Below are 113061 nucleotides of genomic sequence, written 5' to 3'. Positions count from 1 at the left end.
TCGAGGCGTTCCTGCTGCGCGGCGGCACCGACCTGAGCGCGAGCCCGCACCTGCCGGGCGTCGGCCTGCAGGCGCACGGCGGCGCGATCGCCGATGTCCCGGAAGCGGACGCGGCGTTCAGCCACCGCGGCACGATGTTCGAGTTCGGTGCCGGCTCTCGCTGGACCGACCCGGCCGAGGACGACGCCAGGATGGGCGCCGCCCGCGCCGCCGGTGCGTCGCTCGAGCCGTACGCGAGTGGGGTGTACGTCAACTCGTTGACGGCCGACGAACTGGCCGATGGGCAACGCGGCGTACGGCGGGCGTACTCGGCCGCGAAGCTGGCCCGGCTGACCGCGGTGAAGACCGCGTACGACCCGGCCAACGTGTTCCACCTGAACCAGAACATCCGCCCGGCACTGTGACGGGCTGCGTCAGGATCCCCGTACCTCCCGGATGGCCGTCGCCAGCAGCGCGACCCCCTCGGCGATGGCGCTCTCGCTGAGGATGGCGTAGCCGAAGATCAGGCCACCGGGCCCGGCGCCGGCGATCCGGAACGGCCCGACGCCCTGGATGCCGAGCCCGTGCCGGGCGGCTGCCGCCACCACCGCCGCCTCGTCGAGGTCGGGCGGGAGCCAGGCGACCACGTGCTGCCCGGCGGCGATCCCGGCCGGTTCCAGCTCGGGCAGCTGGGTGCGCAGGGCGTTCAGCAGCGCGTCGCGGCGGCGCCGGTACACCGGACGCATCCGGCGCAGGTGACGGTCGAACTCGCCGCGTGCGAGGAAGTCGGCGAACGTCAGCTGGTCGATGACCGACGAACCGCGGTCGGCGAGCAGCTTGGCCGTGGAGACGCCGGTCACCAGATGGGCAGGCAGCACCATCCAGCCGAGCCGCAACCCCGGCGCGAGCGTCTTGCTGGCCGTACCGCAGTAGACGACGTGATCGGGCGCGAGGCCCTGCATGGCGCCCACCGGCGAGCGGTCGTAGCGGTATTCCGCGTCGTAGTCGTCCTCGATCACGAGCGCGCCGCGGCGCCTCGCCCAGCGGATCACCTCGGCCCTGGCCGCCGCCGACAGCACCCCGCCGGTGGGCCACTGGTGCGACGGCGTGAGCACGACCGCGTCGGCGTCGGCCCGATGGAGCGCGTCGACCTGAACGCCGTCCGGACCCACCGGGATGCCGACCACGTCCAGCCCCGCGGCCCCGGCCAGCACCCGGGCGTCGTCGGACGACGGGTCTTCCAGGGCGATCCGCCTGGCGCCACGCTGCGCGAGCACCTGGATCAGCAGCGAGATGCCCTGCCCGTAGCCGTTGCAGATCACCATGTTGCCGGGGACGGCCAGCGTGCCGCGCACCCGGTTGAGGTAGTCGCACAGGGCCCCGTGCAGTTCCGGCACGCCACGCCCGTCGAGGTAGGCGAACCGGTCGTTGGGCGCGGTGGTGAACACGGTACGAACCGAGCGCAGCCAGGCGGCCCGCGGGAACTGCGACACGTCGGTGCGCCCGTACCCGAAGTCGACCCTGAAGCCGACGCCGCGCGCGGCCGGCTGCGCCGTCGAAGCTGCCGTCGAGCCCGCGCCGTCGGCGGCCGGCGGCATCGACGCGGCGACCTGGGTGTAACCGCCCGATCGGCTGACGAGGTAACCCTCGGCGACGAGCTGCTGGTAGGCCTCCACGACCACCCCGCGGGAAACCCCGAGGCCGGCCGCGAGAGTGCGGGTGGGTGGCAGCGACGCGCCCGCTCGCAGCCGGCCGGCCCGGATGCTCGCGCGGATGGACGCCTCGATCTGCCGGTGCAGCGGCACCCCGGCGTCGCGGTCCAGCTCGATGAGCAGATCCTCGGCCAGCCCTGAATTGGTCCTCAATCGGCCCATAGAATCGGACCTTATCGGCGTGTACCAATTCCTGCCAAGCTGAGTCACCTGCCGGGCTCCTCGGTGGCGAACCATCCGGATGAGCTCCTGGCCGGGGGCACGGGGACTGGGCCATCTCTCATCTCTCTTCGACGAGTCACAAACCGCGAGCAGATCGCAGGAGGCGACGAATGAACGACATTGATCCGCAGACCGCAGGCGGGAAGGTGCTCTGGCACTTCACGATGTCCCTGGACGGCTTCGTGGCAGGGCCGAACCACACCACGGACTGGATGACCGGGATGTCATCTCGTCCGGGCCTGATCGACGAGCACGTGCAGACCACGGGCGCCGTGCTGGGAGGTCGAGACGGCGCCCGACCGTACGGCGGCGACTGGAAAGGACCGATCTTCGTCCTCACCCACCACCCCGAGGACGCCACGCCCGCCGACGACGTCACGTTCCTGAACTGCGAGGCGTGCCCGTGCTGAGCCAGGTCGCGGAGGGTGTGCTGGTCCACCAGAGCGAGTTCGTGCAGAGCAACGCCGTTGTGGTGCAGGGCCGGGCCGGTGTGTTGCTCATCGACCCCGGGGTGACCGGCTCCGAGATCGACTGCATCGCGAACGACCTTCGCGAGTCGGGCCGGCCCGTTGTGGCAGGGTTTTCTACGCATCCGGATTGGGATCACGTGCTCTGGCACGCCCGGCTCGGCGAGGCGCCCCGTTACGGTACTGACCGTTGCGCGGCCGCTATGCGAGATCTGCTGTCGGACGCAGGTGCGAAGGCCCGCATCGCCGCCGGCCTGCTCGAGACGGAAATCGCCGGGCAGGTCCCGCTGGACCTACTCGGCCTCATCACCGGCCTGCCCGCCGAGACGGCGCAGATTCCATGGGAGGGCCCCGGGGTCCGGATCATCGAGCATCAAGCGCATGCACCGGGCCACGCGGCGCTGTTCATCGAGGAACGCGGGGTTCTCGTCGCCGGCGACATGCTTTCTGATGTCTTGGTTCCGATGCTCGACGTGGACGGAACCGCTGACCCGATTGAGGAATACCTCGCCGCGCTGCGGCTGCTGGAGGGCGTGGCGGGCGACGTCGATGTCCTCGTCCCCGGCCACGGGTCCGTCGGCGGAGCCGGCGAGGTACATGCCCGGATCGAGCGGGATCGGGCGTACGTACTCGCCTTGCGTGAGGGCCGGGATCCCAGCGACCCACGGGTCGGCCCATCGGCCAAGCCCGGCTGGGAATGGGTGAGCGACGTGCACACAGGGCAACTACAAGGCCTCGCCCGAAGAAGCGAGCGCGACGGGACGCCCCGCTAGCGATCGGTGTGCGACACAGCCAGTACGCGCGGGTCGCGAGTCGGGCTGGTCCACGAACAAGGAGCGAAACCATGAGATTCGACGACCATCGCGTTGTCATCACTGCTGCCGGCCGCGACTTCGGGCGAACTCTGGCCATCCGGCTCGCAGACCTCGGCGCGGAGGTCTTCCTGTCCGCACGCAGCCTCGCTGCCGCTGAGCGTGTCCGCGATGAGATCCGCGACCGAGGCCATCGGCAGGTCCACGCCTATGCCTGCAACCTGACGGATCCCGCCTCAATCCGCGACTTCGCGTCCGGCGTCACCCAGCGCACCGACCGCGTCGACATCCTGATCAACAACGGCTCGCGCTACCTCGAAGGGCCGGACCTCCAATCAGCCTCCGACGCCGATGTCGTCGACACCATCGCATCCGGCGCAACGGGCACGGTCCTGACCGTGAAGAACTTCCTCCCTCTCCTGCTCAACTCGGACAAGCCGGATGTGGTGACGATGGTCTCCGCCTGCGGAACGGCCGGACATCACCGCTCGGACGCGCACGACGCCTTCTATGCGGCCAAGAGCGCCCAAGCCGGGTTCACCGAGATTCTCTCCAAGCGCCTGCGGTCCCAGGGAGTCCGGGTGATATCGCTCTACCCGCCCGACTTCGACAACACCGACCCCCTCTCTGAGGAGGGGAAGTCCACGCCACGGGAGGCCAAGGACGCCCTCACCGCACAGTCGCTCGTGGAGTGCATCCTCTTCGCAGTCACCCAGCCCCGTGACTGCTTCATCAAGGCATTCCACTTCGAACAGGTCTGAGCGCTCGCATATTCAAGGAAGGCTGACGTCGGCTCCCGGGTCGCACACCGGAGGCTCCGGACCAGAGGCATCCGGACAGTTCCAATGCCCGACGTCACCACCACCGCTGCTCCCCGGCTGCCCGATGTCGTCTCATCCGCGCACATCACTTGCGTCATGCCGGGAGGCTAGAGCCCTCCACCGACAACACGCACCCGGCCCTCTTCATAGGAGTCGGGGCAGGCTGTGGGCCAGGCAGAGCCCGCAGGGCGGCGTTCAGGGTCCGGTTGGCTGCACCACCGGAAGCCTCTTCTCGTGCCGACGTGCACGATCAGGCAGGCGAAGCCACAGGCTTTATCGCCCCTGGTGGCGATCAGAACATACCGCCGACATACCGCACATCTGTAAAGTTCATTTGTGCCGGTCATTGCTAATGCGATTCGGCGGGTCGGCATTTCAGCATTCGGAACCAAGGGGAGTCAAATGCTACGGCGAATATCGGTGGCAGCCGTCGTCGGCCTGGCCATATTCACGGCCACCGGCACGGTGTCGGGAGCGGTACACGCCGATTCCTCGTACAAGTCCGCTGCGAGCTCAGCGGCGGGAACGGCGCAAGCCGATCGCTGGTACAAGGCCGTGACGAGGTTCAAGACCAAGTCGTCCTGCGTGGCTAGCGGAAAGACGCACTACAACACTTACAAATGCGTGCGAGCTATCCCTCTGGTGCCCAAGGGGTATTGGCTCTTCTTCAAGCGCGAACCGTCGTAAATTCGCAAATCACGACAGCCGTGACTGGCCGGGAGGGCGCAGGGGAGCCACACCAGGTGAACGAGTATCGCGTCTGGGTTTGACTGACAGGCCAGACGCGCCGCTGTATCGGTGCGGGCTGATCGAAACCATAAGAGTCCTACCGCGGAAGCGAAAGCAAGGCCCCGCACCTGTTCAGGTGTGGGGTCTTAATCCTTCCGGGGCCGGGCCCCGGCGCAAGGAGCGGTCGATCAGCAACTCGCCCGGCCGCACCTTCGCCACAGCCGCCGCCCACCTCGACGACCCCGCCACACCGCACGGCCGCCGCGTCATCGCCGGCCAGCCCTGGTACTGGTGGCCGTGCGCCCCTTCGGAGTCGGCATAGAGGCGGATGTGCTCGGCGACCCAGCCGGTGGGGCTGTCGAAGATCTCTTCACCGGCGCTCATCGGCTGGCCTGTGGGGTGTGGCGCAGGGTCGGGATGAGGACGGCGGCGAGGGCGACGTGGGTCAAAGCGAGGGTCGCCTTGGAACCCGTGGTCGCCGTTACGCCGAACAACGGGGCGAACGACAGTGCCACGACCAGGAGGGCGAGGACAGTCCAGATCGTGGCGGCGCGGGCGGTGAACCCTTCCAGCACCGCCAGTGCCGCCCAGCCGAGGAGGGCGAAGATCAGGGAGAACATGCCGATGGCGGCTGCTCCGAGGTCCATGGGGTCCTGTCCGGGAGAGGTGACGACGACCAGTTCGTTGCCAAGGAGAGGTTCGCCCACCACCCAGACGGCAAGGGCGGCGAGAGCCGCCCCGGCCACCGCGAGACTACGGTGGCGGAGGCGGAGACCGGTGGGGAGTCGGTCGGCGGCGACGGTCATGAAGGATTCTCCTTGAGGAAGTCGATTGTTTAGGAACTCAACCTTTTATGAGCTCATCCAGGTCGCCGACCGACTGCGCGGTGGGTTCAACACCATCGCCGCCGACTTGGGCCTGCCGCCCGCCCAGGCGCTCCTGCTGGTCCACCTGGCGTGCCCCACGCCGATGCGCGAACTGGCCGAGCGCATGGCCTGTGACGCCTCGAACGTGACCGGCATCGTGGACGGCCTGGAACGGCGCGGTCTGGTGGTTCGCCGGCCCTCGTCCGATGACCGCCGCGTCAAGCTGGTGGCGCCCACCGAGGAGGGCAAACGGCGCCAGGCCGAGCTCCGCGAGCATGGCGCGGCGCGGGCCGAGAAGCCTTTCACCCTCGCGGCAGGCGATCGTGCCCGCCTGCGCCACCTGCTGGCCGAGGTCGCGGCGGTAACATGATCGGCGTCCTCCTCACGAGCGTGGCTCCAGCCCCTAGGTGGAGCGGTTGTCGCAGGTGGGCGTGCTGGGCGGAGCCGAGTTCCGGCTGCCGCTGCTGATCAGTCTGTTCGGGTTCGCCGCGCTGTCGGCGGTCATCTTGAACAAGGCGATGAGCCTGATCGTGGTGCTGGTCGCGCTGCCCGCCCGGCTGGCCGCCGTCCCCCTCACCGAGTTGGCCGCGCACCGGTCCGTCGCGGTCAATCGTCGCGTTCATACCGGGGTCTCAGTGGCCGGCGCGGACGAGAGCATGGCGCGTTGTTCTCATTCTGTTTCCATCAGCCGCCGTCTGGACTGGCTTGCGCACACCGGGGGTTTACACGTAATGATGTAAGCAGCATCGTTCATCTAGCCCGAGGAGGGCTGTGACGTGGACGGGTACTCCCAGATCGTCTCCTCCGTCGCCGCCGAGCTGTTGCCGAAGGTGGCGGAGTTGCGGACCGACCGGGGGAGCGGGTCGGCCGTCGTGTTCACCGCGGACGGCTTCCTGCTGACCAACGCGCACGTGGTGGGGCGGGCGCGGTCGGGGACCGTGGAGTTCGCGGGAGGCGGATCGGCGGAGTTCGAGGTGGTGGGGGTGGATCAGCTGTCGGATCTCGCGGTGGTCAGGGCGCACGGGGAGACGCCTCCGCCGGCCGCGCTGGGCGACAGTGAAGGGCTGGTGGTGGGGCAACTCGTGGTCGCGGTGGGGAATCCGCTGGGACTCGCGGGTTCGGTGACCGCCGGGGTCGTCTCGGCGCTGGGGCGGTCGCTGCCGGCGCGCAGCGGCTCTGCCGTACGGCTCATCGAGGACGTCATTCAGACCGACGCGGCGCTGAACCCGGGGAACTCGGGTGGGGCGCTGGCCGACTCCGAGGCGCGCGTGGTGGGCGTCAACACGGCGGTGGCGGGGGTCGGGCTCGGGCTGGCGGTTCCGGTGAACGCCACCACACGCGCGATCATCGCCTCGCTGATGCGGGACGGGCGGGTCCGCCGGGCCTACCTGGGGCTGATCACCGCCCCCGCACCGCTGTCCGATCACCTGCGAGGACAGACCGGGCAGGCGACGGCGCTGCGGGTGGGCGACGTGGTACCGGGGTCCCCGGCCGCAAGGGCGGGACTGCGGCCGGGGGATCTGGTGCTGAGCGCGGGGCGGCAGCCGGTGGGGAACGCGCGGAGCCTGCAGCGGCTGATGTTCGCCGAGGCGATCGGACGTCCCCTGCCGATCACGGTGTTCCGGAACGGCGCCCTGGTGGACGTGATCGCGGAGCCGGTGGAACTGGGCCCGCTCTCACAACTCTGATCTACTTTGTAAAGGCGGGATCTTGGCGCAAAATGATCTTTATCATCACGGAACCTAATACCCAGCAAGCTGGAAGTGCCAGATGACCATCACCGGGACGCTGGCGTTGGCCGCTCTCGCCGCCTCGGGCGCCAGGGCGGCCAGGCACCACGGCCAAAGGTCCCAGGGGCCGATCGTCTCGGACGCACTCGGTGTGTCCACCGGCTCGGAGTGTTCCGCCGTCGGCGGGCGGGGTTCCTCGCATCGGCGTACCTGCAGGCCCACCGGAAGGGCGGCGCGCACGTAGTCCCCGATCAAGTGGCGATAGGTGGCCAGGCGTCCAGGTTGCCCGTCCGGCCGGCGTACGGGCGGAACCACGCCCCGGGCCACCCCTTCAGGGTGGATATCTGAGATCACCAGGTGTCCGCCCGGCCGCAACACCCTGGCGAACTCGGCGATCACCGGGTCGAGTTCGGGCACATGCGTCAGTGCCAGGGAGCAGACGACCAAGTCCACGGCGTCGTCGGGAATCGGCAGGTGACGCAGGTCGCCGAGGAGGAATTCGCCCTGCGGCACCCGTTCGTGTGCCCGCGCGAGCATGTCGGGGGAGCTGTCCACGCCGAGGATCCGATGGCCGCGCTCGGCCAGGTAGGCCGCGAACCGGCCGGTGCCGCACGCGGCGTCCAGGGCGACGCCCGCCGACAGGGTGTCGACGATCTCCTTGACCGTGGGCTCGTCGAAGTCGAACGCCGAGTTGGCGGCGCCGTAGCTGGCCGACCAGATTCGGTAACCCTCGACCGTGTCCACGCGAGCGACCTCCACTGCCGCGCTCGCCAGGGACTCGTCGTCGAGCAGCCTTCGGATCTCGGCGATGCGCGCGTCGACGAACTCGCGGTCGTGCTCTCCGGTGAAGGAACGCAACAGGGCGATGCCTTCAAGGCCGAGCAGGTAGGCCAGCGGATGCTCATAGATCACCGGCGTCAGACTAATGACGAAGAATCCGCGAGCGCCACCGAATAACTCCTTGCGCCTGCGGCCTCATCGCTGTCCGGCGAGCCACTCGTCGAAGGTGGTCGGCGCGATGCGGGCGTCGTCGCCGGGCAGCAGCACGTTGCCGGCCATCGCCGTGCCGAACAACGCCGTCCACGTCGGCACCAGCTTCACCGTGCGGCCGCGTGCCTCGTTGGTGCGCCGGGCCATGTCGACGAGGTCGTGAGGCTCGGGCCCGGCGACGTCGACGTGGCGGCCCTGCGGCGCGCCCGCCGCGATCTCGGCGAGGATGTCGGCCACGTCCGCGGGTGCGATCGGCTGCACGAGCAGCGGGGCGATGGTGGCGACGCCGTCCTGCTCGGTCCAGCTCGCCACCATCGCGGCGAAGTCGTGGAACTGGGTGGCCGGGACGATGCTCCACGGCACCGGGCCGGCGGCCACCAGGCGCTCCTGCTCCCGCTTGCCGGCGTAGTGCGCGTTGCCTTCGACCCTGGCGATCGCGGTGATCGAGAGCAGCACGTGGTGACGGACGCCGGCTCGCTTCTCGGCGGCGAGCAGGTTCCCGGTGGCGGTGCTGAAGTACGCGACGGTCTCGGCTCGGTCGGTCGACGGCCCGTTGGTGGCGTCGACGACGACTTCGACACCCGCCAGGGCGTCGTCGAGCCCGTCGCCGGTGGACAGGTCCGTGCCGAGTGAGCGGCTGATGCGCACCACGTCGTGCCCGTCTCGTTCGAGGGCGGCGACGGTGAGGGCCCCGATGTTCCCGGTCGCGCCTGCGACTGCGATCCGCATGATGATCTCTTCTCTCTTGCTGGTGCACGGGACGCTATCACGGACAAAAAAGGTCTGCAATGTCTGCGATAGGCTGGTGCGGTGAAACTGCCTGTGAGTACCGAATGGGTTCTGCACTGCGCCACGACGCTGGCACAGCTCGATCCGGGAAGCACCGCGTCGGCGGCGCAGCTCGCGCAGTACTACGATCTCCCGGCGGCCTATCTCGCCAAGCAGTTGCAGGCGCTCGTCAGAGCCGGCGTGCTGGCCGCGACCACGGGCCCGCGGGGAGGTTTCCGGCTCGCGCGGCCCGTCTCCGAGATCACGCTTCTGCAGATCGTCGAGGCGGTCAACGGCACGTCCTCGCCGTATGAGTGCCGCGAGATACGCCAGCAGGGAAGGGGGGCGCTGCCGCCCGAGGATTGCCGGCGCACCTGCATCCTCGCGGAGAAGATGGGCGAGGCGCACGACGCGTGGCGGCACAGTCTCGCCGGGGTCTCGCTCGCCGACATCCTCGCCGCGCTGCCTCCGTCGGCACCGGCCCGCACCCGATCACGCCTCGCGGGCACGCGCTGACGCCCGCCGCTGTCCGCTGCTCACCTGCCGACGTTTCGGGCATCTTCGGTCAGATGGTCGGAGGCGAAGAGGGGCGCCGCCGAACTGAGCACGGCATGACCCATTGGCCTTGGTCCGGCGTCATCCAGTCGTCTCCTCACGGCGCGCGAGAGCGAACACGGACAGGCGATGGCGCAGACCGCGGCCGACACCAGGAGAGCTCATCAGGCCTTGCTGTCCGCCCCTGGGGCGATCTTCCTGTCCGCTGACACATTTCAACAGCCGCCTCTCCTGCTGCCAAACCTGCACAAAATCGGACGCGCCCTTGCATGTACCACTAGTCGCCTGCATTCGCGGACGAAACCATGGAGGTAGCGGGCCTGCCCAGGGATTGGCGCCGGCCCGGGGGCGCGGTGGGGTGCACGCCGAAAGGTGAAACCGAAGGAGAGTGGCACCATGACCGAGCTCCTGGTCAATACGACAACGATACGCACGCAAATGCAGCCCGCCGTGGCACCGATGCAGGGCACACGATTCTTCGTAGCGTGGGCCGACAGCAGCGACGCCACCATCAAAGGCCGTGTAGTCCGGGCGAACGGCCCGGTATCCGGCCAGGAATTCATCGTCAACAAGCCGACCCCGGTGGGATCGAACATCACCAGGAAGATGCCGGCGGTGAACATCGCGGGCTCAGGCCCCGTCGTGGTGTGGATCGAATCCGCCGTCAACCCGCCGGGCCCGCTCCCGCATGTGAAACTGCAGAGATTCAACACCAGCGCGGACAAGGTCGGGCCCGAGACGCAGGTGAGCACCACCGACATCGACCCGAAGAATCGGCCCTCCGTCACCAATATGATCGACGGGGGCTTTCTCGTCACGTGGACCGACGCACGACAGGATAAGCGGATCCGTGCCCAGCGATTCGGCTTCGACGGCACGAAGACCGGCTCCGAGTTCACCGTCAACACCACCCAAGGGTTCCACCAGGAGCCGCTGGTGAGGCGACTGGTCAACGGGAACTACGTGGTCGTGTGGAGAAGCGACCCCGACCCGCCCGGAGGGGGGCGACTCACCCTGCGCATCTTCGATCTTCAGGGATCGCCGGTGACCGGGGAGGTCACCCCGAACCTGTCCGGGTTCGGTGGTCAGAAGGCCCTCAACCTTCTCGACAACGGACGGTTCGTCATCGCTCACGTACGCGCACTGGGAACCAGCGGCATCGGCGTCTCCAGGAGCAACGTGGAATGGAGGGTGTACGAGCCCGGCGGCGCCTTCGCGAACATCTCGCTGTTCGCCAGCGACGCACAGGGGATCAACTGCTCGGCACCGGCTCTCGCGCCCCTGCCGAGTGGGCGCTTCCTGGTGGCCTGGGTGGAGAAGAGCGCGGAGACCTTCGCCACGGTCCCGCACGTCAAGGCCAAGATTTTCTCCGATAGCCAGGGAGCGGTCGGTCAGGAGGTCCGGGCCAGCGAGTCCCCGGCCGAGGTCCGGTCGGGCACCGCCGCCGCCACGGCCTTCGGTGAGGGCGAAGGCGAGTTCGCCATCGTCACCTGGCACGATGACAGCGAGTCCGGCGGCGACACGTCGGAGTTCGGCGTGCGCGGACGCGTTTACCGCGTTGTTGGTCAGGGACAGCTGACATAGTCCCAGGTGCTCCGCTGGAAGGCCGTGCGACACGGCATCGGCGATGCTTGGCGAGCCGATGGTGTGTACATACGGTAGTCAAGCGTACTCAATGGGTATACGCATCGCGAACATCGAGCGTCCACGGTTCGCAGGAGCGGTGCCAATGGCCGACCCCTACTCGCTGGAGGAGGTACGGCAAGTCGTCGCGGCACATCGTGAAGCGATCATCGACCGCTTCTCCGCCGCAGGCCTCGGCGTGGGCAGGCCCGATCCGGATGGGCCGTATGTCATCACCGTCTACCTCGAGCGCGGCCCCGAGCGCTCCGAACCGATGACCATCGAAGGGGTGCCGGTGCGCCTGCTGGTGACGGGGCCGTTCCGTGCCGAGTCGGGGGAGGGCGATGACCGGCCCCGGCGACGACAGGGACCTCCGGGGCCTCTCGCTGTCCCGGTCCGTACGGCGGGGAGCGCTGGCCAACATTCTCGACGACGTCAACGTCGCGGGGGTCGCCTACGGCCGGCGGACGGCCGGCGGGATGCGCACCGACGAACCCGCCGTGGTGGTCTACGTGCACCGCAAGGTGTCCGAAAGGTTCCTCCCGCCGAGTTTCCTGCTGCCCCGCCGTGTGTACGTCGGCAGAGACCCCATCGAGGTCGACGTCGTGGAGACCGGCCCGTTCTACGCGCTGGGCCCCACGCCACGTCCGCCTCGGAGAAGAGATCTCAGCCCGGCTGTCACGGCGACCGGGTTGTGTCCTACTTCAGGAAACGCCTACTTCAGGAACGCCGCGACGGTGGACACGAATCGGTCGGCGTCGTCGAGCCAGGGGAAGTGTCCGGCTCGGGCCTGAATGACGAGTTCGGCGGCCGGGAACAGCGCGGCGTACTCGGCAATCGTGGGAGGAGGTGCTCCCAGATCGACCTCCCCGGCGAGTAGCAGTACGGGCGCCGCGAAGCCGGCGAGCGCGGTTCGTGTGGCGTCCGGGTCGAAGGCGCCTTGGGCGCCGAAGGCCGCCATGACCTCCGTGTTCTGCTGTCGCGCATCAGCCGCCTGATGGGCCTGCGCCGTCTCGTCCCAGCGGCCGTAGGAGAACGGCGCGATGGCCTGCCGGCTGTCGTTCGTGGCCCTGCCAGTCGTGATCGCTTCGAGGGCCGCGAACGCCTCCGGGAACCACGACTCGTCTCGGCGCAGCTGAGCCGTCTCGCGCCGGAGGTCGCCTGTGATCGCGATGCCGACGGCCCGGACACTCGGCGTGATCAGCGCGAGTCTGCTGACGCGCTGCGCGTGGCGGGCCGCATACTGCGCGGCCAGGTTCGCGCCGGCGCAGTGCGCGAGCAGGTCCATCCGGTCCAGGCTCAGGTGCGCGCGCAGCGCCTCCACATCATCGATGAGCCGGTCACAACGATAGGACGCGGTGTCCTCGGGTGTCGCGGATTGGCCGGTGCCCCGCGGGTCCAGCATGATCAACTGCCGGTGCGCGGACAGGCCGCCCAGGTCGCCGAGGTAGGTGGAGGCCGTCGGCCCGCCGGGCAGGCAGACCACCGGTGGACCGTCCCCGGACACGTGGTAGGCCAGCTTGGTGCCGTCGTAAGAGGTGAAGAATCCCATGCCAGGCAGCCTGGGGGTGACGACGCTGCGACGGCTATCGTTTAGCCACAGCTACATGATGGGGCGGCACGGATGGCGGTCGAGATCAGGTTCACCGCGGCGGCGGTCGCCAAGGTGCGATTCGCCGTCTCGCCGCTGGGGGAGACGGTGCTCGCGCTCCGGATCCTGTTGGGCACGGGTGGGCATGCGGTGCACCGGCCGTGGGTGCGCAGGGCGCGGCCGCTGCTTGCGGACGAGCGTGAGCTGCCGCTGCTGCGGGCACTGATCGCCGGACCGATGCCGTCGTTTCTGTTCCCGGCGCCGGAGGAGCGGCTGCCTTCGATGACGACGGAGCTGGACCTGCTGCGGGCCACGGGGGAGGACTTCTACCGGCGCGAGTACGGCGCGGTCCTCGGCGTACCCGCCGAGGAGGTTCCCGAGCCGGCAGCGGTGCTGCCGCGACTGGCGCAGGCGCTCCACCGCTGCCACGAGCTGCTGATCGCCCCGCAGTGGGGCCGGATGCGCTCGGTGCTGGACGCCGACCTGGCCAAGCGGGCGCTCACCCTGGTGGACGGCGGAGTGCAGGCGCTGTTCGCCGAGCTGCACCGGGATATCGCCTGGGACGGCGGCCAGTTGGTGGTGCACGGCCGGCGCACCCCTCATGCCGTCTACACGGTGGACCCCGGTGGACATGGACTGGTCCTGCTGCCCAGCGTCTTCAACTGGCCGAACGTGGGCGTCGACAAGTCCCCGGTCGCGGCCGCGTCGATCCGCTATCCGGCGGTGGGCGTCGGCCTGCTCTGGGAGGCGCCCCCGCCGGCGCCGGCGGGCCTGGCCTCGGTGCTGGGCCGTACGAGGACGGCGCTGCTCGTCGCCTTGGCCGAACCTTTGACGACCGCGGCCCTGGCGACCCGCCTGGGCATCACCCCGAGCGCGGTCTCGCAGCACCTGGGCGCACTGCGAGGGGCGGGTCTGGTATCGACGCGACGCAACGGCCGGACGGCGCTTCACCTGCGCACGGAACGAGCGGCCCAGCTGTTGGGCACCTCAGCCCGGGGGTCTTCTCCGTACGTGACCCCAGCCCCAAAGTAGCTCTGGGCAATCCCCTGTGACACGAGGTCACCGACGTCGGGCAGCCGGTCGGTAGGACGCCTCCGGTGTTGCCGCCGCTCCTGACGCGTGCCCGATTCTCCTGGCGGCGCGCCGGCTACACGAGCGTCCCGCCGGAGACGTCCAGGTGGTGCCCGGTCACGTACCGGCTGTCGTCCGAGGCCAGGAAGGCCACCGTGTCGGCGACGTCCTCCGGCGTGCCCAGCCGGCCCAGCGGCGACAGGGATGACAGCCAGGCCAGCGCCTCGCCGACCAGGCGGCCCTGGTGCATGTCGGTGTCGATGACCCCGGGCGCCACGGTGTTGACGGTGATGCCGCGCGAGCCCAGTTGCTTGGCGAGTGTCGAGGTGAGCACGTCGAGTGCCGCCTTGGACATGGCGTAGTCGATCGCCGAGGGCATGGCCATGCCTCGCGTCAGCATCGTGCCGATCGTGATGATCCGGCCGCCGTCTCGCAGCCGCGGCAGGCCGAGCTGGGTGATGAAGAACGGGGCTGTGCTGTTGACCGCGAACAGCCGCTCGAAGCCCTCCCTGGTAACGCCCGCGATCTCGGCCTGGCCGCCGAGGATTCCCGCGTTGTTGACCAGGACGTCCAGGCCGTCGGCGTGCGCGTCGAACGCGGCCCACAGTGCTTCGGCGTCTCCGGGCACGCCCAGCTCGGCCTGGACGGCGAAGGCCTGCCCGCCTGCCGTTTCGATGGCCGCGACCGTGTCTTTGGCGGCCGTGTGGTTGCTGCCGTAGTGCACGGCGACGCGGGCGCCCTGTCGCGCCAGCCGGGTGGCGATGGCCCGGCCGATTCCCCTGCTCGCGCCGGTCACCAGCGCTGTCTTGCCGGTCAAAGTCGTCATGATCACGTCTTTCTGTTAAACGGTGGTGGCCTTGGGCTCGGTCCACACGTCCCCAATTCGCGTACTGCGTACTCGAAATGAACCATAGCCATTCAGGTACGATGTACGCAAACAGAGGGGGTGCAGATGCCCGACGAGGAACCGACCAGCATCTGGATGCTCCCGGAACGCCAGGAGCGTTCCGGGCCTGGGCGACGGCCCGGCTACAGCCGCGAGCAGGTCACCCGGACGGCGGTCCAGATCGCCGACGCCGAAGGCGTGGAGGCCGCAACCATGCGCCGGATCGCGTGCGAGCTGGGCACCGGCGCCATGTCGCTCTACCGGTACGTACCGAAACGCGATGACCTGTTCGACCTCATGATCGACATGGTGATGGGCGAGATCGAGCTCCCGGACGGCACGTCCGGCGACTGGCGCGCCGATCTCTCGCTGGTCGCCCACCAGATCCGTGCCGCGGGCCTACGCCATTCCTGGCTGATCGCGCTGCTCACGAGCCGTCCGACCCTGGGCCCCCAACTGCTGCGCGTGCACGAGTTCGCGCTCAGCGCACTCGACCGGCGCGGCCTGGACATCGACGACATCACTGGCTTCGTCGGCATGCTGAGCGACTATGTTCACGGCGCGATCCGCCGCGAGATCGGCTGGCTGGAGGAGGCCCGCCGTACCGGCTTGGATCCGGAACGATGGAAGCGGGACTACATCGGGCCGTACGTGCGACAGGTCGTCGAATCGGGCGCCCATCCGCTGTTCAACCGCTCCCTGTTGGAATCCCGCACCGCGCACCTCCCTCCCGCGGAGCGCTTCCAGTACGGGCTGGATCGCGTGCTCAACGGGATCGGCGCGCACATCACATCAGACATCTCTCGTTGATCGAGATGGACTCGCTTCCGATCTCTTCAACAAGTCGTCGTGGGTTGGGGCACCGGCGCTCGGGCACCACTTGCTGGTTCTGAGTCACTGCCGTCGCCTGACGTCCCGGCCTGCACAGCTTGGCCAGCCGGCCTCAGCGGCCGAGCACGGCTGGCACGTGCCCGAGGTCCTCTGATACCTCTTCAGGTCGTGGTGGCCGGTTCGGAGGCGGCAAGGTCTTCGTTGCGCATGCGGAGCGGCTTGCTCTTCGACATGCGCCGCAGGAACCAGGTGTTGCCCATGAGCAAGCGGGGCAGAGCATCGCTTTGGCCGCGGCGGACGTCGAGCCGGCTACTCCGCCATTTTGAGGTGGCGGTCCAGGTCGTCGAGGGTCAGCGGCTGCCGGCGCAGCGGCTCGGAGGCGTCCAGCGCCGTGGCGTGGAGGCTGCCGAGGAGCAGCTCCAGTTGCTGGTCGGTGATCAGCTCGTTCAGCTCGGCGCCGATGACGGGCAGCGGGCGGGACAGCTTGATGACGCCGAGCCAGATGTCGATGGGGTTGATGCCTTGGCGGAGCTGCCCGTCCCGCTGGGCGGCGCGGGTGAGCTGTTCCATCTGCTCGTAGAGCTGGTTGCGTCGCGTCTTCAGCGTTCCCCCCTCGCTGCGCGCGTCCTCCTCCAGGCCGGGGAGCAGCACCGGCATGATGACGTTGAGCCGCAACTCCACGAGGCGGCGTATGAGCTGCGTTAGCGCGCCCCAGGCGTCGGGGTGCGCGGCGGTGGCGCGGTCCAACTCCTCACCGACCAGGGTCAGGTTGTCCAGGGCGACCTGCTGGACGAGCGTGTGGCGGTCGGGGAACCGGCGGTAGAGGGTGGCGATGCCGATGCCGGCGCGGCGGGCGATCTCCTCCAGCGGCGCGTGGATGCCCTGCTCGAGGAAGACCTCGCGGGCCGTGATGATGATCTGCTCGCGGTTGCGACGGGCGTCCGCCCGCAGTCGGGTCGTGTTCTCGGTCAACCGGTACCCATCTCCTTGAGATGTGGAGGGAGCCCCTTCGGTTGTGCTAGCTTACCCTCAGCAGCAAACGAAGGGTTATCCTCCACTTATTAGGGAGAGGCTGATGTCCCAGACCACGACTCCTGAGAGCCGGAGCTTTCCGCTCCCGAGGCAGTGCCCGTTCGCCCCACCGCCGGAGTACGGCCGGCTGCGCGCCGAGGAACCCGTCTCCAAGGCGCGGCTGCCCACCGGCGGCACCGCCTGGCTGGTGACCCGGTATGAGGATGTCCGGACCGTGCTGAGCAGCGCGGTGTTCAGTGCCGACGGCACCCGCCCCGGCTTCCCCACGCTCCTGCCAGGGCAGGCACAGGTCCTGCAGCGCCCGCCGTTCATCCGCATGGACCCGCCGCAGCACAGCTTCTACCGGCGCATGCTCATCCAGGAGTTCACCCTCAAACGCATCAAGACGATGCGGCCCGGCATCCAGGCCACGGTGAACCGGCTGCTCGACGACCTGCTCGCCAGGACCCCGCCGGTGGACCTGGTCGAGGCGTTCGCGCTCCCCGTGTCGTCGCTGGTGATCTGTCAGTTGCTCGGTGTGCCCTACGACGACCACGAGTTCTTCCAGAGCAGGAGCAAGGTCGGCGTGTCAGGGGAGAGCACCGCGGAGCAGTTCGCGGCCGCGTTGGGTGAGCTGCGCGCCTATATGGACGGCCTGATCACCCGCAAGCAGCAGGAGCCCGGCGACGAACTGCTGAGCAAGCTGGTCACCGAGCACCTGGAGCCCGCCGGCGAGCTCCGCCGGGATGAGCTGCTCATGATGTGCCTGATGCTGCTCAACGCGGGCCACGAGACCACGGCGAACATGATCTCGCTGGGCACCGTGGCGCTGCTGGAGCACCCCGACCAGCTCGCCGCCCTGCGGGAGAACCCCGAACTGCTACCCGACATCATCGAAGAACTGCTGCGCTACCTCAGCATCGCCGACCTCGTCACCACCCGGATCGCGGCCGAGGACACCGAGCTCAGCGGCACCCGGATCCGCGCCGGCGAGGGAGTCATCGCCCTGCTGGCCGCGGCCGACTGGGACCCCGCAGCGTTCCCCGAGCCCGAGCGGCTCGACGTTCACCGCGGCAACCGGCACCACGTCGCCTTCGGCTACGGCGTGCACCAGTGCCTCGGGCAGAACCTCGCCCGGGCGGAGCTGGAGGTCGTGTTCTCCACCCTGTTCAGGCGCATCCCCACCCTGCGGGTCGCCGTGCCGGTGGACGAGCTGCCCTACAAGCACGGCAATCTCGCTTACGGCATCCACGAACTGCCCGTCACCTGGTAGGTGGAGCATGCGGATCACCGCCGACACCACCGTCTGCATCAGCGCCGGCATGTGCGCGCTCACCGCGCCGGGGGTCTTCGACCAGGAGGACGATGACGGACTGGTCGCGGTACTCCTGCCGGACCCTCCCGAGGAGCTGCGCGAGACCGCGGCCGAGGCCGTCCGGCTGTGCCCCAGCGGGGCGCTCGACATCAGGTAAGCAAAGAGCAGGCACGAGCCTCGATGATCTGGAAGTTCTCGACGCTTCCTCCTCACCAGGAGAACCTGCACCTGCCCTGCCATCGTGGCTCACCAACCCGCTGCGGGACCGGTTCACCGCGCTGCCGCCCGACCGCCCCGCCGGCTACCACCCCGACCACCCGCTGGGTCGCCACCGGCGACCAGTCGCCGACCAGGTCGTGTTCGACAAGCTCATCCAGGTACTGGCGGTCGGCTGCGGATACCGCGAGATCGCCGACGCGACCTGCCCGACGGCCAACGAGCCGCCCTGCCGTCGAACGGCGAACGGTGCGAGCAGAGCTGGAAGCGGGAAGCTGATTGCGCAGCTCAGGACCTGTTTGGCGGCTGGTGTCACGTTGGTCAAGGGCACCCCGATTTCTCCGACTACGCCCGCGAAACCGCGGCCACCGGCGTCTGGAACGCCTGACCGCCGCGTTCTCCGAGACTCAGCTCAACGAATCGACGAACAACAGGAAGGGACGAGCATGTCTGGTCCGCAGGACAAGGTAGTGATCGTGACGGGTGGCGCCCGCGGGATCGGTGCGGCCGTGGCCACCCGCATGGCTCGGGACAGAGCCAAGGTGGTGGTCACCGACCTGTTCGACGAACAGGGTGCGAAGACCGTCTCCGAGATCCGGGGCCTGTTCCTCCGCCACGATGTGACCAGCGAGGATGACTGGAAGAGCGTGGTGGAGGCGACCGTCGAGCGCTACGTGTAAGTTCCGGCGGTATATGGCCGGGAATCTCCGAGCTATTTGGCCAGACAAGATCTCTTGACGGCAAAAGTCAGGCCCCGCCTTGGCGGGGCCTGGGGTTCTCGGGTGTGGTGGGTGGTCGCGGGTTCGAGGCGGGGGCCTCACATGACCCCGATGATCCCGTTCGGAGTGTTCCCGCTCCGCTCACGAAACTCGCCGGCAGTTAAGAGTTATGCGCGGTCGCCGGCAGGGGCGACCGGCTGTCGCCAGTGTGGCAGGCAGGCCCTCGCAAGACGCTCCTAGCCACAAGGGCTGGCTGCGGAGGCGGCGGACAGCAAGATCAGTGCGGCTTGGCGGGCATGCTCACCCGCGCCGACGCTGTCGTGGTGCGCGGCGACGACGGTCGCGCCCTCGACCAGCATCAACAGCTGCCGCCCCAGGACTGGTGGATTGGCGGCTCCGGCGCCCTCGGCGATGCCGGTCAGCAGCTCGAGGTAGCCGTCAAGATGGCGCACGGTGATGGTGCGTACGGGCTCGACGTGGTGCTGAGCGGCCGCGTTCAGCATCGCGCAGCCGCGGAAGACCGGATCGTCGTACCACAGCTGGAGGGCGTCGAACACGGCGGCGAGCTGGTCGCGGGGGTCGTCGCCAGCGGCTTCGACGGCCGCGGTCAGCCATTGCGTGACCCGCTCACTGCGCTGCCGGAGCATGACCTCGACTAGGCCCTCCTTGGTGCCGAAGTGCCGGTAGAGCGTCTCCTTCGACACGCCGATGCGGGTGCACAGCTCGGCGACGCCGATGCCGTCGAGCCCGCGCTCGTACAGCACCGCGGTGGCTGCTTCGACGATGGTGGCGCGGGTGCGTGCGGGGTCGATCGTCGAGCCTTTGGCGACTGGCATGCATAGATGGTACCGCTCGGTCCGATCCGATGCTAACGTGTCTGATCATACCGATCGGTTCGATCTCGGGAGTTCTTTCATGTTTGACTCGTTGGTCGCAGACCCGCCGGGCGACCCTGACTTTCCGGCCACCACACCGGCGCTGACGTTCGACAGCGGGGGCGCGTCCTTGCTCGGTGTGTTGCACGTGCCTGCAGGCCGAGGGCCGCACCCTGTCGTCGTGCTGCTGCACGGATTCCCCGGCAACGAACGCAATTTCGATCTCGCACAAGTGCTGCGCCGTGCGGGCTACGCGTCCTTGGTGTTCCACTATCGCGGTTCGTGGGGCGTCGGCGGCTCGTGGTCGTGGGGCCACGTGCTGGAGGACACGGCAGCAGTCGTAGCCGGCCTGCGCGATGAGGAGCTTGCAGCCGCCCACCGGCTTGATCCGCGGCGGTTGGTGCTGATCGGCCATAGCATGGGCGGCTTCGCCGCGTTGATGACCGCGGCGACCGAACCGTCCGTCGCCGCGGTCGCCTCGGTGGCTGGGTTCGACTTCGGTACGGTAGCGGCGCTCTGCCGTGCCAACCCGAGTGTCCGAGCGAGTTATGTCGAGGCGTTCACCGGCGAACTGGGTCCCCTCCGGGGCACCAGCGGGGAGGCGCTGGTCAGCGAGATGGAGGCGGCCGGCGACTCGTGGCGGCTGGCCGGGCTCGCGCCGCTGCTGGCGGAGCGCTCGGTGCTCCTGATCGGCACGGGCCTCGACACCGTCACCCCGTATGACGTGCATCACGAACCGGTCGTCACGGCGTACCAGGCGCAGCCCGTCGGATACCTCGAACATCATCTCTTCGCGACCGACCACGCGTTGTCAGACCATCGCGTGACCCTGGCACGTACGATCTTGAGCTTCCTGGCACGGTGCCCATGAGGCAGGCGCAGTGGCAGGCGCTGCGGTTGGCTCTCGGCACCGCTTCGGCGCTCGGGCTGGCCCGCTTCGCCTACGGGCTGCTCCTGCCGGCCATGCGTGACGATCTGCACTGGACCTTGTCCGAAGCCGGGACGATGAGCACCGCCAACGGGCTCGGCTACCTGCTCGGCGCGCTGCTGACCGCCGTCGCCGTCCGCCGGATGGGCGCCGCCGCCACCTTCCGCTGGGGCATGATCCTCATCGCGGTGTCGCTGGCCGCCACCGCCGCCAGCGACCACATCCTGGCGCTGCTGGCCACGCGAGCCGCGGCCGGGGTGGCGGGAGCCGCGGTGTTCATCACCGGTGGTGTGATCGCATCGCGCATAGCCATGCGCGCAGCCTCCGACTCGCCCATCACCATCTATTTCGCGGGCACTGGCTTGGGTATCGTCTTCAGCGGCGTCACCATCCCGCCGCTGGCCGAGCACTGGCGCCCTGCCTGGCTTGGCCTGAGCGTCGCCGCCGCTCTGGCAACGCTGATCAGCTGGCGCGCAGCCCATACCCGTGAGGAAGCGACGGCCGTCGGCGCCGGCCGGGCGCATGTGCGCCCGCTGTGGGGGATCGCCTTGGCCTACCTGCTGTTCGCCGCCGGGTACATCACCTACATCACGTTCCTGTCCGCCTACCTCGCCGATCGGCACGCCCCGCTCGGGCAGGTGGTGCTGACTTGGACAGCTCTGGGACTGGCCGTCGTGGCGGCACCCGCGTTGTGGAGCCGCCCGATCGCACGCTGGCCGGGCACCCGGGCCCTGACCATCCTGCTCGGCCTGCTGGCCGGCGGCGCGGCGCTGGCCCTGGCCGCGCCTGCACCCCCGGTCATCCTCGCCTCCGCGGTCGTCTACGGGGCGACGTTCATGGGCGTCCCCGCCGCCGTCACCACGCTCATCAGGGCGAACACCCTACCCGCCGACTGGACCGCCACGCTGGCGGTCTTCACCATGCTGTTCGCGGCCGGCCAGACGGCCGGCCCCTGGCTAGCCGGACTGCTCGCCGATCACACCTCGACCAACGCGACCCTGGCGTGGACCGCGGCCCTGTGCGCCGCGGCGGCTCTGATCGCCACGATCGCGGGCCGCTCGCGCCTCTCCGCAGCGTCCCAGCCGAGTGTCATCGAGACGAACGCCTGACCCGGGCGCCCGCACCAAGAGACCAATGTCCAACAAACGATAAGGAGCACGGCAATGGCCACCTACCTCCTCATCCCCGGCATGTGCCACGGTGGCTGGTGTTTCGACGGACTCACCCAACCGCTCCGCGACCACGGAGACCGCGTCTACCCGCTGACGCTGACCGGGCTCAGCGAACGCGCCCACCTGCTGCAGGGCACCGTGAACCTCGACACGCACATCCAGGACGTGACCGGTGTCCTGGAAGCCGAGAACATCCACGACGCCGTGCTGGTCGGCCACAGCTACGGGGGAATGGTGATCACGGGGGTCGCCGACCGCATGCCCGACCGCGTGACCGCCATGGTGTACCTGGACGCCATGGTGCCGGAGAACGGTGACTCCTGCTGGAGCCTGGTCTCTGATCGAGAACGGCAGTGGTACGCGGACGTGGTGGAGAGCGGGTACGCGGTGCGACCACTGCCGTTCTTCGACGCCCGGGCCACGCCCCACCCGCTCGCCTCGCTGCTCCAGCCGCTCCGGCTCACCGGCAATCTCGCACAGATCCGGCGCCTGGTCTACGTATACGCGGCGGCGTGGGACGGCGAGTCCCCCTTCACCCCTGTATACCAGCGGCTACGCGAGGACTCCTCGTGGGCGACGCACGCGCTGGACAGCGGGCACAACCTCATGCGGGATGCATCGCAGGACCTGCTGAAGATTCTTTTTGACGCCGCAGAATGTCGGTGATCGCCAAGGATCGGCAGCTCAGACCGGCGTAGCGGGGCCGTTACAACGGGGCAACGAACAGCCTTGACGCCGACGAGCGTTCGGTTGCTGCCAACACCCCGCTGCCGTGCTCACCTTGCAAACCAACCTCCGCGTCTCACATTTTCACGCTACGGCCGGGTGGACGGCCTGGTCAACAACGCCGGGATCGCCGTGGGGGCACCTCTCGAGAGCGAGACGCTGGAGCAGTTCGAACGGGTGCTGAAAGTCAACCTGATCGGGGTGTTCCTCGGGCTGAAGGCGGTCATCGAAGCGATGCGGGCGGCCGGCGGCGGCTCGATCGTCAGCATCGCCTCCATTGCAGGACTGATCGGGCTTCCTGGGGTCGCGGGGTACGGGGCGTCCAAGTGGGGCGTCCGCGGCCCGACCAAGATCGCCGCGACGGAAATGGGCCGCCATCGGATTCGAGTCAACGCCGTGAACCCGGGCGTGATCTACACCCCGATGACCATGGAGCGTGACGCGCAGCTGGGAGAGGGCAACTTCCCGTCGGCCCCGCTGGGCCGGATCGGCGCCCCGGAGGAGATCGGCGAGGCAGTGTCCTTCCTCATCTCTGACGCGGCTTCGTATATGACCGGTGCGGAAATCACGGTGGACGGCGACCGGACGTCCGGACAGGCCATGATGACGCGGCCCCTCGACACCACCGACGGGACCGCCCCTGACCCTTGGGTTCAAGTCAATTCCCTTTAGGTCGGGTCGCCCGGGGGAGTCGCATCTCCGGGCGACCCGACCTAAGAAGCCGAACAGGATGCGGCCCGGGCCGGTGGGGTCGTAGATGCCGGGCAGCGGCCCGGCGAGCATCCCCAGCACCAGGCCGTGCGCCGCCCCTTCGTGATCGGCTCCTGCTTCCGCAGATGCGCGGGCAGGGTGAGTGGGGCGGGCGGCCAAGCTCGGCCGGCGGGTCCGCCGGTGACGCTCGCGGTCATGCAGAAACCTCCCAGTCATGGATCCGATGAGGTACTGCCTGCTACGTGGTCTTGCCGCCGCGATCGGCACGGCGACGGCCCGTGACCAACAGGTGTCGCCGGGGTGCGCCGCGGCGGCGATGCGACCGAACGCGGGCCGCTCCAGTGCGGGGGTCTTGGAGGTGATGGCCGGATCCTCGAACAGCAGCACTCCTTCGGCCGGGTGGAAGCCCTCGGCGACGCCTTCGGTTCGGACCAGCAGCCCGGCCTCGGTGAGGATGTGCCGTTGCCGGAGCAGGGACTGGGTCGCGGTGGACGAGCGGGAGTAGACGATCCGCACTGGCGCTCCTGGGGGGAGGACGGAGCCCCGTTCTATCTGTCGGAAAATCCTGTCGTCAATCAGCGCTCGACATTGGCCGCCGAGCGTGGTATTTCATCCCTCGCTGTCTGGTTTTCTGGGGCCGGTCTGCGGCCTGTCGGGAAACCGTCTAATCCCGACGCCCCAGCGAAGACCCCACAGCACGATCAAGACCTACCTGGCGGCTGGGGGCATGTTCGGGAGCGGAGAGCCGTCATGGCCGTCGACGCCGGGCGGGCCGGCGTACTTCGCATGACCGGTTGGATGCCATGGACGACCCCCCACGGTGGAACTCGGGAGAGCCTGGCCTTTGTCCACCGGCCCGTTCATTGTTCGGCGCGTAGCCAGGTGAGGACGGCGAGTACGCGGCGGTTGTCGTCGCTGGCGGGGTCAAGGCCGAGTTTGGTGAAGATGGCGTTGACATGCGTTTCGACGGTCTTACGGCCGAGGTAGAGCCGTTCGGCGATGGCGTTGTTGGAGCGGCCTTCGGCCATGAGGGCCAGGACTTGGCTCTCCCTGTCGGTGAGGCGCCGCAGCGCACCCTGGCCAGGGTTGACCCCGTCGACCAGGGCGGTGACGACGTCGGGGTCGAGGACGGTGCCGCCCTTGGCGAGGCGGCGCAGCGCCTCGAGGAAGTCGTCGACGTCGATGACGCGGTCCTTGAGGAGATAGCCGAGCCGCGCGCCGTTGCGGAACAGGTCAAGGGCTTGTCCTGCGTGGACCCACTGTGACAGCAGCAGGATCGCCAGTTCGGGGTGATCGTGACGGAGCTGGATGGCCGCGCGCAGCCCTTCGTCGGTGTGGGTGGGCGGCATCCTGATGTCGACGATGGCGATGTCGGGCTCGTGGGCGCCGACCGCTTGCAGGAGCGCGTCGGCGGTGCCGACGGTGGCGACGACCTCGAAGCCCGCGTTGGCGAGCAGGCCGGCGATGCCTTCGCGCAGGAGAACACTGTCGTCGGCGATTACGGCGCGCATGGCAGCTCCACCTTGATTCGTGTGCCCGCCCCTTGCGGGCTGATCACGTCAAACCGGCCACCGACGGCGGCCACGCGGTCGCTGAGTCCCTGCAGCCCGCCGCCCGACACCACCGCGGCGCCGCCCCCGCCGTCATCGCGCACGTCCAAGACGATGGTGTCGCCGGCGCGGCGCAGGCTGAGCTGGATCGTGGCGGCCGAGGCGTGTTTGACGGCGTTGGCCAGGGCTTCGCAGGCCACGTACCAGCAGGTCGCCTCGATCGTGGGCGGGAAGCGCTCCGCGGAGACATCGAGGGTCACCCGGAGTGGTAGCCGGGCCGCGGCGGTTCGTAGCGCGACGGCGAGCCCTTCGTCGGTGAGGACGGGCGGCAGGATGCCGCGCGTGAGCTCCCGCAGCTCATCGACGGTGGCGCGTAACTCCTCCACCGCCTCGCCGAGCACCGTGGCGGCACGGTGACTCGTGGAGGTCAGCTCGCGTTGCGCGATGCGCAGCTGCAGGGCCAGCGCGACCAGGCGCTGCTGGGCGCCGTCGTGCAGATCCCGTTCGATGCGCCGCCGTTGGGAGTCTTCGGCGGCCACGATACGGCTGCGTGAGGCGCGCACATCGGCCAGTCTGACGGCGGCGCGGGCGTGCAGGGCGGCGTTCTCCAGCGGGAGAGCGGCGGCGGCCAGCGCGGCCTCGACCAGGCGCGGCTCGTCGGCGAGCCGTGCGTCAAGCTCGACCATCGCCACGACCGAACCCCCGGCGGTCACCTGCCTGCGCACTCGTCCAGGCTGTGGATCGCCGAGGTCGGCGGGGCTGCCGTCCAGGTCGATCAGTTGTCCGTCGTCAACGCAGGCCACGCGCACCGTGGGGTCGTCGACGGCCTTGCGTAACGCGGCGAGCAGGTCGGCCGGGGCGGCGGCGCCCGCGCGAAGCCGCCCCGTGAAGTCGTCCAGGGTCTGCACGGCAAGCCAAGTACGCCGGTCAAAGCGCCGGTCCACGAACGCGCGCACGAGACGCAGGGCCGGGCGGAACACCGCTGCGACCGCGAGGGTCGCCGCCGCCACGGCAATCGAGGAGCTGGAGCGCAGCTGCCCGGTGATGGCGCCCACCCCGACCGCCACCAGGGTGTAGAGGCCGAGCAGCAGCGCGGTGATGGCGGTGTAGGTGACCGTACGGCTGATCAACCGTTGTACGTCGAACAACTGGTGGCGGCGCATGGCCACGGTGATGGCGGCGTAGAACGGCAAAGGCGCGAGCACCGCCAGGACCGTTTTTACCGGTCCCGACACCAGAGCGGCCGCCATCATGATCGTTACCGTGATGCCCAGGCCCCATGCCGCCCACAACAGCTGCGTGCGTTCGATTCCCCGGGCCCGGCGCAGACGCAGCACCACCGCGGCGATACCCACGAGCAGGAACAGCATGCCGAACAGGTCGGCCGCGGCGCTGACCGCCTCCGGCGCGGCCAGCCGCTGGGGCAGCGTGTCGACGCGCCCGCCGACGTACTCGGCGATGACCGCCTCGCGCGACGGCCAGACCACCACGGCGGCGGCCGCACCCGCTGCCGCCCAGCCGACCAGGTAGAGCGCAAGGACGGGCCGCCACCGCTTTGAGGGCAGGTCGCCGGTGGGAAACAGCAGCAGGAACAGCGGCAGCGCCTCCCCCGCCAGGGTGTCCACGGCGAAAGCCGCCGCCAAGGCCGCAGGCGATACGGAGCCCGTCTGCGCCTGCAGAGCGGCCCAGGTGTAGGCGAGGCTGCCGGAGACCAGCAGCCACCCACCTGCCAGCAGCGCCCAGGCGGCCCGATTGGCGGGTTTGTGATCGATGATGACCGCGCACAACACGCTGACGCAGGAACCGCCCGCCACGCCCACGGCCGACACGACACCGGCGACACCATTGGCCATGGCCAGCAACAGGGCGAGTATCCCGAGCAACGCGCCCAGGACACCGGCGATCCAGCCCGACACGCGAAGTACGCCGGCCCGCCCGGCATCGATGGCCATGACCGAATGGTCGCGTGTGTACGCGGCTTGCGGCAACCACGTCATCCAGGAGCCCGCACTCCGGGAAAACCCGGACCCGATCGGCGGGCCACCACCCGTGAACGACCCCCCAGCAACGGCCATCGTTAACGCCATGACCACACAGCACCCTTCCTCCTTTACCAGCGGAGTGAAGCCCCCAAGTTCCTGGACGGCGCCGCCTGGGGACTGACCGCCCTCGGCTTCGCCGCCGCCGCGTTCACCCTGGCCAGGACGGGCGACGACGACTACGAGCCACAGGGGTTCGGTGCCATCCGGTGACCCGGCTGTATCTGTCTACGGCTCTACGCACTTCCGCGCACACCGCGCGGGGTGACTTATGTCCAAAAATCCCCTTAGAAGAAAAGGAAAGTCTCATGCGTAGAATCCACACGCTCGTGGCCGCGGCCCTGGCCGCGGTGGCCCTCACCGCGGGGCTGTCACTCCCGGCTGCCGGGACGGCCCACGCGCTCGCCTCCAAGACCTTCACCTGGAAGACGATGACGACGGGCGACTGCACGATGTTCGAAGGCGCGCGATGGACCCTGTACCCGGACGGCACGGCGACGTTCGACGCCACGGTCACCAGCGGCGGCAACAACGACGCCTGGCTGATGTGGGCGCGAGTCAAGGACGCCAACGGCGCCGTGCTCGGCTCACTGACCAACGCCAACATCCAGGACCCCGCGGACCGGGCCAAGTTCGTCAAGAACCTGCCCAGCCGTACCCAGCGATACCGGTGGTTCGCCTCCGGCCGATTCGACGCCGCCAAGTACCCGCTCATCAAGCGCATGTCGCTGAGCAAGCACTGCTGAGCCGGCAACCGGCACGCCTCATGCCGGTGCTGACCCGCGGCTTCACCAAGGAGCAGAACGTCCCGCCCTCCGGCCGGAGGGCGGGACGTTCTGCTCTCCCGTTCCGGCGCGCGGGCGCAGGCACGCGTGAGCCTGCGTGAGGCCCATCGCATGTTCGACCGCATGGGCGCCGCCGCGTTCGCCACCCGCGCCGCCCGGGTGCTACGCGACCTCGGGGATCGGCCGGTCAGCTCCGCCAGCTCCCCTCTGGACGCCCTGACCTCGCAGGAGGCCCATATCGCCCGACTCGTGGCCACCGGCAGAACCTCCCGCGAAGTGGCCGCCGACCTGTTCCTCAGCCCGCGCACAATCGACAACCACCTGCGCAACATCTACCGCAAACTCGGCATCGGCTCCCGCCGCCAGCTGCGGGAGCTCGACCTCGGCACCTGACCGGCGCGGCCGCGCCGGTCAACCTGGGTCGTTCAACATGGGAGTGATGCACCCAGGCAGCCGGTCCAGCCGTTGCCTAACCTCAGATGTCATGGACAGTGATCGCAACGACTCGCTGGGGAGGTTTCTGCGAGAGCGCCGCGCGCTCGTGCGGCCCGAGCATGCCGGGCTGCCCGCGGACGACCGCCGGCAGGTTCCCGGGCTGCGCCGCGACGAGGTCGCCCACCTGGCCGGCCTCAGCGTCGGCTACTACGCCAGGCTCGAACAGGGGCGCGAGCACCCCACCCGCCAGACCGTGGAAAGCCTGGCCCAGGCGCTGCGCCTGGACGAGCACGCCCTGGTGGAGCTGTATCGGCTGGCCCGGCCCACCGCCGCCCGCCGCCGGCCCGGCCGCGTCGAGCGCGTCGCACCCGAGGTACTGGCCCTGCTCAACGACTGGACGGTGGCCCCGGCCTTCATCCTGGGCTGGTCCGGCGACGTGCTGGTCCGCAACCCGCTGGCGAACGTGCTGCACAACCGCTTCGTCCTCGACGACAACCTGCTGCGCATGATCTTCCTCGACCCGGCAGGACGGCAGTTCTTCCGCGACTGGACCAGCACCGCACGGGCAGCCGTCCACGACCTGCGGCGAGCGGCCCGTCAGACCCCGGACCAGCACCAGCTGCGTGAACTCGTCGGCGAGCTGGCCATCGCCAGCCACGACTTCTGCCTGTTGTGGGCGGCCCCCGAGCCGCGCGGCACGCTCACGCCCGGTACCCGCTTCCATCACCCCGACGTCGGCGACCTGCACCTGCGCACCGAGATCTTCCCCATCGCCAGCCGGCCCGGCCTGCGGCTCATCGCCCACCCGGCCGAGCCGGACTCGCCCTCGGCCCAAGCCCTAGCCCTGCTGGGCACGCTGGCCACCTGATGGGGACCTCAGACGTCTCCCCGCGGGCCGCCAGGGTTGACGGGGGCGACGTTCACCCGGACCAGCACCTGGCCCGGGCCCGGCGACGGCCGGGGCACGTGGACGACCTCCAGCACCTCTGGGCCGCCGTAGCGGCTGAATCTGACTGCTCGGGGCACGCGCACGTCTCCGTTCATCACAAAGGGTCCTTTTGCCGGGCGTCGCCATCGGGGCGTGAGGCCGCGGACATCACCGGACATGGGGGCCTCCCAACAGGGGTGGATCGGGAGATGAGGATGGCAGGGTGCGCTCGCCGCCCGCCTCGGCGGAAGTTATTCAACGAATGCGGCGTTCATGTCTATATGAGTAATTCTCGCCGATGCCGACATCGTCCCTGGTCAGAGAGGCTGTAGCGGTGACGGCGATGGACAGGAGCAGCAGGTGAGGGCGCTGGTCTCCCGCGCGTACGGGCCTGTGAAGGAGCTGTCCTACGCCGATGTGCCCGTTCCCGTGCCAGGGCCGGGACAGGTGCTCATCCGCGCCGAGGCCGCGGGGCTGAACACGATCGACGTCAAGCTGGTCACGGGCGCGATGCGTGGAGCCACCCGGTCGCGCACCCGTTCGTGCCGGGCGTCGACATCACGGGCGTGGTGACCCGGGTGGGCGAGGGGGCCACGCGGTTCGCGGTCGGCGAGCCCGTCCTGGTCTGGAACGGCGTCCGCTCCGGCGCGCTGGCCGAATACGTCATCGTCGACTCCGGGCCCGCCAGCGCGCGACGGCCCGACGGCCTCGACCCGCAGCGGGCGGCGGCGCTGCCGACGGGCGCGCTGACAGCCATCGTTCTCTCATCGAGGCTGCCGTGCTCGGCCCGGGCATGACCGTTCTCATCGTCGGCGCCGCCGGCGGCCTCGGCTTCTACGCCGTGCAACTGGCCACGCAGGCCGGAGCGCGCGTCATCGCCACCGGCCGCGCCACGCAGTTCGCTCTCCTGCGCGGCCTCGGCGCCGACGCGGTGATCGACCACACCGCGGCGGAGGTCGCGCCTCAACTGCTGAACCTGGTCCAGGACGGCGCCGACGTCGTGATCGACCTCGCCAACGCCGGGCCCCGACTCGAACGCAGCGCCGACGCAGCACGAACGGGTGGCCGGCTGGTGTCCCCGCTCGGCGGCCCGTCCAGCTTCGCCCGCGGCGTGCAGGCCATCTACGCTGGCACCGCGCCCGTGCCGGGACGGCTGGACGCGCTCGCCGAGCAGGCGGCACGGGGCGCCCTGCGGATCGTGATCGGCGCCACCTACGACTTCGCCGACGCCCGCCAGGCGCTCATCGACTTGGCCACGCGAGCACAGCCAGGGAAAGGTGACCATCACCTTCTGACGGTTCCGCACGTTGAAAGGACGGACATGACAGCCCGCACGAGCCCGCTCGCCATGGTCATGCAGGCCGCGCCGATCGAGAGCCCGGCCGAGGAGACGGCATGACCGGGACCCCGCTGGGCGACTTCCTGCGCGCCCGCCGTGGAGCTCTCAAGCCGCAGGACATCGGCCTGCCTGAGTACGGCCGCCGCCGGGTCAAAGGCCTGCGCCGTGAAGAGGTGGCGATGCTGGCCGGCATGAGCAGCGACTACTACGTGCGACTGGAACAGGGCCGCGAGTCCAGCCCCTCCCCGCAGGTCGTCGACGCGGTGGCGCGGGCCCTGCGCCTGGACGAGGCCGCCACCGAGCACCTGTGGCGGCTGGTCCAGCCACCGGAGTCGCGCACCTGGCGGCGCGCGCGGGACACCACCGTCAACCCGCAACTGCTGCAGCTCATGGACGGCTGGTCCACCTCGCCCGCCTTCGCACATGGCCCCGCGCTGGACATCCTGGCCTGCAACCCCATGGCCGCCGCCCTGCACGAGGGCTTCCACCCGCCCGACAACCTGGCCCGCATGGTGTTCGCCGACCCGGCCGGACGGGAGTTCTACCAGGAGTGGGAACGGGCGGCGCACTCATGCGTGGCGGAGATCCGCGCCGCCTACGGCCATGACCCCGACAATTCGCGCATCGCCGAGGTCGTAGCGGACCTGTCAACCGCCAGTGACGAGTTCGCCGAGCTGTGGGGCCGCCACGACGTCAAACCCAAGACCCAGGAAGGCAAGCACCTGCGCCATCCGGTCGTGGGAGACCTGCACATCCTGTTCTCGGCCTTCACCGTCAACGGGGCGCCGCACCAGCAACTCGTCGTCTATCAGGCCGAGCCCGCCTCACCCACCGCGCAGGCGTTCGAACGGTTGCGCGCCCGCGCCGACGACGCGCTGTCCAAGGCGATGCAGGACGCGGATCAGGCACTGACAGCACGAGCCGACTGACACGACGACACGGCCGGCACCTGGTGAATCGATGGCGGTGACGCCGTACCACTTCAGGGTCGCCAGGCGGTCCTGCGGGGACTCCTCACGGAGTCCATCGGATGCGGCAACACGATCAGTGCAGCAAATACTCCTCCTGCAACGCCGCTGCGACCTGCGGTCAAGCTGCTACTTCGCCCCTGGCCGTAGCTTCGGGAGTTCGAGGCCGAGAAGGCCCAGAGTTCACGCGAACTGAAGGTTCTTCGGCGTCGGCGTCGGCCGGTTCCATCGACCACAACGGTCGGCCGAGCCATGCCCGGACCTGCTCGATGTGGATCACCTCAGAGCTGATCGTGGCGTCTGACAGGCCAGCAGCCGCACGCGCGAGCACGAACCCGGCCAGCACGTCGGTCTCGAACTCAACCAGCTCTTCAGGGCCGACCGGGGCACGCGCCTCACGGAGGTCTCGCACGACGGACAGGCTCAACTCGCGCCTCCTCGCCTTCATCGGCGATGTCAGACGATCGAGGAGAACGATAGACCTTCAGAATCTCTGAAGTCTCGTCAACTTCGGAAACTCCAGGAGTCCCAAGCAGAAGGTGCAGGTCCAGGAACTAGTCAAGCCATAGGGACCTCAAGGAACCCAAGAGTTATCTCTTACACGACCATGCAAGAGGCCGGGGCCATGCCCCAGCCTCTTCTTGTGCGCAGCCGATCCGCCGCACGGCCCGGTTCCTAGGTATGACACTCCCAGGAATTTCGCGACCTTCTTCCGCCCGGCTGACCTGGGCAAACTCCTAAATGTCAGTCAATCGGAACGGAAGCGAAGGACACCGTCATGGCCACCTGGTTCATCACCGGAGCATCCCGCGGGCTGGGCGCCGAGATCGCCCGCACCGCCCTCGCCCAGGGCGACAACGTCGTCATCGCGGTCCGCAACCCGGCCCGGGTTCCGGACGACCTCGCCAAGGCCGGCAATGTGCTCACCCTCGCCCTGGACGTCACCGACAGCGCAGCCATTCCAGCCGCCGTGCAGGCCGCCGTCGATCGGTTCGGCCGGATCGACGTGCTGGTCAACAACGCCGGCCGTGGCCTGCTCGGGGCGTTGGAGGAGATCAGCGACGCCGAGGCGCGCTCCCTGTTCGACCTGAACGTCTTCGCTCTCATCGACATGACTCGCGCCGTGCTGCCCGTGATGCGCCGCCAGGGCTCCGGCAAGCTGGTGCACATCGGCTCGCGGTCCGGGTTCGAGGGCGAGCCCGGGGTGAGCATGTACTCCGCCTCGAAGTTCGCGGTGGCGGGCATCAGCGAGGCGCTGTCGCAGGAACTGGCGCCGTTCGGCATCCAGTCGATGGTGGTCGAGCCGGGCGTGCTGCGCACCGACTTCCTCGACGCCAGCTCCCTGTCCGTCGCCGCCGCCCGGATCGACGCCTACGACGGCACCCCGGCCCACGTCACCCTCGACTGGGCGGGCACCGCCAACCACACCCAGCTCGGCGACCCGGTCAAGGGCGCGGCCCTGATCTACGAGGTCACCTGCCAGGACAGCCTGCCCACGCACCTGTACCTGGGCCCGGACACCCTGGAGCGGCTGCGGGTCAAGCTGGACCAGATCGAGCAGGACGTGGCCCCGTGGCGGGAGAAGTCCGCCGCCACCGCCCACGACGACGCCGCCTGAACGGGACAGGACATGAGCAGGGACTACGACACCTGGCTCGTCACGGGCTGCTCGACCGGGTTCGGCCGCAGCCTGGCCGAGCACCTTCTCAACACCGGTCACCGCGTAGCGGTGACCGCCCGGACACCGGCCAGATCAGTGATCTGGGCGAGCGCGGCGACGCCCTCATCCTGCCCCTCGACGTCACCGACCCCGGCAGCGTGCACGCCGCCGTTGAGCGGGCCGAGGAGCGTTTCGGCGGCATCGACGTGCCGGTCAACAACGCCGGCATCGGCTACTTCGCCGCCCTCGAGGAGAGCGAGGAAGCCGCCGTGCGGCGACTGTTCTACATCAACTTCCACGGCGTCTCCCGGACGATCCGCGCCGTCCTGCCCGGCATGCGCCGGCGCGGGAAGGAGTTCATCGTCAACCTGACCTCCATCGGCGGGCTGGTCGGGTTCACCGCAGTCGGCTACTACTCGGCCACGAAGTTCGCCGTGGAAGGGCTTTCCGAGAACCTGCAGCGCGAGGTCGAACCCTTGGGCATCAGGGTCATGCTGGTTGAGCCCAGCGCCTTCCGCACCGCATGGGCCGGCTCCTCCCAGGAGTCTCCCGTCGTCATCGACGACTACGACGCGACCGCCGACGCGGCCCGGCGCGCGTACCACGCCTCGATCGGCTGCCAGGCGCGCGATCCCGACCGTGCGGCCCGCGCCGTGGTGGCCGCCATGCACTCACCCAGGCCGCCGCTGCACCTGTTGCTCGGCAACGAGGCGTACGACACGGCGATGGCCAAGCTCTCGGCCCTCCGCGCGGAGTTCGAAGCGTGGGAAGCCACCACCCGCGCGGCCGACTTTCCCGCAAGCGGCGGACATGAGTGACCTCGCCGTCCGCACAGAACTGATCGCACTCATCCTCAGGAGGACTCTGTCATGACCATGCTCACCGGAACCCCGCTCGCCAGCCGCGTCGCCGTGATCACCGGCGCGTCTAGCGGCATCGGCGCCGCCACCGCCCTGCGCCTGGCCGAACTCGGCGCCAAGGTCGCCTTCATGGCCCGGCGCAAGGAGCGGCTCGACGACCTGGTCGCCACCGTCCAGGCCGCCGGCGGCACCGCGATCGCCATACCCGTGGACGTCACCGGCCGCGATTCCGTCAACGACGCCGCGGCCGAGGTGGCCGAGCGGCTCGGCACCGCCGACCTGGTCGTCAACAACGCCGGCGTCCAGCTCATCTCGCCGATCACCGACCTGAAGCAGGACGACTGGCAGCGCCAGATCGACCTGAACGTCACCGGCGTCATGAACGTCATCGGCGCCTTCCTGCCGCACCTGACGGCCGCCGCCGAAGCGGGCCGCCCCGCCGACCTGATCACCACCTCCTCGATCGCGGCGACCCGGATCCTGGAGAAGTTCTCCGTCTACTCCGGCACCAAGGCCTACATCAGCCACCTCACCCGGCTGCTGCGCGTCGAACTCGGGCCCAACAACGTCCGGGTGGCCACGATCGAGCCCGGCATGGTGGACACCGAGCTGCCCAGCCACGTCACCGACCCCGACGCCAGCGCCCTGATGAAGGGGCTGCTCACCGAGATCGACCCGCTGCGGTCGGCGGACGTGGCCGAGACGGTGGCGTTCATCGCCGCCTCGCCCCGCCACGTCAACCTCACCGAGATCACCATCCTGCCCACCGCGCAGGCCGTCTGACCCCGCCTCCCGCCCGGCTCCCGCACGAGGAGCCGGGCCGGGCCGGACCAAGGAGCACCTCATAGATCCCGCCGGATTCATCCCCTACCCGCTGGAGCACGTGTACCGGCTCATCGAACCCGGGCCCGTCCTGCTCGTGTCCACCTTCGACGGCCGCCGGGCCAACCTGATGACCAACGGGTTCAACATGCCCGTCTCGCACGAGCCGCCGCTCATCGGCCTCATCGTCGGCCCGTGGGACCACAGTCACGCCACCCTGCGCGAGAGCGGGCAGTGCGTGCTGGCGATCCCGTCCGTCGACCTGGCCGAGCAGGTGGTCGACGTCGGCAACACCTCCGGCCGCGACACCGACAAGTGGCGCCGCTTCGGCTTCACGCCCGTGCCCGCCGCCACCGTGGACGCGCCGCTTGTGGCCGAGTGCTTCGCCAACCTCGAGTGCACGGTGGCCGACGACCGGCTCGCCGGCGACCACCACCTGTGGATCCTGCGCGCCGAGCGGGCCTGGATCGACCCGGGCCGGCGCGGCGCGGGCGAGTTCCACCACCGCGGCGACGGCACCTTCTCCGCCAACGCCACCACCGTCGACCTGCGCCACCGCATGACCAAGTGGCAGTACCTCACCCAGCCCTGAAGGAGACAACACCATGACCCCCACCCTGGACGAGCTGCGCCGCCCCGGCCGCCGCATCCTGCTCACCGGAGCCGCCGTCGTCACCATGGACCCGGAGCTGGGCGTCCTGCCCCGCGCCGACCTGCTGATCGAAGGCGACCGGATCGCCGCCGTCGGCGTGGACCTGCCCGCCGGCGACACGCTGGTCATCGACGTCACCGGCGCCGTCCTAGCCCCCGGCTTCGTCGACACCACCGCCACGCCTGGGAGGCGCAACTGCGCCGCATCATGCCGGACGTCAACGACCTCGGCGAGTACGTCACCTCCACCCTGGCCGGCATCGCCCCCGCCTACCAGCCGCGGGACATGTACGTCGGCACCCGCCTGGCCGCGCTGACCGCCATCGACAGCGGCATCACCACCATGCTCGACTTCTCCCACAACTCCCGCACCGCCGCCCACTCCGACGCCGCCATCCGCGCGCTGGCCGATACCGGCATCCGCGGCGTGCACGCCTCCATGCGCCCCCACTTCGGCGACTGGGACGGCCAATGGGCCGCAGACCTGACCCGCCTGCACGACACCCACGTCGCCGGCAATCCCCTACTCACCCTGCGCCTAGCCGCCCTGGCCACCGGCGAGGTCGCCGGCCCCGGCCTCGCCTACGGCGAGCACCTCGCCCGCGCCGCCCGTGACCTCGGCATCGGCGTCAGCATCGACGCCGTCTTCGGCCTGACCTCCTCCGAGGCCACCGGCCTGGTCTCCGAGTCCCTGGTCCGCGTCACCATCCACGCCGTCGGCCGCGCCCGCGAAGCCGAGTGCTGGGACAGGGCAGCCGCATCCGGGACGTCGCCGTGGCCGGCGACGGCACCGTCTGGTACGTCGAGGACGCCGCCCCCGGCCGCCTCATTCGCCTTGTGCCCCTCCAGTGACAACCCATTGAGGAAACCCCGATGAGCCACCGAAGCATCGAGATCGTGGTTGTCGTGGTGACGGCCGTGCTGGCCCTGACCTGGCTCGCCAGGAGATTCCGACTCAGCGAGCCCATGCTGCTGCTGGCCGGCGGGGTCCTGATCGGGCTGCTGCCCCGCTTCGGCGACATCCCGCTGCCGCCCGAGGCCGTGCTGTTCATCTTCCTGCCGGCCCTGCTGTACTACGAGTCCCTGACGACCTCGCTGCGCGAGATCCGGGCCAACCTGCGCTCCATCACCCTGCAGGCCACCGGCCTGGTCGTGCTCACCACCGCCGCGGTGGCGGTCCTGGCCCACGCGGCCGGTCTGTCCTGGCCCCTGGCGTTCGTGCTGGGCGCCGTGCTCGGCCCCACCGACGCGGTGGCCGTGGCGGCGGTGGCCGGTGGCCTGCCCCGCCGCACCGTCACCATGCTGCGCGCCGAGTCCCTGATCAACGACGCCACCGCGCTGGTGCTGCTCGCGGTCGCGCTCGAAGCGGCCGTGGAGGGCGTGCCGTTCTCCTGGAGCGGCACCGCGCTGCGCGTCACCGTCTCCTACGTGGGCGGCGTCGCGGCCGGGCTCGCCGCCGCCGGGGTCATCGTCCTCATCCGACGCCGCTGGCGCGACCCCATGCTCAACAGCGGCCTGAGCGTCCTGAGCCCCTACGCCGCCTTCCTGCCCGCCGAACTCCTGCACGCCTCCGGCGTTCTGGCGGTCGTCACCTGCGGCCTGGCCCTCAGCCAGGCCGGCCCCCGGCTCATCCCGCCGGCCGCCCGGCTGCAGGCCGTCTCCTTCTGGGAGGTCACCACGTTCCTGCTCAACGGAGCGCTGATCGTCCTGGTCGGCATGCAGCTCCCGGCCGCGGTGCGCGGCCTGTCATCCTTTGCGCTGCCGCAGGCGCTTTTGCTCGCCCTGGCGGTGAGCGCCGTCGTCATCGGTGTGCGGCTGCTGTGGTTCTACACCGTCCCCTACCTGGTACGGCTCCTCGACCGGCGGCCCAGCCAGCGCGTACGCCGCATCGCGGCCCGGCACCGGCTGCCGCTCGCCTGGGCCGGCATGCGCGGCGCCATCTCCCTGGCCGCGGCCCTGTCCGTGCCCGCCCTCACCGCGCAAGGGCTGCCCGTCCAGGACCGCGACGCCATCGTGTTCGTCACCACCATCGTCATCCTGATCAGCCTGGTCCTGCTCGGGCCGCCGCTGCCCGCCCTCATCCGCTGGGCCCACCTGCCCGCCGACCCCACCCAGGCCCGGGAGGAGCGCCTGGCCGTACGCGAGATCACCCGCGCGGCCGTGAGCGCACTACCCGAGCAGGTCGCCCGCCTCGGCACCCCCGCCGCCATCGCCGACGCGCTCACCCGCGACCTCGCGGACCCCGAACGCCACGGCCAGGCGGAGGCGGCCGAGCACGAGCGGCGGCTGCGGCTCGCCCTGCTCCAGGTGCAGCGCGCCACCCTGATCCGGCTCCGCGATCGCCGGCACATCGACGACATCGTCCTGCGCCTCCTGCAGGCCCGGCTGGACGCCGAGCAACTCCGCCTCGGCGAAGACCAGGACGGCGCTCAAGCCGCGCCGGCCAGAGTGCCCGGCGGCAGCGTCACTCGCGGGTCCGCAGCAGCGGCACCAGAGCGGGACGCAGGACCGCACCCGTCGTGAGCACGTTTGTCACCCCGGTCGCCAGCAGCACACCTGCCACCATGCTGCCCGCCAGCGGCCAGGGAACGGCCACCGTCGCGACCCAGGTGACGCCGCTCGTGAAGGCCAGCGCGGCCGCAATCACTGAACCGTTCATGGTCGTAATGGTCGCGGACCGCTCTGATGCCCGGCCGGTGCCGCGCTGACACGGCCGGTCCCGGCGCAGGCATGGGCATCGCCACGGAGCACATGCCTGCAACGCCAGCCAACATGCCTTACGTGCCTGACAAGATCATAACGCTCTGGCCTGCAAGAAGAGGCTAAGAACCCAAGATAACTCCAGTTCCGAGCATCCTGGCTACTGATGTTGCTGGTGCTTCGACGGGGGGCGCGCCATCGTTGCTGATGACACGGTTGCAGGGGCATGTTCACCTCAATCCGGCGGAACCTCGGTCGTGGATGACGAGGATCGCGGAGATTGCTGTATTGCTGCATTCCCTCGATCTCCCCGCGAAGATGTTCAGACCTTGGACGGATTCTTGGATCGCTCCTCTAGACGGGTTTCAGGTGCCGGTCGACGCACAGAAGCCGGCTGTGTGGAAGGCGGCGTTTGGTGTCATGGCGGCGCCGCCGCCAAAGGACACTGCCGTCTTTCTGCACTGCGATCTCCTGCCTGTCAACATGCTGTGGTCGCGCGGGAGGATTACTGGACTGACCGACTGGAACTCCATCCATCGGGGGGCGCGCGCGATTGACGTCGGGCACTGTCGGCGATACTTGGCGGCGCTCTACTCGCCCGAGTGGTCGGAGCAGCTTCGGTCGCTCTATGAGTCGATCGCCGGGGTGACTCTCGATCCGTGGTGGGACCTGTATGCCCTGCTGCACTATGACGATAGCGGGCCGAAGTGGATCCGTAGTCAGGTCGCTGGGCGCCGTCCCGTCGATGTGCCCGCCATGACTTCCCGGGTCGAGGTCGCCATCGAGACAGCGCTACGGCGCCTCGGATAACTGCGGGTTCCCTGCTGGTCGCCCTTCCGGTTCTGGCATGCCGCACAGACCCCTGCACGAAGGCCGGTCGCACTCGCATCAATCACCGGCTAATAACGAGACACCACACTAGGAGTGTCCGATATTTCAGCCGGCACGCCCGCCGGTAGAGCGCTGCGAGCTGCTCGTACGGCGTAGCGGGGTTGCGCCGCACCCAGGACGGGCGGGCCGCGGTGTCGCCCTGGCTGAGCGAGTCATAAGCCCGTCGAGCATGTTATTTACTTTGTAAAGGCGGTGATTTTGGACGATCAACTCCGTAAATCCAGAACACAACAAGCTAACTCTCTACAAGAGGACCATCGCCGACGGTCAGCAGGGGTTCCGGTGGCAATCGCGGAATCCAGCGAATCTACCGCTGACCTGTGGTGATTCTTCAGCGGTGGCGTCGTCGTCGTAGCCGGCGCGAAGCACTGCGCTGATTCAGCGGTCGTCGTCGGGGCGTGCGGAAGGGGCGTCCTGGCGGGGTGGGCGCAGGGCTCCTGCGGAGGCGGCCATGAAGGCAGCGAGGACGGCGGGGATGGCGAGGGCGGCGGGCAGGCCGGTGAGTTCGGCGGCGCCGCCGATGATGGCGGGGCCGAGGACCAGGCCGGTATAGCCGACCATGGCGACCTGGGCGATCGCTTCTCCGGCGCGGGCCGGGTCGTGGTTGCCGGCGGCGGAGAAGACCTGGGGGACGATGGTGGCCAGGCCGAGTCCGAACAGGCCGATCCCGGCGGTGGCCAGGGCGATGTTCTCCGACAGGAGTCCGCCGGCGAGTCCGGCGGCGGCGATCAGTCCGGACCAGCGGACGAGTCTGACCGGCCCGTAGCGGGTGGCCAGGGTGTCGCCGGCGAAGCGTCCGATGGTCATGGTGGTGGAGAAGACGGCGAACCCGGCGGCGGCGGCTCCGGGTGAGGCACCGAGGTCGAACTGCAGGTAGACGGCGGTCCAGTCGTTGGCCGCGCCTTCGCCGACGAGTCCGGCGAAGGCGACGACGCCCATGAAGACGATCCGGCTGGACCAGGGGGCGCGGCGCCGGGAGCCGGTGGTGGGGTGGGGGGCGGCGGTGCGGGGGAGCAGGTGGGGCCGGGCGAGTACGGCGAGCAGGGCCAGGGGGATGCCGGTGGCGGCGAACGCGGGCCCGGGTGGGATGCCGAGCCAGGCGGTGAGGCCGCCGAGTCCGGCGCCGAGGAGGCCGCCGATGCTGAACATGCCGTGGAAGGAGGACATGAGGGGGCGCTGGTAGGCGCGTTCGACTTCGACGCCGTGGGAGTTCATGGACACGTCGAGGGAGGCGTTGATGAGGCCGAGGACGAAGAGGGCGGCGATGAGTGCGGGGAGGGTGGGGGCGTAGCCGGGGACGATGAGGGCGAGGGCGACGCCGGCTCCGGCGGGGACCATGACGCGGGGGCTGCCGAGCCGGTCGGTGAGGCGGCCTGCGGCGCGCATGCCGGTGACGAGGCCGGCGGCGAGGGCGAGCAGGCCGTAGCTGAGCTGGCCGTCGGAGAGGTGGAGGGTTTCCTTGATGGCGGGGATGCGGGCGGCCCAGATGCCGGAGACGACGCCGAGGAGGATGAAGAAGAAGCAGACGGCGATCCGAGCGCGGCGCAGGGTGGCGTGCGGTGTCACTTGGCCCCCGGGGGGTGGTTTGGCGCGTTTGGGGTCGCCGTACTCGTGTGGATCTTACTTGGTGGTGGGGTCAGTGGACGGAGAAGCCGCCGTCGACGCAGATGGCCTGGCCGGTGAGGTAGGCGCTGGCGGGGCCGGCGAGGAAGACGGCGGCTCCGGCGTAGTCGGCGGGGAGGGCGTTGCGGCCGGTCATGGAGCGGGCGGCGAGTTGCTCGGTGCGGCCGGGGACGGCTTGGGCGGCGGCGGTGAGCGGGGTGAGTACGAAGCCGGGGAGCAGGGTGTTGGCGCAGACTCCGTGTGGTGACCAGGCTTCGGCTTGGGAGCGGGTGAGGCCGGCCAGTGCGGCTTTGGCGATGCCGTAGGCGCCGCTGTCGCCGAAGGCGCTGATGGATTGCTGGGAGCCGATGTTGATGATGCGGCCCCAGCCGCGTTGGGCCATGCGCGGGCCGAAGTGCTGGCCGAGGAGGTAGGGGGCGGTGAGGTTGACGGCGATGGTCTGTTCGTAGTCGTGGATGGTGAGGTCGTTCATGGGGCGGCGGATGTTGTTGGCGGCGTCGTTGACGAGGATGTCGATGTCGCCGTAGTGGGTGGGGGCTTCTTCGCAGAGGCGGGTGAGGGCGTCGCGGTCGCCGAGGTCGGCGCTGATGGGGGTGGCGTCGACGCCGTGGGTGTGGAGGGCGGCGGTGGCGGTGGCGAGTTCGGGGTGGCGGCGGGCGACGATGATGATGCGTGCGCCGGCGCGGCCGAGGGCTTCGGCGATGGCGTAGCCGATTCCGGAGGAGCCGCCGGTGACGAGGGCGGTCTTGCCGGTGAGGGAGAACATGCCGTCGAGGTAGCGTGACACGACGGCGAACCTATCATCCCACCTTTGGGTGGCGGCAGTCGGCGTTCTCTTCGTTTATGGCGCGGGCGGCTTCGACGAGTTTGATGGTCACGTGTTCGGCCATGCGGAGCGTTTCGAGGTCGAGGCGTTCCAGGACGCGGCGTAGGCCGTCGAGCCCGGCGTTGGAGATCTCCTCGGTGAGTTCGATGCCGCGCGGGGTGAGTTCGACGCGGCGGACGCGGCGGTCGTGGGGGTCTTCTCTGCGGGTGACGAGGCCGTGGGCGATGAGGCGGTCGACGAGGCCGGTGACGGTGCCGAGGCCGACTCCGAGGTGGTGGGCGAGGTCCTGGCCGGCGGCGGAGCCGATGGTCGCGAGGATGACCACGACCTTGAGTTGGCGCATGGTGAGGCTGGAGGCGAGCAGGGGCAGGGAGCGGTCGTGGACGAAGACCCGGCTCAGCTCGCGTTGTACCTCGCCGATCCGGCTGATCAGCTCTTCGCGTTCGTCGATCACTCTCACCTCTCGGCCTTTCCTGAGAAGGTTATCAGGAGGCTAAATGTTCGTAACACGCGAAGTGTTAGTGTGGGGCGAAAATTTACCCTGATACGCCCATTCCTTGAGGAGCCCCGCCCCCGTGACCGTCCTGGCCAGGTTGAGCCTAGCCAACCGCAGCCTCGTGATTATGATCGCGGTAGTGCTCAGCGCCTTCGGCGCCTTCGCGATCCCCTCGCTGAAGCAGCAGTTGCTGCCGTCGTTGTCGTTCCCGGGGGCGTTCGTCGTCGCTCCCTTCCCCGGTGCCTCTCCCGAGATCGTCGAGGAGCAGGTGACCAAGCCGATCGAGGACAGCTTCCAGGGGCTGGAAGGGGTCACCGAGACGACCTCTACGTCCCGTGAGGGGCTCGCGCAGATTCAGGTGGCGTTCGAGTACGGCACCGACATCGACGCGGTGATCGGCAAGATGCAGCAGTCCGTGAGCCGGATCGGCCCGCAGTTGCCCGACAACGTCGATCCGCAGGTGATCGCCGGTAACACCGACGATCTGCCGGTGCTGGTGCTGGCCGTCGGCGACGGCGGGGACGAGCGGGAGATGGCCGACCGGCTGCGGCGCGTCATGGTGCCGGAGTTGCAGGGTGTGGAGGGCGTGCGCGAGGCGGAGGTGACCGGCACCCGCGAGGAGAACGTCGTCATCACCCCCGACCAGGGCAAGCTGGCGTTGCTGGGGCTCGCGCCCACCGCGATCGCCGATGTGCTGCGTGCGAACGGCACGCCTGTCCCGGCGGGCAGCCTCACCCAGGACGGCAAGTCGCTGACGGTTCAGGTCGGCGCGCGGGTGGAGACCATCAAGGACCTGCAGAATCTGTACCTCACTCCGGCCGCCCCGCCCGCCCAGCCGCCCGCCCAGCAACAGGGACAGCAGCAGGGACAGCAGCAGCCGGGTCAGGGCCAGGCCCAGCAGCAAGGGCAGCAGCAGGCCACCCGGCCGGGTCAGCAGCAGCAGCGGCCCGCCGCGCCGAAGCCCGTGAAGCTCGGTGACGTCGCCGAGATCAAGCGCGGCCTGGCCGACCCCACCACCCTGACGCGTACCAACGGCGAGCCCAGCTTGGGCGTGTCGGTGACGATGACGCCCGACGGCAACGCCGTGACGATCTCGCATGCCGTACGGGGGAAGATCCCGGATCTGGTGCGTGCCCTGGGGGACGCGTCTGAGATCACCGTCGTCTTCGACCAGGCGCCGTACGTCGAGCGGTCCATCGAGGATCTGACCACCGAGGGGCTTCTCGGGTTGCTCTTCGCGGTCCTGGTCATCCTGATCTTCCTGTTGTCCGTCCGTTCGACCATCGTCACCGCCGTGTCGATCCCGCTGTCGGTGGTGATCGCGCTGATCGCCTTGTGGGTCGGTGACTACTCGCTGAACATGCTGACCCTCGGGGCGCTGACCATCGCGGTGGGCCGGGTGGTGGACGACTCGATCGTGGTGCTGGAGAACATCAAACGCCACCTGGCGTACGGCGAGCCGAAACGTAAGGCGATCTTGTCGGCCGTCCGGGAGGTGAGCGGCGCGGTGACGGCGTCCACGTTGACGACGGTGGCGGTGTTCCTGCCGATCGCGGTGGTGGGCGGCATGGTCGGTGAGTTGTTCGCGCCGTTCGCGATCACCGTGACGGTGGCGCTGCTCGCGTCGTTGCTGGTGTCGCTGACGGTGATCCCGGTGCTGGCGTACTGGTTCCTCAAGGCGCCGTTGCTGTCGCCCGAGGAGGCCAGGGCCGTACGTGAGGCGGCTGAGGCCAAGGAGTTGCGGAGCCCGCTGCAGCGGATGTATCTGCCGGTGCTGCGGTTCGCGACCCGTCGCCGGCTCGCCACGGTCCTGATCGGCATCCTGGTGTTCGCCGGGACCTTGGGGCTGGCCGGTGGGCTGGAGACCAACTTCCTGTCCGCCGCGGGGCAGAACACCATCAGCTTGAACCAGAAGATGCCGGTGGGGACCGACCTGGCCACGACCGACGACGCCGCCAAGAAGGTCGAGTCGGTGCTCGCCGATCTGAAGGGTGTGGAGTCCTACCAGGTGAACGTCGGGTCGGGCGGCGGCTTCTTCGGCGGTGCCACCGGTGGCGGCGGCGGAGGGGACGGCGCGTCGTACTCCGTCACCGCCGGCGAGGAGGTCGATGTCGCCGAGTTGGAGGGTCGTCTCCGTAATGAGCTGGCCGCTTTGTCGGGCATCGGTGAGGTCACGGTCGGCGGGCAGGGCGGCGGGTTCGCCTCCGACCAGGTTCAGGTGATCGTGCAGGGTCCCGACAACAAGACGCTGGTCTCGGCGAGTGAGACGGTGCGTGCGGCTATGGCGCAGGTGCCGGGGCTCAGCGAGGTGTCCTCCAATCTGGAGGCGAGCGCGCCGCGTATCCAGGTGACCGTGGATCGTGAGGAGGCGGCGGCGCGGGGTCTGACGGAGGCGGCGATCGGTCAGGTCGTCGCTCAGGCGTTCCGCGGGGCTCCGCTCGGTCAGGTCACTCTGGACGGCCGCGCCGGTGATCTGGTGTTGCGTGGTTCGGATGCGCCGGAGGACGTCAAGGAGGTCAGGCGGCTGAAGCTGCCGACGGCGGGCGGGCTGATCGAGTTGTCCGACGTGGCGCAGGTCAAGGAGGTCGACGGTCCGACTCAGGTGACGCGGATCGACGGCGAGCGCAGTGCGACCGTGTCGGGGAAGGCGACGGCGAGCGATCTGGGGGCGGTCACCACGGCGCTGACCACGAAGCTTGACGGGCTGACGCTTCCGGCGGGTGCGACGTACGCGATCGGCGGGGTGAGCGCGGATCAGGAGGAGGCGTTCGCCGATCTCGGTGTGGCCATGCTGGCGGCCATCGCCATCGTGTTCATGATCATGGTGGCGGCGTTCCGGAGTTTCATGCAGCCGCTGATTCTGATGGTGTCGGTGCCGCTGGCCGCGACCGGCGCGATCGGGCTGCTGCTGGCGACGGGTACGCCGCTGGGCATTCCGGCGATGATCGGCATGCTGATGCTGATCGGCATCGTGGTGACCAACGCGATCGTGTTGATCGATCTGATCAACCAGTATCGGGCGCAGGGGATGGACGTCGTCGAGGCGGTGCTGGAGGGGGGCCGGCGGCGGTTGCGTCCCATTCTGATGACGGCGGTCGCGACGATCTGCGCGCTGGTGCCGATGGCGCTCGGTCTCACCGGCTCCGGCGGGTTCATCGCCCAGCCGCTGGCCATCGTGGTGATCGGCGGGCTGATCTCGTCCACGTTGCTGACGCTGGTGCTGGTCCCCACCTTGTACACGATGGTGGAGCGTACGAAGGAGCGGCTGCGCCGTAAGCCGAAGGGCCGCCATGAGCCGGAGCTGACGGTCTATCAGGAGCAGGCGCTCACGCCCAGCAAGTAGGTCGTACCGGGCGCCTGGCGAATCGTCGCCGGGCGCCCGATACACTGCGGGAACGTGAGTGACAAGCCGCGTATCCCCAACGTCCTGGCCGCCCGCTACGCCTCTCCGGAGCTGGCGCGCCTGTGGTCCCCGCAGTACAAGGTCATCGCCGAGCGGCGTCTGTGGCTGGCGGTGTTGCGCGCCCAGGCCGATCTGAAGGCCGGTGGGGTCGAGATTCCGCCTGGTGTGGTGGCCGACTACGAGAAGGTCGTCGAGCAGGTCGATCTGGCGTCGATCGCGGAGCGGGAGCGGGTGTCCCGCCACGATGTGAAGGCCCGTATCGAGGAGTTCAACGCGCTGGCCGGGCACGAGCATGTGCACAAGGGGATGACTTCGCGTGATCTGACGGAGAACGTCGAGCAGTTGCAGGTCCGTGACAGCCTGCTGCTGGTGCGGGACCGGTGTGTGGCGCTGCTCGCGGCCTTGGCGTCGCTCGCGGCCGAGCATTCGCCCACGGTTCTCGCCGGCCGTTCGCACAATGTCGCCGCGCAGGCCACCACGCTGGGTAAGAGGTTCGCGTCGGCGGCGGAGGAGCTTCTGGTCGCGTTCGGCCGGTTGGAGGATCTGATCGGCCGGTATCCGCTGCGGGGCATCAAGGGCCCGGTGGGGACGGCGCAGGACATGCTCGACCTGCTCGGTGGTGAGGGGGCGAAGCTGGGTGAGCTGGAGGACCGGGTCGCCGGCCATCTCGGGTTCACCCGGCGGCTGACGAGTGTCGGGCAGGTGTATCCGCGTTCTCTCGACTACGAGGTGGTCACCGCTCTGGTTCAGCTCGCCGCCGCGCCGTCCAGTCTCGCCAAGACGATCCGGTTGATGGCCGGGCACGAACTCGTGACGGAGGGGTTCAAGGAGGGGCAGGTGGGTTCCTCGGCGATGCCGCACAAGATGAACACCCGTTCCTGTGAGCGGGTGAACGGGCTGACCGTCGTGCTTCGTGGGTACGCGTCGATGACCGGTGAGCTGGCCGGTGATCAGTGGAACGAGGGTGACGTGTCGTGCTCGGTGGTGCGCAGGGTCGCGCTGCCGGACGCGTTCTTCGCCTTCGACGGGCTGGTGGAGACGATGCTGACGGTGCTGGCGGAGTTCGGTGCGTTCCCGGCGGTGATCGCCGCTGAGCTGGATCGTTATCTGCCGTTCCTCGCGACCACCAAGATGTTGATGGGCGCCGTCCGGGCCGGTGTGGGGCGTGAGACGGCGCATGAGCTGATCAAGGAGCATGCGGTGGCGTCGGCGCTGGCGATGCGTGCCACCGGTTCGGGTAACGAGCTGGTGCGGCGGCTGGCCGATGATGAGCGGTTCCCGCTGGGGCGTGCCGAGCTGGACGCGCTGCTGGCGGATCGGGTGTCGTTCACCGGGGCCGCGGCCGCCCAGGTGGGGCAGGTGGTGGAGGCTGTCGGGCGGGTCACGTCGCGTCATCCCGGCGCTGCCGCGTACCGGCCGGGGGCCATCTTGTGATCGGGTGAAATCGCAGGTCGTAGCGGCGTGGCGGAAAACCTGGTGCGGGGCGGGGCGGCGCGGGGCACAGTTGACGGATGATGTCCGGTTTCGTCCCTGGCCTGCAGTTGTCGCGTGACTTCTACCTTCAGGTCGTGAGCCCTGCGCTGTCCGGTGTGCCGCACAGCGCGGCGCTCATCGGCCCCGGTTCGGAGGTCCTCGCCTGCGACACCGAACGTTCCACCGATCACGACTGGGGGCCACGTGTCGTGTTGTTCGTCGGTGACGGTGTGGCGCGGCGGGCGGAGCGGGCCGTCGCCGAGCGGTTGCCGCCTACGTTCAACGGTTATCCGACGGTGTTCGGGTCCGATGTCCATCCGGTACGGCACGGCGTGCGTGTCGAGCGGGTCTCGGACTGGTTCACCGACCGTCTCGGGTTCGATCCGGCGGGTGGTGTTTCGACGCTCGACTGGCTCGCGGCTCCGTGGCAGCGTCTCGCCGAGGTCACCGGCGGGGAGGTGTTCCATGACGGGTTGGGGCTTCTTGAATCGGCGAGGCGTGAGCTTCGCTGGTATCCGACAGATGTGTGGCGGTATGTGCTGGCCTGTCAGTGGCGGCGTGTCGCGCAGGAGGAGGCGTTTCCGGGCCGGTGCGGGGAGGTCGGTGACGATCTCGGGTCGGCGTTGCTGTCGGCTCGGCTGGCCCGGGAGCTGGTCCGGCTCGTGTTGCTGATGCGCCGCCGCTACCCGCCGTACGCGAAATGGGCCGGTACGGCGTTCGCGCGCCTGACCGGGGCCGCCGAGCTGGGGGAGAGCTTGTCGCTTGCGGTGTCCGCGTCGGGGTGGCGGGTTCGTGAGCAGCACCTGTCGCGGGTGTACGAACGTGTCGCGGCGCTGCACAACCGGCTGGGTCTCACCGAGCCGCTGGAGACGGGGGTGCGGCCGTTCCACGAGCGGCCGTTCATGGTGATCGACGCGCAGCGGTTCAGTGACGCGCTGACCGGCGGCATCTCCGATCCGGTGTTGCGGGGGTTGCCGCCGATCGGCTGTGCCGACCAGTTCAGTGACAACACCGATCTGCTCACCGATCCGGCGCGTTGCCGGGCCGCGGTGGGTGCCGTGCTCGGCCTGTCCTGAATCCTGCCGGGGGCCGCAGGGTCAGGCGGTGGCGGGTTCGGGGGTGCGCGCGGCGTGGAAGCGGCTGATCATCCGTCGTTCGAACCACACCGTGGTGAACGGCGGCACCGCGCACGCCAGCCCCAGGATCACCGTCCCCGTGCTCCATCCCACCTGGCGGGCGGCGGCGAGCACCGCCACCGCGTAGGCGACGAACAGGGCCCCGTGCACCGGTCCGAAGATCTTCACGCCGAGGTCGTCGCCGACGAGCACGTACTTGAAGAACATGCCCACGAGCAGGCCCGCCCACGAGCACGCCTCGGCGATGGCCAGGGCACGGAACAGACGCAGCATCGAGGGCAGCACGGTGGGACAACCTTCCGAGAGGGCGGGCCGGGACGGCGGCGGGGGGACAGGCACCACCTTAGGGGGTGCCACGGCCGGTCCCGCCGCCGCCGTGTCACTCGCCGGCCCGGGCCGCGTTCGCGTGGATCGCGTCGCGGATGTAGGGGGTCAGGCCCTCCGCGTGCGGCTCGTAGTTCCCCGAGAACCGCGGGTCGGCGACGTACATGTCGCCGAGGCCGCGGTGGATCTCGTAGGTGCAGTCGTAACACCAGCGGGTGATGTGCGCGCGGTGCTCCTCCGCCAGGTCCATCGCCCGCTGCCCGTCGGCGGGCTCCCCGGCGGTGAAGGCGGCGGTGAAGCCTTCGACGGTCTGGGCCGCCTCTTGTTTGAACCGCTCCCAGTCGTCCTTGGTCATCTTCGCCATCCGCCGCTGCGACTGGGCGTACGCCTCGGTTCCGCCCCAGCGTTCGGCCGCCTCCTGCTCGTGGTCTTCCGGCCGGAAGCCGCCGAACACCTCCAGCCGTTCCTGCGCCGTCAGTTCGATCCCCGTCATGTGTGCCTCCATCGCGGTCTCCACCGCCGCCACCATCGCCAGCAGCCGGTCGGCGCGGCCGGACAGCAACGCGTGTTGCCGCCGTAGGTGCGACATCCGGTCCGCGCCGGGATCGGCGAGGATGGCGGCGATCTCATCGAGGGCGAAGCCGAGTTCCCGGTAGAACAGCACGTGCTGCAGCCGTTCCACGTCGGCCGCGCTGTAGCGGCGGTAGCCGGCGCGGGTCCGATCACCGGGGGTGAGCAGGCCGATCTCGTCGTAGTGGTGCAGTGTCCGCACCGTGACGCCCGCCATCCGCGACACCTGCCCGACCGAGAATCCCATCCTTCCCTCCTTGCGCGTCCCAGCATCGGCCCTGACGTTACGTGAGGCTCAACCGGTTTCCCGCCCCGGCTCGTACGGCTGGGCGTTCGTCCCCGGATCGGCGGGGTGCACGGCGGACTCCCGCGGCCGCCGACCGGCGATTGATAGGCTCTGCCGCATGGTGCGCACCCCGCTGACCCAGCCTGAACGCGACAGAGGCGAACGCCTGGGCACGCTGCTCCGTCAGGCCCGAGGGCAGCGCAGCATGACCGAGGTCGCCGCCGCCGCCGGGCTCTCCCCGGAGACTCTCCGCAAGATCGAGACCGGCCGCATTCCCACGCCCGCCTTCTTCACCGTCGCCGCGCTCGCCACCGCGCTCGGCATCTCCCTCGACGACCTCGCCGCCCTCGTCACCGAACAGCACGCCGCCTGACGGCGAGGCGCCGGACAGCACCCCGAAAACCGGTTGCGGCCAGCCGTAACCTGGATTCATGAACCACCACGCACTGTATTGCGCCGCCTTCGGGGTGGCCCAGGTCAAGCGGCCTCGCGCCCCCCGGGCCCTGGCCCGCTAGGACGCGCACCCGCTCGTAGCACGGCGCGTCCCCACGCGTGCGCCCAGGGCCTCCGAGACCCGATCCATCTCTCGGACCCGAAGGGGCAGACCGCTGTGGCGCGTTCATTCGCACACGGAAACTACTCGCACACCCAGAAGCAGGCCAGGAACGGCGGCGGCGGACGTACCGCCCGTGACGAGGCCAGGCGTACCCTCTCCCAGAACTTCCTGACCGATCCCCACGAGATCGGCCGTGTCGTCACCGCCGCAGCACCGGCGCCCGGGGACCTCGTCCTGGAGCCCGGCGCGGGGGAGGGCACCCTGACCACGGCCCTGGCCGGCCACTGCAGAAAGGTGATCGCCTACGAGATCGACCCCCTCCTGGCGGGGAAACTCTCCTCCCGGACCCGCGGCGACGACCGCATCAAGGTCATCAGAGGAGACTTCACCGCCGCCAAGGCGCCCGGCGAGCCGTTCACCGTCGTGGGGAACATCCCCTACTCGGCGACCTCGGCCATCGTCGGCTGGTGCCTGAAAGCCAGGAACCTCACCTCGGCCACCCTCGTCACCCAGCTGGAGTACGCCCGCAAACGCACCGGCGACTTCGGCCGGTGGAGCAGGCTCACCGTCGCGGGCTGGCCGCGCCACACCTGGCACCTGCACGGCCGTATCGACCGCACCATGTTCCGTCCCGTCCCCCAGGTCGACTCCGCGATCCTGCGCATCCGGCGCAGAACCGCCGACCTCCTCCCACCCGAGGCCATGGGCGGCTACCAGGATTTCGTCGAACTCGGCTTCGGCGGGCTCGGCGGCACACTGCACGCCTCCCTGAGCCTCCGGCACCCGGCCGCCGAGGTCGACATCGCCTTCGTCAAGGCCGATCTCGATCCCGGCACCGTCGTCGCCTACGTCCACCCCGACCAGTGGATCACCCTGTTCGGCCACCTCCACTGATCACCCGCGCGAAGGGGCGCCCGCCCCTTCGCGCGGCATCAGGCGCTACCCGTCGGCGGGACGGCCCGCGGGGCGGGGGAGCAGCGGGTGGGCGCGCATCGCCACCTCCAGCTCACCGGGCAGCTCGTCGCGGTACCGGCCCAGGGTCGCCAGGTCGCTGTGTCCCAGCACCCGCCGCACCGCGTCCATGTCGACGGCGTCGGCCAGCAGGTGCGTCGCCGTCGTGTGCCGCAGCCCGTGCGGCGTCACCGCGCGGCGCTGCCCCGGATCCATCCGCCGCTGGACCCGCTCGATCACCGCCTGCACGTCGCCCCGGGCCAGCCGCCTGCCCCGCCACGACAGCAGCAGCGCCTTCTCCTGCCCGCCGCCCGGCGGATGCCGGCCCTGCGCGAGGTACACCTCCAGGACCCGCGCCACGTCACCCGGCAACGGCACGTCACGCGTCTTGCCGCCCTTGCCGAAGATCCGCCAGTAGCGCACCCCGTCGTTGGTGTAGAAGTCCTCCACGTTCGCCCGGACCAGCTCGGAGACGCGCGGCCCCATCGTCGACAGCAGCAGGACGATCAGCCCGTCACGCAGCCCCGTCCGCTGATCGCGCCGCCCCGCCCCGCCCGTCTCGCCGTCGTCGTCGTTCACGGTCCGCGCCGCGCCGATCAGGCCCTGCGCCTGCTCCCGGGTCAGCGCCCGCCGCTCCTGCCGCAGCCCGCCGCGCTCCCTGGCCGTCACCGTCGCGGCGGCCATCGGGTTGATCTGCACCCACCCGGTCAGCGTCGCGTACTTGAACAGCGCCGACACCGAACGCCTGAACCGTGCCTGGGACGACGCGCTCTGCGACCCCGGGGACGGCTCCGCGCGCCGCCCGTCGGGTTTGCGGGCGAACGCCAGCAGCACCGCGTCGACGTCCGCCCCGTCGAGGTCGTCCAGGACCCGCTCCTCGCCCGTCAGCCGGACGAACGTCGCCACATCCCGCGCGTACACCTCTGCCGTGGCCGGGGACAACGCGCCCGTCACGGTCTTCGCGCGCACCAGCTCCACGTAACGGTCGGCCGCCTCCACCACGGTGAGGCGATTCAGCTCCGCAGGCCGCATGATCTCAGGGGAGTCCTTTCTCGATCATCACGAACCTACCTTCCGCCACCGACATTCCGCCGGCGATGCGGAGCGCTGACGCCTGGGGAGACGGGCTTCGGCTTTCGCCGCGTCCGCTGTTCTACCCGTCCTCGCCGGTGAGGGTCCGCTGCACGCGCGCCGTCAGATCGGCCTGGTCGACGCCTGCCAGGGTGAGGGTGCGCGGGACGGTGCCGATCTGCGCCTGCAGGATGCCGAGCAGCAGGTGCGCCGGCCGCAGGTCCTTCTTTCTGGAGACGGAGGCGAAGCCTCGTTCGAGCGCGAGTTTGGCCGAGGCCCCGAGTTGCGACGGAGGTGTCGCGGCGCTGCTCGGTTTCGGGAGGTCGAAGGTGGTGAGGGGCACGCCGGCCGCGTTCAGGCTGTGCTCGAACTCCCGGTCCAGCGCGTCGCGGATCGCCTGATGGTCGAGCCCGGCCGAGGTCAGGGCCTGGTGGGTGGCGGTCTCCCGCCCGGCGGCGATCGCCAGCAGGAGATGGTGCGCCTCGATCGTCGCCGATCCGTCGGTGTGGGCCTCGTGTGCCCCCTGGCCGATGATCGTGTTGATGTACTCGTCGATCGCGGTCACGGTCAGCGCCTCCTCAGGGTGACACCGGCGGCGATGAGCCGCTTGGCGTGCTTCTTGTGGACCGCCTGGCGCGTCACCCCGAGCGCCTCGGCGACCTGCGGCCAGCTCCAGCCCGCCCGCATGGCCTGCTCGACGGCGGCGTCCTCGATCCGGTCGGCCAGGCGCCGCAACGCCGCCACAGCCGCCAGCGCGTCGGCGGGTTCCTGGGGAACGGGATTCTCGGCACCGGACATGCAAGCAACCTTAGTTGACTAATTCGGGCCAGGTCAACTCGGGAGGGCCGCGGCGACGCGGTCGAGGACGCGCTCCCGCCGTACCGGAACTGGTCGTCGCGGCTGGCGCGCCTGCATCACGAGATCGGGTACTCCCCGCTCGCCGGTTAGCTGCTGGACGCGCGGGAGGCTCCGCGCCGTCCACTCCGGCTCGGTGAGCCCGCCGCGGCGGACCTCCCCGGCCCAGCGACCATGGCGTCAGGACGGTCGAAGATCCGCCACGCGTGGCGTTGAGGCCCCCTTCTTCGTCCCGGCTCGACTACCGGATCCTGCAATCTGCACGTCAGGCCGGTGCGCGGGGCACTGCCCGCGGAAACGCGTGCGCAGAAGGATGGGGGCATGAGTTCCGAGATCACACCTTTTCGCATCGATGTCCCGCAGGCGCAGCTTGACGACCTGCGCGACCGGCTCGTCACAACCCGCTGGCCGGACGAACTGCCCGGGGCCGACTGGTCCTACGGCGTCCCGGTCGGGTACGCGCAGCAGCTGGCCGAGTACTGGCGCACCGGGTTCGACTGGCGCGCCGCCGAGGCACGGTTGAACGCGTTCCCGCAGTTCACGACCCGTATCGACGGGCAGAACATCCACTTCCTGCACGTCCGCTCGCCCGAGCCGGACGCACTCCCGCTGATCATCACGCATGGCTGGCCCGGCTCGGTCGCGGAGTTCATGAAGGTCATCGGGCCGCTCACCGACCCGGTCGCGCACGGCGGCGAGTCGGCCGACGCCTTCGACGTCGTCGTCCCGTCGATCCCGGGATTCGGTTTCTCCGGGCCGACCACCGAGCCCGGCTGGGACCTGAACCGGGTCGCCGGGGCGTGGGCCGAGCTGATGCGTCGCCTCGGCTACCACCGCTACGGCGCGCAGGGCGGTGACAGCGGCGCGGTCATCTCACCGATGCTCGGCCGCGCCGACACCGCGCACGTCGTGGGCGTCCACGTCAACGGCGGCCTCGGCTTCCCCACCGGCGACCCGGCCGAGTTCGAGGGGCTCACCGAGGCCGAGCTCGCCCGACTCGGCCAGTACCAGGACCAGGACCGCGCAGGGTACGCGGTGATCCAGGCGACCCGGCCGCAGACCCTGGCGTTCGGCCTGCACGACTCGCCCGCCGGGCAGCTGGCGTGGATCGCCGAGAAGTTCAAGGAGTGGACCGACCCGGCGCGGGAACTGCCCGAAGACGCGGTGGACCTCGACCAGCTGCTCACCGACATCAGCATCTACTGGTTCACCGGGACCGCCGCATCCTCGGCCCGCCTGTACAAGGAGACGCAGAGGGCATGGGGCGCCGCCGCCGAGTACTCGGCGGTGCCGCACGGCGTCGCCGTCTTCCCCGGCGACCCGGGCGTCCGGCGGATCGCCGAACGCGAGCACAAGGTCGTGCACTGGTCGGAATTCGACCGGGGCGGCCACTTCGCCGCCATGGAGGCGCCCGAACTGTTCGTCGAGGACATCCGGGCCTTCTTCCGCGCGGTGCGGTGAGGCCCGGAACTCCCGCGCTTCGCCGCACCGGCCCGGCCGAGACGTCCGACCACGAAGTCGCGGTCGGCCACATCGACCTGGAGGTGCCGAGCGGATCGTTCTTCGGCCCGGTCGGCCCTCAGCCGATGGCGGCGGGATCGCTGCGGCCGGAGCCGGGCCGAGGTCTTCGGCCAGGACGTGGCGCGCCGGAGCGGGCCGAGGCCGTGGTGGGGGGGTGTTGCCGGACGGGCCGGCCATGCCCGATGACCCTGGTGGCATCCGAGCGCTGCCTACGCCGCTCGATCGGCGCGGCCAGGCCGGGCACGCGCTTGCGCTGATCGAGCGGCCGCCAAGGTGGCGGAGGAGCGCCGCAAGGTCAACTCGCCGAGGAGGACCTGCCGGCGCCGATGATTCCCGTGAGGGCGGCGCGCACATCATGGAGTTCGGCGATCTGGTCGTCGATGCGCTGTCGTTCCCGCTCGAATTCGGCGACGAGGTCGTCGCATCCGGGCGCGAGGAACTCGCCGTCATCGACCATGCAGGGCAGGATCTCTCTGACCATGTCGGTGTTGAGACCTGCCGCGAGCAGGATCCGGACACGGCGGACCGTCTCGGCGTGCTCATCGGTGTAGACGCGGTAACCGGCGGCGGTCCGTTCGGGACGCAGCAGGCCCTTCTCCTCGTAGTAACGCAACGCGCGGGTGCTCACCCCGGCGCGGTCCGCGAGCGCACCGATCTGCACGCCTCGCCCCCTCCCGAGCTTGACCTTCACGTCAACGTCAACCTCTAGCGTACGGGCACGGCCGGGACGCCGACGTCCCCCGAACGACGGGAGAACACGACAATGGGTCAGGAGACCTCGCCACCGCCGGTGACGGTGATCGGTCTGGGGCCGATGGGACGCGCCTTGGCCGCGGCGTTCCTTGCCGCCGGGCACCCGACCACGGTGTGGAATCGGACCGCGGGCAAAGCCGGCGAGCTGATCGCCGGCGGCGCGACCTGGGCGGACGGCCCGCTGGCCGCGCTCGGTGCGAGTGACGTCGCCATCGTCTGCGTCATCGACGCGGACGCCGTCGACGTCATCCTCGACCGGGCACTCACCGAATCAGGCCGGCACGGGCTGCCGGCCACCACGCTGGTGAACCTCACCTCCGAAGGACCGCGGCGTACCCGCGAGCTGGCCACCCGGGCGGAGCGGCTCGGCGTGGCCTATCTCGACGGCTCGATCATGACTCCGGCGGCGGCCATCGGCACTGAGGCGACCCGCATCCTCTACAGCGGACCGGCCGATCTCTTCGGCCGGCACCGCGAGACGCTGGCGGCACTGGGCGGTACGGCGGTCCATCTCGGCGCCGACCCGGGGAGGGCGGCGAGCTTCGACGTCGCCCTGCTGAACCTGTTCTGGAGCTCGATCACCGGTTTGATGCACTCCTTCGCTCTCGCGGCGCGGCAGCACGTACCGGCCACCGCGCTGGCGCCGCACGCCCAGCAGATGGCGCAGCTTGTCGCCGACCTGCTTCCCGGGCTCGCAAGCGAGATCGACGCCGGCGGCTTCTCGGGGGAGGCGTCGTCCTCGCTGACCTCGATCGCCGCGAGCCTGGACCACATCGTCCACGCGCTTGAGGAGGCCGAGGTCCCCTCGGCCGTCACCCGAGCGGCCAAGGAGGTCGTCGATGCCGCGGTGTCAGCCGGCCACGGAGCCGACTCCCCGACCCGCCTCGCCGAGTTCCTCGGTCGCGACCGCGCGGGCGGACGTCCGCCGGCCCAGGACACCGGCCGTACGGCAGTCGGCCAGGCACCGAGCGCCGGAGACCGGGTGCCGTAAGGAGATACCGGCCGCTTCCGAGGGTGATGCGTGCTCCCGTGAACGAGTCGTTTCTGCGAACGCGGAACGTGATCGTGCTCGGCTAGCATGAAGGCATGCTTTGACGCCTGCCCGGAAGCCGGGCACCCCCGTGATCTCCTTCGTACCCCGAGCGAACCCGGAACCCACGAAGGAGATATCCCGCTATGAGCACGTCGATCCCCATCGAAGTCCCCGACGCGTTCGCCGCGTCATACGGCGAGGACGACGCGTCCGGCCGTGCCTGGATCGCCGGGCTGCCGGGGCTGGCCGCGGACTTCCTGGACCGCTGGACCCTGCGGCCGGACGGTCCCGCACGACATGGCATGGCCTCGCTCGTGCTCCCGGTGACCCGCGCGGATGACACGCCCGCAGTGCTGAAGTTCCAGCAGGTCAGGGATGACAACGCCGGCGCCGCGCTCGGTCTGCGGGCGTGGGACGGCAACGGCGTGGTGCACCTTCTCGACCACGACCCGGACACCGGCACCATGATGCTGGAACGGCTGGACGCGGCCCGGCCGCTGTCGTCGATGGCGGATGACGCCGCCGCCATGCAGATCCTCGCCGAGCTGATGGCGCGCCTGGTCGCGGTGCCCGCCCCACAGGGCCTGCGGCACCTGGCCGACATCGCCGCCGCCATGCTCGACCAGGCGCCACACGCCGTACCGGCGTTGCGCGATCCGGCCGAGCGCCGGCTGGTGCGCACCTGCGCGTCCGCCGTGGCCGAACTGATCGGCGAACCCGGCGACCGCCTCCTGCACTGGGATCTGCACTACGACAACATCCTCGCCGGGCAACGGGAACCATGGCTGGCCATCGACCCCGAACCGCTGGCCGGCGACCCCGGATTCGACCTGTGGCCGGCGCTGGACAGCCGCTGGGAGGAGGCGGTGGTGGCGACCGGTGACGTGACACGCACGGTGCTCCGCCGCTTCGACCAGCTGACCGAGGTGCTCGGCCTGGACCGGCAGCGGGCGACCGGCTGGACACTCGGCCGCATCCTGCAGAACGCGTTGTGGGACATCGAGGACGGCAAGGCCACGCTGGAACCGGCCCAGGTCGCCCTCGGCATCACCCTGCTCCGCCGCAGGACGTCCACGCCGTAGCCGACCCGGCCACCGGTGATGCCGCCGGCCACCGGTGCGCAGGAACCGGTCGTCCAGACGCTTGACCGGCTCCTGCGCACCGAGGACGCGCATCCGGACGGCCGCCAGTTCGCGAGCGAGCGTGCCGGGTTCGTCACGTCACGCCCCCGCCCGGAGGGGTGAGCCGGACCGCCGTCAGGAGAGAGGCCGGGGCCGCGGCGGTCAGGGGGCGCGGCGCAGGGGCGGGCGGCGGGCCCAGGTGGCCCAGCGCCAGAGCCATTCCAGCGGGCCCTGGCGGTAGCGGCGCAGCCAGAGCGTGGACACCAGCCACTGGGGGACGAGGACGGCTCCCGCGATCAGGAGCACCGTCGCCGATGACCAGCCCTCCGGCGAGCCGCCGATGACGCGGGCGGCGACCAGGACGAGGATCGTGGCGGACAGGTAGTTGGTCAGCGCCATCCGGCCCAGCGGCGCGAAGACCTTCTGCAGCGCCGGCCGGAGCGGCGTCTTGAGCAGGAGCAGCAGGGCGCACACGTAGACGCCCGCGACCAGCAATCCCGCGAGGGCGAACCAGACGCTGAAGGCCGCCTCGCCAGGCTGTGTCCCGATCTGCAGCCACAGGGCGGGCACCGCCCCCGCCGCGAAGACCAGGACCAGTGCGGCCGGAACGCGGACGGAACGCTCCATCCGGTCGATCACGCCGTACCGGGTCAGCGCCGAGCCCAGCAGGAACAGCCCGGGGACCAGTGGCACGCCGTTGCTGCCGAGGATCAGCGGCGTCGCGATGAGGACGGCGGCGAGCACCGCGACGACCCGGCGCGGCAACCAGGTCGAGGGCAGCAGCACCACCAGGCCGACGACGGCGTAGATGGTCAGGATGTCGCCCCGCCACAGCAGGAACATGTGAGCCAGGCCCAGGGCGAGCAGGATGAGGAGCCGGCGCAGCAGGAGCATCCGCGGGCGCGGGACGTGGCGGCTCGCGGAGTCCAGCAGCAGCGAGAACCCGACGCCGAACAGGAGGGAGAAGATCGGGAAGAAACGCTGGTCGACGAGCAGCCCCAGCCAGGCGCCGTCCTGACCGGCCGCTGCAGCCCCGGTGACCGGCACGGTGCCGCCCAGGTAGGAGATCGGCTTGATGTTGGCGAGCAGGATTCCACACAGGGCGAACCCGCGCAGCACGTCGAGCGCGGCGACACGCGGCCGGCCGGCGGAAGTCGTCGTGGGTCGCCCCAGCCCCGCGGCTCGCGGCGCCGGGGGGAGCGTTTCATGTGACATGGGACCTCATCCTGCGGACTCCGGCCCGCCCCCACATCGGCGGAAAGCAGGGAACGGGACAGTACTTTCGGCCGGTACCAGGCCGGTGGATCCCTCTTTCCCGGCCTGGACGCCGGGCCGGCTCAAGGTGACGGCCGGCGTCGGGTCCTCCAGCAGCGCGCCGGTCTCCGGTCGTGAGCTGGACAACCCTTTTCCTTACGGCCACCGCATGCGTGCCGCCCCACGCGTTGATGACCTGTGTCTACCGTTCCGGTTCGGCCTTGACGCCGTACGTGGCGAGTTCTAACTTGCGCATAAGGAAAACCTATTCCTAGCTTTGAGAAGCCCCACGGGCGAGTCCCAGCCAGTCATGTGGCCCTGCCGTACCCCGCAGTGGCCCTGGTGCGGGACGGCCGTCGCCCGTTTCTCCCAGCGCCACCCCCCTCCGCGGGGCATCGAGATCCGAGGTCACAGCCATGAAGAGGTCACAGCCATGAAACGGACGGTCATCCCCTTAGCCCTCCTCACCGCCCTCGCCGTCGTCCCGGTCGGCGCGCCGGCCGCGCAGGCGGCGCCCGCCGCCCAGGTCGTCGACATGTTCGGCAGGACCGTCAACGGTTACGGCGTCAAGCTGGTCGACTGGGAGGGGTACCTCGCCAATCCCTACGTCGAGCTGACCGTGCGGCCGCCGCAGGACGTGCCGTTCCCGGTCACGATCGACCTCAAGGCCGAGGGCACCTCCCGGCTGATGATGGACCTGCCCAGCCAGCTCACCGCGACCGGCGCGACCAAGCGCCTGACCTTCACCGGCGCCTCCGACCAGAAGACCTTCAAACTGGCGATCCACTCCAAGCGGGGCCCCGGCGCCGACGAGCAGCACACGCTGAGACTCACCGTCAGGCCGGCGGACAACGCCGTCTACGAGCAGACCCTGCCGATCCGGGTCCAGCAGGATCAGAAGACCGCGATCGAGCCCACGATCCCGATCACCTTCGACTACCGCTACGACAACATCACCGGATACTTCTCCGACCCGGCGTTCCGGACCGCCTCGGAGGAGGCCGTCAAGGACTGGTTCAGGTTCTTCGAAGGGGCGCCGTTCGACACCGTGGCCGCCGGGGCCGAGAACAACCATCTCCCCGGCAACGACTGGCAGAACACCGTGAACGTCACCAACAACGCCGCCTACAACGGCATGTGGGTGTACTTCCGCGGGATCCAGACCCCGTACTCCACCGGCTATCCCGCGGCCAACGGCAAGTACCACACCAGGAGCGGCCAGCAGGTGCCGGGCCCGCTCCACCGCTCCACCGCGATGATCTTCGAGTACGACGAGGCGGGAAAGCGGATCTTCACCTCCCTCGCCGACGAGGACTGGTACAAGACCGAGATCCAGGGCTCGGTGCTGGACGTCCACGGCCTGGTCATGCACGAGTACGGCCATGCCGTCGCCTTCCACAGCGACTGGGCCGGGATGCGGAACTACGTCGCCACGAACGGGGCGAACGATCAGGACGTCATCGCCTACCAGGGCCGCGCCGTGCCACTGGACGGCAGCTACCACATCCCGGGCGACCAGCCGAACTGGGACCGCCTCAGCGGGCAGAGCGGCGGATGGAACCACCTGTTCCCCACCCGCAGGTGGATGCTGACCAAGCTCGCCCTGCTGGTCGCGGAGAACGCGGGCTGGAAGGTGAACCGCGACCTCACCCCGTTCCTCAAGCCCGCGATCCTCACCACCGCCCTGCCGGCCGCCAACCCGGGCCAGGCCTACCAGCAGACGCTGACGGCCGAAGGCGGCGTCCCCTTCTACGACTGGCGCATCACGGGTGGCGCCCTGCCGGCGGGGCTCAGCCTCGACAGGTTCACCGGCACGCTCAGCGGGACCACGACCGCCGCCCCCGGAACCTACTCCTTCACCGTCCAGTTGCGTGACTACGACAGCCTGAGCACCCCGGTGACCAGGACCTTCCAGCTCAACGTCGGCGGCGGCGCACCGCCGAACCTGGCATCCGCCGCGACCCCCTCGGCCTCGTACACCTCGCCGTGGGAGAGCGTCGCGGCGCTGAACGACGGCATCGACCCGCCGTCCTCGAACGACACCGTCAACCCGCGGTGGGGGACCTGGCCGCAGACCGGCGCCCAGTGGGCCGAGCTGACCTGGCCGTCGGCGCAGACGATCGGCTCCGCCGACGTCTACATCTTCGACGACGGGCAGGGGGTGCGCGTCCCCGCCTCGTGGCGGCTCCAGTACTGGAACGGCAGCGCGTACGCCGATCTCCCCGGCACCTACCCGGTGGCGCTCGGCCGGTACAACAGGGTGACGTTCGCGCAGGTGAACACGACCCGGCTCCGGGTCGTGCTGCAGAGCGGCCAGGGCTCCGTCGGACTGCTGGAAGTCAAGGCGTACGGCTCCTGAGCGACCGGGCGGGGCCCGCCGGGCTCCCTGCGCGGGCATTCCGGGCGCGCCGCCGCCGTCCGCCATGTCACGGACGGCGGCGCGATCCGGTGAGCCGGGTTGCGCCGCCGTCCGGATGAAAGACTCACGATCGCGGAAAACCTTTCCCACATAACCGGATCTGCACCCGAGCGCTCGCTCGGGTGTTTCCGCAGAACATCGCCCGGATGGCCATGGAAGGCCAGACCTGGCAGGGTCACCGCCCCACATTCACTGGCCGGTCCATGTTGCGCCCAGGTACCGAAAACCTTTTATATAAGTTTCAGTCGCTATTCAACTCACGAAGGAGACGATCACGGCGGGCGTCACACCGGCGCCTGCAGGCACCAGGTAACCGAACAAGGAGCACCCCCATGAGACGACGATGGGTGACCGCCCTCGCCGGCGCCCTCCTGCTCGTTGCGGCCACGGCCGGGCCCGCGCCCGCCGCGGCGCCGATCACCACCGCCATCTACACCGCCGACCCCGCCGCGCTGGTCGTCGGGGACACCCTCCACCTCTACACCGGCCACGACGAGGCGCCCACCGGCGGCACCAACTTCGTCATGCGCGACTGGCACGCGTTCACCTCGACGGACGCGACGACCTTCACCGACCGGGGCGCCAAGCTCTCCGTGCAGGCGTTCTCCTGGGCGGGCGCGGACGCCTGGGCGGCGGAGGTCGAACCCCGCGGCGGCAAGTACTACTGGTACGCCTCGGTCAACGGCAACGGCGCGGGCTGGATGGACATCGGCGTCGCGGTCGCCGACAACCCGCTCGGCCCGTTCACCGACGCCAAGGGCGGCCCGCTGATCAGCGACAGCACCCCGAACTCCTCCCCGCTCAACATCGACCCCACGGTCTTCACCGACGACGACGGCCAGGTCTACATGTACTGGGGCTCCTACTACGGCCTGCGCGCCGCCCGGCTCAACCCGGACATGACCTCGATCAACGGGTCGGTGATCACCCCGAGCGGCGTGTCGAACTTCTGGGAGGCGCCCTGGATGTTCAAACGCAACGGCACCTACTACCTGGCCTACGCCGCCAACGACTCGGCCTGCTCGGCGCCCGGCTACGCGTGCATCCGCTACGCCACCGCGAGCAACCCGCTCGGCCCCTGGACGCACCGCGGCGTGGTGATGGACCAGGTCTCCTCGACCACCAACCACCCGTCGATCATCGAGTTCAAGGGCCAGTGGTACATGGTCTACCACAACGCCGCGTCCCCGGGCGGCGGCAACTTCCGGCGCTCGGTGACGATGGACAAGCTCTACTGGAACGCCGACGGGACCATGCAGAAGGTCGTGCAGACCACCGGCCCCGCCGGTCCGGCCAACCTGGCGCTCAGCGCCACGCCGTCCACCTCCTACGTCTCACCCTGGGAGACCCTCGGCGCCGTCAAGGACGGCCACACCCCGGCGAGCTCGGCCGACCACGGCAACGGCGCCTACGGCAACTGGGACCACCAGGGCACCGAGTGGATCGAGTACCGGTGGCCCTCGGCGCAGAACATCGGCAAGATCGAGACCTACTGGTTCGACGACAACCTCGGCATCGACCTGCCCGCCTCCTGCCAGGTCCAGTACTGGAACGGCAGCGCCTACGTCAACGTGCCCGGGCAGTCGGCCTGCGGCGTGGCGGCGAACACCTTCAACCTCACCTCCTTCACCCCGGTCAGCACGACCAGGCTGCGGCTGAGCATCACCTCCAAACCCGGCTATTCCACCGGCGTCCTTGAATGGAGGGCCCTCTCATGAGGCGCGTCGTGCTCGCAGTGCTGCTGGTCCTCATGGGCCTCGCGGTACCGGCCCATGCCGACCAGACGATCGGATTCCCCGCCTTCGGCGGCCCCGCGATCCCCGCCGCGCCCGGGTCCTACACCACGGGCGACATGATGCGGTCCATCTACGACGCCGAGAGTTCGGGCACCGACTTCTGGATGGACCGGCTGCTGGCCCGCCCCGGCAACGACCCGGCCGGCAGCTGGCTCATGTCCAGGGGCCGGGCGCTGTTCATGAAGACCCACACGCCCGGCACGCTCGGCTTCGGCGGGCAGGTGGCGTACTGGGAGAGCATCAGCAACGCCAGCGCCTACACCGTCGCGATCACCCCGGGCACCTTCACCGAGCAGGTGAACTCCCGCTGGCAGGCGCCCAGCCACTGGCGGAGCGTGCACACCAGCGGCTCGGTCACGGTCGGCCAGACGAAGTTCATCACCGACAACAACGTCGCGGTGACCAACCTGTCGATCACCAACAACGGCTCCGCCGCCACGACGCTGCAACTGCGGGCGACCTCGCCGTACGCGACCTCCGGCAGCGGCAGCCAGCTGACCGGGCAGGTCAACGCCTACAACAACCTGACCACGATCTACCCGCGGCTCACCGGCGACGGCTTCACCGTCTCCTCCGGCGGCCTCAACCGGTCGGTGACCGTCGCCGCCGGAGCGACCGTGACGGCCAAGGTCGTGATGGGCTTCGTCACGAACGAGATCCCGCAGTCGCTGACGGACTACAACGCCTACGCGGGCTACTCGAACGCGACCGCGTTCGCGACCCACGTGCGGGCCTACAACCTGTGGTGGGCGCAGAACGTCCCCTACATCGACGTGCCCGAGCCCGCGATCAAGAAGAACATCTACTACCGCTGGTGGCTGATGCGGTTCAACCACCTCGACGCCGACATCCCCGGGCAGACCTTCCAGTTCCCGACCTCCACCGAGGGGGTGCTGGGCTACAACAACGCCATCGCCCTCACCCAGCCCATGCACATCGACGACCTCAAGTATCTGCGCGACCCGACCTACGCCTACGGCGACTGGCTCAGCGTCGGCCAGACCTCCAAGAACGGCCGGTTCCTCGACAACCCCGGCGACCCGGAGAACTGGTCCAACAGCTACACGCAGTACATCGGCGAGGCGGCCTGGAAGAGCTACCAGATCCACGGCGGCCAGCCGGGCATCGCCGCCAACCTGGCCCGCTACGCCGAACAGGACGTCAAGGGCCAGCTCGCCCACTACGACCACGACGGCAACAAACTCATCGAGTACGACTGGGGCGCCCTGACCGGCAACGACGCCGACGCCGTCTCCTTCCACTGGAAGAACGGCAACATGGACCGCGCCGAGTCGGCCTACCAGTACAGCGGCGCGCTCGCCGCCGCCCAGGCGTACGAGGCGATCGGCAACACGGCCAAGGCCACCGAGATGCGCACCCTCGCCACCCAGATCCAGAACGCCATCGTCGGCGTGCTGTGGAACCCCAACCGGCGGCTCTTCGAGCACCGGCTGAAGTCGACCAACGAGTGGGTGCCCTGGAAGGAGATCAACAACTACTACCCGTTCGCGGTCGGCGCCGTCCCCAACACCGCCACCTACCGGGAGGCGCTGCGCCTGTTCACCGACCCGGCGCAGTACCCGATCTTCCCCTTCTACACGGCCAACCAGGTGGACAAGGCCGCCGCGGCGGCGGCGGGGAACCCCGGCTCGAACAACTTCTCCACCATCAACTCCACCGTGCAGTTCCGGCTCTACTCCTCGGTGCTGCGCAACTACCCCAACTCCTGGATGAACGCGACCGACTACAAGAAGCTGCTGTACTGGAACGCCTGGGCGCAGTACGTCGGCGGCAACACCCAGTGGCCCGACGCCAACGAGTTCTGGGCCGACTGGAACGGCTCGTCGATCGCCTACCGCTCCTGGATCCACCACAACATCCTGGGCAGCGGCAACTGGACCGTCATCGAGGACGTCGCCGGGCTGCGCCCCCGCAACGACGCCAAGGTCGAACTCTCGCCGATCAACATCGGCTGGACCCACTTCACCGTCAACAACCTGCGCTACCGCGGCGCCGACCTGACCATCGTCTGGGACGACCCGGCCGACGGGATCACGCGCTACCCGGGCGTGCCCCAGGGCTACTCCATCTACGTCAACGGCAGCCGGGCCGCGACCGTCTCCACGCTGGTGCCGTTCACCTGGGATCCGGCCACCGGCGCGGTCACCACCGGCGGCACCGTCACCCACAACACCGCCGTCGCGGGGCTGAAGTCCCCGGCCCAGGTGGTGCAGAACAGCCCCCGGATGGTGGACATGCTCGCGAAGGCCGGCGTCGACCTGACGGCCGACCTGACCAACCTCGCCGCGGGTGCGACCACGTCGGCCTCCACCACCGCCTCCGGCTCCACGCTCGCGAGCGCGGTCGACGGTTTCCCGACCAACGAACCGTTCTGGGGCGGCACCGCCACCGCCGGTCAGGACTGGTACGAGGTGAACTTCGGCACCGCCCGGACGCTCGACGAGGTGCGCCTGCACTTCAAGGACAGCCGCCCGGCCAGCGCCACCTACCGTGCGCCCTCGTCGTACACCATCCAGCAGTACGACGGCAGCGCCTGGGTGAACGTGCCCGGGCAGGCCAAGAACCCGTCCTCGCCGCAGGCGAACCTCAACGTGGTGCGGTTCCCCGCGATCAACGCGCAGCGGGTCCGGGTGCTGGCCACCGGCGCCTCCGGAGCCAGGACCGGTCTCACCGAGGTCAAGATCTACAACCGGGGCGGGGTGCAGCCGCCGGCCAACCTGGCGTTGTCGGCGACCCCTTCGGCGTCCTACACCTCGGCCTGGGAGAGCGTCGCCGCGCTCAACGACGGCATCGCGCCGCCGTCCTCCAACGACACCGTGAACCCGCGCTGGGGCTGCTGGCCGGAGACCGGCCAGCAGTGGGCCGAGCTGACCTGGTCCTCGGCGCGGAGCCTGAACAAGGCCGAGGTGTACTTCTTCGACGACGAGGAGGGCATCGACATGCCCGCCTCCTGGAAGCTGCAGTACTGGAACGGCAGCGCCTACGCCGACGTGCCCGGCGCGAGCTCGTACCCGGTGGCGAAGAACCAGTTCAACACGGTCACGTTCACCGGCGTGAGCACCACCCGGCTGCGGGTGGCGCTCACCGCCACCGGGACCGCTTCGGTCGGGCTCCTGGAGGTCCGGGCGTACGGCCCCTGAGCACCGGCCCCGCAGCTGAATGTTAGCGCTAACAGGACGCCTCGGAGACACCCCCGTCCGAGGCGTCCCGGGGGAGCACCCCCACCTCACCCGCGGCCCTCACGGCCGCCCGAACCCCCTTGGAGACCTCCGAATGAGACGACGAACGAGACTGCGGTGGGCGGCGATCGCCCCGCTGCTGCTCCTCAGCCTGATCTTCTCGCCCACCTCGCAGGCGCTGGCGGCGCCGGGAGACACCAACCTGGCCCGCACCGCGACCGCGACCGCGTCCTACACCTCGGCCTGGGAGAGCGTCGCCGCGCTCAACGACGGCATCGACCCGCCGTCCTCCAACGACGCCCAGAACCCCCGCTGGGGCACCTGGCCCAACACCGGCCAGCAGTGGGCGCTGCTGACCTGGCCGCAGGCGCAGACCCTCACCTCGGCGGAGATCTACTTCTTCGACGACGGCGGCGGCGTGCGCGTCCCCGCCTCCTGGAAACTGCAGCAGTGGAACGGCAGCGCCTACACCGACATCCCCGGCACCTACCCGCGGGCGCTCAACGCCTACAACACGGTCACCTTCCCCGCGGTGACCACCACCCGGCTCCGCGTCCTGCTGGAGAGCGGCCAGGGCTCCGTCGGCCTGCTGGAGGTCAAGGCCCTCGGCCAGGGCGGGCAGCAGAGCGGCTGGAACCCGCCCGCCAACCTGACCACCCCGCTGAACCAGGTGTGGCAGCACGTCGAGAGCACCTACCCCAACCTGTACGGCTTCCGCAACTACGGCTGGGACCAGGTGATGGCCAACCGCGGCAGCATCAACTACTGCGTCCGCTGGGACTCCAACGCACCCGTGTCGGCCGCGCTGCGCGACCAGATCCACACCGCCCTGACCCGCCAGTTCAAGAAGTGGATGGACGTCATGGCGGGCCACAACGGCTGGCCGTACCAGAACGTGCCGCTCAAGGTGGTCGGCTGGGCCGTGCGCGACCGGGCCACGCTGCAGTGGAGCGACAACTCCGTCGACGTCTACGTCAACGACATCCGGGAGAACGCGCCGCAGTGCGCCGAGCGATGCGGCCGGTTCTTCAACCAGAACGGCAACTACCCCAACTGCCCCGGCGGAGTGGCGCGCCACTACGACATGTCGCTGTGGCTCACCGCCGGGATGGGCGGCGGAGCCGGCGGCGACTGGGGGCAGCGCCTCGGCAGCGAATACTTCGTGAACTCCATCAACGCCGACAACATCCACATCCTGCTCCATGAGATCGGGCACAGCTTCGGCCTGGACGACTTCTACGACTGGACCCCCACCGGCGTCGGCGGGTTCCTCATGAAGGCCGGCAGCGCGTCCCAGATCACCGACTTCGACGCCTGGATGCTGCGCGACTGGTGGCGGCACCTGAAGAGTCGTTACGGCCTCTGAGATCCCGGGGTCACCGCCCCGCCCCCGGCGGTGACCCCGCCCGACCCCCGGCATCATCTGAAACGGGCGCCCCGGCCACGGGGCGCCCGTTTCGGCCTGGACCTCCTATAGCCGCGGCGAGCCGCCACTCCGACGAGTTCAGCGCAGCACTCGTGTGATTCACGAAAAGACCTTCTCCTGCACCCAGTTCGTGTCCCTGCCGCAGGTCTCAATGACGATCGTTCCATTCCACCCACCACATCAAGGCCCTCTGCTCCCGAGTGCCTCCCCAGCCCCAAGTAGGTGCCACAGGATGGCCACCGACCGCGAGTGGGGGTGGCATCGGCGATGCCACCCCCACTTGGTTCGTGGTCAGATGCAGTTGGTGACGCCCCACCCGGTCGTGTCAACGGGCGGGAACCGGGACGGGGAGGTCACCCACTCCCCGTAAAAACTTCCACCCCCTGGGACGGTTTGGCATCGGCCGGTGTAGGTGTAGGTGCCGTCGAAGGCGACGGCGTAGCTGATCACGGTGACTGTCGCGGGGGTGCTCGCGCAGTTGCGGTACTGCACGGTGATCGTCGTGCCGTTGCCGCCCGGCTGCGAGACCGTGGTCCAGCAAGCGGGGGCCGCTAACGCAGACCGCTCCGTGCTCGTCACGCTCTTGACCTGGTCCGGCGAAGGAGGTGTCGTCGCAGCGGTGGCGCTGCCCATGGGGGTGAGGAGTCCGAGGCCGGCGAGGGAGAGCCCTGCCAGGGCCATTCTGGTGCGGCGTGCCATGAAGCGACCTCCTGGATCCAGCGCTGCACTATAGTTGTGCGCGCACTACAAGGGACGCAATCACGTCAACACACAGCGGTCAACCATTGTGCAGCAAGTTTGTTAATGATTCACAATAGTGAAGCAAGGATGAATGGGCGGATGGCGTCGCCAGCAAACGGCCGAAAGAGCTTCGCCGACAAGCTGAACCTTCTCTTCGAGACGGTCCAGCCGCGAGACACGCACAGGGAGTACACCAACAGCGAGGTCGCCGCCGCGACGGACATCTCGGCCAGCTACATCGGCTACCTCCGCAAGGGCGTCCGGGACAACCCGTCGGTGGAGACGATCCAAGCCCTGGCGCGCTTCTTCGAGGTGCGTCCCAGCTACTTCGTCGATGAGGATGTCGACGAAGAGCACGCCGCCGCCGCCGAGGCGCAGCTGAGGCTGGTGCAAGCGCTGAACGATCCGGGGATCAAGCGCCTGGCCATGCGCGCCATGGAGGCCGATCTGTCTCCTGCCGCCCTCGACGCGATCACCGCCATGATCGATCAGGTGCGCCAGTTGGAGGAATCGGTCGCGCCGAAGCGGCCCCGCAAGCGTGATCGGGGCCCGGGCCAGGCTTGACCGGTCGCGATCTTCGGTCAAAACTGATGGTGTGGCGTCGGGGGAGCTCATGTTCGCTGTTCGAGGGCGTCGGCAGATCGGCGCGTTATGCCGTCAGTCTGAGGCGCTGCTCGACTCGATGGGCTTACCGAGAACCTTCACGATCCCCGAACTGTGCCAGCGGGTCGAGGAACGCCGCGACCGCTCGATCCACCTCATCGCCCGGGAACTCCCGGTGTCCGCTCCACACGGGCTCTGGATCGCCGGCGACCACGCCGACTACGTCTTCTTCGACAGCTCCGCCGGACCGATCCGGCAGCACCAGATCATCGCCCACGAACTCGGCCACATACTCTTCGACGACGACACGGCCGCCACGGACGTCCGCGAACTCCTGGCGATGCTGAGCCCGGAGATGGACCACTCGACAGTACGGAAGATCCAGCAGCGCAACGGCTACGCCGAGCCGGCCGAGCTGCGGGCGGAGTTGTTCGGCACGGTGACGGTGCAGCGCACGCAGACCTGGTCATCGTTGTCCTGGAGCCGGCCGGCCACGCCCGAGCAGCTCGCCCGGCTGATCGAGACGCTGGAAGGCAGCGCAGGCCGGCTGTGACGCCGCTTCAGATGGCACAGCTCGCCGTGGCGCTCGCCTGCTGGGCGATGACCGCGATCAAGATCGTGCATCTGACGCGCCAGCCGGACAATCTGCCCCTGGGCTACATGTGCCTCACCCAGACGGCGATCACGCTGGCGTTGACCGTTCAGGCGATCGCCCCGGAACTCGACCGGACGCTGGGAGTCCTCGGCCTGAGCCGGGCCCTGGGAAACTGTCTCACGCTGATCGCAGGCGCGGCGGGGCACGCACTGTTCATCCTTCTCACCGCGCAGGATGAGCCCGCGCTCCGGCAGGTTCGCCGCGACCTGACGCTATCGGCGGCCTCCGTCGCCGCCGTCATGGCCTTGTTCCCGCTGACGCCGGCGCCGTACGACCTCGCCGATCAGTACGTGCGCAGCACCGCGTACTACACTGCGACCCCCACACCGGCAGAGGCCCCGCACTCCGTTCTCTACCTGATCTGCCTCGGCTGGTGGATGGTGCACCTCGCGGTCGCCGCCACCCGCTATGCCCGGATCGTTGCCCGCCCGCTCCTGGCCGTCGGCACCCGGCTGATCGCTGGGGGCGTACTCGTCGGTCTGGCCTACATCGCGGCCAAACTGGCGGCGATGATCGCCGCGAGCGCGGGAACGTCCACCGTCGTGCTCGACCAGGTCGTTCTCATGCTGTACGTCGTCGCGATCCTGGCGGTGCTCATCGGCGGCACCGTGCCCGCCTGGGGACCGAGGATCGGCGTGGACCGCCTGCTCGACAGCCTCCTCGCACGCCGCGACTGCCGCCGTCTCAGACCGCTCTGGCAGATCGTGTACGACGTGGTGCCGCAGATCGCGCTGCGGCCCCGCCCGGTCCAACCCGGGCTACGGCGCATCCGGCTGGCCGTTGAGATCCTGGATGGCTACGTCCTGCTCAGCCCGTGGATGTCCGCGCGCACCGAGCAGAAGGTACGCCGGCACGCCGAAGGAAGGCGCGACCCGGAGGCCGTCATCGCCGCCAAGATGCTCACGCTCGCCATCGCCCGCAAACGCGCGGGCCGGCCGCCGGTGGACGACCCTGTCGCGATCCGGAGTTTCGTCGAGCCGCAAGAGCACACGGACGCCGCAGCTCAGGTCCAGTGGCTGGCCAGGATCGCACGCGCGATGCGCAGGCACTCGGTCATATCACCTGCCAGGTGAGAACGGCTTCGACCTGCCGGTGACCTTCGGAGCATGATGGCGGGGTCCTTCTGTCCGACAGTTGGCGGCAGCGGCCGCCGGACACGCGTTGAGGCATGACCGGAACAGGCTCGGCCTGGCCCGGCGGAGGCTCCTGGGCCGACATAACGGTAGATACCAAGCATTCCGGCCTGCGAAAACACGGACCGTCTCGACCACGCGCCCGCGGGCTGGGCTCCGCTCGCCTGCTTCCGCGAGGCTTCCCGGCCCGTGCCCGACCTCGTCAGGGCCGCGTTACGCCCACTCGCGGGGAAAGGGCGGCGCTCCCGCCTCGTCCGATGTGCGCTACGTCTCATCCGCGGGCCGTTACACCGGATGCGCGGCTGGTGTCTTAATCCCGAGTCCATAACACGAGGGAGACATGATGAACGGGAACGTCGAGGTAGTCGTGGTCGGCGGCGGGTACGGGGGCGTGATGGCGGCCAATCGCCTGGCTCGGCGCGATGGCGTGTCGGTGACCCTGGTCAATCGACGTCCCGGCTTCGTCGAGCGGATCCGCCTGCACCAGCTCGTGACCGGCTCCGATGACGCGGTCGAGGGCTTCGGCGAGGTTCTGGGCGGGAACGTCCGGCTGGTGGTCGACGCCGCGACCCGGATCGACGCTGCCGAGCGCCGGGTGTCGCTGGCGAGCGGCGGCACGGTCTCATACGACTACCTCATCTACGCGGTGGGCAGCGGCGCCGCCGATCCCGGCGTGCCCGGAGCGGCAGAGTTCGCTCATTCGCTGTCGGACCTCGAGAGGGCGGAACGACTGCGGTCGGCGCTGGCCGCGACGCCCGCGACGGCTCCGGTGACCGTGGTCGGAGCCGGCCCGACCGGCATAGAGACCGCCGCCGAGCTGGCGGAACTGGGCCGCAATGTCACCCTGGTCTGCGGCAACGTGCTCGGCCCCTACCTGCATGCCCGGGGCCGCCACCCGGTCGCCCGCCGGCTCGCCGAGCTGGGTGTGACCGTCCTTGAAGGTCCCCGCGCGCGGGTGACGGAAGTGACACGCGACGCCGTACAGCTCGACGACGGCCGCGAACTGCCCAGCGCGGTGACGATCTGGACCGCGGGATTCCGGGTCCCGGACCTGGCCGCCCGCAGCGGGCTGCGCACCGACACCGAAGGCCGCCTGCGCACCGACGCGACGCTGACCAGTGTGGACGACGTGCGCATCGTCGCTGCCGGGGACGCGGCGGCGATGACGGACCGGCCATTCCGGATGAGCTGCCAGGCCGCCGTGCAACTGGGTGCGGGGGCCGCGGCCACAATCCTGCGCCGGATCGCGGGGAAAACACCCGCTCCCGTCCGGTTGATGTTCGCCGGGCAGTGCATCAGCCTCGGTCGGAACGCGGGCGTCACCCAGTTCTCCTACCTGGACGACAGGGTGAACGCGCTCCACATCAGCGGGCGGCTCGGTGCCAAGGTCAAGGAGTTCGCCTGCCGGTTCCCCCTCGATCAGTTGGCGTCCGGGGCACGTAAGGCCAGTTCCCGCGCATCCCACGGCGACAGCACCGCTCGCCGGGAAACGCCTCAGCCGGAACATCGCACGACGCCGCCCAACACCCGAGGCGCGGCCTAGCCGCCAAGTCCCCTTCTACGGCCGGACCGATCGGTCCGGTCCGAGAAGGACCGAGCCGGAGTGACAAGCACACAACGCCGCGGCCTCGTATGCCGCGGCCGGGCGCCGGGGCGCCATGCCCACCAGCCCGCCCACCTCACATGGCCAGAGCAGTGTTCGGACCGGGTACATATCCACGGCCTGCTTCCGGCATGTGGGGCCGACCGCGAGAGAGTGAAGAGCACGACATGAACGACCACCTCACCGACCCCGCGACCGAGGCCTTCGTCGCCCACCGCGACCTGCTGTTCACCGTCGCCTACGAGATGCTCGGCTCGGCGGCGGACGCCGAGGACGTCCTCCAGGAGGCCTGGCTACGGTGGGTCAAGGTCGACCTGGCGCACGTACAGGACCAGCGCGCCTACCTGGTGCGGATCACGACCCGGCAAGCACTCAACCGGCTGCGCACCCTCAAACGGCGCAAGGAGGCATACGTCGGCCCCTGGCTGCCCGAGCCCCTGCTCACCGCGCCGGACGTGGCCGAGGACGTCGAGCTGTCGGAGAACCTGTCGCTGGCGCTCATGTTCATCCTCGAAACCCTCTCACCGACCGAACGCGCCGTCTTCGTGCTGCGCGAGGTCTTCGACATCGGCCACGACGACATCGCGGCCGCAATCGGCAGGAGCCCCGCCGCCGTACGCCAGCTCGCCTACCGCGCCCGCCGGCACGTCGACGCCCGCCGTCCGCGCACACCGGCTTCCCCGGAAGAAGCCCGGGCAGCGTTGGATTCGTTCCAGACCGCGCTCGTGACCGGGGACCTGCAGGGGCTGCTCGACGTACTCGCCCCGGACGTTGTCTTCGTCAGCGACGGCGGCGGCCTCAGGCTGGCGGCCCTGCGGCCGGTCGTCGGCGCCGACAAGGTGCTCAGTTACATGGCCGGCAGTGTCGACAAGGCCGGCGGCACCTTCACCAGCGAGCCCATGACGGTCAACGGCAACCCCGGACTCATCCTGCGTCTGGACGGCGTGATCGACGGCGTTCTGGCCCTGCGCGTGGAGAACGCCCGCGTCACCGGCCTCTACTACGTCCGCAACCCCGAAAAACTCACCCGCGTTGAGTCCGAAACCCCCCTCACCTCCCGCTGACCGTCCCCCCGTCTCCGCCGGGGGACTCACCCAACTATGGAGTTCCGCGATGACCACTACCGACTCCGCCCACGAACGGAAAGGCCGACCCGCGCCCCTCGGTGCCGTCAGGACAGGCTCGGACACCACTGCCACCGGCACCCACGGCGGGCTACCGCGCCGGTCGGGGCTCGACGGTTGGAGAGTGATCACCTGGGTACTGACGGTTGCCGCGCTCGCGGTGGCCCTGATAGCACCGCTTTCAGGGTCGGCTCCCTACATGGTCGTTCTGCTGCTGTCGATTCCGCTGGCGATCATGTACGGCGTGCGTCGCTACGGTGCGAAGGCGCTGCTGCTCTTCTTCGCCGTGACCTTCGTGGTGAGCAACTTCTTCGAGAATCTCAGCATTTCCACGGGCTTCCCCTTCGGCCACTATCACTACACCGGTAGCCCGAAGCTGATCGATGTGCCGATCTTCATCGGCCCCGTCTACTTCGGCTTGGGCTACCTGTGCTGGCAGGTGGCCAACGTCCTGCTCGACGAGGCGGACACCCGGCTTTCCTGGCGGGCGGGCACCGGGCACCGCGTCAACGTAGTCGCCCTGCCCATGACCGCAGCGGCCATCATGACGATGTTCGACCTCGGCAGCGACTCGATCGCCTCGACTGTCAACCACTTGTGGATCTGGGAGCGGAGTGGCGGCGTGTTCGGCGTCCCCTACACCAACTACCTCGGCTGGTGGCTGGTCACCTACCTGTTCTTCCAGGTCTTCGCCCTTTACCTGGCCCGCCGCCAGGCACCTGTGCGAAGCACCGGGCTCGAACCGTCGCTGCAGTCGGTTCTCGTCTACGCAGGGCTCGGGCTCAGCACCATTCCCTATTTCGCGGCCGCCTCGGGCGAGGACATCACGGATGCGACCGGAACAGTCTGGAACGCGCACGCGCTCAACGAGACGATGATGACCATCAACCTGTTCACCGTGGTCTTCGTGGCGTTCCTCGCCTTGGTCAAGTTGGCACGCCACGACACCACCGGTAACGCGATCCCCAGTCGTGACACCCTCTCAAGGCAGTAGGTCGGGTCGGCCGCAGCTCCCGGATGTCCCGCCAGACCCTGTGCGCGTACGGCTCCGGCCACCTGGGGAATAGGTTTTCTCGCTGGACTAGCATGGGCGGGAGGCAGGACCGCGACGGCGGGACGGCGGGGGCGACCCGGGCCGGCCCGCACCGCTCGCCGGGACCCACGGGGAAGGAACGGGTTGTCTGAGCAGGCGCGAGCCGTCACGATCCGCGAGGTGGCCGCCGCCGCCGGGGTGTCCATCGGCACGGCCTCCAAGGCGCTCAACGGGCGGGGCAAGCTACGGGAGGAGACGCGGGCACGGGTCATGTCCGCGGCCGAGCGGCTCGGATTCCGGCCCAACACGCTGGCGCAGGGCCTCCTGGCCGGGCGCACCTACACCGTGGGCCTGGTCACGTGCGACAGCTTCGGCCGGTTCAGCATCCCCGTCATGCTCGGCGTGGAGGACGCGCTGGGCGCGGGCCAGATCTCCGTCTTCATGTGCGACACCCGTGATGACCCCATCCGCGAGCAGCACCACGTCGAGCGGCTGCTGGCCCGCCGCGTCGAGGGGATCATCGTCACCGGCCGCCGCACCGAGCCGAGGCCCGGCATCGGCACCGGCCTGCCCGTGCCCGTCGTCTACGCCATGACCCAGTCGACCGACGAGTCCGACTTCTCCGTCATCCCCGACGACCTCGGCGGGGGCGCGCTGGCCGTACGGCACCTGCTGGCCACCGGGCGCACCCGCATCGGTCACGTCACCGGCCCGCGGCGTTTCGAGGCGGCCAGGCGGCGGGCGGAGGGCGCGGCGGGCGCGCTGGCGGACGCGGGGCTGCCGGCCGCGGGGGAGGTGCTGTTCGGCGAGTGGAGCGAGGAGTGGGGCCGCCAGGGCGCGGACATCCTGCTGAGGGCGCAACCGGGCGTCGACGCGATCTTCTGCGGCAGCGACCAGATCGCCCGCGGGGTCTCCGAGACCCTGCGGGAACGCGGCAGGCGGATCCCCGACGATGTGGCGCTGGTGGGCTTCGACAACTGGGAGCCGCTGGCGATGGGCTGCCGGCCGCCGCTCACCACGGTCGACATGAACCTCGGCGAGATCGGGCGGGTCGCCGCCGGGCACCTGCTCCAGGCCATCGGCGGCGCGCCGCGGGCGAGCGGAGTGCTCACCGTCCCGTGCCGCCTCATACCGCGCGAGTCCACCCGCGGGAACCCCGCCGACCCGGCCGCCGCGTCAGGCGGGACCCCGTGACGCGGAGGAGTCGCGGATGACCAGGCGGCACGGCAGGCGGTGCACTCCGGGCGTGGCCCTGCCGTCGATGGCGGCGAACAGGTGCTGTGCGGCGGTCCGGCCGAGCGTCTCCAGGTTCATGTCGACCGTGGTCAGCGCGGGACGGGTCTCGGTGGAGAGCACCTCCCAGTTGTCGTAGCCCACGACCGCGATGTCGTCGGGCACCCGGCGGCCCCGCTCCCTGGCCGCCTCGACGAACCCGGCGGCGATCTGGTCGCTGCCGCAGAAGACCGCGTCGACCTCCGGGTCGGCCATCAGCAGCATCTCCGCGGCGTGCCGCCCCCACCGCTGCGACCAGGCGCCGGACAGGGTCTCGCCCGCCTGGGAGAGACCGGCGCCGGCCAGCGCGAGCCGCAGGCCCTCCGCCCTGTCCTGCGCGGCCTTGTAGTCGATGGGCCCGGTGATGTGCGCGATCCGGCGGCGGCCCATCGCGAGCAGGTGGCGGACGGCGAGCCCGGCGCCGGCCACGTCGTCGGGGACGAAGGACACGTCGCCGGGGTCCTCCGAGGCGCCGTAGGCGTACACCACGGGGATCGGCAGGTTCCGGCTGATCGAGGGGCGGGTGTTCGTGCTCTCGCCGACCACTATGAGGCCGTCGACCCGCCTTCCCAGCAGGGTCCGCACGTAGTGCTGCTCGCGGATCGCGTCGCCGCGCGCGTCGCAGAGCATCACGGCCATCTCGCCCGCGCCGAACGCGTCCTCCGCTCCCAGCAGCACGGGGATGCCGAACCTGCCCACGCTGTCGCTGGTGAGCAGCCCTACGGTGCGGGTCTGGCCGGACAGCAGGCCCTGGGCCAGCGCGTTGGGCTGGAAGGCGAGCTCCTCGGCGGCCGCGAGCACCCGGCGCCGGGTCTCGGCCCGCACGTTGTCCTTGCCGTTGATCGCCTTGGACGCGGTGGCGATCGACACGCCGGCCAGGGCGGCCACGTCGCTGATGGTCACCGCACGCGATCGCCTGCCGGCCATATAACGAAATCCTTTCACTTAGCTGTTCAGGCTGCTCGGCAGACTTTAACACGCGCAACCCCGTTGACAGCGGCGCTTGTTTCTTTTACGTTTCCGAAAACCTTTCAGTTCAGTTCGGCGCGTCGCGGGGGACGCCAGGAGGAGAGGGCCATGAGTCCACGTTCGCCCAGACGGCTGGTCGGTGCCGCCCTGCTCGGTGTGTTAACGCTCCCAATCATGGTCGCCTGCGGAGAGGAACCCAACCAGATCGGCCCCGTCACCGTCACCATGTGGACCCGCGCCGCGACGCAGGCCCAGAGCGAGCGGCTGGTGCAGGCGTACAACAAGAGCCACAAGAACCAGGTGAAACTCACCGTCATCCCGACGGACAACTACCAGCCGAGAATCGCCGCCGCGGCGGGCGCCAAGCAACTGCCCGACATCTTCGCCAGCGACGTCATCTTCGTGCCGAACTACACCTCGCAGGGCCTGTTCATGGACATCACCGACCGCGTCGCCGCGCTGCCGTACAAGGACAAGCTCGCGCCCTCGCACATGAAACTCGGCACCGCGCAGAACAAGTCGTACACGGTGCCGCACACCCTGGACCTGTCGGTCTGGTTCTGGAACAAGGACCTCTACCGCAAGGCCGGCCTCGACCCCGAGAAGGGACCCTCGACCCTGAAGGAGTTCGCCGAGCAGGCGACCACCGTCCAGCAGAAACTCGGCAAGGACGGCAAAGTCCACGGCACGTTCTTCGGCGGCAACTGCGGCGGCTGCTACGTGTTCACCTTCTGGCCCTCCGTCTGGGCCGCCGGCGCCCAGGTGATGAACGCCGAAGGCACCGCCTCCCTCAACGACCAGCCGGCGATGACGGACGTCTTCAAGATCTACCGCGACCTGTACGAGAACAAGGCGACCGGCCCCACCGCCAAGGAGGAGCAAGGCCCGACCTGGACCGGCTTCTTCCCCAAGGGCGAGATCGCCGTGATGCCGATGCCCTCCACCACCCTCGGCCTCATGCCGCCCGACATGAAGATCGGCGTCGCGCCGATCGCCGGACCCGACGGCGGCGAGTCCACCTTCGTCGGCGGCGACTCCGTCGGCATCTCCGCCACCACCGCCCAGCCCGACGCCGCCTGGGAGTTCCTGTCCTGGACCCTCTCCGACGAGGCACAGGTCGAGGTCATGGCCAAGAACAAGGACGTGCTCGCCCGCACCGACCTGTCCGGCAACAAGTACTCGGCGGAGGACCCGAGAGTGGTACTGATCAACTCACTGGTGGCCAAGGGGCAGACGCCGTACGCGCTGCGCTTCGGCCAGACCTTCAACGACCCCCAGGGCCCCTGGCTCCGCCTCGCCCGCGAGGCGGTGTTCGGCGACGCCGCCAAGGTCGCCCCGCTCAACGCCGAGATCACCAAGTCGCTGCAGCAATGACGCCGACGCCCACCCGGCCGGGACCGGTGGCGCGCCGCGGCGCACCACCGGCCCGGTGGCGCGCCCGGCACCTGCAGGGCTGGCTCTACGCGGCGCCCACCGCGGTGATCGTCGGAGTGCTCTTCGTCGTCCCGCTCGTGCTGGTCGTGTGGATGTCACTCAACCGCTGGCCGCTGCTGGGCCCCGCACAGCTCAACGCGCCCGACAACTACACCAAGATCGCCGACAATCCGCTGTTCCTCGACGCGGTCGCCTTCACCCTCAAGTACACCGCGATCATCACGATCCTGCTCTCCGTGGTGGCACTCGGACTCGCCCTCCTCGTCCAGGAACGCCGGCCCGGCGTCGCCTTCTTCCGCACCGCGTTCTTCCTGCCCGGCGCGGTCGGCTTCGCCGCCGCCGCGCTGCTCTTCTACGGCATGCTGAACAACGACTTCGGCCCCATCGACCCGCTGCTGCAAGCCATCGGCATCACCGACGAGCCGGTGAAATGGATCGGCACCCCCGACATGGCGCTGTTCTCCACGATCGCGCTCGTCCTGTGGCGGTTCGCCGGGTTCAACATGCTGATCCTCCTCACCGGCCTGCAGTCCATCCCGGTCGAGGTCTACGAGGCGGCCAGGACCGACGGCGCGTCACGCCTGCAGATCTTCAGGTCCATCACCCTGCCGCTGCTGCGCCCCACACTCGCCCTGATGCTCATCCTCAGCGTCACCGGCTCCCTCCTCGCCTTCGACCAGTTCTTCATCTTCACCAACGGCGGCCCGGACAACAGCACCGTCTCCATGGTCATGGTCGTCTACCGCGACGCGTTCTTCCGCTTCGACCTGGGCGGCGCCGCCGCGCTGTCGGTCGTCATGCTCGTCGCCCTGGTGGCGCTCAACATCGTGCAGATGCGGGTGCTGAGGAGGTCCAGATGAGGTACTACACCACCATGTCGGCGCTCGCCGTACTGTTCCTCTTCCCGCTGCTGTGGAGCGGCTGGTCCTCCCTCGAGGAACCCGGCGACTACCTGGAGATGGCCCGCTTCGGCGAAGGCGTCGGCACCTACCTCACCAACAGCGTCCTGGTCTCCGCCATGACCGTGGCCGGGACGCTGGTGGTCTCCGCCCTCGGCGGCTACGCCTTCGCCCGCTTCGACTTCCCCGGCAAGAACCTCCTCTTCCTCACCACGCTCGCCATCTTGATGGTGCCGTACGCGACCATCCTGCTCCCGCTCTACGTGCTGCTCGGCTACATCGGCCTGCAGAACTCCCTCGTCGGCCTCTCACTGGTCTTCGTCATGTTCCAGCTCCCGTTCGCGCTGTTCATGATGCGCAACGCCTTCGAGGCGATCCCCCGCGAACTGGAGGAGGCGGCACTCGTCGACGGCTGCGGCACCTTCCGCGCCTTCTCCCGCATCCTGCTGCACGCCGTCCGCCCGGCACTGATCACCGTCGGCCTGTTCGCCTTCCTCGCCTCCTGGAACGACTTCTTCGCCCCGCTCATCCTGCTCAACGACGGCGCGAAGTTCACCCTGCCGGTGGCCGTGGTCAGCATGACCCAGCGAACCTTCGGCGCCATCGACTACGGCATGCTCCAAGCCGGCGTCATGGTCACGGCGGTGCCCTGCCTCATCCTCTTCATCGTGCTGCAGCGCCACTACGTGCGCGGATTCATGTCAGGAGCTCTGCGTGGCTAACCCCGTCCTGCCCTCCTCCGGCGCACTGACCCCGCTCGGCCTCGACGCGGTACGGCTCGCACCCGGCTTCTGGGGCGACCGCGTCGCACTCAACCGCGACGTCACCATCGCCCACTGCCAGGAATGGATGGAGAAGGCCGGCTGGATCGGCAACTTCCGCGGCGGCGGCGTCCGGCAGGGCCGCGAGTTCAGCGACTCCGAGATCTACAAACTGCTCGAAGCCATGGCCTGGACCGACCACCCCGCCCTCCCCGAACTCGCCGGAACCGTCGCCGGCGCCCAGGAACCCGACGGCTACCTCAACACCCGCTGGAGCGGCGACCGCTACAGCGACCTCGAATGGGGCCACGAACTCTACTGCTACGGCCACCTCATCCAGGCCGGCGTCGCCCGCCTCCGCACCCACGGCGAAGACGAACTCACCCAGGTCGTACGGCGAGCCGCCGACCACGTCTGCGACCGCTTCATGGACACCACCGAAACCGACGGCCACCCCGAGATCGAGATGGCGCTCGTCGAACTCCACCGGGCCACCGGCGCCGAACGCTACCTGGAGATGGCCCGCCGCTTCGTCGAACGCCGCGGCCTGCCCGCCCTCGGCGACATCCCCTTCGGCCGCGCCTACTTCCAGGACGACATCCCCGCGCGGCGGGCCACCACGTTCCGCGGGCACGCCGTACGGGCGCTCTACCTCGCCTGCGGCGCCGTCGACGTCGCGATCGAGACCGGCGACACCGACCTGCTCGCCGCCGTCGAAGCCCAGTGGGAGCACACCGTCGCCCGCCGCACCCACCTGACCGGCGGGATGGGCTCACGCCACGCCGACGAGTCGTTCGGCGAGGACTACGAACTCTCACCCGACCGCGCCTACTCCGAGACCTGCGCGGGGATCGCCTCCATCATGCTGTCGCACCGGCTGCTGCTGGCCACCGGCGACGCCCGCTACGCCGACCTCGCCGAACGGACCATGTACAACGTCCTGGCCACCGGCGTCGCACTGGACGGCCGCTCGTTCTTCTACGCCAACCCGCTGCAGGTCCGCACCCCCGCCGAGCCGAGCGAGGGAATGAACCTCGGGCAGGGCGGCGGAGTCCGCTCACCCTGGTTCACGGTGTCCTGCTGCCCCAACAACATCGCCCGCACCCTCGGCTCCCTCGCCGCCCACGTCGCGACGTCCAGCCCGGACGGCGTCCAGATCCACCACCACATGGCGGGCGAGATCCGCGCCATGGGGCTCACCCTGCGAGTCGAGACGGACTACCCGTGGTCCGGCGACGTGACCGTCCGCGTGCTCCAGGGCGCATCCGGCCGCATCGCGCTCCGCGTCCCGCCGTGGGCGCGCGGCGCGTCCTTCTCCTACGGCCCGCACGACGCGGACGCCCGGCTGCAGCGGGTCTCGCGAGAGACGGCGCCCGGATACGCGGTCGCCGAGGGGGAGTGGCGGCCGGGTGACGAGCTCCGCCTGCACCTGCCGATGACCCCCCGGTGGACCCACCCCGACCACCGGATCGACGCGATCCGCGGCAGCGTCGCCGTCGAACGCGGCCCGCTCGTCTACTGCGCCGAGTCGGCCGCCGGCGACCCACCCCTCACCGGCGTCGCCGTCCACCTGGCCACGCCCGCCGAACACGCCCCGGACCCGGACTCGGCCGGGGACCGGGTCGTCGAACTCGAAGCCCAGGCGACACGAGCACCGTCCGCCGACACCGCCTGGCCCTACGGCCAGGACGCCCCGGACGCCGGGGCGGCGGGGGAGCAGCTGTCCCTGCGGCTGGTGCCCTACCACCGGCGGGGCAACCGCGGCCCCGCCACCATGCGCGTCTGGCTGCCCACCGCCGACTAGATCCCAGGTCACGCTTCCACCCCCCGGAGAACGCATGCGCCGATCACTGTCCGGCCTGCTCGCCCTGGGCCTCGCGGGCTGCCTGCTCGCGGCCGCCTCGCCCGCCACCGCCGTCCCCGACGCCCTCGGCATGCCGGTCTTCACCGGCGAGGACCCCGTCCCCGCCGAACCGGTCGCCTACCACCCGCGCAAGATGCTGGAAGAGATCTACCGGAAGGAGAAGGGCGGCGACTCCTACTGGATCGACCGGATCCTCACCAGACCGGGCGACGACCCGGCCGGGCCATGGCTGATGACACGCGGCCGGACGGTGTTCATGAAGGAACACGACCCCGCCGTCATCGGGTTCGGCGGCCGCGTCGCCTACTGGGAGAGCATCGACGACCGCGACGCCTATACGATCGCGCTCGGCACCGGCCTGACGGAGGACGTGGCCAAGCGGGCGCAGATGCCGAGCCACTGGATCGGCGAGTACACCGGCGGCGGACTGGCCGTCCAGGTCAAGAAGTTCATCACCCACGAGAACGTCGCCGTCACCACCCTGGCGATCACCAACAAGGGTTCGTCGGCGGTGGACGTGCCGGTCAGCGTCGCGTCGCCGTACGCCAAGGAGGCGGCGGGGGAGCGTGAGCTGACCGGGGTCGTGACCGCGAAGAACCGGCTGACGACGGTCTTCCCGAGACTCAGCGGCGACGGGCTCAAGGTGAGCGAGGGAACGCTCAAGGGGACGCTGTCCATCGGCCCCGGCCGGACCGTGCGGACCAAGGTGCAGATGGGGTTCCTCACCGAGGAACTGCCGGGGTCGCGCACGGAGTACGACGGCTACCGCGGGCGGTCGCCGGAGAAGGCGCTGCGGCGGCAGTTGCAGGACTACAACGCGTGGTGGGCGGAGAACCTGCCCTACATCGACGTGCCGGACGAGAACATCAAGAAGTTCGTCTACTACCGCTGGTGGTTGATGCGGTTCAACTACCTGGACGCCGACATCCCCGGCAACGACTTCCAGTTCCCGACGTCGGTGGAGGGCGCGCTCGGTTACAACAACGCGATCGTGCTGACGGTGCCGATGTTCGTCCAGGACCTGAAGTATCTGCGGAACCCGATCTACTCCTACGGGCCGTGGGTCTCCGCCGGCGAAACATCACGAAACTCGAAATATACGGATAACCCGGGGGATCCGGAGAACTGGAACAACAGCTACACCCAGTACATCTCAGCCTCCGCCCTGGAGAGCTACCAGATCCACGGCGGCCAGCCCGCCATCCTGCGCAACCTCGCACGATACGCCGAGAAAGACGTCTACGGGCAACTCAACACCTACGACTCCAACAAGAACGGCATCATCGAATACGACTGGGAGGCGATGACCGGCAACGACGCCGACGCCGTGTCGTTCCACTACTACGACCGGGCCAACGAACGCGCCGAAGGCGCCTACGTCTACGCCAACGCCCAGGCGGCCGCCCAGGCCTACGAACTGATCGGCGACACCGCCAAGGCCGCCGAACTCCGCGCCGTCGCCCAGAAGATCCGCACCGCCGTCCTCGACCTCCTCTGGGACGACCAGGCCAAGGTCTTCAAACACCGCGACCTGCAGACCGGCAACCTGATCCCCTGGAAGGAGTCGAACAACTACATCCCCTTCAACGCCGGCCTGGTGCCCGCCGACGAGCCGAAGTACCGCGAAGCGCTACGCCTGTGGTCCGACCCCGCCGAATACCCGATCTTCCCCACCTTCACCGCCAACCAGAAGGACAAGGCCGAAGCCGCCGCCCAGGGCAAACCCGGCTCCAACAACTTCTCCCAGCTCAACTCCACCAGACACTTCACCCTGTTCTCCAAAGCCCTGCGCGAATACGCCTCACCGCACATCACCCCCGAGATGTACAAGCAGATGCTCTACTGGAACGCCTGGGCACAGTACGTCGGCGGCGACACCCGCTACCCCGACGCCAACGAATTCTGGGCCGACTGGAACCCCGCCACCAAGACCATCGGCTACCGATCGTGGATCCACCACACCATCCTGGGCAGCAGCAACTGGACGGTCATCGAAGACGTCATGGGCCTGCGACCGCGCAGCGACGCGAAAGTGGAACTGTGGCCGGTGGACATCGGCTGGGACCACTTCACCGTCAACAACGTGAAATACCGCAACAGCGACCTGTCCATCGTCTGGGACAAACCAGGCGACGGAAAGACCCACTACAAGGGCGTCCCCGAAGGCTACTCGATCTACGTCGACGGGAAACGGAAAGTCACCCTGGCCACCCTCGCCCACTCCGTCTGGGACCCCGCCACCGGCAACGTCGAAGGCGGCACCGTCCAGCACAACGAGAAGGCCGCGGCCATGAAGGCCCCCGCCGCGGTCACCCTCAAGGGCGACCGCGTGGAGGACCTGTTCCAGAAGGCCGGCGTCGACCTCCGCTCCACCACCGCCAACCTGGTCACGACCGCGACCGCCGCACACGGCGACGCCTCCGCCGCCGCCGACGGCTTCACGATCAACGAACCGCACTGGAGCAGCAAGGGCTCGGGCAACACCCAAGACCATCTCGACATCGACCTGGGCTCCCCACGACCCGTCGACGACGTACGGCTCTACTTCTCCAACGACCGCAAGGACCACAGCGAACCGGCCCTCTACACACTGCAGTACCTCGACGGGCAGACCTGGAAGACCATCCCGCGACAAGCCAGGACACCCGCCTACCCACGGGCCAACCTCAACCAGGTGCGCTTCCCCTCCCTCGTCACCCAGAAGATCCGAATCCTCCTCACCCACCGGCCCGGCCACGCCACCGGCCTCAAAGAGGTCCAGGCGTACTCCACCCGCTCGGCCCCGCCCACCGCCTCCAACCACGCCCCGTACGTGCTCGCCGTACAGGACCCCGCCTTCAACCGGCCCGCCCAGGCCCGCCTCACCGCCGTCGTCAAGGACGACGCCCTCCCCGCAGGGGAACTGACCACCACCTGGAGCCTCGTCGACGGACCCGGCGACGTCTTCTTCACCGACCCCGCAGGCGCCGCCGGCACCATCGCCTCCTTCACCGAGGCGGGAACCTACAAGGTACGGCTCACCGCCACCGACGGCGCGAAGACCACCACCTCAACACTCACCGTCACCGTCGGCGCACCCGGCGGCCAGGTGAACATCGCACCGTACGCCACCCCCACCGCCTCCTACACCTCACCCTGGGAGAAGGTCACCGCGCTCAACGACGGCATCGACCCGCCCCGCTCCAACGACGGCGCCAACCCACGCTGGGGCACCTGGCCGCAACAGGGCACCCAGTGGGTGCAACTCGAATGGCCGGCACCGGTACGCGTCGACAAGACCGACCTGTACTTCTTCGACGACAACGGAGGCGTCCGCGTCCCGTCATCCTGGAAGATCCAGCACTGGGACGGCGACTCCTTCGAAGACGTCACCGGCGCCACCGCCTACCCCACCGCCGTCGACACCTACAACACCGCGTCCTTCGACACCGTCACCACCACCCGGCTCCGCGTCCAACTGGAGGCCGGGCAGGGATCACTCGGACTGCTGGAATGGAAGACGTACGCCGTACCACCCGACGACGTACGCCCCGTGCACGTGCCGACCCTCGCCGGGAAACTCCCCACACTCCCGGCCACCATCGAGACCCTCTACTCCGACGGCCACCGCGGAAACACCCCCGTCACCTGGCAGCCGGTCACCCCGGACCAGGTCGAAACCGGCGGCACCAGCTTCACCGTCGCCGGACTCGCCGAAGGAGTACGCACGACCGTCCAGGCCACCGTCCACGTACGGACCACCGGCGCGGTCACCATCACCTCCATCGCCGAAGAACCGGTGAAGACCCGCGCCGGCACCCCGCCATCCCTGCCCGCCACCGTGACCGCCACCTTCAACGACGGCTCCAAAGACAGCGCCACCCCCGTCACCTGGGCCGCCGTCGACCCCGGCGACTACAGCCGGCCAGGAACCTTCGACGTCGCCGGCCAGGTGACCGGCACCACCATCCCCGCGAAGGCGGTCGTGACCGTCACCTGAACACCTGACGTCCCGGGGGCGCAGGCCCCCGGGACGCCGGCGCTCACCCGAGACCACTCACATGACCCCGGTTCCCGTTCCGGCCGGATACGACGTCTCGTGTCCGGCCCCGGCCCGATCGTCGTCGATGACACGGCCGGCCCACCTCACGGCCGCATGCCTTCGGGGAACCCGGTCCAGCGCAGATCTGTCGAGAGATGGCTCATGTCGTTGAACATCACGATCGTGGGCGGCAGGCCGTTGCGGTACTCGATGACCGTCAGCGCGGTGTTGGCGCTGTTCAGTCCGAGCCACCGGGACGGCGGCGCGTCCAATGCGTGCCGCACCAGCCACGCGATCTGATAGGCGTGCGTCACCAGGACCTCGTGTGTGTCGGGCCGGGCCCCATTCGCGGCCGTGCCGGGAACCCTCGCGAACCGGGCGACCAGCGCCTCGGCGAGCCTCTGCCCCGAAGCCGCCTCGGCGTCGTCGTAACCGTCGAAGAAGCCGGCCCAGGACGGAGGCGTCTCGGCCGCGCTGGGAACATAGGGCACATGGTCGAGAAGTTCGGCGGCCTCCGCCACGGGCACGTTCGGTAGATGCCGGGCGAGTTCGTGCGCGCTCGCCACGGCGCGTGACAGCGGAGAGTGCCACACGGCGTCGACCGGTACGCCGGCGAGCCGTTCGCCCAACAGGCCCGCCTGCCGGCGCCCGATGTCGGTGAGCTCCCCGAACGCGTCGGCCGCGCCGTGGCGTGCCAGATAGAGGTGTCGCGTTGTCATAAGTGATTAGGGGAGCGGTGCCCATGCGGGCCGCTTCCCCTCTCCTCTCGATCCGTAGGTGTGGAGTCGGCTCTTGGTCAGACAGAGGAAGCCGGCGCGATCATCGTCAGCGAACGGGGCGGGGTCCACTCTCGCCAAGTCGGCGGCGTGTGACTCCCGGCCAGTGATCAGTCACGCGTTCGCCGCCGTGACGGTGCCGGTCGCGCCGTCGATGGTGACGATGGCGCCGTCGTGGAGCCTGCTCGTCGCGTTCGGGACGCCGAGGACGGCGGGGATGGCGTGCTCGCGAGCGACGATCGCGGCATGGGAGAGCACGCCTCCGATTTCGGTGACGACGCCGGCGGCGATGCGCAGCAGCGGCGTCCAAGCGGGATCGGTGAAGGGACAGACGAGGATGTCGCCCGGCTGCACGCGCGCGAAGTCGCCGGGACCGCGGACGATCCTCGCGGTGCCGGTCACGGTCCCGCGGCTGCCTGGCGTTCCGGTGAGCGTGGCGTCCGGGACGTCCGAGGCGCTGGACGGCGATGCCGGCGGTGGGAGTGCGGCGGTGACCGGCCGTGCTTGCAGAACCCAGGTGCGGCCGTCGACGATCGCCCACTCGATGTCCTGCGGTCCACCGAACACGGCAGCGATCTCCTCGCCCAGCTCGGCGAGCTGCGTGGCGGTCGCGTCGTCGATCGTCGGTTGGTCCCGGGCACCGGTGGGCACGTCGCGAACGACGAGCTGCGAACCGCGCCGGTCAAGGCGGGTCCGTTTGTCCGCGACCGTGCGTGTGACCGACCCGTCCCCGGCGACGCGGTAGGCGTCGGGGGTGACCGTACCCCCGACGACGCTGGGGCCGAGGCCCCAGGACGCCTCGATCTCGGTCGCGTCGTCCGGGTCCGCGGGCGTGAACATGACCCCGGACACCTCGGCATCCAGCTGGCGCTGGACGATGACGGCCATCACCAGATCGTCGGAAGGCCCGCCGTCGCGGCCGGCCACACCCCGGTAGCCGATGGCACGTGGGGAAAACAGCGAGGCCCAGCAGGAACGTACGGCATCGGCGACATCCCCGACTCCGTGCACAGCGAGAAAGCTCTCGTGCTGACCGGCCGCCGACGCCTGACCGGTGTCCTCACCCGCTGCCGATGATCTCACCGCCACGGGCGGATCGCCGAGCTCGTCGAGCGCGCGCCCCAGCGCGTCGATCACGGAGGCGTGGACCGGGCGGGCCTCGATCACCCGCCGCGCCCCGTCAAGATCATCCGACTCGCCGGCGAACCGCGCGAGGTCCAGGTCGCGGACAGCGGCGAGGTAAGCGGCGAACGAGACGACGAAGCCGTCAGGAACCGGCAGACCCGCGCGGAGCAACGCGCCGAGTGCGCCGGCCTTGCCCCCGCAGGTATCGGTGGCAGCCTCCATGAGGGGTACGATCATCCACCCTGCCCTTCAACAGATAATTGACAATATTTTGTTGATTGTGCACCATGAGTTACATGCCACGCAAGCAGGACATCGCTCACGCCATGCACGCTGACCACGCCCAAGCCGACCGTGAGCAGGACGCCCGCGAGCGCCTTCTGAGCCTGGGCGCAGACGCGCTCGACGCCCGTCCATGGCGACCCCCGCCCGCCCCGACATCAGCGGTCGACCTCGCGCAGTTCGCCGTCTGGCGCTGCGCCGACCTGGGCCCGGAGGACATCCTGAACGCGCTCGCGCTCCTGCCCGCCGCACGCGCCGAAGTCGAAGGACTCGAAGCCGCCCTGCTGTTCACGGCCCGGAGCGCAGGACTGACCTGGGAACAGATGGCGCGCGCGATGGGGTTCAACTCCCCGCAGGCATGCCAGCAGCGGTACACCCGCCTGACAGCACGACAGGACACCGGCTCATGACGCGGGACTCCCCACCCGACCTCCTGGTCCTGCACGCCGTACGCATTTCCGGGTTCGCAGACACCCTGGTGATCGCTCATCGGTCCGGGTTCGACGCGGCCGAGACGAAAGAGATGCTGCACGACGCCGAGGCACATGGGTGGGTCGAGCACGCCGCCTTCGCCGGCACCGGAGGATGGTCGCTCACCGAATCGGGCCGAACCGAGAACGAGCGCCAACTCGCCGCCGAGCTCACACGCGTCGGCGGCGCCGACGAAGTCCGTGCCGTCTACCGCGAGTTCCTCCCGCTGAACGCCCTCCTGCTACGAGCCTGCACCGACTGGCAACTCCGGCCCACCGCCGGCGATCGGCTCGCCGCCAACGACCACTCCGACCCCGCCTGGGACGCCGAAGTCCTCCTCACCCTCGCCGGCATCGATCGCGCACTCACGCCACTCGCAGCCCGGCTCGGGAGCGTCCTCACACGCTTCCGCGGATACGACACACGATTCACCACAGCCCTCGCGCGCGCCCGAGCCGGCGAGAACACCTGGGTCGACCGCACCGACGTCGACTCCTGCCATCGTGTCTGGTTCGAACTCCACGAAGACCTCATCGCCACGCTCGGCCTCGACCGCAACGCGGAACCCTGACCCCAACACCGCACCGTCACTCCTGCTCGCCATCACCCTGCCCGGGGCTCACCCGCCGGTCGCTCGCAACGCCACCGGTTCCGCCGGACACGAGTACGGCCAGCGACGCGCGAGCCCCGGCAAGGGCGGCCAGCACCCCGGCGTCGCCCGGCGTCTCCGCAGCCAGATCGTCGTACAACTCGATCTCACGGCGCCGCAGGCCGATCTCCAGCTCCAGCAGCCGATGATCCCCGCCGCCCGGACCGGCCGCCGCCTGAGCGAGCAACGCGGCGGCCTGGGCGATCAATGCGGAACGCTCGGCCGTACTCATCGGCGCCAGGCCCGCACCGCTCGGCTGATCGCCGTCGCCGTCGCCGTGAGCGGCCACCCAGGCGTTCAACCGGGCAACGAGCCCGGCGAGATCGTCCGCGGTGGTGAAAACCTCGCGAGCGTGCCCGGGTCGCAGCCAGGCATGCAGCAACCGCCGCTGATAATCCTCCGCCGCCCGGGCGTACCGCTCGCGGGCCGCCTGGTGGCCGACACCGCCCAGAGCGGCGCCGATCCGCTCCCAGCCGGCACCCCGCATCCGCTCACAGACCACGGCGGACTCCAGCAGACCACGGGCCGCCTCCACCAGGCGGGCCGCCTCCTCGACCAGCTCGCCATCACGAGCGAAGACGCCGGACTCCGGCGCCACCAGCCCATAGACCGCGTCGGCCAGCTCACGCGCCTGTCCCGACAGGGTCAGGCGAGCGAGGCTGGCCTGGGAGTACGCCGCCGATCGATAGCTACTCGGCCTCTCGCCCGGAGCTTCAGGTTCCCCGGCCGAGGATAAGTGCGCAGTGGTGTCGCTCATGCGACGAGGAAAACGTGACCGGACCCACACGTCAAGTCTCGTCCGGGGCCGCCGATGCCGCCAGCCAACTTCCCGTTTGTGCGATCAATCGGATGTTGCCCGGGACGAGTCGGGTGAACGAGTTGAAGGCACCGGGCAAGCCGTTCGATATTTCGAAGTGTGGCCGAGTTCGGGGGAGTGGTCCTCAGGTCCGTCGTCAGCAGGCGGTTCCAGATCAGATGGAACAGGACTGGTAACACCTGCGGGGGATCACTATGACGTTGCGCGTGCTCCATAAAGGGGGAGTGGCTGATCAATTGGCACCAGACGGCTATTTCGCGCTGAAGAGAGCTGGAGGCGGTGGCGACTCGGCATTCGGCCGCGGTGCAGGTCGAGTGCCAAGACCGCTCCATATCAAGGGCTGTGCCGTGTGGCGATGTCAGCCGTAACGGGTGAAAAGCTCCTGAAGGTAGCCCTCCAACCGGGCAGTGAGCAGCGTGGAAGTCAGATCAGTACGTCCGAGCTCGCGCCAGGGACCAGCGACCTTCTCGGCATCGGGCGCGAAGGCCAGGGCGTCCAATACACGCCAGTACAGGTGGGCGGCGGGATCGGTGGTCAGCCGGCCGCCTGCGGCGACGTAACGATCGGCGAAGAGCATCCCGGCAGGAGCGCCATGGAGAAGTGCCAGTGCCGTGGAGCAGTGAGCCACGTCCAGGTCGGCCGGCCCCCAGGAGGTCTCCACCCAGTCGACGATGCCGCTGACCCGCAGGCCGTTGGTATTGGCGAAGAGCACGTTTCCAGGGTGGAAGTCCCGGTGCAGGAAGCAGGCGCGGTAGTCCGGAGGATCTCGGCGAATGATGTCCACGGCGCGATGCCACAACTCGGGTCGGTCGGTGCCTTCGGGCATGCGCACGCGCTCGGGCGAGGTCCACGCCTGGTAGGGGCGCGGACGGGTCTGTTCGGTCACCTGCACCTGGTGGATGCGTACCAGTTGCCGCGCCATGAGGTCGGCGCGCTGCTCGGCTCCGTCCTCGTCCAGTCGGACGTTGCCAGGGAGCAGGGACATCAGCAAGGAGGGGTGGTCGCAGTGCTGCGCGGTCGCGTCGACGGCCTGGAGCGTGGCCGCCGACACATCCGTGTCCTTGAGCAAGGTCAGAATGTCCGCCTCGCGAGAGAGGAGTCCTTCGGCATGCTGCCGGTAGAACAGCTTGACAAAGGACCGTAAGACAAGTGAGCGTGCGCCGTGCGGCCCGACGATGTTCAGACGCCGCATCTCAGACGTCCATCCACCGCGCAGCCGCTCGACATGCTCGATCCGGTCGCCCTCGGGTAGACCCTTCTCCACCCATGAACGCGTGGCGGCCCAGCTCGGACCATCAATGATGCCTACTTGGACCAGATCCGTGTCTCTGTCTTCACCCACGCTGGCAGTTTATCGATCAACAATCGCGACCAGAACGCATGCCAGCATCTCCACAAAGTAGACATTAAGTGTTATACCGGACAGAATTCACCTTCTGTCTGGTATGGCATTGCTTGGGTGATTTACAGTGCGTCGGTTTCGGGCTGCAGAGACTGCACGAAAGCGAATGCCTCGGGGTGGTTCATGCCGGTCTCGCCGCGCACCAGGAAGATCGCCTGCTCCTCGCGGCCCGAGATCTTGAGCGCTCGGGCACGGTCGGCCAGCGTGGAGGAGTCCGCCGGGCCGGCCGTGTCGATGGGTACGGCACGCCCGGCGGCGATGGCGTCGGCGACGAATTTCGCGTCCTTGAGGTCGAGGCCGGTCTCTTCCCTGATCAGTTTGACGGCCGAGATGACCTTTTTCTGCTCCATCAGCAGGCGGGCACGCTCCTGGAGGTCTCCAGGAATCCGCGGCGGCCCGGCTGACGGCGCGCGCGACCTGTTCCTGCGGCCCGCGGCGGCGGCGATCATCGTCACGACGGCCAGGATGATGATCAGCAGAATGATCAGCTCGACCGGTCCGAGGTTAGGCACGCTGAGATCCTACGCCGCACCGACGCGGCTCGGTCGGGCCGGCGCTCGGGATGGTGATGTACGGCGCATTGGGACGTCTTTTGCGGTGCTCCGCCCCGTTTCGGCGAATGCCTGATAATGACCATTATGTCAAGTAGCGTCAACGGCGAGCCTGGCGAGCTGAGCTCTCCGGAGCTGCTCAACGGCCTGTTGTCCGGTCTCACTGAATCTGGTCCAAGACGCAGGTTGTCTCATCGAACCTGGCCTACTTCGCAGATTGTCTCGCTTCATCTGGCATAGGCTCTGCATGCATTGTGCGACCTAGCCGTTACGTGGCGCTATCGGTGTGGCATGAGCGAGTTGCCGCTTCCTGCTCTGGGGCCCTCCCCCGTCCTGGCGGCGAATTTCCGCTGGCCGGCTATCGGCGGGCGCACTGCCTGCGCGAAGACGTCGCTGATGAGTTGATGAGAGCGAGCAGGTGACGGTCCGCTCCCCCGTTCTCGCCGCGGGCCTGCTGGGTGGTCTGCCTGATGAGGCCATTCAGGAGGCCAGGGGGTGGGAGGCGCACGTTCTGGAGGTGATGACCGGATTGCCGCCTGGTGCTCCTGCAGGTTCACGACTCGACCGGGGTATGACGCGCTGCGGTCTTTGCGCGAGCGTGAGCTCGGTGCCGCCGTGTCCGGCGTTCGTCGTCAGAACATGGTGTTGTTGTTCTTGGAGGTGGCGGGGATGGTCTGGAGGACGTCCCAGTGTTCGATGATCTTGCCGTTGGGGTCGAAGCGGAAGATGTCGATTCCTGCGTACTCCTCGTCGGGCCAGGTCTGGTGGCAGTGCAGGATGACGTGGTCGCCTTCGGCGAACGCGCGTTTGATTTCGACGTGCTTGCCGGGGTATTCGGCGGCCATGCGTTCGAAGTAGTCGATGAACGCCTGCTTGCCGTTGGCGACGTGCGGGTTGTGCTGGATGTAGGTATCGCCTGCGTACTTGTCGATGGCTTCGGCGGGTCTGTTGTGGTTGAACATCAGGTCGTAGAACGCCTTGGCGGTGGCCTTGTTCGTCTCCGGGTCACTCATGGTGCTCCTTGCGGGTCGGGTGCCGGGTGTGGCGCGGTGAGTGCGTTGATCAGGTGGTCAGCGGGGGTTGGCACGGTTGGGACGGGTGCCAGGGGCGCGTGCCCCGACCGGCTGGCGGTGCGGAGTGCGGGCGTCGCTCCCTCAGGCGGGTGTGAGGGTGCCGGTGTGGAGTTCGGCGGTGCGTCCGCGGCCGGTGTCGTAGGTCCAGAACGCATGGACGGTCGAGGTGCCCAGGTTCGTGACGTGGGTGATCGTCATGCCGGGCTCCTCCACCCAGCCTCCGTTCGGCCGACTTTGTCGGCGCTTAGTCTTCTCGTTGCGCACAGCATGGTGACTTACGTCCCCAGTGCCACGCCTGTGACAATAAGAACCATGGTCGGCGTGGTAAATAGGGGATCGTCCATGGTCAATCAGCGACAAGTTGGTGTGCGTCAGATCGGGTATCGCCCGGCCGACGGTTGCCCGGTGGGGATCGAGGTCGTGACTCTGGCCGACATCACCGGCCGGATCCCCGTCCGCGCCCTGACTTCGGCGCACCGGGCGGACTTCCACATCCTCATCCTGATCACCGCCGGCAACGGCCATCACGAGATCGACTTCGTTTCCCATCCCGCCCGTCCTGGCACCCTGCTGTGGATACGACCGGGCCAGGCCCACCGCTTCCACCTCCCCGGCCACCTCGAAGGCAGGGTCGTGCTGTTCACCGCCGATTTCCCACCCGATCTCGGCGGCGCGGGGCCGCGCCTGTCCGACTGGCGCGCCTTCCCTTGCTGGACGGCAACCGCACCTGACCTCACCGTGATCTCCACCGCGATCGACCAGATCGCCGCCGAACGCTCCGCACCCGCCGATGCGATGCCCGTCGCCCTGCTTCGCCACCTGCTGGCCGTCCTGCTGCTGCGGATCGACCGACTGCCCGCTGAGGAGGTCCACCATGTCGGCTCCGCCACCGGCGAACTCTTCGGCCGGTTCCAGGCCGAACTCGAACGGTCCCACGCCATCACCCGATCCGCCGAGCACTACGCCGCCCGCCTCGGCTACACCGTCAAAACCCTCACCCGTGCCTGTGTCGCCGCCACCGGCCACCCCGCCAAGCACCTCATCGACGCCCGTGTCGTCCTGGAGGCCAAACGCCTGCTCGCCTACACCGACACCCCCATCGCCGACATCGGCCGCCGCCTCGGCTTTCCCGACCCGACCAACTTCGGCAAGTTCTTCACCCGGCACACCGACACCACCCCCGGCACCTTCCGCCAGGCACAGAAGACACCCACCTGAACTCATCGCCGACAAGGAGGTCCGGACAGAGTCGTTCCCGCTGGCGGTGAGCCGCTGCGATGCGCCCAGCCCTCCCGCCGAAGGGCCAGGCGTCTGATCACGCGGCCAGACTGAGGTCCAGTCGGGTGTTCATGTCGAGCCGGAACCGGCCGTAGGGGTTGAGGTGTTCCCAGAACAACGGCGAGAGCGCCCGCCGGTCCTCGTCGTTGGCCTTCTTCGCTGTCTTCTCGCGCTGAGGAGAGCATGAGATCAACAACGGGCCGCGAGGTGGATTCCTTGACTCTTCCGTGGCGTTGCCGGTGATCGTAGGATCGTCCGCGTGGATCTGGACGACACCGCCGCCCGGCTCGGGGTACCCGTCGAGGACGTCGACCGCGTGCACCGGCTCGCCGGCGACCGGCCGTCGGTTCCGCTGCCTGCCAAGGCCGACGCGCCCGCGATCCTCGACCGGCTGGCGGTGCGGCCGGACGATGCGGCCGAGATCATGGCGGGCTGGCCCGACCCCGGCTCTCCACTGTGGACTTCGGAGCTGCGCTGGCTGCTCGACCGCTCGATCGCCCTGGTCCGCGCCGATCTCGGGGGGCACGGCTGGCTGTCGCCCGGTCCGGAGCTGCCGCGTGAACGGGGCCCCGCCTGGCGGCATCTCTACGTGTACGCGTACCTGGCCCTGGTCGACGTCGTCACGAGGTACCACCGCGACCACGGCATCGCCGATGCCGCGTCGTGGGTGACCCTCGCGGATCTGGGCCGCAACCTCGCGATCGACCGGCGGATGCACCGTGAGGGCTGGCCGGTCATGCAGAGCTGGCTGACGCTGCACGCGCGCGGCGGCATCTACGAGCTGGGCCGGCTGCAGCACCAGCGCGGCGGCACCACCATCGACCTGCACATCCCCGAGTCGGGGCCGATGACTCCGGAGGCGGTCGCGGCGTCGCTCGACGAGGCCCGCGCGTTCTTCCCACGCCACTTTCCCGATGAGCGCTACACGACGTTCTCCTGCGGCTCGTGGCTGCTCGACCCGCAGCTGCTGGAGTACCTGCCCGGTGACTCCAACATCGTCCGGTTCCAGCGGAGGTTCGAGCTGGAGTCCTATGAGGAGCCGGAAGGGCTGGACGCCGACGTCGAGGCGCTGCGGTTCGTGTTCCGGACCCTGACCACACCGCTCGACCGGTTGCCGCGCCGCACCGTGCTCCAGCGGGCGATCGTCGATCACTTGAAGGCCGGTCGCCACTGGCACTGGCGCCGTGGCCGCTTTCCGATCTAGCCGGGCCGAGGCATCCACAGCTCTGCCTCGTGATCGATGAGACGTGACTTCGTTGATTCGTCTCATCGATTCTGAGGCGCCGCAGTTCTAGGAGGTCTCATGCCTCAAGTCCCACGAGACGGGACAGGAGTTACTTGACGGCCTGTGGTTCTCATTCGAACATCCGCTGGGATGATCTGTGGCGCTCCCCCGTGGACGGCGGGGCGGGTCAGGCGGCGGCCGCGTAGATGAGCGCTCCCGAGCGTTCGAAGGGAACGGCTTTGCCGTTGAGGGTCACTTGGGCGGCGTTCGGCGCCGCGATCGCGATGGCCTTGGCCGGGTCGGTGCTCGCGGTCAGCCCGCTGCCGTCGATGCGTACGGTGCCGTCCGCGTCGAAGGTGATGGCAAGGTCCTTGACCGCGGCGGGGGCTTTGACCAGGGTCGCGCCGTCACGTGCGACCGATGAGCCGTCGACCATCACGATCGATTCGGCGTCGGCGTAGAGCAGTTTGCCGTCGAAGGTGTGGGAGCCGAACGTGCGCGGCGTCTTCGTGGTCCAGGACTTGTAGTAGACCCCTGCGCCGTCGTTCAGGCTGAGGGCTGTCGCCTGGTGCGACGGGGTGGTGCCCACGGGGAGTCGTTCCACCGTCACGGAGGTGTCGGCTGTGCCCTTGGACGGCAGCAGGAGGGTGTCGAAGGTCGTCTGGCCGGTGATCGTCTTGATGTAGGAGGCGTATTTCGCGTTCTCCACCGAGTAGAACCGCGGCGCGTAGTAGCCGTCGCGCAGGGTGGAGGCGACCTTGGCCGGGTCGGCGGGGACGATCGTGAGGTTCGCGCCCGTCGTGAAGGCGGTGGTCGTGGCCTCCGTTCCGGAGCGGATCGAGGGCTTGGCGTCCGAGGCGAGGTGCCAGTTCTGTTCGTAGCGGTGTTGCTTGACGGTGTCCACCGGGATGAGCCGGTCGGAGACCACCCATAGGCCCGAGTGGAGCGACAGGACGGATCGCTCGTGGCGGGCGCCGGTGGAGCTTGCGGTGTTCGCGCCGATCAGGTCGAAGGCGGGGTTGGTGATCAGATGCGAGATTCCGCCGGTCGCGGTCGATGTTTGCGGCTTGTCGTCGATCTCGATCGTGTTGTGTGCCTCCGTGGTGCGCCGCAGCCACTCCGCGCGGGCGTCCGTGCTGTAGGTGAAGGTGCCCATGTCGGGTAGGAGCGGCCGGCCGTACGCATAGGCGGTGATGGCGAGTTCGTCCGGGTGGCTGTGGTTGCCGCGGTCGGCGTTGATTCGGAGGTGGGAGTCGTCGGCGGTCCAGCCGGAGCGTGAGATCGCGACCCGGGTGTCTGGATAGAGCGCGGAGGTGCGTTTCGGCTGTTCGCCTGACTTGCCGGAGGTGCCGACGTAGAGGAGTTCGGGGTCGTTGAGCAGTTCGCCCAGCTTCTTGAGGGTGCTGCGTAGGTCGAGGGAGTCGCTGTCGCCGTAGGCCGGGCCGTACCCGCTGGGATAGCTCTGGTCCATGAGGAAGCGGGCCAACTGCCGCAGTTTGGTGGTGGCGGTGAACGTGATGCCGTTGCGCTGCATGTAGGCGACGACGTCCGCATACTGGGTGAGGTAGCCCCGCAGGTAGGCGTCGGTGGACTCTTTGTAGCCGCCGTCGGCGTAGGTCGAGTCGTTGAGCTGGGCCGAGAGGAAGTCGGCGGCGTTGGTCCGCCACGCGGGTGCGGCGCGGAATTCCGGGAAGTAGACGGAGGCGTGCAGCAGCGTGATCTTCTGTGACTGCATCTTGTTCGGCGTGCCGTTGACGTTCACCTGTAGGTACAGGCCGGCTCGGTTCATCGTCTTGAGGATCGCGGTGTTGGCCTCGGGGGTCAGCGATGGGCTCTTGCGCAGGATCTCGTAGGCCGCGATCCAGTTCTGCAGGCGGCGTGCGGCGTGCAGGTTGCCCGGGTAGGAGCCGGCGCCCTGGTCGGCGTCGTAGGCGTCGGCGTCCTTGATGAAGTCGGTCATCAGGCCGATGAGCGTGCGGGCGTGCTGCTCGTTGCCGGTCTTCTGGTACTCCAGGGCCAGCGGGCCGGCGAAGAAGAAGCGGGGAAGCTGGTAGAGGTACTCCATGTCGGCGATGAGATATTCCTTGTCGGTACCGCCGGGGAGTTTCCAGTCGAAGCCGCCGGGGTCGCCCTCCCAGGAGAACGTGTTCTGTATGGTGTTGGACCAGGTGCGGGTGGCCTCGTCGAAGGTCTCGGCGTTGCCGTACAGCATGATGTCCTTCGCGGTGTCGGCTGTGCCGGTCAGGGTCAGTTCCGCTTTCTTCACGCCGGTGACGCCGCCGAGGTCGAACCGTAGGTACGCTTTGCGCGTCTCGCCGGTGAACGGCCCCTTGCCCTGGTCGCTGACCTGCATGTAGTACTTGGTGCCGTACACGCTGCCTGGGTGGGCCGCCCAGATGTAGGTGTCGTGCGTGGGGTGAAGGGTCTTCACTGAGCCGTCAGCCTGGGTCAGGCGGAGGGTGGGCTTGCCCGACCCTTTGCTCCTGCTGTTGATGAGGGCGATGGCTGCGTCCTTGTAGCGGCTCATCAGGAAGAATCCGGGCTTGCCGCTGGTGATGCTGTTCGTGACGTCTGCGGTGACCGTCTTCTCCCCCGGGCCGAAGGCCAGTGTCTTGATGTAGGCCTCGCCTGATCCCAGTGTCCAGATGTGGCTGGGGGTCAGTTCGAGTGCGCCTGGCCAGGTCGTGTGTGAGAAGCCACCGGCCTCGATGGCCGGGCGGGCGCGGTGGTAATCCAGCAGTCGCTGTTTGGCCAGCGTGTAGTCGCCCGCCTTGACCGCGCTCTCCACGGGCTTCAGGCCCGGGTGCGCGTAGTTCAGCCGCGGCCCCACTGTCCAGGCGCCGCTGCTCCACCGGCCGAAGAAGCCCGCGTCGGACAACGCAGCCGCGGTGGCCGGTGGGCCTGGCACCAAGAACGCGGCGACCAGAATCAGGACGGCGAGCCGCCGCGACGAAGCACTCATGCACGCCAAAGTAGAGGCGCGCGGTATGGCCGGGGTATGTCGGGCTCGCGTTGTTCGTGTGTGTCCCGTTCCCCCGGGTTCGGCCTGTTGGCGGGGGCGGTGCCGTACGTGCGGGCGTCCTGTGCCTTTGGGGGTCACAGGACGCCGGGTGGGGCGGGGTGGGGCGGTCAGGAGTCGCGGCGTGCGGCGGCGAGGACGGCTTCGGCGTCGCGTTCGTAGGAGCCGCGGGCGGCGAGGGTGAGGAGGCCGCCGAGGACCATGGGGACGATGAGGAAGTACATGGCGGTGGTGAGGGAGCCGCTGCTGTCTGAGGCGATGCCGACGAGGAGGGGGCCGAAGGCGGCGCCGATGGTGATGAGGAACTGGAGTACGGCGAAGCCGAGGCCGCGGGTGCCGGCGCCGACGACGTCGGCGATGCAGGCGGTGCAGTTGGGGATGGCCATGGCGGAGAGGGTGCTGGAGGTGAGGAGGAGGATGACGAGCGGGACGACGGAGCCGGTGAGGAGTGCGCCGCCGAGGGCGAGGGAGCCGAGGGTGATGCCGGTGCCGCCGACGAGGAGGCGTCCGCCTTTGCGTACTCCGTGGAGTTTGCGGCCGAGGCGGGCTCCGACGAGGGTGCCGGTGATGACGCCGATGATGCTGATGACGCCGCTGATGGAGCCGGCGGTGCCGGTGGTGAGGCCGTAGTCGCGGACCATGAGGGAGGGCATCCAGTAGTGGACGCCGCCGAGGCCGAGGGTGAGGATCATGAGCCCGATGGAGACCATCAGGAGGGTGGGGATGGACAGGACGTCGCGGATTTGGCGGGTGAAGGGGGGTTTGCCGGCGGGGTGGGTGGGCGGGGTGGCGTCGGGGGTGGTGGTCGCGGGGGTGGCGCGGGCGATGACCTGGTCGAGGTGGCCGCGGACGGGTTCGCGCAGGCGCCAGCACAGCCAGGCGGTGAGGAGGCCGGGGATGACCATGATGAGGAAGGCGGTGCGCCAGCCGAAGGCTTGGCCGAGTACGCCGCCGAGGAGGGTGCCCGCGCCGCCGAGGTAGGTGGTGATGCGGGTCCAGCCGTATGCCTGGGCGCGGGTGGCGGGCGGGTAGAAGTCGGCGAGGAGGCTGCCTGCGGCGGGGTTGTCGATGTTCTCGGCGGCGGCGAGGAAGACGCGCATGGCGTAGAACATGGCGAAGCCGGTGGCGAGGCCGGAGCCGAGGGTGGCCAGGGCCCAGCAGAAGACGACGACGGCGATGATGCGGGTTCTGCTGCGGCGGTCGGCGATGTAGCCGGCGGGGAGGGCGACGAGGGCGGCGGCGAGCGCGGCGGCGGTGGGGATGGAGCCGGCGGCGGTGTCGCTGAATCCCCATTCGGCCTGGATGAGCGGCAGGACTCCGGAGAGCAGGTTGTGTTCGACACGGTCGACGAGGCCGACGATGAAGAGCACGATGAGCGGGGCCCATCCGTAGGGGTTGGGGTCCGTTGCGCTGATCCCGGAGCTGGGGGGTGATCCCAGCGTGCGGCGTTCGCTGGGAGCGGCTTTGACCATCACTGTTTCCTCCGCTGTGGTGCTCGCCCGCGACGGTGTGCGAGGAGTGCGGCAAAGGTTCTAGAACTGAGTTCTAAAACAACGTTCTGGCAAGAGTGTCACACCTCACATGTGGTCCACCAGGGGGTGAGCGTGGTCGATTGGGTACGGGCAGTGATGGAGCAGCGGAAAACCCGTTGGGAAGTGTCGGTGGCGATGGCTAGTGTTTCAGCTCGTGTCTGACCAACCTCTGATCCTGGCCCGCGGTCTGGCCAAACGTTTCGGCGACTTCACCGCGGTCGACGGGATCGACGTCTCCGTGGCTCCCGGCGAGGCGTTCGGCTTCCTCGGGCCCAACGGCGCCGGCAAGTCCTCCACCATGCGGATGATCAGCTGCGTGTCGTTGCCGACGTCCGGTGAGCTGCGCATCTTCGGCATGGATCCGGCGGTCGACGGCAGCGCCATCCGGGCCAGGCTCGGAGTGTGCCCGCAGCTGGACAACCTGGACCCCGACCTGAGCGTGCGGGAGAACCTGACCACCTACGCCCGCTACTTCGGGCTGTCTCGGGCCGAGGCGCGGCGGCGGGCGGATGAGCTGCTGGAGTTCGCCCGGCTGACCGAGAAGGCCGGCAGCCGGGTGGAGCCGCTGTCGGGCGGGATGAAGCGGCGCCTGACGATCGCGCGGGCGATGGTGAACGACCCGGAGCTGGTGCTGCTCGACGAGCCGACCACCGGGCTGGACCCGCAGGCGCGGCACCTGCTGTGGGAGCGGCTGTTCCGGCTGAAGCAGCAGGGCACGACGCTGGTCCTGACGACGCACTACATGGACGAGGCGGAGCAGCTGTGCGACCGGCTGGTGGTGATGGACGGCGGGCGGATCGTCGCCGAGGGGTCGCCGCGCGCGCTCATCGAGACGTATTCGACCGCCGAGGTGGTGGAGCTGCGTTTCGGGCAGATCCGGCCGGCCGACATCGTGGGCAAGCTGGAGGGGATCGGTGAACGGGCCGACCCGCTGCCCGACCGGGTGCTGCTCTACACCGCGGACGGCGACGCGGCGGTGGCGGAGGTGACGCGGCGCGGACTGCAGCCCTCCAGCGTGCTGGTGCGCCGTTCCACATTGGAGGACGTGTTCCTGCATCTGACCGGCCGGACGCTGGTGGACTGATGGCGCATCCGACGGTGGCGGTGCTGGAGCGGAACCTGACGGTGTACCGGCGGGTGTGGCGGGCGTCGGTGATGTCCTCGTTCGTGCTGCCGGTGCTGTTCCTGCTGAGCATCGGGCTGGGGGTCGGCGGTTACGTCGGGGAGGTCGGCGGGGTCGACTACCTGGCGTGGATCGTGCCGGGGGTGCTGGCCGTCACGGCCTTCCAGATGGCCGTGGGCGAGTGCACGTACGCGGTGCTGGGCGACTTCAAGTGGGTGCGGTCCTATCACGCGATGCGGGCGACGCCGGTGGCGATCCGTGACATGATCGCCGGCTGGCTGCTGTACATCCTGCTGCGGGTGGAGATCGCGGTGGTGGTGTTCCTGGGGGTGACCGCCGCGTTCGGGGCGTTGCGCTCCCCCTGGGCGCTGGTGACGCCGCTGATCGCGGGGCTGCTCGCGCTGTCGGTGGCGGCGCCGGTGACCGCGTTCGCGGCGACGATCGAGCATGACACCTACTTCGCGTTGCTGTTCCGGTTCGTGATGATCCCCTCGACGTTGTTCGCCGGGGTGTTCTTCCCGGTGGAGCAGCTGCCGGACGTGATCAAGCCGCTGGCGTACGCGTCGCCGCTGTGGCACGCCGTGGAGCTGTGCCGGGCCGCGACGCTGGGCGGTGCTCCCCCGTGGCCGGTCCTGCTGCACGTGGCCTACCTGGCGGCGTTCGCCGTGGCGGGGCTGGCGTGGGCGGGGCGGGCCTTTCGCGCGAGACTTCAGGACTGAGGATTGATGGTTTCCACGATGCTCGCCGTGCGGCGGCTGGCGCCCCGCCGGGTCGGTGCGGTGATCAACCGGAACATGGGGGCGTTGCGTTCGGGCCCGTCGTACTGGCTGGTGCTGCTGTCGGGGTTCTTCGAGCCGCTGCTGTACCTGCTGTCCATCGGGGTGGGGGTCGGGGCGCTGGTCGGTGAGCTGCGGCTGGACAGCGGGCGGGTGGTGTCGTACGCGGTGTTCGTCGCGCCGGCGATGCTGGCGGTATCGGCGATGTCGGGTGCGCTGGCGGAGACGACGTTCAACTTCTTCTTCAAGATGAAGTATCAGAAGACGTTCGAGGCGATCCTGGCGACGCCGGTGCGGCCGATGGAGATCGCGCTGGGCGAGCTGTCGTGGGCGCTGGTCCGGGGTTCGCTGTACACGGGCGTGTTCCTGGTCGTGATGGTCGCCCTGGGGCTGGCTTCGGCGGGGTGGGCGCTGCTGGCGTTCCCGGCGACGATCCTGGTGGGGCTGGCGTTCGGCGCGGTGGGGATGGCGGTCTCGACGCTGATGCGGGGGTGGCAGGACTTCGATCTGCTGTCCACCGGCCAGTTCGCGTTGTTCCTGTTCTCCGGCACGTTCTCCCCCGTGGGCGACTATCCGGCGGTCCTGGAGGCGCTGGTGCAGGCGACGCCGCTCTACCACGCGGTGGAGTTGGTGCGCGGGGTGGTGCTCGGCGAGCTGGCGGCGGGCCTGCTGGTGCACGTGGCGTATCTGGCGGTGATGACCGTGGCGGGGCTGTTGTTCGCGGCGCGGCGGCTGGAGCGGCTGCTCTGCCCGTGACCGCGGCGGTTCTCCAGGGTTTCTTCTTCAGGCGGTGAGGGCGGCCGCGGCGAGGTCCGCGTCGGCGTCGTCGTTGTAGAGGTGGAAGGAGGCGCGGATCCGGCCTGCCCGTACGGCGGCGCGGATCCCGGCGTTCGCGAGGCGTTCGGCGGCTCCGGGGACCTCCAGGGTGACGATGGCGCTGCCGGCGGGTTCGTGGCCGAGTGCCGTGGCGAGGCGGTCGGCGAGGGCCACGTTGTGGTCGTGGATGGCGGCGACGCCGATGTCGTTGAGGAGTTCGAGGGAGATCGCGGCGCCGACCTGGCTGAACCAGGCGGGTGACAGGTCGAAGGCGCGGGCGCCGGGGGCCAGCCGCAGCGGCGGCCCGTAGTAGGAGCCGCCGGGGTCCGCTCCGGCGTACCAGTTGGCGGCGATGGGCCGCATCCGCTCGCGGACGCGGGGCGAGAGGTAGGCGTAGGCGGCGCCGCGGGGGGCCATCAGCCATTTGTAGGCGGCGCAGGCGAGCAGGTCGAAGCGGGTGGCGTCGACGGGGAGCCAGCCGCAGGCCTGGGTGGCGTCGGCGACGAGCAGCGCGTCGTGGTCGCGGGCGGCGGTGACGATGTCGTCGACGGGGGCGATCTGGCCGGTCGCGGACTGGACGACGCTGAACGCGACGAGGTGGGTGCGGGAGTCGACGGCGTCGGCGAGGCGGTCCATGGGGACGGTCCGCAGGTCGGCGCCGACGGCCCAGGGGAACAGGTTGGAGGTGAACTCCTCGGTGGGGACGAGGACCCGGGCGCCGGGCGGGAGGGCCGCGGCGAGCGGGGAGAGGAGCTGGGAGACGGTGGCGCCGACGGTGATGTCGGCGGGCGGGGCGTTCACGAGTACGGCGAACGCCTCGCGGGCGCGCTGGGTGGAGGCGTCCCACGGTTTCCAGTCGGTCAGGCCGTGCCGCCACTGCTCCAGGACCCGGGTGAGTTCGGTGTGGGCGGGCCGGGGCGGCAGGCCGTAGCTGGCGGTGTTGAGCCAGCCGGGTTCGGGATCCCACAGCGTGCGGGCGTGCGCGAGGTCCATGGCGGCACCCTACGCGAGGCTCCGCGGCGTGGCCGGGCGGGGGAAACGCTTGCCACCGTAGTCGAATGCGTGTTCCACTGAACCTCATGCGTTGGGACGCTCTGCCGTTGGTCGAAGCCGCCGCTCCCGGTCCGGTGGCGCCTCGTGCGCTGCGTGGTGCGGTGGTGCGGGAGGGTGCCGGCGTCTCGTTCCTGGAGGTGCAGGCGCGTACCGTCCTGGAGCGGGTGCCCGCGGAGTCGGGGCTGGCCGAGGGGTGGGGGGTGAGCCCGTACCGCGGGTGTGAGAACGCGTGCCGTTACTGCTCGGGGCGGGCCGGTCATCGGCGGCTGGGGCTGGATCCGGGGGCCGGGTTCGAGACGCGGATCGTGGTGCGGGCCAACGCCGCGCAGCGGCTCCGCGTGGAGCTGGCCGCGCCGCGCTGGTCCGGTGCGGGGGTGGCGGTCGGGGTCGGCGGCGACTGCTACCAGCCGGGCGAGGAGCGGTATCGGCTGATGCCGCAGATTCTGGCGGTGTTGCGGGATGCGGCGAACCCGTTCACCGTCTACACCAAGCGTCCGCTGGTGCTGCGTGACGCGGAGCGGCTGGCGGAGGCAGCGGCCGTGGCGGGCGGGCGGGTGGCGATCTCCATCGCGTTCGTCGACGAGCAGGTCCGCCGCGTCGTCGAGCCGGGGGCGCCCAGTCCGCAGCGGCGGCTGGAGCTGGTGGGTGAGCTGGTCGCGCGAGGGGTGCCGTGCGCGGTGACGATGGCGCCGATCCTGCCGTGCCTGACCGACTCCGCCGACCAGCTGGAGGCGACGGTGCGGCGGGTCGCGGCGAGCGGCGCGTCGGGTCTGGTGCCGGTGGTGTTGCGGCTGCCGCCGGGGAGCCGCGAGTGGTTCCTGGCGTGGCTGGGTGAGCGGCACCCGCGGCTGGTGCCGCGTTACGAGGAGCTGTACGCGGGGGGCGCGGACGCCGAGCGGGTCTATCGTGAGCGCATCATCGGCCAGGTGCGGCAGCTGGCCGCGGCCTTCGGTGTGGGCCGGGCCGCCCCCGAGGTCCCCGCGCCGTGTCCTCGTTCGCATCAGCTCGCGCTGGTGTGAGCGGCCTTCCCCTTGGACACGGCGCGGCTCGTCCTCTTTCGGGGTGCGGGACGGTGGGATGGGCGCCGGGGGCATGTGGGGTTGCTGTAGTCCCCTTGGCGCAGGCGCTTTACTCCTACGCCATGTCCTTGACGCCGTAACGCAGATAGACGACGCCGTTACTGAAGCGTCGCTCGTCCAGCAGCGCCAGGTCGACGCGTACGTCCGGAAAGAACGCGTTGCCGCCGCCGACGATCGCTGGTCCGGCGAAGAGGTGGTACTCGTCGACCAGCCCGGCCCGGATCGCCTGCGCCGCCAGGTTCGGCCCGGCGACGGCGATGTCGAGGTCGGCCTCGGCCTTCAGCTTCCGCACTGCCTCCGGGTCGAACGTCCGCTCGGTCCGGGTCCGTTCGCCGGCTGCCTCGTGCAGCGTCGTGGAGTAGACGATCTTTTCGGCGGCCTGCCAGATCCGCGCCCACTCCAGAATGAACGGCGCCTGGTCAGGGACCGTGTGCGCGGTCTCCCAGTAGACCATCGTCTCGTACATCCGGCGGCCGTAGAGGTACGTGCCGATCGATCGCCCGTGCTCGTTGATGAACTTGTGCGACTCCTCCTCGGGGCCGCCCCAGCCGAAGTTGCCGTCCGTATCGCTCACGTAGCCGTCGAGTGACGTGATCATCGAGTAGATGAGCTTACCCATGGTGGGTCTCCTTGCCTGTCCGGACAACGGATCTCACGTTTGATGTGCAGCTTGTCACCGACGACCCGCGCGGGGTGCTCGCGGTCATGGCCGGGCCCTTCTACTGGGTGCGTGTGACGCGGAGTCGTGCGTCGGTGACGTTGTCGAAGCGCGAATCCCCTCCCCGGATCAGGACGAAGTGTCGCCGCACGTCGGCGCAGTAGGCCAGCAGAGAGCCGGACGGCGCGAGGTCGTCGCCGGTGAGTTCCTTGCCTGTGGGGAGGCGGGCGTTGAGCAGCGTCAGGGCCGCGACGGGATCGTCGGCGGGGCCGGCGGTCGCCTCGAGGTAGAGCGCCTCGGCGCCGCCTATGGGCGCGTGGGAGTCGAAGACCGTGATGGCCACGTCTGGGCGTTCAGCGAGGTTACGGGAATGCCTGCTGTCCGGTGCCGACACCCAGACGAGCCGGTCCTCATCGCGGGCGGCGAAGAAGACGGGAGTGGCCCATGGCCGCCCTTGGCGATCGGCGGTGGCGAGCACGAGGTAGCGACTGTCGCCGAGCAGCTGGGGAACCATCGCCCACATGCCGGTCACCGGCTGCGGACCCGGTGGGTGAGGTGCTTGGCGGTGAGATCCGCACTCGGTGCGGTCATCTGCCTGTCCGTGGGCGCCGACCTGTCCGCCGCGCTCGTCGTTCGCCATCGTTCCCCTTTTGATCGTCGGCTTGCCGACACATCGTCGCGTTCGCCGCAGGGCCTCATCAATGGCGAGATCTGGAACACTTGTTCACCCATGCTGAAGAATGAGGGAGCGGTGGAGCGTCAGGACATCGAGGTGTTCCTCGTACTCGCCGAGGAACTGCACTTCGCGCGTACGGCCGAGCGCCTCCATGTCTCGGCTGCGACGATCAGCCAGACCATCGCCAAACTGGAGCGCCGGTTCGGCGCGCCGCTGTTCCGCCGCACCACCCGCCGGGTCGAGTTGACCTCGCTCGGCAGGCAGCTCCTGGACGATTTGCAGCCCGCGCACGCACAAGTCCAGGCCGCGATCGCACGAGCGACCGCGACGGGGCACGGCATCACCGGCACGCTGGAGCTGGGCTACATGTCGGCCGCGGTGGCCCAGGTCGTCCTGCCGCTCGCCGACACCTTCCGTGACCGCGTGCCCGGCCGCCGGGTGGCCATCCGCGAAACCGCGCTCGCTGACCTCTTCGGCCCCCTGCGCCGGGCAGAGGTCGACCTGTCGGTGCTGCCCTTGCCGGTCGAGGAGCCGGACCTCGTCGTCGGGCCGGTGCTGCTGTCTGAGCCGGCGATGCTCGCCGTGCCCGCGGACCATCCGCTGGCGCACCGCACCCACGTCAGCCACGATGAGATCGCACGCGAGAGGGTCTTCTTCGCCGATGCCCTGCCCGGCTACTGGATCGACCACCACCTACCGGTGCCGGACCGTCTCACCGCGTCGCTGCCCGGCTTCCAAGAGATCCTCGTCTACGTCACCTCAGGCCACGGCGTCGCCATCGTCGGCGCCCAAACGTCGAACTTCTACCCGCGTCCCGGGTTGATCTGCATCCCCATGGGAGGCGACGCCACGTTCGACTATGCCCTGGTCTGGCGCACCGACCGGCTCAGAAGCATCGCCGAGGCCTTTCTCCGCCACATCACGCCGCTGACGGGTAGCTGAGCGATGGGCCGCTTCCGGACCGGCGAGTCGGCCAGCTCGTTTCAGTAACGGGCGCACTTCGGGAACGGGCACCTACTCCATCGGCCCCCGCCACCGACGCCCGGCGCTGCGAGCTCGGAGCGGTCGGTCAGCAGGTGCGCCACCTTCTGCCACGTCAGCGCAGTGGCGCTGGTCCGGGCCGTGGCCACCATCCTGGGTGGGCGCTCCCGGCCGGATCGTCTTGGCCGCCATCGGATTGTTACGATCGGCCGGTGATGATTCGTCCTGGTGGGCTGGCCGATGTCCCGGCGGTGCTGGCCATGTTCGACAGTGCCGTGGCGTGGCTGGCCGCGCGGGGGCGGACCGGGCAGTGGGGCGGGGTGCCGTTCTCCGCGCAGCCGAGGCGGATCGAGACGATCAGCGGGTGGGCCGCGGGGGACGGTATGCGGATCGCCGAGGTCGGCGGTGAGCCGGCCGGGTGCATGGTGGTGGGCGGGCCGGTGGAGTACGTCGCGCCCGCGCCGGAGCCGGAGCTGTACGTGCAGGGGCTGGTGATCGACCAGCGGTTCGCCGGTCACGGTGTCGGCGGGGCGTTGCTGGAGCACGCCGTGGTGGAGGCGGGGCGGCTGGGGGTCGGGTTGCTGCGGGTGGACTGCTACGCGGGTGACGACGGCCGGCTGGTGCGTTACTACGAGGGGCAGGGTTTCACCCGGGCGGAGCCGTTCAGGGTCGGGGCGTGGCCGGGGCAGGTCCTGCAGCGCCAGGTGGTGCTGCAGGACCGGTGAGGCTGTGGGGTGTGACGCGGCGGGGTCGCCCGGGCGGCGTCAGGAGAGGGCGCTGCCCTTCTTCCATTCCTTGAACGACATCTGCCAGAAGCCCCAGCCGTTGTTCCACTCCAGTGCCCGGTCGGTGCCCTTGACGACCACGGGGTCGCCGCGCTGGGAGGTTTCGTAGAACCATTTGGCCTGGTCGGGGCGGGCGTTGACGCAGCCGTGGCTGACGTTCTGCCGTCCTTGGGCCCACACGTTGTTCTTGGCGTGGACGTATTCGCCGGAGTTGGAGATGCGCACGGCGTGGTTGATGAGGACCTTGTAGTAGCCGGGGTCGCCCTTCTTACGGCCGGGCGATTCCATCCAGACGGGGTTGACGGATTCCATCGTCAGGTGGACGCCGCTGGTGGTGGTGTACTCGCGGGTGGTGGCCATGCCCGCGCTGATGAGCATCTTCTTGACGGTCTTGCCGTCTCTGGTGACGTTCATCGTCTTCTTGCGGGTGTCGACGGTGCTGATCTGGCGGGCGCCGATGGTGATGACCTTGGTGAAGTCCTTCATGCCGTACATGTCCTTGGCGCCGCGCACGCCTTCCAGGTTGGCCCGCAGGGTGACCTTCTGGTGGGCGGGCCAGAACTTCGCGGTGCGGTAGATGACGCGGGTGTCGTCGATCCAGCGCCAGGCGCCGTCGACGGACTTCTCCGCGTCGACCTCCAGGGCCTTCTCGACGGAGCGCCGGTCGCTGACCGGCTGGTTGAAGGTGAGGATGATCGGCGCCCCCACGCCGACCTTCTCCCCCTTCTGGCTGGGTGTGACGTCGGCGACGGCGAGCTGGCGGGCGGGCTTCAACGTCTTGAAGACGCTGGCGGCTTCCGCGGGGCCGCCGTCGCCTGCGGCGGTCGCGGCGACGTTGTACGTGGTCGCGGGCTTCAGCGTGCCCTTGGACACCCAGCGGCTCTTGGCGTCGTCGAACGTGCCCTCGACCTCCTCGCCGCCTGCCGTGACGGTCACCGTCTGCAGGGCGCCGCCGGTGGCGGCCACGACCACGCGCTTGTCGGGGCGCACCTTGGTGCTGCCCTCGACAGGGCTGATCTTGATGACGGGCGCGGGCGCGGCCGGCGTGGTCTCCTCGGAGGAGGCGGGCGTCGTGGTGGCCCCGCTGTTGGAGCACGAGGCGGTCAGCACAGCGGCCGCGGCCACGGCGAGGCACGCGAGTGGCTTCTTCAGGCGACGGTCAACGGCAGGCAAAAGGATCTCCCCCAGCAAAGCAAAGCACGTCTAAACCTTAATGTGGTTTCCGACTCCAACGCACATCAATTGGGGGGAAGCCAGCGTATTTTGGGCGATGTCCAAAGTCAATCTTGGGTCAGTCCGAAGTAAGGTCCGCGTCAAGAATCGCTGCTTCCCTTCTCTTGTTGACGCTTCAACCAGTCAGAAAGTTCACGGTCTTCCGTTACGGGATGGTTTGCAGGCGGTGCGTCAGGCCGGTGTGGCGGCGGCCGGCGCCGCGGGTGCGGATCGCCTGGGCCAGGGCGCGGCGCGACCCGACGATCACGACGAGCCTCTTGGCGCGGGTGACGGCGGTGTAGAGCAGGTTGCGCTGGAGCATCATCCAGGCGGAGGTGGCCAGCGGGATGACGACGGCGGGATACTCGCTGCCCTGGGAGCGGTGGATGGACACCGCGTAGGCGTGGGCGAGTTCGTCGAGTTCGTCGAAGGCGTACTCCACGCTCTCCTCCTCATCGGTCAGCACGGTGAGGTTGTGGTCGTCGGGGCGGATGTCGGTGACGACGCCGACCGTGCCGTTGAACACCCCGGCGGCGCCTTTGTCGTAGTTGTTGCGCAACTGGGTGACCTTGTCGCCGATGCGGAACACCCGCCCGCCGTACCGGCGTTCGGGCATGCCCTCCCTGGCCGGGGTGATGGCCTCCTGCAGGGCGGTGTTCAGCGCGCCCGCGCCGGCCGCGCCGCGGTGCATCGGGGCCAGGACCTGCACGTCGCGGCGGGCGCTGAGGCCGAATCGGGCGGGGATGCGGCGGGCGACCACGTCGACGGTGAGCGCCGCGATCTCCTCGGGTTCCTCGCACGGGAACAGGAAGAAGTCGTCCATGCCCTCCAGGACGGGGTGCAGGCCGGTGTTGACCCGGTGGGCGTTGACGACGACGCCCGACTGGCGGGCCTGGCGGAAGATCTGCGTCAGCCGTACGCGGGGGATCTGCGGGGCGGCCAGCAGGTCGCGCAGGACCTCCCCGGCGCCGACCGAGGGGAGCTGGTCCACGTCGCCGACGAACAGCAGGTGGGCGCCCGGCGCGACGGCCTTGACCAGCTTGTTGGCGAGCAGCAGGTCGAGCATGGACGCCTCGTCGACGACGACGAGGTCGGCGTCCAGGGGGTGGTCCCGGTCGAAGGAGGCGTCGCCGCCGGGGCGCAGCTGGAGCAGGCGGTGCACGGTGGTGGCCTCGTGGCCGGTCAGCTCGGCCAGGCGTTTGGCGGCGCGGCCGGTGGGGGCGGCGAGGATCACCCTGGCCTTCTTGGCGTGGGCCAGGGTGAGGACCGAGCGGACCGTGAAGGACTTGCCGCAGCCGGGGCCGCCGGTGAGGACCGCGACCTTGGAGGTCAGCGCCAGCCGTACGGCGTCGGCCTGTTCGGGGGCGAGGTCGGCGCCGGTGCGGGTCCGCAGCCAGGACAGGGCGCGGTCCCAGTCGGCCGTGGCGAAGCCCGGCATCCGGTCGCGGCCGGTGTTCAGCAGGGTCAGCAGGGAACCGGCCAGCGACTGCTCGGCCCGCTGGAAGGGCACCAGGTAGACGGCGGGCACCACGTTCTCGCCGGTGGGCACGTCCTCGCGGACGACTCCCTGCTCGGCGACGAGTTCCTCCAGGCAGGCGGCGACCAGTCCGGCGGGCACGTCGAGGATCTTCACGGCGTCGGTGACGAGGTTGGGGACCGGCAGGTAGCAGTGGCCGTCGTCGGCGGCCTCCGACAGGGTGTGACGCAGCCCGGCCTTGACCCGGTCGGGGCTGTCGTGCGGGATGCCGACGGCCTGGGCGATGGTGTCGGCGGTCTTGAAGCCGATCCCCCACACGTCGGCGGCCAGCCGGTACGGCTCGCCGCGGACGACCGCGATGGACGCCTCGCCGTACTGCTTGAAGATGCGCACCGCGATGGAGGTGGACACGCCGACACCCTGCAGGAAGATCATCACCTCTTTGATGATCTTCTGCTCCTCCCAGGCCGCGGCGATCAGCCTGGTCCGCTTGGGGCCGAGGCCCGGCACCTCGGCCAGTCGCCCCGGCTCCTTCTCGATGATCTCCAGGGTGGCGGTCCCGAAGTGGTCCACGATGCGCTCCGCCATCTTCGGGCCGATTCCCTTGATCAGCCCGGAGCCGAGGTATCGCTGGATGCCCTGCACGGTGGCGGGCAGCACGGTCAGGTAGGACCACACCTCGAACTGCCGGCCGTAACGGGGGTGGGAGGTCCAGCGGCCGGTCAGCCGCAGCGACTCCCCCACCTGCGCGCCGAGCAGCGGCCCCACGACCGTGATCAGCTCGGACCCGGTGCGGGCCCCGGCGACGCGGGCGATGGTGTAGCCGGTCTCCTCGTTGGCGTAGGTGATCCGTTCGAGGACCGCGTCGAGCACCGCGCCGGGCGGGCCGGGAGGGGTGGCCATGGCGGGTATTCTCCCGCACCCGCGGTCGCGGTCGCATTCGGCCCGTGGCGGTCGGCCGCCGACCGGGCCCGCGTGGTGAACCCGGACTCGGCGGTCACCGACTCCGGATCTACGTTGGCCCCTTTCCGGCTTATCCTGCCTGCCTCCGCACTAGGGTCGAGCGGAGACCGCAGGGGCGGAAAACGGGAGGTCCGATGGGGCAGGTTCGGGGCGACACGGCACGGGCGCTGCTGCGCAGGATCGCCGTGGAGCAGGCCGAGTGCCGGCTGCCTTCGCTGGCGGCGGCGCTGGTCCGCGGCGGGGAGATCGTCTGGTACGGCTCGCGCGGCTCGGTACGCGGTGCGCAGCCCTCGGCCGTCACCCAGTACCGCATCGGGTCGATCACCAAGTCGATGGTGGCGACCATGGTGATGCGGCTGCGCGACGAGGGCCGGGTGAACCTGCTGGACCCGATCGGCAAGCACCTGCCCGACGCGCACGCCGGCGAGGTCACCGTCGCCCAGCTGCTGTCGCACACCTCCGGGCTGACGGCCGAGTCGCCCGGCCCGTGGTGGGAGCGGACTCCGGGGCTGGCCGCCGAGGAACTGCTCGGCGCGCTCGGCCCGGAGGTGTCCCGGCATCGGCCCGGCCGCCGCTTCCACTACTCCAACCTGGGGTACGCGCTGCTCGGCGAGCTCGTCGCCCGCCTGCGGGGAGTGCCGTGGGAGGCGGCCGTCACCGGTGAGGTGCTGCTCCCGCTCGGTATGACCGGCACCACGCCGCGGCCCCGCGACCCGCACGCCACCGGGTACGCCGTCCATCCGTGGGCGGACGTGCTGCTGCCCGAGCCCGAGCACGACGGCGGGGCGATGGGCGCGGCGGGGCAGCTCTGGTCCACGCCCGCCGACCTGGCGCGCTGGGCGGCGTTCGTCGCGGGCGACACCGGCGGGATCCTGCGGGAGGACACGCTGGCGGAGATGCGCGAGCCGGTCAGCGTCGACGACGGCGACGCGTGGACCGGCGGGTTCGGCCTGGGCGTGCAGCTGGCCCGCGACCGGGGCCGCCGGCTGGCCGGGCACGGCGGGTCGATGCCGGGGTTTCTGGCCTCGGTGTGGGCCGACCCCGCCGACGGGGTCGGGGCGCTGTTCATGGCGAACACCACCGCCGGGATGTCGCGGACGCTGCTGAGCGACATGCTGGCGATCCTCGACGAGCACGAGCCGCGGCTGCCGGAGGAGTGGGTCCCGGTGACGGCCGACCCGGACCTGCTGGAGCTCGCCGGGCCGTGGTACTGGGGGCCCGCGCCGTACGCGCTGCGGCTGCTGCCCGAGCGCGGCCTGCTGCTGTCCCCGGTCGCGGGCCTGGGCCGGGCGTCCCGTTTCGTGGCGCGCGACGACGGCACGTGGCTGGGCCTGGACGGCTACTACGCCGGGGAGACGCTCCGCGTGGTACGGCAGGGCGGCGTCGTCTACCTCGACCTCAACACGTTCGTGTTCACCCGCGCCCCCTACGACCCGGCGGCGCCGGTCCCGGGCGGCGTCGACCCCGGCGGGTGGCGGTAGACCCCTCTATATGCCAGAACGGCTGCCTGGAACTGGCCGGCGAGCGCGACGCGGCGCTGACGGCCTGGCGGGAGCACATCGCCGCGCTGGCCGGGCGGCTGACCGGCCGCTGAACCCCGGCCGCCGGAACACCGCGCACGGGCCGTATCCTTGCCCGGTGACAGCCGAGATGATCACTGAGCGGGAGCTGAACCGGGCGCTGCTGGCCCGGCAGGGGCTGCTGGAGCGGATGCCCGGGCCGCCCGGCAGGATCGTGGAGGCGGCCGGCGCCCTGCAGATGCAGTACTGGCCGGCGCTCGGCCCCGCCCTGTGGAGCCGGATGAGCGGCCTGGACGCGGCCGAGCCGTACCGGGCGCACGCGAGCGGGGAGTTGCTGACCGGCACGCTGCTGCGGGGCACCATCCACACCGTCTCCGCCGCGCAGTACCCCGCCTACGCCACCGTCGCCGCCGCCTCCAAGGCAGGCCGGTGGCGGCGCACCGACGGCGAGCCGCACCCGGAGGTGACCCGGTTGCTGCGGGACCTCCTCGACCACGCCGCCGAACCCCGCAGCGCCGACGAGCTGAACGCGTTCTTCGAGTCCTGGGCCGCCCGGCACCCGGGTGTGATCGGCGACGAGGAG

Annotated in this window: 111 protein-coding genes (2 of these 111 running past the window's edge); 71 read left to right on the top strand and 40 right to left on the bottom strand. The window is 69.6% G+C overall.

The window, feature by feature from the left end; genetic code table 11:
• On the top strand, positions 1-404 hold the 3' portion of the coding sequence (locus MBA17_RS10145; protein ID WP_238496067.1) for an FAD-binding oxidoreductase. It extends 952 nt beyond the left edge of the window; only the last 404 of its 1356 coding nucleotides appear in the window; the start codon falls outside the window, past its left edge; its stop codon occupies positions 402-404.
• Between the two features lie 9 nt (positions 405-413).
• On the opposite strand, the gene pdxR is transcribed toward MBA17_RS10145, so the two are convergent.
• Positions 414-1853 (bottom strand): MocR-like pyridoxine biosynthesis transcription factor PdxR, encoded by a 1440-nt coding sequence (pdxR, locus tag MBA17_RS10140; RefSeq protein ID WP_238496066.1) that lies wholly within the window; start codon positions 1851-1853, stop codon positions 414-416.
• Between the two features lie 170 nt (positions 1854-2023).
• Between pdxR and MBA17_RS10135 the strand changes: the two genes are divergently transcribed.
• From MBA17_RS10135 to MBA17_RS10125, 3 genes are all read left to right on the top strand, one after another.
• Positions 2024-2323, top strand: coding sequence for a dihydrofolate reductase family protein (locus MBA17_RS10135; protein ID WP_238496065.1), 300 nt, complete (start codon positions 2024-2026; stop codon positions 2321-2323).
• Positions 2311-3153, top strand: a complete 843-nt coding sequence (locus MBA17_RS10130; RefSeq protein ID WP_238496064.1) for an MBL fold metallo-hydrolase — start codon at positions 2311-2313, stop codon at positions 3151-3153. The genes MBA17_RS10135 and MBA17_RS10130 overlap by 13 nt, the downstream gene beginning before the upstream one ends.
• A gap of 71 nt (positions 3154-3224) precedes the next feature.
• Positions 3225-3953 carry an SDR family oxidoreductase gene (locus MBA17_RS10125; protein WP_238496063.1) on the top strand — a complete coding sequence of 243 codons (729 nt, stop codon included), beginning with the start codon at positions 3225-3227 and terminating at the stop codon, positions 3951-3953.
• Positions 3954-4874: 921 nt separating this feature from the next.
• On the opposite strand, the gene MBA17_RS10120 is transcribed toward MBA17_RS10125, so the two are convergent.
• Positions 4875-5126, bottom strand: coding sequence for a hypothetical protein (locus MBA17_RS10120; RefSeq protein WP_238496062.1), 252 nt, complete (start codon positions 5124-5126; stop codon positions 4875-4877).
• Positions 5123-5548, bottom strand: a complete 426-nt coding sequence (locus tag MBA17_RS10115; RefSeq protein ID WP_238496061.1) for a DUF6069 family protein — start codon at positions 5546-5548, stop codon at positions 5123-5125. The genes MBA17_RS10120 and MBA17_RS10115 overlap by 4 nt, the downstream gene beginning before the upstream one ends.
• Positions 5549-5573: 25 nt before the next feature.
• On the opposite strand from MBA17_RS10115, the gene MBA17_RS10110 reads away from it, so the two are divergent.
• The 3 genes from MBA17_RS10110 to MBA17_RS49310 are packed head-to-tail and all read left to right on the top strand — an operon-like array spanning position 5574 to position 7296.
• A complete protein-coding gene (locus MBA17_RS10110; RefSeq protein ID WP_238496060.1) occupies positions 5574-5978 on the top strand; it encodes a MarR family winged helix-turn-helix transcriptional regulator in 405 nt (134 codons plus the stop codon).
• 46 nt (positions 5979-6024) lie between these two features.
• Positions 6025-6348, top strand: coding sequence for a hypothetical protein (locus MBA17_RS10105; protein ID WP_238496059.1), 324 nt, complete (start codon positions 6025-6027; stop codon positions 6346-6348).
• Between the two features lie 36 nt (positions 6349-6384).
• The gene (locus MBA17_RS49310) at positions 6385-7296 is read left to right on the top strand and encodes a S1C family serine protease (protein ID WP_455432730.1); all 912 of its coding nucleotides are present in this window, start codon (positions 6385-6387) and stop codon (positions 7294-7296) included.
• Between the two features lie 54 nt (positions 7297-7350).
• Here MBA17_RS49310 and MBA17_RS10085 read toward each other — a convergent pair whose 3' ends face one another.
• Together MBA17_RS10085 and MBA17_RS10080 are read right to left on the bottom strand one after the other, a co-directional pair.
• On the bottom strand, positions 7351-8250 hold the full coding sequence (locus tag MBA17_RS10085) for a class I SAM-dependent methyltransferase (RefSeq protein ID WP_238496058.1): 900 nt from the start codon (positions 8248-8250) through the stop codon (positions 7351-7353).
• A gap of 63 nt (positions 8251-8313) precedes the next feature.
• The gene (locus MBA17_RS10080; RefSeq protein WP_238496057.1) at positions 8314-9057 is read right to left on the bottom strand and encodes an SDR family oxidoreductase; all 744 of its coding nucleotides are present in this window, start codon (positions 9055-9057) and stop codon (positions 8314-8316) included.
• A gap of 81 nt (positions 9058-9138) precedes the next feature.
• On the opposite strand from MBA17_RS10080, the gene MBA17_RS10075 reads away from it, so the two are divergent.
• The 3 genes from MBA17_RS10075 (at position 9139) to MBA17_RS10065 (ending at position 12068) form a co-directional block, all read left to right on the top strand.
• Entirely contained in the window at positions 9139-9612 is a 474-nt protein-coding gene (locus MBA17_RS10075) for an RrF2 family transcriptional regulator (RefSeq protein WP_238496056.1), read from the top strand.
• Positions 9613-10047: 435 nt separating this feature from the next.
• On the top strand, positions 10048-11235 hold the full coding sequence (locus MBA17_RS10070; protein WP_238496055.1) for a hypothetical protein: 1188 nt from the start codon (positions 10048-10050) through the stop codon (positions 11233-11235).
• Between the two features lie 383 nt (positions 11236-11618).
• Positions 11619-12068 (top strand): hypothetical protein, encoded by a 450-nt coding sequence (locus MBA17_RS10065; protein ID WP_238496054.1) that lies wholly within the window; start codon positions 11619-11621, stop codon positions 12066-12068.
• Here the strand turns inward: MBA17_RS10065 and MBA17_RS10060 are convergent.
• Positions 11990-12826 carry an alpha/beta fold hydrolase gene (locus tag MBA17_RS10060; protein ID WP_238496053.1) on the bottom strand — a complete coding sequence of 279 codons (837 nt, stop codon included), beginning with the start codon at positions 12824-12826 and terminating at the stop codon, positions 11990-11992. The genes MBA17_RS10065 and MBA17_RS10060 overlap by 79 nt on opposite strands.
• Positions 12827-12898: 72 nt before the next feature.
• Here MBA17_RS10060 and MBA17_RS10055 point away from each other — a divergent pair, with 72 nt between their 5' ends.
• Positions 12899-13897: an ArsR/SmtB family transcription factor gene (locus tag MBA17_RS10055; protein ID WP_238496052.1), complete on the top strand. Its 999-nt coding sequence runs from the start codon at positions 12899-12901 to the stop codon at positions 13895-13897.
• 115 nt (positions 13898-14012) lie between these two features.
• Here the strand turns inward: MBA17_RS10055 and MBA17_RS10050 are convergent, their stop codons facing one another.
• Positions 14013-14762 carry an SDR family oxidoreductase gene (locus MBA17_RS10050; protein WP_238496051.1) on the bottom strand — a complete coding sequence of 250 codons (750 nt, stop codon included), beginning with the start codon at positions 14760-14762 and terminating at the stop codon, positions 14013-14015.
• Between the two features lie 126 nt (positions 14763-14888).
• On the opposite strand from MBA17_RS10050, the gene MBA17_RS10045 reads away from it, so the two are divergent.
• Positions 14889-15632: a TetR/AcrR family transcriptional regulator gene (locus MBA17_RS10045; RefSeq protein ID WP_238496050.1), complete on the top strand. Its 744-nt coding sequence runs from the start codon at positions 14889-14891 to the stop codon at positions 15630-15632.
• Positions 15633-15962: 330 nt separating this feature from the next.
• Here MBA17_RS10045 and MBA17_RS10040 read toward each other — a convergent pair whose 3' ends face one another.
• On the bottom strand, positions 15963-16625 hold the full coding sequence (locus MBA17_RS10040) for a TetR/AcrR family transcriptional regulator (RefSeq protein ID WP_238496049.1): 663 nt from the start codon (positions 16623-16625) through the stop codon (positions 15963-15965).
• 103 nt (positions 16626-16728) lie between these two features.
• On the opposite strand from MBA17_RS10040, the gene MBA17_RS10035 reads away from it, so the two are divergent.
• The 3 genes from MBA17_RS10035 to MBA17_RS10025 all read left to right on the top strand — a co-directional run bounded on the left by MBA17_RS10035 (position 16729) and on the right by MBA17_RS10025 (position 18875).
• Positions 16729-17937, top strand: a complete 1209-nt coding sequence (locus tag MBA17_RS10035) for a cytochrome P450 (RefSeq protein ID WP_238496048.1) — start codon at positions 16729-16731, stop codon at positions 17935-17937.
• A 7-nt stretch (positions 17938-17944) separates the two neighbouring features.
• Positions 17945-18136, top strand: coding sequence for a ferredoxin (locus tag MBA17_RS10030; protein WP_238496047.1), 192 nt, complete (start codon positions 17945-17947; stop codon positions 18134-18136).
• A 505-nt stretch (positions 18137-18641) separates the two neighbouring features.
• Complete coding sequence (locus tag MBA17_RS10025; RefSeq protein ID WP_238496046.1) at positions 18642-18875, top strand: SDR family NAD(P)-dependent oxidoreductase; 234 nt, start codon at positions 18642-18644, stop codon at positions 18873-18875.
• Positions 18876-19150: 275 nt separating this feature from the next.
• Here the strand turns inward: MBA17_RS10025 and MBA17_RS10020 are convergent, their stop codons facing one another.
• Positions 19151-19750: a TetR/AcrR family transcriptional regulator gene (locus MBA17_RS10020; RefSeq protein WP_238496045.1), complete on the bottom strand. Its 600-nt coding sequence runs from the start codon at positions 19748-19750 to the stop codon at positions 19151-19153.
• A 79-nt stretch (positions 19751-19829) separates the two neighbouring features.
• Between MBA17_RS10020 and MBA17_RS10015 the strand changes: the two genes are divergently transcribed.
• The 4 genes from MBA17_RS10015 to MBA17_RS10000 all read left to right on the top strand — a co-directional run bounded on the left by MBA17_RS10015 (position 19830) and on the right by MBA17_RS10000 (position 23287).
• On the top strand, positions 19830-20660 hold the full coding sequence (locus MBA17_RS10015) for an alpha/beta hydrolase family protein (RefSeq protein WP_274385226.1): 831 nt from the start codon (positions 19830-19832) through the stop codon (positions 20658-20660).
• Entirely contained in the window at positions 20657-21826 is a 1170-nt protein-coding gene (locus MBA17_RS10010; RefSeq protein ID WP_238496043.1) for a YbfB/YjiJ family MFS transporter, read from the top strand. Before MBA17_RS10015 ends, MBA17_RS10010 begins: the two co-directional genes overlap by 4 nt.
• A gap of 54 nt (positions 21827-21880) precedes the next feature.
• Positions 21881-22555, top strand: coding sequence for an alpha/beta fold hydrolase (locus tag MBA17_RS10005; protein WP_238496042.1), 675 nt, complete (start codon positions 21881-21883; stop codon positions 22553-22555).
• A 63-nt stretch (positions 22556-22618) separates the two neighbouring features.
• Positions 22619-23287, top strand: coding sequence for an SDR family oxidoreductase (locus MBA17_RS10000; protein WP_455432729.1), 669 nt, complete (start codon positions 22619-22621; stop codon positions 23285-23287).
• Positions 23288-24186: 899 nt separating this feature from the next.
• Here MBA17_RS10000 and MBA17_RS09995 read toward each other — a convergent pair.
• Both MBA17_RS09995 and MBA17_RS09990 read right to left on the bottom strand, forming a co-directional pair.
• Positions 24187-24837 (bottom strand): LuxR C-terminal-related transcriptional regulator, encoded by a 651-nt coding sequence (locus tag MBA17_RS09995; RefSeq protein ID WP_238496039.1) that lies wholly within the window; start codon positions 24835-24837, stop codon positions 24187-24189.
• A complete protein-coding gene (locus tag MBA17_RS09990) occupies positions 24825-26828 on the bottom strand; it encodes a sensor histidine kinase (RefSeq protein WP_238496038.1) in 2004 nt (667 codons plus the stop codon). Before MBA17_RS09990 ends, MBA17_RS09995 begins: the two co-directional genes overlap by 13 nt.
• Before the next feature lie 395 nt (positions 26829-27223).
• Between MBA17_RS09990 and MBA17_RS09985 the strand changes: the two genes are divergently transcribed.
• The 3 genes from MBA17_RS09985 to MBA17_RS09975 all read left to right on the top strand — a co-directional run bounded on the left by MBA17_RS09985 (position 27224) and on the right by MBA17_RS09975 (position 29003).
• Entirely contained in the window at positions 27224-27661 is a 438-nt protein-coding gene (locus MBA17_RS09985) for a DUF6294 family protein (protein WP_238496037.1), read from the top strand.
• Positions 27662-27787: 126 nt separating this feature from the next.
• On the top strand, positions 27788-28093 hold the full coding sequence (locus tag MBA17_RS09980; protein WP_238496035.1) for a LuxR C-terminal-related transcriptional regulator: 306 nt from the start codon (positions 27788-27790) through the stop codon (positions 28091-28093).
• Between the two features lie 91 nt (positions 28094-28184).
• The gene (locus MBA17_RS09975; RefSeq protein WP_238496033.1) at positions 28185-29003 is read left to right on the top strand and encodes a helix-turn-helix domain-containing protein; all 819 of its coding nucleotides are present in this window, start codon (positions 28185-28187) and stop codon (positions 29001-29003) included.
• Positions 29004-29011: 8 nt separating this feature from the next.
• Here the strand turns inward: MBA17_RS09975 and MBA17_RS09970 are convergent, their stop codons facing one another.
• Positions 29012-29179, bottom strand: coding sequence for an MDR/zinc-dependent alcohol dehydrogenase-like family protein (locus MBA17_RS09970; RefSeq protein WP_238496032.1), 168 nt, complete (start codon positions 29177-29179; stop codon positions 29012-29014).
• Positions 29180-29423: 244 nt separating this feature from the next.
• Between MBA17_RS09970 and MBA17_RS09965 the strand changes: the two genes are divergently transcribed.
• The 4 genes from MBA17_RS09965 to MBA17_RS09950 are packed head-to-tail and all read left to right on the top strand — an operon-like array spanning position 29424 to position 31331.
• The gene (locus MBA17_RS09965; RefSeq protein ID WP_238496031.1) at positions 29424-29636 is read left to right on the top strand and encodes an MDR/zinc-dependent alcohol dehydrogenase-like family protein; all 213 of its coding nucleotides are present in this window, start codon (positions 29424-29426) and stop codon (positions 29634-29636) included.
• The gene (locus tag MBA17_RS09960; RefSeq protein WP_238496030.1) at positions 29606-29860 is read left to right on the top strand and encodes an MDR/zinc-dependent alcohol dehydrogenase-like family protein; all 255 of its coding nucleotides are present in this window, start codon (positions 29606-29608) and stop codon (positions 29858-29860) included. Before MBA17_RS09965 ends, MBA17_RS09960 begins: the two co-directional genes overlap by 31 nt.
• Positions 29857-30462, top strand: a complete 606-nt coding sequence (locus tag MBA17_RS09955) for a zinc-binding dehydrogenase (protein WP_238496029.1) — start codon at positions 29857-29859, stop codon at positions 30460-30462. The genes MBA17_RS09960 and MBA17_RS09955 overlap by 4 nt, the downstream gene beginning before the upstream one ends.
• Positions 30459-31331 carry a helix-turn-helix transcriptional regulator gene (locus MBA17_RS09950; RefSeq protein ID WP_238496028.1) on the top strand — a complete coding sequence of 291 codons (873 nt, stop codon included), beginning with the start codon at positions 30459-30461 and terminating at the stop codon, positions 31329-31331. The genes MBA17_RS09955 and MBA17_RS09950 overlap by 4 nt, the downstream gene beginning before the upstream one ends.
• 160 nt (positions 31332-31491) lie before the next feature.
• Here the strand turns inward: MBA17_RS09950 and MBA17_RS09945 are convergent, their stop codons facing one another.
• Positions 31492-31797, bottom strand: a complete 306-nt coding sequence (locus MBA17_RS09945) for a hypothetical protein (RefSeq protein ID WP_238496027.1) — start codon at positions 31795-31797, stop codon at positions 31492-31494.
• Positions 31798-32148: 351 nt separating this feature from the next.
• Between MBA17_RS09945 and MBA17_RS09940 the strand changes: the two genes are divergently transcribed.
• The 7 genes from MBA17_RS09940 to MBA17_RS09910 all read left to right on the top strand — a co-directional run bounded on the left by MBA17_RS09940 (position 32149) and on the right by MBA17_RS09910 (position 37886).
• Positions 32149-32988 (top strand): SDR family NAD(P)-dependent oxidoreductase, encoded by an 840-nt coding sequence (locus tag MBA17_RS09940; RefSeq protein WP_238496026.1) that lies wholly within the window; start codon positions 32149-32151, stop codon positions 32986-32988.
• Positions 32943-33848 carry an SDR family NAD(P)-dependent oxidoreductase gene (locus tag MBA17_RS09935; protein WP_238496025.1) on the top strand — a complete coding sequence of 302 codons (906 nt, stop codon included), beginning with the start codon at positions 32943-32945 and terminating at the stop codon, positions 33846-33848. Before MBA17_RS09940 ends, MBA17_RS09935 begins: the two co-directional genes overlap by 46 nt.
• 51 nt (positions 33849-33899) lie before the next feature.
• On the top strand, positions 33900-34673 hold the full coding sequence (locus tag MBA17_RS09930) for an SDR family oxidoreductase (protein ID WP_238496024.1): 774 nt from the start codon (positions 33900-33902) through the stop codon (positions 34671-34673).
• 100 nt (positions 34674-34773) lie between these two features.
• Complete coding sequence (locus MBA17_RS09925) at positions 34774-35304, top strand: flavin reductase family protein (protein WP_238496023.1); 531 nt, start codon at positions 34774-34776, stop codon at positions 35302-35304.
• 13 nt (positions 35305-35317) lie between these two features.
• Positions 35318-35680, top strand: a complete 363-nt coding sequence (locus MBA17_RS09920) for an amidohydrolase family protein (RefSeq protein ID WP_238496021.1) — start codon at positions 35318-35320, stop codon at positions 35678-35680.
• Positions 35572-36240: an amidohydrolase family protein gene (locus MBA17_RS09915; RefSeq protein WP_238496020.1), complete on the top strand. Its 669-nt coding sequence runs from the start codon at positions 35572-35574 to the stop codon at positions 36238-36240. The genes MBA17_RS09920 and MBA17_RS09915 overlap by 109 nt, the downstream gene beginning before the upstream one ends.
• A complete protein-coding gene (locus MBA17_RS09910; protein ID WP_238496019.1) occupies positions 36237-37886 on the top strand; it encodes a Na+/H+ antiporter in 1650 nt (549 codons plus the stop codon). Before MBA17_RS09915 ends, MBA17_RS09910 begins: the two co-directional genes overlap by 4 nt.
• Here the strand turns inward: MBA17_RS09910 and MBA17_RS09905 are convergent.
• Positions 37828-38022: a hypothetical protein gene (locus tag MBA17_RS09905; protein ID WP_238496018.1), complete on the bottom strand. Its 195-nt coding sequence runs from the start codon at positions 38020-38022 to the stop codon at positions 37828-37830. The genes MBA17_RS09910 and MBA17_RS09905 overlap by 59 nt on opposite strands.
• A 176-nt stretch (positions 38023-38198) precedes the next feature.
• Here MBA17_RS09905 and MBA17_RS09900 point away from each other — a divergent pair, with 176 nt between their 5' ends.
• Positions 38199-38873, top strand: a complete 675-nt coding sequence (locus MBA17_RS09900) for an aminoglycoside phosphotransferase family protein (RefSeq protein WP_455432739.1) — start codon at positions 38199-38201, stop codon at positions 38871-38873.
• Between the two features lie 459 nt (positions 38874-39332).
• Here the strand turns inward: MBA17_RS09900 and MBA17_RS09895 are convergent, their stop codons facing one another.
• The 3 genes from MBA17_RS09895 to MBA17_RS09885 all read right to left on the bottom strand — a co-directional run bounded on the left by MBA17_RS09895 (position 39333) and on the right by MBA17_RS09885 (position 41863).
• Complete coding sequence (locus MBA17_RS09895; RefSeq protein WP_238496017.1) at positions 39333-40520, bottom strand: MFS transporter; 1188 nt, start codon at positions 40518-40520, stop codon at positions 39333-39335.
• A gap of 70 nt (positions 40521-40590) precedes the next feature.
• Positions 40591-41364: an SDR family NAD(P)-dependent oxidoreductase gene (locus MBA17_RS09890; protein ID WP_238496016.1), complete on the bottom strand. Its 774-nt coding sequence runs from the start codon at positions 41362-41364 to the stop codon at positions 40591-40593.
• 13 nt (positions 41365-41377) lie between these two features.
• Entirely contained in the window at positions 41378-41863 is a 486-nt protein-coding gene (locus MBA17_RS09885; RefSeq protein ID WP_238496015.1) for a MarR family winged helix-turn-helix transcriptional regulator, read from the bottom strand.
• Positions 41864-41978: 115 nt separating this feature from the next.
• Between MBA17_RS09885 and MBA17_RS09880 the strand changes: the two genes are divergently transcribed.
• From MBA17_RS09880 to MBA17_RS09870, 3 genes are all read left to right on the top strand, one after another.
• Positions 41979-45242: an efflux RND transporter permease subunit gene (locus tag MBA17_RS09880; protein WP_455432728.1), complete on the top strand. Its 3264-nt coding sequence runs from the start codon at positions 41979-41981 to the stop codon at positions 45240-45242.
• Between the two features lie 54 nt (positions 45243-45296).
• The gene (gene purB / locus MBA17_RS09875; RefSeq protein ID WP_238496013.1) at positions 45297-46736 is read left to right on the top strand and encodes an adenylosuccinate lyase; all 1440 of its coding nucleotides are present in this window, start codon (positions 45297-45299) and stop codon (positions 46734-46736) included.
• 77 nt (positions 46737-46813) lie between these two features.
• On the top strand, positions 46814-47851 hold the full coding sequence (locus MBA17_RS09870) for a DUF4037 domain-containing protein (RefSeq protein ID WP_238496011.1): 1038 nt from the start codon (positions 46814-46816) through the stop codon (positions 47849-47851).
• 21 nt (positions 47852-47872) lie between these two features.
• On the opposite strand, the gene MBA17_RS09865 is transcribed toward MBA17_RS09870, so the two are convergent.
• Positions 47873-48184, bottom strand: coding sequence for a DUF3817 domain-containing protein (locus MBA17_RS09865; RefSeq protein ID WP_238496010.1), 312 nt, complete (start codon positions 48182-48184; stop codon positions 47873-47875).
• Between the two features lie 106 nt (positions 48185-48290).
• The gene (locus MBA17_RS09860; RefSeq protein WP_238496009.1) at positions 48291-49052 is read right to left on the bottom strand and encodes a MerR family transcriptional regulator; all 762 of its coding nucleotides are present in this window, start codon (positions 49050-49052) and stop codon (positions 48291-48293) included.
• A gap of 157 nt (positions 49053-49209) precedes the next feature.
• Here MBA17_RS09860 and MBA17_RS09855 point away from each other — a divergent pair, with 157 nt between their 5' ends.
• Together MBA17_RS09855 and erm are read left to right on the top strand one after the other, a co-directional pair.
• Entirely contained in the window at positions 49210-49464 is a 255-nt protein-coding gene (locus MBA17_RS09855; protein ID WP_238496008.1) for a helix-turn-helix domain-containing protein, read from the top strand.
• Positions 49465-49815: 351 nt separating this feature from the next.
• Positions 49816-50541: an ErmE/ErmH/ErmO/ErmR family 23S rRNA (adenine(2058)-N(6))-methyltransferase gene (gene erm / locus MBA17_RS09850; protein ID WP_455432738.1), complete on the top strand. Its 726-nt coding sequence runs from the start codon at positions 49816-49818 to the stop codon at positions 50539-50541.
• A 45-nt stretch (positions 50542-50586) separates the two neighbouring features.
• Here the strand turns inward: erm and MBA17_RS09845 are convergent, their stop codons facing one another.
• The 3 genes from MBA17_RS09845 to MBA17_RS09835 all read right to left on the bottom strand — a co-directional run bounded on the left by MBA17_RS09845 (position 50587) and on the right by MBA17_RS09835 (position 52467).
• Positions 50587-51630, bottom strand: a complete 1044-nt coding sequence (locus MBA17_RS09845) for a tyrosine-type recombinase/integrase (RefSeq protein ID WP_238496006.1) — start codon at positions 51628-51630, stop codon at positions 50587-50589.
• A 121-nt stretch (positions 51631-51751) separates the two neighbouring features.
• Positions 51752-52234, bottom strand: coding sequence for a Clp protease N-terminal domain-containing protein (locus MBA17_RS09840; protein ID WP_238496005.1), 483 nt, complete (start codon positions 52232-52234; stop codon positions 51752-51754).
• A 2-nt stretch (positions 52235-52236) separates the two neighbouring features.
• A complete protein-coding gene (locus MBA17_RS09835; protein ID WP_238496004.1) occupies positions 52237-52467 on the bottom strand; it encodes a hypothetical protein in 231 nt (76 codons plus the stop codon).
• Between the two features lie 378 nt (positions 52468-52845).
• Here MBA17_RS09835 and MBA17_RS09830 point away from each other — a divergent pair, with 378 nt between their 5' ends.
• Entirely contained in the window at positions 52846-53985 is a 1140-nt protein-coding gene (locus MBA17_RS09830; RefSeq protein ID WP_238496003.1) for an epoxide hydrolase family protein, read from the top strand.
• 355 nt (positions 53986-54340) lie between these two features.
• On the opposite strand, the gene MBA17_RS09825 is transcribed toward MBA17_RS09830, so the two are convergent.
• Positions 54341-54706: a MerR family transcriptional regulator gene (locus tag MBA17_RS09825; RefSeq protein WP_238496002.1), complete on the bottom strand. Its 366-nt coding sequence runs from the start codon at positions 54704-54706 to the stop codon at positions 54341-54343.
• Positions 54707-54808: 102 nt separating this feature from the next.
• Here MBA17_RS09825 and MBA17_RS09820 point away from each other — a divergent pair, with 102 nt between their 5' ends.
• Both MBA17_RS09820 and MBA17_RS09815 read left to right on the top strand, forming a co-directional pair.
• A complete protein-coding gene (locus tag MBA17_RS09820; protein WP_238496001.1) occupies positions 54809-55789 on the top strand; it encodes an NAD(P)-dependent oxidoreductase in 981 nt (326 codons plus the stop codon).
• Positions 55790-55974: 185 nt separating this feature from the next.
• Positions 55975-56913, top strand: a complete 939-nt coding sequence (locus tag MBA17_RS09815; RefSeq protein ID WP_238496000.1) for an aminoglycoside phosphotransferase family protein — start codon at positions 55975-55977, stop codon at positions 56911-56913.
• 201 nt (positions 56914-57114) lie between these two features.
• Here MBA17_RS09815 and MBA17_RS09810 read toward each other — a convergent pair whose 3' ends face one another.
• On the bottom strand, positions 57115-58167 hold the full coding sequence (locus tag MBA17_RS09810; protein WP_238495998.1) for a DUF418 domain-containing protein: 1053 nt from the start codon (positions 58165-58167) through the stop codon (positions 57115-57117).
• Positions 58168-58639: 472 nt separating this feature from the next.
• Here MBA17_RS09810 and MBA17_RS09805 point away from each other — a divergent pair, with 472 nt between their 5' ends.
• From MBA17_RS09805 to MBA17_RS09790, 4 genes are all read left to right on the top strand, one after another.
• Positions 58640-60565, top strand: coding sequence for an Ig domain-containing protein (locus tag MBA17_RS09805; RefSeq protein WP_238495997.1), 1926 nt, complete (start codon positions 58640-58642; stop codon positions 60563-60565).
• Between the two features lie 392 nt (positions 60566-60957).
• A complete protein-coding gene (locus MBA17_RS09800) occupies positions 60958-62343 on the top strand; it encodes a glycoside hydrolase family 43 protein (RefSeq protein WP_238495996.1) in 1386 nt (461 codons plus the stop codon).
• Positions 62340-65582 carry a discoidin domain-containing protein gene (locus tag MBA17_RS09795; protein ID WP_238495995.1) on the top strand — a complete coding sequence of 1081 codons (3243 nt, stop codon included), beginning with the start codon at positions 62340-62342 and terminating at the stop codon, positions 65580-65582. The genes MBA17_RS09800 and MBA17_RS09795 overlap by 4 nt, the downstream gene beginning before the upstream one ends.
• 133 nt (positions 65583-65715) lie before the next feature.
• Positions 65716-66987 carry an immune inhibitor A gene (locus MBA17_RS09790; RefSeq protein ID WP_238495994.1) on the top strand — a complete coding sequence of 424 codons (1272 nt, stop codon included), beginning with the start codon at positions 65716-65718 and terminating at the stop codon, positions 66985-66987.
• 351 nt (positions 66988-67338) lie between these two features.
• Here the strand turns inward: MBA17_RS09790 and MBA17_RS09785 are convergent, their stop codons facing one another.
• Positions 67339-67746 (bottom strand): hypothetical protein, encoded by a 408-nt coding sequence (locus MBA17_RS09785; protein ID WP_238495993.1) that lies wholly within the window; start codon positions 67744-67746, stop codon positions 67339-67341.
• Between the two features lie 141 nt (positions 67747-67887).
• Between MBA17_RS09785 and MBA17_RS09780 the strand changes: the two genes are divergently transcribed.
• The 7 genes from MBA17_RS09780 (at position 67888) to MBA17_RS09750 (ending at position 75133) form a co-directional block, all read left to right on the top strand.
• Complete coding sequence (locus tag MBA17_RS09780) at positions 67888-68352, top strand: helix-turn-helix domain-containing protein (protein ID WP_238495992.1); 465 nt, start codon at positions 67888-67890, stop codon at positions 68350-68352.
• Between the two features lie 118 nt (positions 68353-68470).
• Complete coding sequence (locus tag MBA17_RS09775; RefSeq protein WP_238495991.1) at positions 68471-68944, top strand: hypothetical protein; 474 nt, start codon at positions 68471-68473, stop codon at positions 68942-68944.
• A gap of 11 nt (positions 68945-68955) precedes the next feature.
• Positions 68956-70119: an MAB_1171c family putative transporter gene (locus MBA17_RS09770; RefSeq protein ID WP_238495990.1), complete on the top strand. Its 1164-nt coding sequence runs from the start codon at positions 68956-68958 to the stop codon at positions 70117-70119.
• Positions 70120-70522: 403 nt separating this feature from the next.
• Positions 70523-71722: an NAD(P)/FAD-dependent oxidoreductase gene (locus MBA17_RS09765; RefSeq protein ID WP_238495989.1), complete on the top strand. Its 1200-nt coding sequence runs from the start codon at positions 70523-70525 to the stop codon at positions 71720-71722.
• Positions 71723-71949: 227 nt separating this feature from the next.
• On the top strand, positions 71950-72846 hold the full coding sequence (locus MBA17_RS09760) for an RNA polymerase sigma-70 factor (RefSeq protein ID WP_238495988.1): 897 nt from the start codon (positions 71950-71952) through the stop codon (positions 72844-72846).
• Positions 72847-73030: 184 nt separating this feature from the next.
• Complete coding sequence (locus MBA17_RS09755; RefSeq protein ID WP_238495987.1) at positions 73031-73900, top strand: carotenoid biosynthesis protein; 870 nt, start codon at positions 73031-73033, stop codon at positions 73898-73900.
• Positions 73901-74083: 183 nt separating this feature from the next.
• Entirely contained in the window at positions 74084-75133 is a 1050-nt protein-coding gene (locus MBA17_RS09750) for a LacI family DNA-binding transcriptional regulator (protein ID WP_238495985.1), read from the top strand.
• Here the strand turns inward: MBA17_RS09750 and MBA17_RS09745 are convergent.
• A complete protein-coding gene (locus tag MBA17_RS09745; protein ID WP_238495984.1) occupies positions 75116-76138 on the bottom strand; it encodes a LacI family DNA-binding transcriptional regulator in 1023 nt (340 codons plus the stop codon). The two genes, MBA17_RS09750 and MBA17_RS09745, sit on opposite strands and share 18 nt — an antisense overlap.
• 150 nt (positions 76139-76288) lie before the next feature.
• Here MBA17_RS09745 and MBA17_RS09740 point away from each other — a divergent pair, with 150 nt between their 5' ends.
• Genes MBA17_RS09740 through MBA17_RS49305 form a run of 5 tightly spaced genes read left to right on the top strand, consistent with a single transcriptional unit; the run spans position 76289 to position 85117 of the window.
• Positions 76289-77554: an ABC transporter substrate-binding protein gene (locus MBA17_RS09740; RefSeq protein ID WP_238495982.1), complete on the top strand. Its 1266-nt coding sequence runs from the start codon at positions 76289-76291 to the stop codon at positions 77552-77554.
• Positions 77551-78474 (top strand): carbohydrate ABC transporter permease, encoded by a 924-nt coding sequence (locus MBA17_RS09735; protein ID WP_238495981.1) that lies wholly within the window; start codon positions 77551-77553, stop codon positions 78472-78474. Before MBA17_RS09740 ends, MBA17_RS09735 begins: the two co-directional genes overlap by 4 nt.
• Entirely contained in the window at positions 78471-79235 is a 765-nt protein-coding gene (locus tag MBA17_RS09730; RefSeq protein ID WP_238495980.1) for a carbohydrate ABC transporter permease, read from the top strand. The genes MBA17_RS09735 and MBA17_RS09730 overlap by 4 nt, the downstream gene beginning before the upstream one ends.
• Positions 79228-81078 carry a glycoside hydrolase family 127 protein gene (locus MBA17_RS09725; RefSeq protein ID WP_238495979.1) on the top strand — a complete coding sequence of 617 codons (1851 nt, stop codon included), beginning with the start codon at positions 79228-79230 and terminating at the stop codon, positions 81076-81078. Before MBA17_RS09730 ends, MBA17_RS09725 begins: the two co-directional genes overlap by 8 nt.
• 34 nt (positions 81079-81112) lie before the next feature.
• Entirely contained in the window at positions 81113-85117 is a 4005-nt protein-coding gene (locus MBA17_RS49305; RefSeq protein WP_274385195.1) for a discoidin domain-containing protein, read from the top strand.
• 146 nt (positions 85118-85263) lie between these two features.
• On the opposite strand, the gene MBA17_RS09710 is transcribed toward MBA17_RS49305, so the two are convergent.
• On the bottom strand, positions 85264-85878 hold the full coding sequence (locus tag MBA17_RS09710; protein WP_238495978.1) for a histidine phosphatase family protein: 615 nt from the start codon (positions 85876-85878) through the stop codon (positions 85264-85266).
• A 171-nt stretch (positions 85879-86049) separates the two neighbouring features.
• Positions 86050-87282: a PEP/pyruvate-binding domain-containing protein gene (locus MBA17_RS09705; protein WP_238495977.1), complete on the bottom strand. Its 1233-nt coding sequence runs from the start codon at positions 87280-87282 to the stop codon at positions 86050-86052.
• 74 nt (positions 87283-87356) lie between these two features.
• Here MBA17_RS09705 and MBA17_RS09700 point away from each other — a divergent pair, with 74 nt between their 5' ends.
• Together MBA17_RS09700 and MBA17_RS09695 are read left to right on the top strand one after the other, a co-directional pair.
• Entirely contained in the window at positions 87357-87752 is a 396-nt protein-coding gene (locus MBA17_RS09700; protein ID WP_238495976.1) for a DNA-binding protein, read from the top strand.
• A complete protein-coding gene (locus MBA17_RS09695) occupies positions 87749-88384 on the top strand; it encodes a transcriptional regulator (RefSeq protein ID WP_238495975.1) in 636 nt (211 codons plus the stop codon). The genes MBA17_RS09700 and MBA17_RS09695 overlap by 4 nt, the downstream gene beginning before the upstream one ends.
• A gap of 16 nt (positions 88385-88400) precedes the next feature.
• On the opposite strand, the gene MBA17_RS09690 is transcribed toward MBA17_RS09695, so the two are convergent.
• The 4 genes from MBA17_RS09690 to MBA17_RS09675 form a co-directional block, all read right to left on the bottom strand.
• Entirely contained in the window at positions 88401-89219 is an 819-nt protein-coding gene (locus MBA17_RS09690) for a hypothetical protein (protein WP_238495974.1), read from the bottom strand.
• 418 nt (positions 89220-89637) lie between these two features.
• Complete coding sequence (locus tag MBA17_RS09685) at positions 89638-90621, bottom strand: phosphotransferase family protein (protein ID WP_238495973.1); 984 nt, start codon at positions 90619-90621, stop codon at positions 89638-89640.
• 122 nt (positions 90622-90743) lie between these two features.
• Complete coding sequence (locus MBA17_RS09680) at positions 90744-91193, bottom strand: hypothetical protein (RefSeq protein WP_238495972.1); 450 nt, start codon at positions 91191-91193, stop codon at positions 90744-90746.
• Positions 91194-91864: 671 nt separating this feature from the next.
• A complete protein-coding gene (locus MBA17_RS09675; protein ID WP_238495971.1) occupies positions 91865-92245 on the bottom strand; it encodes a nuclear transport factor 2 family protein in 381 nt (126 codons plus the stop codon).
• Positions 92246-92710: 465 nt separating this feature from the next.
• Here MBA17_RS09675 and MBA17_RS09670 point away from each other — a divergent pair, with 465 nt between their 5' ends.
• Positions 92711-93523: an AraC family transcriptional regulator gene (locus tag MBA17_RS09670; protein ID WP_238495970.1), complete on the top strand. Its 813-nt coding sequence runs from the start codon at positions 92711-92713 to the stop codon at positions 93521-93523.
• Between the two features lie 97 nt (positions 93524-93620).
• Here the strand turns inward: MBA17_RS09670 and MBA17_RS09665 are convergent, their stop codons facing one another.
• Positions 93621-93779 (bottom strand): transposase, encoded by a 159-nt coding sequence (locus tag MBA17_RS09665; RefSeq protein WP_238495969.1) that lies wholly within the window; start codon positions 93777-93779, stop codon positions 93621-93623.
• Positions 93780-93842: 63 nt separating this feature from the next.
• Between MBA17_RS09665 and MBA17_RS09660 the strand changes: the two genes are divergently transcribed.
• On the top strand, positions 93843-94787 hold the full coding sequence (locus MBA17_RS09660) for an acyltransferase domain-containing protein (RefSeq protein ID WP_238495968.1): 945 nt from the start codon (positions 93843-93845) through the stop codon (positions 94785-94787).
• Positions 94788-94995: 208 nt separating this feature from the next.
• On the opposite strand, the gene MBA17_RS09655 is transcribed toward MBA17_RS09660, so the two are convergent.
• On the bottom strand, positions 94996-97770 hold the full coding sequence (locus MBA17_RS09655) for a heparinase II/III family protein (protein ID WP_238495967.1): 2775 nt from the start codon (positions 97768-97770) through the stop codon (positions 94996-94998).
• A 167-nt stretch (positions 97771-97937) separates the two neighbouring features.
• Entirely contained in the window at positions 97938-99299 is a 1362-nt protein-coding gene (locus MBA17_RS09650; RefSeq protein ID WP_238495966.1) for an MFS transporter, read from the bottom strand.
• A gap of 214 nt (positions 99300-99513) precedes the next feature.
• Between MBA17_RS09650 and MBA17_RS09645 the strand changes: the two genes are divergently transcribed.
• From MBA17_RS09645 to MBA17_RS09635, 3 genes are read left to right on the top strand one after another with little or no spacing between them, the layout of a single operon-like run.
• The gene (locus MBA17_RS09645) at positions 99514-100443 is read left to right on the top strand and encodes an ABC transporter ATP-binding protein (protein WP_238495965.1); all 930 of its coding nucleotides are present in this window, start codon (positions 99514-99516) and stop codon (positions 100441-100443) included.
• Positions 100443-101201 (top strand): ABC transporter permease, encoded by a 759-nt coding sequence (locus MBA17_RS09640; RefSeq protein ID WP_238495964.1) that lies wholly within the window; start codon positions 100443-100445, stop codon positions 101199-101201. The genes MBA17_RS09645 and MBA17_RS09640 overlap by 1 nt, the downstream gene beginning before the upstream one ends.
• Positions 101202-101207: 6 nt before the next feature.
• A complete protein-coding gene (locus MBA17_RS09635; protein ID WP_238495963.1) occupies positions 101208-102014 on the top strand; it encodes an ABC transporter permease in 807 nt (268 codons plus the stop codon).
• Between the two features lie 27 nt (positions 102015-102041).
• Here the strand turns inward: MBA17_RS09635 and MBA17_RS09630 are convergent, their stop codons facing one another.
• On the bottom strand, positions 102042-103067 hold the full coding sequence (locus MBA17_RS09630) for an aminotransferase class V-fold PLP-dependent enzyme (protein WP_238495962.1): 1026 nt from the start codon (positions 103065-103067) through the stop codon (positions 102042-102044).
• Between the two features lie 65 nt (positions 103068-103132).
• Here MBA17_RS09630 and MBA17_RS09625 point away from each other — a divergent pair, with 65 nt between their 5' ends.
• Complete coding sequence (locus MBA17_RS09625) at positions 103133-104146, top strand: radical SAM protein (protein ID WP_238495960.1); 1014 nt, start codon at positions 103133-103135, stop codon at positions 104144-104146.
• Between the two features lie 115 nt (positions 104147-104261).
• On the opposite strand, the gene MBA17_RS09620 is transcribed toward MBA17_RS09625, so the two are convergent.
• Together MBA17_RS09620 and MBA17_RS09615 are read right to left on the bottom strand one after the other, a co-directional pair.
• The gene (locus tag MBA17_RS09620) at positions 104262-104825 is read right to left on the bottom strand and encodes a dihydrofolate reductase family protein (RefSeq protein WP_238495959.1); all 564 of its coding nucleotides are present in this window, start codon (positions 104823-104825) and stop codon (positions 104262-104264) included.
• A gap of 100 nt (positions 104826-104925) precedes the next feature.
• Entirely contained in the window at positions 104926-105378 is a 453-nt protein-coding gene (locus MBA17_RS09615) for a pyridoxamine 5'-phosphate oxidase family protein (RefSeq protein ID WP_238495957.1), read from the bottom strand.
• 51 nt (positions 105379-105429) lie between these two features.
• Between MBA17_RS09615 and MBA17_RS09610 the strand changes: the two genes are divergently transcribed.
• Both MBA17_RS09610 and MBA17_RS09605 read left to right on the top strand, forming a co-directional pair.
• The gene (locus tag MBA17_RS09610; RefSeq protein WP_238495956.1) at positions 105430-106482 is read left to right on the top strand and encodes a LysR family transcriptional regulator; all 1053 of its coding nucleotides are present in this window, start codon (positions 105430-105432) and stop codon (positions 106480-106482) included.
• A gap of 254 nt (positions 106483-106736) precedes the next feature.
• Complete coding sequence (locus tag MBA17_RS09605; RefSeq protein WP_238496248.1) at positions 106737-107246, top strand: GNAT family N-acetyltransferase; 510 nt, start codon at positions 106737-106739, stop codon at positions 107244-107246.
• Between the two features lie 39 nt (positions 107247-107285).
• Here MBA17_RS09605 and MBA17_RS09600 read toward each other — a convergent pair whose 3' ends face one another.
• Together MBA17_RS09600 and recD2 are read right to left on the bottom strand one after the other, a co-directional pair.
• A complete protein-coding gene (locus MBA17_RS09600) occupies positions 107286-108479 on the bottom strand; it encodes a L,D-transpeptidase (protein ID WP_238495954.1) in 1194 nt (397 codons plus the stop codon).
• A 205-nt stretch (positions 108480-108684) separates the two neighbouring features.
• Positions 108685-110898, bottom strand: a complete 2214-nt coding sequence (gene recD2, locus MBA17_RS09595; RefSeq protein ID WP_238495953.1) for an SF1B family DNA helicase RecD2 — start codon at positions 110896-110898, stop codon at positions 108685-108687.
• A 194-nt stretch (positions 110899-111092) separates the two neighbouring features.
• Here recD2 and MBA17_RS09590 point away from each other — a divergent pair, with 194 nt between their 5' ends.
• The 3 genes from MBA17_RS09590 to MBA17_RS09585 all read left to right on the top strand — a co-directional run.
• A complete protein-coding gene (locus tag MBA17_RS09590) occupies positions 111093-112439 on the top strand; it encodes a serine hydrolase domain-containing protein (RefSeq protein WP_238495952.1) in 1347 nt (448 codons plus the stop codon).
• Positions 112430-112552, top strand: a complete 123-nt coding sequence (locus MBA17_RS49300) for a hypothetical protein (RefSeq protein ID WP_274385193.1) — start codon at positions 112430-112432, stop codon at positions 112550-112552. Before MBA17_RS09590 ends, MBA17_RS49300 begins: the two co-directional genes overlap by 10 nt.
• Before the next feature lie 116 nt (positions 112553-112668).
• A protein-coding gene (locus MBA17_RS09585; protein WP_274385209.1) for a winged helix DNA-binding domain-containing protein crosses the window boundary here: on the top strand, positions 112669-113061 show its start. It continues 672 nt past the right edge of the window; only the first 393 of its 1065 coding nucleotides appear in the window; its start codon is at positions 112669-112671; the stop codon falls past the right edge of the window.

This window comes from Dolomitihabitans soli (assembly GCF_022213955.1).
GTDB lineage: Bacteria > Actinomycetota > Actinomycetes > Streptosporangiales > Streptosporangiaceae > Streptosporangium_A > Streptosporangium_A soli.
This window is presented reverse-complemented; position numbering and strand designations above follow the sequence as displayed.

Coding starts and splice junctions, on each gene's coding strand:
- MBA17_RS10025 (WP_238496046.1), top strand. CDS start 18,642: ATGTCTGGTCCGCAGGACAAGGTAGTGATCGTGACGGGTGGCGCCCGC.
- MBA17_RS10065 (WP_238496054.1), top strand. CDS start 11,619: ATGACCGGCCCCGGCGACGACAGGGACCTCCGGGGCCTCTCGCTGTCC.
- MBA17_RS09790 (WP_238495994.1), top strand. CDS start 65,716: ATGAGACGACGAACGAGACTGCGGTGGGCGGCGATCGCCCCGCTGCTG.
- MBA17_RS09785 (WP_238495993.1), bottom strand. CDS start 67,746: ATGGCACGCCGCACCAGAATGGCCCTGGCAGGGCTCTCCCTCGCCGGC.
- MBA17_RS09845 (WP_238496006.1), bottom strand. CDS start 51,630: ATGCGGCCTGCGGAGCTGAATCGCCTCACCGTGGTGGAGGCGGCCGAC.
- MBA17_RS10030 (WP_238496047.1), top strand. CDS start 17,945: ATGCGGATCACCGCCGACACCACCGTCTGCATCAGCGCCGGCATGTGC.
- MBA17_RS09780 (WP_238495992.1), top strand. CDS start 67,888: ATGGCGTCGCCAGCAAACGGCCGAAAGAGCTTCGCCGACAAGCTGAAC.
- MBA17_RS09815 (WP_238496000.1), top strand. CDS start 55,975: ATGAGCACGTCGATCCCCATCGAAGTCCCCGACGCGTTCGCCGCGTCA.
- MBA17_RS10080 (WP_238496057.1), bottom strand. CDS start 9,057: ATGCGGATCGCAGTCGCAGGCGCGACCGGGAACATCGGGGCCCTCACC.
- MBA17_RS09695 (WP_238495975.1), top strand. CDS start 87,749: ATGACGCGGGACTCCCCACCCGACCTCCTGGTCCTGCACGCCGTACGC.
- MBA17_RS10055 (WP_238496052.1), top strand. CDS start 12,899: ATGGCGGTCGAGATCAGGTTCACCGCGGCGGCGGTCGCCAAGGTGCGA.
- MBA17_RS09855 (WP_238496008.1), top strand. CDS start 49,210: ATGGTGCGCACCCCGCTGACCCAGCCTGAACGCGACAGAGGCGAACGC.
- recD2 (WP_238495953.1), bottom strand. CDS start 110,898: ATGGCCACCCCTCCCGGCCCGCCCGGCGCGGTGCTCGACGCGGTCCTC.
- MBA17_RS09865 (WP_238496010.1), bottom strand. CDS start 48,184: ATGCTGCGTCTGTTCCGTGCCCTGGCCATCGCCGAGGCGTGCTCGTGG.
- MBA17_RS09995 (WP_238496039.1), bottom strand. CDS start 24,837: ATGCGCGCCGTAATCGCCGACGACAGTGTTCTCCTGCGCGAAGGCATC.
- MBA17_RS10050 (WP_238496051.1), bottom strand. CDS start 14,762: ATGACGACTTTGACCGGCAAGACAGCGCTGGTGACCGGCGCGAGCAGG.
- MBA17_RS09800 (WP_238495996.1), top strand. CDS start 60,958: ATGAGACGACGATGGGTGACCGCCCTCGCCGGCGCCCTCCTGCTCGTT.
- MBA17_RS09940 (WP_238496026.1), top strand. CDS start 32,149: ATGGCCACCTGGTTCATCACCGGAGCATCCCGCGGGCTGGGCGCCGAG.
- MBA17_RS10015 (WP_274385226.1), top strand. CDS start 19,830: ATGTTTGACTCGTTGGTCGCAGACCCGCCGGGCGACCCTGACTTTCCG.
- MBA17_RS09635 (WP_238495963.1), top strand. CDS start 101,208: ATGGTTTCCACGATGCTCGCCGTGCGGCGGCTGGCGCCCCGCCGGGTC.
- MBA17_RS09835 (WP_238496004.1), bottom strand. CDS start 52,467: ATGTCCGGTGCCGAGAATCCCGTTCCCCAGGAACCCGCCGACGCGCTG.
- MBA17_RS09870 (WP_238496011.1), top strand. CDS start 46,814: ATGATGTCCGGTTTCGTCCCTGGCCTGCAGTTGTCGCGTGACTTCTAC.
- MBA17_RS09805 (WP_238495997.1), top strand. CDS start 58,640: ATGAAACGGACGGTCATCCCCTTAGCCCTCCTCACCGCCCTCGCCGTC.
- MBA17_RS09625 (WP_238495960.1), top strand. CDS start 103,133: ATGCGTGTTCCACTGAACCTCATGCGTTGGGACGCTCTGCCGTTGGTC.
- MBA17_RS09905 (WP_238496018.1), bottom strand. CDS start 38,022: ATGAACGGTTCAGTGATTGCGGCCGCGCTGGCCTTCACGAGCGGCGTC.
- MBA17_RS09950 (WP_238496028.1), top strand. CDS start 30,459: ATGACCGGGACCCCGCTGGGCGACTTCCTGCGCGCCCGCCGTGGAGCT.
- MBA17_RS09970 (WP_238496032.1), bottom strand. CDS start 29,179: ATGAACGGAGACGTGCGCGTGCCCCGAGCAGTCAGATTCAGCCGCTAC.
- MBA17_RS09640 (WP_238495964.1), top strand. CDS start 100,443: ATGGCGCATCCGACGGTGGCGGTGCTGGAGCGGAACCTGACGGTGTAC.
- MBA17_RS10115 (WP_238496061.1), bottom strand. CDS start 5,548: ATGACCGTCGCCGCCGACCGACTCCCCACCGGTCTCCGCCTCCGCCAC.
- MBA17_RS09675 (WP_238495971.1), bottom strand. CDS start 92,245: ATGAGTGACCCGGAGACGAACAAGGCCACCGCCAAGGCGTTCTACGAC.
- MBA17_RS09630 (WP_238495962.1), bottom strand. CDS start 103,067: ATGGACCTCGCGCACGCCCGCACGCTGTGGGATCCCGAACCCGGCTGG.
- MBA17_RS09605 (WP_238496248.1), top strand. CDS start 106,737: ATGATTCGTCCTGGTGGGCTGGCCGATGTCCCGGCGGTGCTGGCCATG.
- MBA17_RS09760 (WP_238495988.1), top strand. CDS start 71,950: ATGAACGACCACCTCACCGACCCCGCGACCGAGGCCTTCGTCGCCCAC.
- MBA17_RS09765 (WP_238495989.1), top strand. CDS start 70,523: ATGAACGGGAACGTCGAGGTAGTCGTGGTCGGCGGCGGGTACGGGGGC.
- MBA17_RS09930 (WP_238496024.1), top strand. CDS start 33,900: ATGACCATGCTCACCGGAACCCCGCTCGCCAGCCGCGTCGCCGTGATC.
- MBA17_RS09650 (WP_238495966.1), bottom strand. CDS start 99,299: ATGGTCAAAGCCGCTCCCAGCGAACGCCGCACGCTGGGATCACCCCCC.
- MBA17_RS10120 (WP_238496062.1), bottom strand. CDS start 5,126: ATGAGCGCCGGTGAAGAGATCTTCGACAGCCCCACCGGCTGGGTCGCC.
- MBA17_RS09955 (WP_238496029.1), top strand. CDS start 29,857: ATGACCGTTCTCATCGTCGGCGCCGCCGGCGGCCTCGGCTTCTACGCC.
- MBA17_RS10005 (WP_238496042.1), top strand. CDS start 21,881: ATGGCCACCTACCTCCTCATCCCCGGCATGTGCCACGGTGGCTGGTGT.
- MBA17_RS09745 (WP_238495984.1), bottom strand. CDS start 76,138: ATGGCCGGCAGGCGATCGCGTGCGGTGACCATCAGCGACGTGGCCGCC.
- MBA17_RS09985 (WP_238496037.1), top strand. CDS start 27,224: ATGCGTAGAATCCACACGCTCGTGGCCGCGGCCCTGGCCGCGGTGGCC.
- MBA17_RS09910 (WP_238496019.1), top strand. CDS start 36,237: ATGAGCCACCGAAGCATCGAGATCGTGGTTGTCGTGGTGACGGCCGTG.
- MBA17_RS10020 (WP_238496045.1), bottom strand. CDS start 19,750: ATGCCAGTCGCCAAAGGCTCGACGATCGACCCCGCACGCACCCGCGCC.
- MBA17_RS09615 (WP_238495957.1), bottom strand. CDS start 105,378: ATGGTTCCCCAGCTGCTCGGCGACAGTCGCTACCTCGTGCTCGCCACC.
- MBA17_RS09920 (WP_238496021.1), top strand. CDS start 35,318: ATGACCCCCACCCTGGACGAGCTGCGCCGCCCCGGCCGCCGCATCCTG.
- MBA17_RS10035 (WP_238496048.1), top strand. CDS start 16,729: ATGTCCCAGACCACGACTCCTGAGAGCCGGAGCTTTCCGCTCCCGAGG.
- MBA17_RS09740 (WP_238495982.1), top strand. CDS start 76,289: ATGAGTCCACGTTCGCCCAGACGGCTGGTCGGTGCCGCCCTGCTCGGT.
- MBA17_RS09990 (WP_238496038.1), bottom strand. CDS start 26,828: ATGGCCATCGATGCCGGGCGGGCCGGCGTACTTCGCGTGTCGGGCTGG.
- MBA17_RS09690 (WP_238495974.1), bottom strand. CDS start 89,219: ATGAGCGACACCACTGCGCACTTATCCTCGGCCGGGGAACCTGAAGCT.
- MBA17_RS10135 (WP_238496065.1), top strand. CDS start 2,024: ATGAACGACATTGATCCGCAGACCGCAGGCGGGAAGGTGCTCTGGCAC.
- MBA17_RS09975 (WP_238496033.1), top strand. CDS start 28,185: ATGGACAGTGATCGCAACGACTCGCTGGGGAGGTTTCTGCGAGAGCGC.
- MBA17_RS09830 (WP_238496003.1), top strand. CDS start 52,846: ATGAGTTCCGAGATCACACCTTTTCGCATCGATGTCCCGCAGGCGCAG.
- MBA17_RS09860 (WP_238496009.1), bottom strand. CDS start 49,052: ATGGGATTCTCGGTCGGGCAGGTGTCGCGGATGGCGGGCGTCACGGTG.
- MBA17_RS09770 (WP_238495990.1), top strand. CDS start 68,956: ATGGCACAGCTCGCCGTGGCGCTCGCCTGCTGGGCGATGACCGCGATC.
- MBA17_RS09700 (WP_238495976.1), top strand. CDS start 87,357: ATGCCACGCAAGCAGGACATCGCTCACGCCATGCACGCTGACCACGCC.
- MBA17_RS09810 (WP_238495998.1), bottom strand. CDS start 58,167: ATGTCACATGAAACGCTCCCCCCGGCGCCGCGAGCCGCGGGGCTGGGG.
- MBA17_RS49305 (WP_274385195.1), top strand. CDS start 81,113: ATGCGCCGATCACTGTCCGGCCTGCTCGCCCTGGGCCTCGCGGGCTGC.
- MBA17_RS09735 (WP_238495981.1), top strand. CDS start 77,551: ATGACGCCGACGCCCACCCGGCCGGGACCGGTGGCGCGCCGCGGCGCA.
- MBA17_RS09655 (WP_238495967.1), bottom strand. CDS start 97,770: ATGAGTGCTTCGTCGCGGCGGCTCGCCGTCCTGATTCTGGTCGCCGCG.
- MBA17_RS09820 (WP_238496001.1), top strand. CDS start 54,809: ATGGGTCAGGAGACCTCGCCACCGCCGGTGACGGTGATCGGTCTGGGG.
- MBA17_RS10045 (WP_238496050.1), top strand. CDS start 14,889: ATGCCCGACGAGGAACCGACCAGCATCTGGATGCTCCCGGAACGCCAG.
- MBA17_RS09730 (WP_238495980.1), top strand. CDS start 78,471: ATGAGGTACTACACCACCATGTCGGCGCTCGCCGTACTGTTCCTCTTC.
- pdxR (WP_238496066.1), bottom strand. CDS start 1,853: ATGGGCCGATTGAGGACCAATTCAGGGCTGGCCGAGGATCTGCTCATC.
- MBA17_RS09710 (WP_238495978.1), bottom strand. CDS start 85,878: ATGACAACGCGACACCTCTATCTGGCACGCCACGGCGCGGCCGACGCG.
- MBA17_RS09590 (WP_238495952.1), top strand. CDS start 111,093: ATGGGGCAGGTTCGGGGCGACACGGCACGGGCGCTGCTGCGCAGGATC.
- MBA17_RS10070 (WP_238496055.1), top strand. CDS start 10,048: ATGACCGAGCTCCTGGTCAATACGACAACGATACGCACGCAAATGCAG.
- MBA17_RS09705 (WP_238495977.1), bottom strand. CDS start 87,282: ATGGAGGCTGCCACCGATACCTGCGGGGGCAAGGCCGGCGCACTCGGC.
- MBA17_RS09795 (WP_238495995.1), top strand. CDS start 62,340: ATGAGGCGCGTCGTGCTCGCAGTGCTGCTGGTCCTCATGGGCCTCGCG.
- MBA17_RS09775 (WP_238495991.1), top strand. CDS start 68,471: ATGGGCTTACCGAGAACCTTCACGATCCCCGAACTGTGCCAGCGGGTC.
- MBA17_RS09620 (WP_238495959.1), bottom strand. CDS start 104,825: ATGGGTAAGCTCATCTACTCGATGATCACGTCACTCGACGGCTACGTG.
- MBA17_RS09915 (WP_238496020.1), top strand. CDS start 35,572: ATGCCGGACGTCAACGACCTCGGCGAGTACGTCACCTCCACCCTGGCC.
- MBA17_RS10010 (WP_238496043.1), top strand. CDS start 20,657: ATGAGGCAGGCGCAGTGGCAGGCGCTGCGGTTGGCTCTCGGCACCGCT.
- MBA17_RS10125 (WP_238496063.1), top strand. CDS start 3,225: ATGAGATTCGACGACCATCGCGTTGTCATCACTGCTGCCGGCCGCGAC.
- MBA17_RS10060 (WP_238496053.1), bottom strand. CDS start 12,826: ATGGGATTCTTCACCTCTTACGACGGCACCAAGCTGGCCTACCACGTG.